Raw genomic sequence first — 84,488 nt, 5'->3', positions numbered from 1 at the left:
GCGCGAGTGCGGCCTTGTAGGCTTTGAAGGTCTCGCGATGCGCCGCGATGGCGTCGAGGACGGCGCTCATCGAAGCGCCTCCGCCAATTCGGCCTGCGCCGCATCGCGGGCGAGGATGAGTATCGCTGTGAGCTGGTCGCCGATGCGGATCGGGAGCTGATAGACCTCACCCTTCTCCGTCTGCGCACGCCCAGCATTCTCGATGAACAACCAGGATGTGCAGTCGATCATGGCAACGAGGTTGGCGCAGAGCCCTGCGTAGTCGGGCTCACGCTTCGGTTCGGGCGTAGCTTCGCCGGTCGTCCCTTTGGGGTCGTTTTTCATCGGTAGAACTCCATATTGATATCAGTGATGCCACTATGAAGGTTGCGGTAATCTGATGTCAATGATTAAACTGATATCAGTTTCGCCGGTATCTCGAATGGGCTGAGGCAAGGAGCGGAACGATGGTGCGCGAGAAGACCATGGACGTAAGGAAAATCGTTTCGATGCCAGCCGATCTAGTGGAGCGTATAGCGGCATTCCGTCATGCGGAGAGGATCAGCACGGAAGCCGAGGCTATCCGCGTGCTCATTGCCGCCGGCTTGGACGCGAAGGTCAATCAGCGGTGACGTCGGTCTACGTGATCGAAGCAATCGGCGGCCCGGTGAAAATCGGGATCGCGAGAAACCCTGCCCGCCGGCTAAATGCCCTCCGAACGGGTACACCCTTCCCTCTCGCTCTAGCGCATGCAGAAACTGTTGAAGACGGCTTAGCCTATGCCGTCGAGCGAGCCACTCATGGACGTCTCGCCGCTGCTCGTGTTCATGGCGAATGGTTCAGTGTATCCGTCGAAGATGCGATCTCGGCAGTTCGGCAAGCGGCTGCAGGCCTGTTTGTGCCTCCCATCTCTCCCGCCCAATGTCGTGTCGGCCGTGCGCTCGTTCAGATGTCCCAGCAGGATCTGGCGACCGCGGCAAAAGTCGGGATCGTCACCGTTCGGCAATTCGAAATTGGTGCAGCCCAACCGCGGAACGCGACCCTCGAAGTGCTGCATCGAGCGCTCGAAACTGCCGGCGTCGAGTTCATCGCCGAGAACGGCGGCGGGGCCGGCGTAAGGCTTCAGAAAGCCTAGACCGACAATGGAAGACCGCCTCGCCACCCGAAACGACATTTCCGCAGTGCTTCGGAATGCGTCCGAGCGCACCCGGGGCGAAATGAAGGTCGCTGACGTGACGCATCGAGATGTCATGTTGGAGTTCCGAGCCGCCATGAAGCGCAGAGAAATCCGATCGTTGATCCATGAAGGCGAGGCCGTTGCCTTACTGGCATGGGATCGGGGAGCATTCGAGGACGGCGTAGAATACTTGTCCACATCATTCATCGGAATCGAAAAGTTCTTTCAGCCCAACGTCCCGTCTGTCCGATTTGGCGGCCGGTTGCTGCGCCGCCTTCAGCGGCAAGCTGGAAACATCATGATCGTTTCGCAATGCTACTCCGACCATCCGAAGGTGCAGCGCTGGTACGAACTGATGGGGTACGAGATGTATGACCAGGACGAGACCAGCAAGAGTTTCGTCCTTCATCGTCGGACATGACGGACGTGCGCATGTGCAGAGGCGCGATCCCGCCAATAGACCTACACCCGATCGCTGTTGGCTGCCGACGTCGTATCGAAGCGGTATCCGGTCCCCGCAGCCACGTTCTGTTCCAGGCGTTCCCCCGCGGTTCCTGTGGCGGAACGTCGGACCTACTGGCGCGACTTCTAGCCGAGCGCTACGGCCTCGATGCGAGAGTGGCGTCGGGCATGCAGGACGGGCCTCGATCTCACGCATGGGTGACCGTCGATGGCACGATTATCGACATCACGGCGGATCAGTTCGAGGGCCAGCCTCCGGTCTTCGTCGGCAGGCAGAGTTCCTGGCATGAGGCGTGGGCTCCGACCGTCGGCCCATATTGCGGCCCGGAGAACTGGCCAATGTATCCGCACGACATCTGGCATGCCCTGACGACGTAATGCAGGGATCTACAATCAGACCGTCAGAGAAGGAATGGCAGCATGACTACCAAGGTTTCGGCGGAGGAATACGAGACGCTCGAAGCGTACGTATCCACGGTTCTCTCACTCCACCGGAAAGGGGAATTCGAGGCCACGTGGGCACTTTCTGCTCTGATGCATCCGCTGACAGCGTTGATCGACGGCAACCCCCAGGAGTTCATTCCCTACATGCGGTTGAAACTCGAACAGTGGGCAAAAGACGAGGACTAAACTTAGATTGGGATGGGAAAGACACCATCCGGCCCTCCGATGCGTCCTACGGGCCTCCCTGCGAGGCGGCAGGACGGCGGCGGGGTGCCGGATGGGGTGATACCCCGTCCCGCCCTCGCGCCATCCTGGTGTCCGATAAGCGAACCGGCCGGCGCTGGGTCGTGCCATGCCGACGCACCCGGGACTATCCCTCCGATAGGGAGGGCTCCATGACCAACGGTTCGGGGATGGCGCAAGGCTGCAGACGGTCCCATAAGCCACGTCTTGAATGTCGGACAATGTCGTGGATTATCAGCCTTCGGTTGTAGGAGGCATGATGCGTTTTGATTTCTTCAAGATCACCAACTACCGGAACGTCATCGATTCAGGATGGATCGACGTAAGTCAAATCACGGCATTCGTTGGGCAGAATGAGGCCGGCAAAAGCAATCTTTTCGAAGCTCTTCATTGTCTCAACCCCATCGTACCAGGCGCAAAATACAATCTCGATGAAGATTGGCCGGTAGATCACTGGGAAGGACGAAAAGATGGGCGCGGGAAAGTAGTCGCCAACGCGCAGTTCGCGCTTAACGCTGATGAGATTCAGTCATTGTGGAATTATGCAGCGGTAGACGCAGCAGGTGAGCGCGAGCCGTTCGTACTCCCACAATCTTGTAATATCGTAGTTTGGAGAGGCTACGGATATCAGACCCGCTTCAAGGTTCATGACTTTCCCGAGGGGACCATTGACGAGGACCGGGCTATTGAATGGGCGAAGGCAAACGTCCCCAAGTTCGTATACATCCACGACTACGAGATGTCTGGGGCTCAGGTTGAACTGGACGATTTGCAGAAACGTCTCGTCAGAGCGGGCGACCGACACGAATTGAGCAATGAGGATCAAACGATCCTCATCATTCTCGAACTTGCCAACATCGATCTCGACGACTTCGTCGAAAAGGGCACCACGAGCGAGGGCCGAACGAACCGCTCCTACGACAAGCGATCCGCGTCTCGATACCTCACCAAGCAGTTCGGCGATCTCTGGCAGCAGAAAGACGTTCGCTTCGAAATCGAGATCGACGGACCTACGCTAAACATCTTTGCCGAAGACGACGCGATCGGCATGCCGGTACGGCTCCACAGACGTTCGACCGGATTCAGATGGTACGTGTCCTTCGCCTGGAAATTCACACATGCGACGAAGGGCGAGTATGCGAACTGTGTTCTCCTGCTCGAGGAGCCAGGCATCCACCTGCACTTTTCTGGCCAGCAGGATCTCTTGAGAGTTTTCGAGAGGCTCTCAGCGCGCAACACGATCATGTACACGACGCATCTGGCGTCCATGGTCGATCCAGCGAACCCTGAGCGTGTCCGGATCGTCGAGAGCCGAGATCATCATCTCGCAATCACAAAGGGGATCGTCAGCGCACAACGCGCGCCTATGGCTGTCATCGAACAAAGCTTGGGTTTGACAGGCGATCAGAGCGGTCTACTCGGCAATCGCCAGGTTATGATCGTCGAAGGGGGAGATGATGCTGTCATCCTCCACAAGCTTTCCGGGCTTCTGAAGGCAGAGGGCAAGGATGCTCTGTCGGAGAGCATTTACCTCTGGCCTGCGCATGGCGCGCAGAAGACGCCAATGTACGCCGGCTTCGCGATCGGCCAAAAGTGGGACGCAGGTGTTCTTCTCGACACTGACGAAGCCGGCAACGCCGCGAAAAAGAAGATCGACGAACTATACGTATCGAAACTTGCAGAGGCTTCGGGTCTGAAGTTTCGTACTCTCATGCTTGGGAAAGCGGCAGGAAGCAAAAAGGTCGATTTTGCGATCGAGGATCTAATGGGAGACGATTTCTATCGTGAATGCGTCAACGCAACTTTCGGCTTGGCAATCAAGCCCGAGGATCTGCCGGTAGACGGATCGACCATGATAACCAAGCGCGTGGAGGTCGTTTTGAAAGAACGACATGGCCACGTCGAGCTTGATAAGCGTCGTGTCATGGGTGAAATGCTTCGCAGGTTCGACAGCTGGAAAAAGACATCCGATCTTCCGCGCGGCGCGGCTGTGTCGGCTGGTAAGCTGTTCAAGGCGATCAACGAAGCATTTGCTCTCGCAACGTGATCGCAATGTCCTCCGCATATGCCAATGAGATCGTTCGACTGGCGGACGATCTGCTGCTCGGCCTTCGATTCCCGGCAGTCAGCAGTGAGGCAGTCCTTCACAAGGCGATGCATCTTGCGAGGGTGACAAACCAAGCCGAGTACGCGGAGTACTTCCGTCGTGAAGCGGAAGGGTATCCGGACAGCTACGATGGACCGCGGCTCCTTCGAATGTCCGGTCGGATGGTCAGCGATAGATTATTCATCCAACCATCTATCCTCCATCTCGAACGAGTACTACCAGCCCAGCGGCAGTCGGCCGAACAGGCGCGGCAGCGATTCCTGAGCGCGAGCGGGGCAAACGTCGATCGACATCTCGGCACGTTCCAAACGAGTGAAGCAAGCAAGACGCAGACCGAGCGTGTCATCGACACCTTTCGTCGAGAAACGCACTCGTTTGCAGCGATGACGCGTTTTCAGGCGCTCTTCGGAGACGCGAGCGGCAACATCTTCGACCTATATCGACGATCGGTGGATGGACTGTTAGCCGATGAGGCGGCTGACGCGATCAGCAAGTTTCCGGCAGTGTTCGAAAGGCTTGCGGCAGGCGATACGGAAGCGATTGGCCACGCGATGCTCAGTTGCCGACGGATCGTCGAAGCTTTCGCGGAGCGGATCTGCCCGGCACAAGCCGAACAGATTGAGGTGGAAGGCGAGAAGATCGATATTCGGTCTGGGAACACGAAGAATCAGCTTCGCGCCGCTATCCGTGCTGCAACTACGTCTGACAGCCGACGGGCTCGGCTAACGCGTGGCGCAAACGCACTTTGGGAACGTGTCAGCACCGGTGTTCACGCGGACATCGCTCCTGACGAAGCGCGGGCCCTTGTGCTCAACACCTACCTTTTGCTCGGCGAAATCGCAGAGATGCGAGCGAGTGTCCGCAACTGACTTGCCCCCTCGCCTGACGGCGCACTATCGTCGCAAGCATGCGCCTCGCCCTCGCCCTCGTCGCCGTGCTGATCGCCTCGCCCGCGTTGGCGGTCGACGGGAAACTCGTCGTCTCTGAGGACAAGCAGGAGACGATTTTCGTTTGGAAGGACGAAGCGGCACTGCTCGATGGCGAAGCTGTTTTGGCAGCCAACGCTGGCGATCTGATTGGCTCGGCGTTGAATGACGGTTTCGCTTGCGGCATTCGTTTGCCACAACGCGTCATCACTGCCGACCCTACACCCGACATCATCCGCGTCATCGTCGTGGGCGGCGAGCATGCCGGTTGCCGCGGTCTCGTCCGGCGTGAGAACTTCGTGCCGAAGAGGTGATTTATGCCAGAAGTGTACCTCGCCGATCGGCTTCAGCGCCTTGCCCGACATGAATGCAATATCGCGCAGAACGCCACCAATCAGGAGGGCCGCTTAACCCCTTGCGCTGCGGTCGTGCTGGCGCAGTCGCTGCATCACACCCTGCTCGCATTCATCGCGTTCCACCTTACGCTGAACGGCGATCTCGATAGCGAGAGAAAATCTCTCGTCGAACTCGCGCGCACGATCGCAGCGGAGGACGTGCGAACCTTCGAGCCGTGGGAGATGGACAAGATCGCCTCGCTGGATGTCATCCACATGCGTCCTGTGACGTGCGTGCTCTTGCCGGAAGAGATGGCTCGGGACATCTTCTGGGGTGCACAGGGATTCGTGGACACCCTGACGCGCGAGATGTGGACCACGTTGGAGCACGCAAAAGCGAATGTCGTATAGCATCGGCGGCAAGTCGCAGCGTCCGCCTGGTGGCAAGGGCTACACGATCGGCCGCGACGCCAAGAGCGGCGCGTTCCGCACGATCACCGTGCCCGGTCGCGGCGAAGTCGGCATGATCAGCGGCGAGAGCTTCAAAGCCGCGAAGGAAGCGGCTGGTTATCGTATCCAGGGAACAAGTGCGGGTAGCGCACTTTCGCAGCGTCCAGACAAGACAAGGAAGTGAGCGACGATGGCGCGCGTGATGCGCGCCCGGCCTACAACCCTCTGTACGAGCGCTTCGTCACCGACGATCAGTCCACCAGCGATCAGCTTACCGGCATGGTCGCCTATGGCCTTTACAAGCAGGCCAAGCGCGAGTGGACCACCGCGCACTATGAGCGGCACGGCCGGAAACCATCGGAAGACGAACTAGCGAGCTACATCGCGACGTGGACGCCGAGCATGGTGCAGAACCTGCGAGAGCAAGCTAACGGCATCGTGCTGGCCTTCGGCGGCTTCCTCGTCGAGGAGAACGCCCCGCGCATCCGCGAGGAAGCGCTGCGAGGGACGTTCTGGAAAGCCGTCGGCGTGTCGATCTTCGCCGCTGCGCTCTACACCCTCGGGCTGATCGCGCTTCTCGTCATCCTGCGGATTGCCGGCGTCGATATCCTGTCGATCCTGACATCGGTCAACGGTGCCGCAGGCTAGGCTATCTCCCGCCAGAACACGCTTCGCTCCGCTTGAAGCTGCCGAGAAAGCACCGCGCATCGCGCCTCCACTTCCGTCCGGCGTGTATCGCTTTCGGCCAGAGCGGCTCGCAGGCGGGCGATCTCGGCATCGAGCGCCGCCGTGTCGGCCGGAAGCAGCACAACCGTCTGACGGCCGGGAACGGGGCGGAGCGCTTCTTCCCACGTCATGCCGGCGCGCTGGAGGATTGCCGTCGCCTTCGCCGCCGCGGCCGCCCGCTCGCCCATCTTATCGGACGCGAGCAGGCTGGCGACCTTCGCGAGCTTCTCCCGGTCGAGCGTCACTCGTCGATCTTCCACGTCACCTTCTGGCGCATCTCGCCGCTGTCGATGAGGGGCTTGCTGGAGCCCTTCTGCCGGATCGTGGACGGAGCGTTGGGCGGGCTGGACAAGGAGGTGATCTCGGCTTGGATATCACCTTGAGCGAGGGCGCCGAGCCGGCCGAGCACCTTCCTGGTGGACGCGGCAGGGCTCCCGCCACCCTTCGCTACGTCGACGATCTCCCGCGCCGCAGCTTCCATTGCCTTCCGGTACTTCTCCCAGTTCGCCCGCATCGCGTTGCGCATGAACGGGCGCTCGGGAATGGTGCGGGTGCCGAACTCGTTGAACGTAGCACGGGCGACAACGTCGCCGTCCGCCTTGCCGGCCGGAAAGCCGACCTTCACCTGTCGAGGGCCACGGCCCAGGGCATGCAGCGCCCGCAGCGCCGCCTTCAGCTTGCCGGGGCTCTTGTGTTCGACGCGGGCGGTGACGCGGATCGGCATGAGCTGGGCCTATCGGTTCGCCGGCGACGCGGTGACGAGCGCACGGGGAGCAACCGCGGATCGGCCGACGTCTGTTGCAGAACCGGAACCTGCAGCAGAGGCGAGACCGCTACGCACCCGGGCCAGCCGCGCCTCCGCCCGATCGAGCCCGACGTTGAACTCCGTGGCGTCGAGCCGTAGCTTCGCTGTGGTCGTGCCGGCGAGATCGGCCATCGCGGCCTTGGCCTGGTTGGCCGGCCCGAGGAACTCGGTAAGGTCGAGCGTCGCCTTCGCGGTCACCGCCAGGTCGCCGAGCCCCTTCATCACTTCGAGTGGCGACGGGATCGACAAGTTGGCGATCTTCGCTTGAATGCCGGCCTCAAGGCCGCCGAGCACTTGGACGGCCCGCGCCGCAGCACGCGTCAAGCTTTCCTCGTCCACTCCGTATTCAGCCGAAATGCCTTCCGCCTGCTGCCGACCCGCCATTTCTAGGCGAGCGTCGGGCGTATAGGTGACGGGCTTATCAATCGCGCGCTTGCTCTGACCCAGCGTTTCGGTCGGCCGGTTGTTTTCGAGCGCCACCTCGTTCGGATCGGGGATGATGCCGAACTTCGTCAGCGCCCCTCCCAATTTCTCGTCCACAGCCCGAATGATCCGATCAAGCTGCGCGATGGCCGCGTCCGCGAACCTCGTCCAGGCACCGGCGGGATCGTTCAGCACCGTGGTAACGGCCGTGATGCCGGTGGCGATGTCCTTGATCGCGTCGCCCATCTCGTTGATGAAGCGAACCGTCTCGGTCGACGCGAAGCCCTTGAACGACCGCGCCATCGCGTCGAAGTCTGTCTCGCCAGCCAGCTTGTCGTAGCCGAAGAGGTTGTTCCAAGCGGCGGCGAACTTGTCGGCCGCGTTGACCATGCCTTCGAAGGCGGCTTTCACGTTGGCGATCGCCTTTTGTGCGCCAGGCAACTCGCCGATCACGCTGTCGTCGCCGTTGAAGGCTGAGATCAGGTCGTCGAGAGCGAGGTAAGCTGCAAGAGCGGGAACGCGCCGCGCGAGCGCCAGCATGGCCCGTCGGCCAAAGGCGGAAGAGGCGACCGCGGCGCCGCTGAGCCCGAACAACTCCGCCGTCTTGCCGAGGCCGGTCATCTTACCGAGCAATGCCGCGACGCCGTCCGCCGCGAGGAAGAAGCCGCGGCTCATGCGGTAGGCCTGCGTCGCGATATGCTCGGTGACGGTGATCGCTTTGACCAGGCCATTCGATATGCCGCGGGCGATGTCGGTCAGCAGACCGGACTTCCATTGCTCGCCTACCCAATCGAGCAGGTTGCCGAGCCGCTTCTTGATCGCGTCGTAGTAGCCGGCCGCGCCGATCGCGCGCTGGAACCTCGTCCAATTGTCGAGGAGGTTGGACACCATCCCGTCCCAGGTCTTCGACTGGTCATCCATCGCGCCGTCGAACCGGGAGAAGATGCCCATGAGGGCGCCTTGGATTTCGACGGCGTCCTTCTTCACCGTCTTCGAGAGCTTCTGGCCGTTCTGCGTCCAGTTGTAGGTGATCTTGTCGCCAGCGACGGACGTGGAAATTCCGAACTCTTTAAGCCTCTCTGACTCGCCGGTGATCGCGTCGGCGATGGCCTCCACGCCGTCCATCAGGTGCTTGCCCATGGCGGACGAGGCGTCGCCGACCTTGCGGAGCGAGCCGTCGGTCGGGTCGAGGCCGTAGGCCTTCATCTTCACGAACGCTTCCGTCACCTGAGCGATGTCGTAGGGCGTCGAGCCGGCGAAGTCGGCCACCCAATCCATCGCCTGCTTCGCCTTCTCGGCCGAGCCGGTGATCGTCTTCAGCGTCGCTTCGTAGTTCTCGAACTCGGCGTTGGTGCGCGTCAGGTCGCCGATGAAGTCGCCGATCTTGTCCGTGATAGCGAGACCCGCCAGCGCACCGCCAATGACGCCGCCGATGTGCAGCATCACGTCGGCGAAGCCCTGTGCGGCCTTCTCGGCGTGCTCGAGATCGTCGGCGAATCGGCGCGCCTCGCCCTTGCCTCTGTAATCCGTGCGGAAGATCGCGACGAGCTCTTCGATGATCATGCGGCGATCCTTTCCCTGGCGTCGGCCGCCATCGCGGCGAGGGTGACGTGCTCGCTGGAGGCCGGGTCGAGCGGGCCGCCGACGCGCCACATGCAAGAGCAGGAGCGGCAGCGGCCGCCGGGCGGCATCAGGCCGGTGAGCATCTCGTCGAGGTTCGGAAACAGCGTCTTCGCGAGCGCGTAGAGCGCAGCCGAGCGGGTGATGCCGTGCTTGCGCGCCCAGTCGATCACGAGGCTCTGGAGCAGGCTCGCGGTGAACGGCACTCCCTTCGAGCCGGTCGGGGTGACGATCGCGTCCACGCCCGCGCAGGAGCGGAACACGAGGGCATAGACGACGTCTCGCCACTTCGCCCGCACCGTGCGTCGCTCGGCCTTCGTCGCCGGCCGGATCGCGCAGAACTCACGATCGAGCAGCCGAAGATCGTCCAGCACCGTTTCCGACGGCATGATCAGCGAGCGCGGGCGGGCCATCTCAGGTGAGGCTCCACTGGTCTGCGGCGCCGGTCGCCGTCATGCCCGCCTCGTAGGCGGTGCGCGCCTCGGCGATCTTCGTGCGGAATGTGTCGAACTCCGGCCCGAGCTGGAGCCGCGCCTGGTTGTCCGCCAGCGCCTTCAGCATGTGCCGGGCCTCGGCGCGGTTGCGGGCCGCCGTGTCGTTCTGGAAGTGCCAGTCGGACGTCTTCATGGCCGCCTCCTCACGCCCAGCGGGCGCGGTTGCGCTCGATCATCGCGTCGTAGGCGGCATCGTTGCGGTGCATGCCGTCGAGGATCTGCACCTCGCCGATGGCGTCGCTGGTCTGGCGCTGCGGCGTGGTCGGAGCGGCCTGACCCCAGCGTGCCGCATCCCGGGCCATCATCTCGTGATAGGCGCGGTCGCTGTCGCAGGTGAAACCGTCGTTGACGGTGCTGCTGTCGGCGAAGCTTTGCCTGATGCCGCCCGGCGCTTCGTCCCGGAGCATCATCGGCACGCGCAGTCGGGCGCCGTCCTTGAGAACGGCATGTCCGTTGCAGTGGCAGAAGGAGCCGACGCATCGGCAGGTGTCGACGATGCTCATGCGGCTTCTCCGGTCGAGCGAGGAACGAGGCGGACTGACGAGCGCGCGGACCCTGATGCGCCGCGCTCGCCAGCCCTGTCGGACGCAGCGTAGTGACCCGCTTCGTCCGCATCGGTGGGTTCGGGATTGAAGACCGGCACCAACGCAGTGCCGATCTGGTTGCGGCCCCAGATGTCCGGGGCGCCATGGCGAAGCGCCGGCAGTTTGATGTTCGCGAGCTGCATCGTCAGCGAGTTCGACGGCCTGCCGCGGGCGACAGTGTCGACGTCGGCGATGCCGGCGACGCCGTTCGGCATCTGCGATCGGGCCATCAGCACGGCGTTGTCGGCGGCCACCACCTCCTCGAGGATCGCGCCGATCGCGTTGGCGAGCTCGGGATAGGCCTTCAGCTTCTCGGCCGCGGCGTCGCGCTTGGCGATCGCGTCATCGTAGACGGCCTGGCGCCGGTCCTGCTCCTCGTCGGCCCGGAAGCGGTCGAGCGCGGCGCGGAGCAGCTTGGCGGCCTCGGCCATCCGCTCGGCCTCGAAGGCGGCGTCCTCGCCGGCCTTGCGCGCCGCGGCGATCTCCTCGTCCGACAGCAGCGGGTCGAGAGCTCGCTTCCACGAAGCCGTATCGAGCGCCTTCGCGGCGGTGACGGCGGCGTCGGCCTCCTCGAGCAGCGCTGGGAGCCCGGCGGACTGGCCGCTGCAGAGCGCGGTGCGGATGCGGTCGATCAGGATCGCGGCCATCAGGCGGCCTCCGCCTGCTCGGCGGCCGGCTTGTCGACGCCAGCGATGTCGAAGTCGCCCGCGAAGAACACGCCGGGGAAGCGCCGACCGGACGCCATGAGCTTCTCAGCGGTAGCCGTGATGCAGTATTCGTTCACGGTGACGCCGGCGCGGTTGGCGGCGTCGAGCAGAGCGGCGTGGAAATCCCGATTGACCTTTGCGCCCCTCAAAAAGAGTTGTGCCGATGGCATGCAAGTTCTCCTACGGTTGCGAACAGAATAAGCCCTTTGCGAGAGCCTGGGGACTAATCACGTCTGGTCATGTCTGATGGGTCAGGCTGGTTTTGACTGACGATCGCTGGCAATCTTCGATGGAAAAGAAGCTCGGCCGACCATTAACCGAAGACGAACTCATAGCAGCGACGCACGCTTCGCTTCGTTATGGCTGGATGAGTAAGCGTTTCTGCCGCGCGATGATGACGAAGGCTGTATATGAGATGCAGCCGTAGTTCTCAGGCCGGCATATTCAGGAACTCCAGATACCGTCTGACCGGCGGTGCCGACCGTTCGCCGGCCCGGAGCATCTCCAACGCGTCGAGATCGCCGTGCAGCACCATCTCCAGCCCGGTTCGGGAGATCTCGAGCGGCGCCGACGGCGTCGTCTGCCGCGCGAGGCCATGACGGCGGCAGAGCCGACGGATCGTCACCTCGGACTTGCCGCTGAGACGCATGGCGTCCTTCACGCCGACGACTTCCTCCAGCCGCATCAACACCGGCCGGACGACGCTCATCCGAGGTTGTCCAGCGTGTAACCGCTGCCGTTGGCCTTCAGCGTCGTCAGCACGCCGGCCACGGCGTTGGCAACGTCATCGTGCGCGTTCGGCGCGTGATCGATGCTGTCACGCCCTCCCCGGCTCGTCCGGCGCTCCAGCCCGACAAGCTGCGAGACAAGCCGCTCGTTGTCGAGCAAGTCGGCATCGCCCGAGTTCAGAAGCGGCAGCAAATCCCGGTAGAGATCGCTCTTCGGCTTGGCCGACGGCTCGTAGGTGATGTTGTGCTTGCGGAATGCCTCCCGCGGCCACTCGCCAGCATACCGATCGCCGACGATTTTCGTCACGCGGTAGCTCTTCAGCAGCTTGGCATATTCCGCGACCACAGCCTCCGGCGACATCGGCGGCTTCGTCTCGCGAACGGCGTCCAGCACCGGCCGGCGCTTTTCCCCCCCGGTCTCGCTGTGGCCGATGGCGAGCGTGAACGAGTCCTTGCCGCTGCCGCCCGAGGGATCGATGAAGGCCGAGTATTGCACGCCGGAGAGCGGTGCCCGCTCGTAAGCGCCAAGCGTCACGCAGGCTTCGACCACCTCGCGCATGACGAAGCCTTCGATGTCGCCTCGGAACTCGGCCCCGAACTCGGCCGCAGCGCTCGCCGGGTCCTCGGCGAAGCGGTCCGTCAGAAACTCGCCGTCGCGCGCGATCGTCGGATTCATCCGCCACGTCGGCGCCTGGATGATCAGCACGTTCCCGGGCTTGCCGAAGTGCCGCTTGTGCTTCTTCCAGAGCAGGCCCTTCCGAGCATAGGGCGACGAGATCCCGATCAGCAAGGCGCCGGGGATCGTCACCATCGAGGGCTTCACTGCGGCATAGACCTCGTCGTCCGGGTTCACGCTGTTCTCGGATCGCCAGAAGGCGACTTCGTCGAACACAGCAGCCACCACCGTCCGGCCACGAACCCGGCGCTGATCGTTCGTCGCCACTTCCAGCGCAAGCCCGTTGGCGAGCTCGACGCTGTCCGCGGTCGGCTTCGTCACCATCTGGGCGAAGATCGGCTGCTCGAGCATCGCTTTCGCGTAGCCCATGACGACGCGCGCCTGGTCGCGGTCGACTGCGAGTGCCTGAACGACGCCGCGCTCGCCACGGGTAAGCCGCTGCCGGTAGCCGTAGACCTCCGCCCCGAAGGTGGCGAGATAGATCGCGATCGAAGCGGCCTTCACGTCCTTGCCCGACCGTCGACCGCAGACGAACCAAGCCTCCTCGGCCGGCTTCGTCGGAGCCTCGTCCCTGCCCGTCAGCTCCCGGAAGATCGAAAGCTCGGCGGCGGTCAGCGGCTCGCCGAAGAGGGCCTTATCGACGACGCGCCACGTCGCCCACGTCTCGCCCTCGAACCATGGGCCGAAGAGGTTCGGATCCCGGCAGGCCTCGGCATAGGTGACGGCGTGGACGGTCATGTCGACCGTTCCAGTTCAGCTTTCGCGCAGCGGCACGCTTCCTCGACGGCGGCAAGGTGGTCGAGATAGGTTTGATCTGCCCTGCCTGCCTGGCGCCGTAGCGCATCGAGGCGCGGCAAGGTCTCAGCCATCTGGCGAAGCAGACGATCGCGCTCGGTCACCGTGCCACCCCCGCGGCCTTCTCGGCCGCTCGCAGCTCCATGTAGCCCCGCACGTCCGGCGTGACGTTCTTCGCCCGTCGCTCGAGACCAAGATCGCTCAGGAGCCGTCGAAGCGCGTTCGTAGCGGTCGTGAACTCGCCGATGTCGATGCCGTTGCCGTTCGCCATCGAGGCTTCCGCCTGCTCGCACCAGACGGCGATCGTGCAGGCCCGGCGTGCGATGATCGTCTGCGCCTCGGACGGATCGCCGCCGATGTCGACGACGAGCTGCGCCAGGATGTCCTTGTAGCGCCGCATGATCAGCGAGCGGCCGTCCACGTCGGGCAGAAGGCCGAACTTGTTCGAGATCTTCGCCCGCGCCTGCGGCTTGCTGCGGCCTATCGGTTTGCTTGCTGGAGGCAACTTCCTGACGCTTCGTGCGGACACAATGCGGACAGGAATGCTGAGCCGGCAGAAATAAGCAAGCGTTTACAATGCTATCGTCAGGGATTATCCGCCGATAGTTTATCTGTGGCAGAAATATTCTGCGATTGTCGCATTGGCTAAAGCATCCAATGGTTGCCCGACAAAAAAGACAGGCGAAACCGTCTTCATTTCTCAGCCGCCATCGCTGTCTTCGGCTCCCGGCACATCCAGCGCCAACACTTCTCGCCGATATTCTGGAATTTTCAAAAGCTCGCTATGCAGGAGATCGCACGGCACGCCGTCCCGCGCCATGATCGACATGATCTCGCTGAACAGCATCAATTTTCGGCTGGGCAAGTCTGCCTGCTTCCAGTCGGAATAGACGGCACCGGCTGTCATAGGATGCGGGCCGAGATCGTTGTACGGATCCCCCAACCGTCGCACTTCGAAGGTTGGCTGACAGCCATCAGCACCGGGCGTCCAGCAGAACACTGCCGCGGCGAGTTCGATATCAGCCATTTGTGTAGCTCCAAACAGTTGTCACAACCCGTCCCTAACGCGCGCGAAGCGATTGCGCGACCTCCCATAAAAGAAGGGGGAATTTCATCTACGTATCACGTGTAAGGGACAGGTTGTGACAGGTGCCACTCATTCGGCCGCCTCCCGGCAGATTTCGGCGATCATCTCCCGAACCTTCTCCCGCCGCGCCTTCTCCTTCTTCGCTCGCTCGGCGAACACTGTGTGAACTTGAGGCAGCACCATCCATCGGTTCGCCGACTGGTTCCGCTCGAGTGGCTTGCGATATAGCCAGCCGAACCCTTCGAGACGCTCCAGGATCACCTCGGCCGCACGCGCATCCTTGCACCGTCGCATCATCGACGAGCCCCGGCCGAAGTTGCGGAACGTCATTTCCTTCTCTTCCGGATGGGCGAGGATGAAGCCAGCCACCTCCGTCAGAAGTTCGTGGTCGTCGGAAAGGCCAACGATCTCGCGATAGAAGGCGATCGCATGCGGCAAGAGGAAACTGTGCAGCAGCGCCGCGACGCGCTGTGCGGTACCGCCGGTGACAACGCGCGGTAGGCTTTCCTCGCCTGCATTGTCGATGCAGTGGAAGGCGACGCAGAGGCGGCCGAAGAGACCGTCGTACTTGCCGATCGCAGAGGCCAGCTTGCGGTTGACGATCTCAAGCCCGGACATGTCCATGTGCCAGCCCTCGAGATCCAGGCGAATGGCTTGCGCATCGTCGTCGAGAACGAGTTCGGTCGTCAGGTCGCCGAGGTTGCCGCCGCCGCCACGAAGCGGAGGCTGCATCTCGTGCAGGCGACGGGCTAGCCAAGCGTATTCCCGCGCGACGTCCGGCATCGGCTCGTCCTTCCCGAGCGTGGCCGGCCGCAGCACCACGGGTATCATCCGCTGCAGCAAACCGTCATCCTGCGTGTCGCCAGCGATCCGGCGCATGACATCCGGCTGCACGCCGCCGAGGAGGCAGACGGACAGATTCTCGATCTCGACCTGGCCCCTGCCGACGCGGGCAACCGAATAGCTCCCGCCGTTGTACGCCTGCAGCCAGTAGCCGCGATCAGCCGACGCACCTTTCGCGCCGGAATAGGGCTCCATTGACCCGAAGAAGCGTGTCAGCTCATCCTGGAAGCACAGCACGCCGTCGGGACTGTCGGCGATGATTTCCTGCGATTTCTCGACCGTGACGTCCTCGATCCGCAGCCGGCGGTTCGGCGGCCGCACGGCCGGCTCGCCCGCCTTCTTCATTTCCTCGTACCGCGCCATGGCCAGGCGATGTTCGCGGGCGAGTTCGGCGTCGAGCGCGAAGAGCGGCTTGACCGCGGCGCCGATCGCCGGGCTTTTCTTCGTGGACGGCAGGCCAACGAGCGCCACCCATAGGCGCGCGCACTCGGTATAGTCGTCATGCCGCTTCATGCGGAGCTTGATGCGATCCGAGATCAGCGCCGAGCAGACGGAAAGTGCGGCTATGGCGAGCCCGGCTGGATCGCAACCCATCATTTCGCCGCGGACCGTAGCGAAGCGCTCGATGACGTCGGGCAGCACTCCGGCAGGCAGCGCCGGCGGATCCACCCGCGCCCAAAGATCGACCGGTTCGATCTTTTCGGTCGCGGTTGCTCCGAACCCGCTCAAGCCGGTAGGCGGCGCCGGAGACAGGAACTCCGCGCGAACGTTCTTCCGCCCGACGCGATCGAAATGGACCTGCACACTGCCGGCATCGACGCGGTCGATCATACCCGCGCCGAACGTCCGGTGATAGACCGTGTTAGCGGGCCTCAGCCAATCGACGGCTGTCATGCATTGCGTCCCTCTTCCTCGAGGAACAGCCCGCACCAATCGTCGCGATCGACGATCGGAAAGATCCGGTAGCGTTCGATCCGGTCGTAGACCTTCTCCATCTGCGGGCCACCGACCCGGCATTCGCCGGGCTGATGGTTGACGTAGGTCATGTTGGAGTTCGTCACCTCCGGGTGGAAGAATGCGCAACGGCAGCATGCGGGAGCCGGCATCACTCGGCCCTCCCGTGCTCGAGGGTAACCTTCAGGACGACGAGGCGGGCTTCCGCTTGCGTGAGGCCAAAACGACGACAGAGTTCGGGTAGGATCGGGCTCGGTCGCTCTCGCGGCGGCAAGCTCGCGAACCACGATGCAGCAAGGTCGCTGGGAAGTGGGTGCCGGCGTCGGCCCATGGCTTCACCGGCGGTCATTGCGACAGCTCCGGCCGATGGTCGACGGCATAGAGGCGATCGTGACGACGGACGACCATTGCAATGCGACCGGCGTGCTCGACCGAAGGGATTGATCCGACGAACGCGCCGCCGTATGTCTTGCCTTCGAAGCCGCCGCATATGGTTTCAGCATCCCCGCCATCCGATTTCGCCGATCGGATGGCGGTTTCGTTTCCGGGCGGTCTCATCAGGCCGCCCTCGGACGTCGCGGATTGGGCTTTCGCTCGTGCGCCTCGATCCAGGCGCGAACGCTAGCGATACGGAACAAAGTACGGCCGCCGAGGGTCGTGCAGGGGATGCCATCGGCTCTCGACTGCCAGCGGTGGATGGTCCGCACGGTCACGCGGAGCTCCTTCGCCAGCTCGTCCAACGTTAGGTATTCGGAAAGAAGAGAACTCACATTGTTGCTCCACCGAAAGTCAGGTGGTGACAAAATGCGAAATTTTAGGAAGGAAATTGAGCTCTTTGTTTCGCAATATTTGACCGGTCAGAATTCATAGAACTTTGACCGGCTTTCGATCACTGTTCTTCGCGAGCAAGGCGGGAATGCTCGTCAAGCGCTTCATTGTAGTATCGGCACGCTCTGCCAATCGTCGAAGGCGACGAGCCCATTTCGAAAGCTACACGGTCGATAGCTTTCTCATACGTCATCCCTTCTGATCGGAGGCGTTCAACCGCCTCGCCCCTCTCCATCCAAAGCGCTGGGGGCGATGGTTTCGGACCACGCTTGCCCTTGCGCGGTGGTTCGAGAAGGTCGGCAACCAAGCGAAGAAAATCGCGTGAGGAATAACCGTTTCGAAGGTGCTGCTGTGCGGCCGCCACAGCGTCTTCTCGACGGCGCGAGCTGAGAAGACGACGGATTTCCGTAACTTCCGGACCGGTATCGATATCTATGACCGGCATCACCCGGCTTCCTTCAACGAGACGACATAGGCCGCGCCTGTCGGAAACACGATCGCCCCTGCGCGCTCGGTCGCCGCACGTAACGGATCGTCGAACAGATGCGCGTAACGCGCCGTCGTGGTCGGCTGCGTGTGACCGAGCAGCGCGCCAATGACTGGCAGCGATAAACCGGCGCTGGCCAATACGCTGGCGTAGGTGTGGCGCAGATCGTGGATCCGCGCCGACGGCGAGACGATGGTCCGAGTTTTCCCATCCTCGCCCTTCCCTTTCGTGATCGTCACGATTCCGGCGGCAACGCAGAGCGCTCGCCACGTGCTCTTGATCTCGACGCGATGGCCGCCGACGCGTCCGGGGAAGACGAACTCGTCGTCAGCCTCGCGGACGCTATGAATCCGCGCCAGGAGCTGCCGAGCCGGCGCCGAGAGCGGCACGTGATGGTCGGCCTTCTGTTTCGTTGCGGCCGCGGGCTTCGTCCACACGCCGGCGGAGAGATCGAATTGGTTCCAGCACGCCGCCATGACCTCCCCGCGTCGTGCGCCGGTCAGGAGCAGCAACCGAATGATGTCGGCGCCTTGCGCATCCGGGCACTCATCCAGCGCTCTCGCAAGGTTCGCGAGCTCGGTGCCGGTCAGGTAGCGCTTACGCTTCTGTTCCTGATTCCGTTCGATACCAACAGCGGGATTGCTCGTGATCCAGCTCCAGCGGATCGCCAAGCTGAACATCTTCGACAGGACGGCCAGCGCCCGGTTCGCGCGATATGGCACGCCGCGCTTCGTGATCTTGCGGTGCATCTCCTCGACGTCCGAGAAGCTGATGGAAGTCGCCTTGCGATGCCGGAATGCCGGGCGGATCTCGTTCTTGATGAGGGACTCGTATTCGACCCGCGTGCTGGCTCGCTTCTTCGGCAAGTGTTCCTCGATGAACCGATCGCAGATGTCGTCCACCGTCTTCGCCGTGCGATCCGCTTCGATGCCGGCCATCGGATCCTCGCCGACGTCGATCCGCCGTTTGAGCTCTTTCGCCTCCTCGCGCGCCGCGGCAACCTTCCAATCGGGATGAGAACCGATCGTGACGCGGCGCTCGCGACCGGATCGCGTCCGGTAGTTCAGGACAAAGGCACGGGCGCCTGCTGCAGTCACCCGACAACCGAAGCCCTTCACGTCCGCGTCGTAGACGATCCGATTGCCCTTGTCCGGCAGAGGCAGCGCCTTCACCACGGTGTCCGTCAGTCGTTGCGCCATGTCCGTTGTGTCCGCATCGTGTCCGTCGCTCTACGGCTCTAGATATGCGCCGGTCGTCACGGCTTGTCACTAGTTGTCAGCTAGAAAGTCGATGCGGAACAGCGCCTTGTGCGGAAGAGCGTCACTCGATAAACGAAAACAGGCGCTTAGCGCGCCTGTCTAATTCTGACTTTTAATCTGTAGGTCCTGGGTTCGAGTCCCAGCGCGCTCACCAGCGGTCGGCGACAGAAAACCGACGTCACCGACCTATCCCGCCGCGGCGAGAGCTAGACGACGCCGGTGCCGCCGTTCGCGCCGAAGACGCTGCCGTCCGTGAAACTGAGTTCGCCGGAGGCGAGGAGCACGTAGAGCGGGGCGAGTTCCGCCGGTTGGCCGGCGCGGCCGAGCGGCGTATCCTGCCCGAACTCGCCCATCTTGCCGGGCAACTGCCCGCCGGCCACCTGCAACGGCGTCCAGACCGGCCCGGGCGCAACCGCGTTGACGCGGATGCCCTGCTTGGCGAGCTGCTTGGCGAGGGCCTTGGTGAAGATCGCGATGCCGCCCTTCGTCGTCGCGTAGTCCAGGAGTTCCTTTTCCGGGCTGAATGAGTTCACGGATGCCGTGTTGATGATCGCCGAGCCGGGCTTCATGAACGGGATCGCGGTCTTGGTGATCCAGAACATCGCGTAGAGATTGGTCTTCAGCGTCCGGTCGAACTGCTCGAAGCTGACCTCCGCGATCGAGTCCTTCGACTGCTGGTAGGCGGCGTTGTTGACGAGGATGTCGAGCCCGCCGAGCTCGCTGTTGGCGCGGCCGACGAGATCGACGCAGAACGCCTGGTCGGTGAGGTCGCCGGGGATCAGCACCGCCTTCCGGCCCGCGTCGCGGATCAGCGCGGCGACGTCCTGCGCATCCGGCTCCTCGCTCGGGTGGTAGTTGATCGCGACGTCCGCGCCTTCGCGCGCAAAGGCGATGACGGCGGCGCGGCCGATGCCGGAGTCGCCGCCGGTCACCAGCGCCTTGCGCCCGGCAAGACGGGCGGAGCCGCGGTAGCTCTTCTCGCCGCAGTCCGGCACCGGCTTCATGTCGCGCTGGAGCGCCGGCCAGGGCTGCTTCTGCTCGGCGAAGGGTTCGCTCGGATACTTGGTCTGCGGGTCGACCGGCGTGCCGGACTCGCCACCCGCCTGCGCCGCCGCCGGCGCGGACGCCGCGACCGCTCCGGTGATGGCGGCGTATTTCAGGAGATCGCGGCGGTTCGTTCCGGTGGTCATCTGGCTTCCTTCCATTCGGCCGTTCGCAGAAGACCCGGCACCGGTCTCGACCGATGCCGGGCGAACCCGCCGTTTACTTCGTGCCGAACGCGGCCTTGAGGTTCTTCACCGCCACGTCCTCGGCCTGCTTGGCCTTGCCGACTACCTTGCCCATGCCGAAGAACTCGTGCGTGACGCCGTCGTAGTTCTGGTAGTCGACCTGCACACCGGCCTGCTGCAGCTTGTCCGCCAACGCCTTGCCTTCCGACTGCAGCGGGTCGATCGACGCCGTGATGACCGTCGCCGGCGCGAGACCCTTCACGTCCGCCTTGCCGACGATGTCGAGGCGCGGGTCCTGCATGTCCGCCGGCGAACTGGTGGCGTTCTGATAGAACCACTGCATCATCGGCTTGTTCAGTGGCTGCACGCCACTCAAATCCGCCGCCTTGTACGAATCGGTGTCGAGATTCGTGCCCGCCATCGGGTAGACGATCACTTCGTAGACCGGCTTCGGCAGGTTCTGGTCGCGCGCCGCGATGGCGACGTTGGTGGCGAGGTTGCCGCCGGCGCTTTCGCCGACGAGCGCGATCTTGCTCGGGTCGCCGCCGATGCTCTGCGCATTCTGCGCCACCCACTTGTAGGCGGCGATCGCGTCGTCGTGCGCCGCCGGGAACTTGTGCTCCGGCGCCTTCGAATACTCGACGGAGACGACAACGGCGTTCACTTCTTTCGCCAGCATCGCGGCACTCGCAGCATAGGTCGAGTTGTTGGCGATCACGAAGCCGCCGCCGTGAAAGTAGACGATGACCGGTAGCGCCCCGCCGCCGGCATTCGCCGGCTGGAACACGGTGGCGACGATCTTCTCCTTGCCGCCGTCGACGAGGATGTTCTTCGACATCACCGCCGGGTCGGGCAGCGTGCTCTTGCCCTGCTCACGCAGCACCTGCATCGCGCCGTCCGCCGCCGTCGGCTGCTGGCGCGCCTCGGGGGCCTCAAGGTCCGGGATCGACTTCGGATCCAGCGACGCGAGGGCGTCGAGGACATGCTTCATGTCGGCATCGGCATTCGCCAGCGGGTTGCCGGTCACCGAGCGGACGGCGTTCTGCACCTTGTCCGTCGTGGTTTCCTGCAAATTGTTCTTCTGCGCTTCCTGCGCCATTGCCGCGGAAGAAAGAAGAGCGGCCGCAAGCGCCGCCGGCAGCATGAGTTTACGCGCGTTCATCGGTAAGGCCTCGAAATTCGAATTGGGACGGGGGGTGCGGCGGCAGACCGCTCACATCGCGTCGATCATCATCTTATGCTGCTTCACCACCGGCAGCGCGTCGTCGACCCAGTCGCCGAGATCGTCGTTCTGGCCGTTCTGGTCGTAGTCGGAGAGCAGCGACACCGTCTCGTCGTGGGAAGCGATCTGATCGGCGATGTAGACCTTATCGAAGTCGCGACCGTTGAACGTCTTGAGGTTGTCGACCTTCGCTTGGTGCGGCTGGTCGAGCTTCATCTCCGCCTTGCCCTTGGCATCGCCGGCCGCATTCTGCAGTTTCTGCAGCGCGTTCTGGTGGTCGTCGATCATCTGTTGAGCGAACTGCTTCAGCTTCGGGTCGCTCGCGCGCTCCAGCGCCAGCTTCGACTCCTCGATCTCGAAGGTGTTGCCGACGGCGGCTTTCATCAGGAATTCGTCGTCGTTGACGGAAGGGGTCTGGGCGACGGCGGCGGACCCGAGCGTCATGAAGAACGCTGCGGCGGTCAAAGTCAGTTTCGACAAAGGTCTTCTCCGTTTGTCACAGGAGAAGCGCTGGTCGTCAGGCAGGTTCCTGACGGCTATATTAGCCAACCACAAGTATCGCGACTAACAATTCGGGTGACATGGTTGCACGCCGCTGAAAATTCTAAACGATCAACAGAATTGGAAAACCAGCAAGGCAGCGCGACTTCAGGATTATGGGGAGGATTCAGCGACAAGCGCGGAACTACCGGCGTCCGGATAGCTGAAGTTCAAATCGCCCATCGTGCCGAAGGTCAGCGCAAAGATGAAGGCGATGGCCGCGGCGGCGCTGGCATAGGCGACCACGTCGGCACCGACTAAGCCCTTTTCCCGCCACGTCTTTCGCATGCTTCGCGTTCCCGTCCCATCCGAGCCGATAAGTAGGCATGGCGCGGAAAGGTTGCCGGCGTGCCACCACGCCGGGTGGCGTTCTCGAAGGGTGGCGAAGGCGCGATCACGCGAATGTGTGCGCAACCGGCCACTACCGACCGTGATCCGCAAGGGAATGTTCATCGAATCTGAGAACGCCATGGAGGACGCGGGATGTTTCGACTGATGCAGGCGGCGGCGCTCGCCGCCGGACTTCTTCTCGCGAACGCGGCGGCCTCCACCGCCGACGACGCCGGCGACGTGCGCGACACGATCGCCGCGCAACTTCGCGCCTTCAAGGCGGGTGACGGCGACACGGCCTATTCCTACGCGGCCCCGAACATCAGGGCGATGTTCCCGACGTCCTCCGGCTTCATGGCGATGGTGCGCGGCGGCTACGCGGTGGTCGCCGACTCGAACAACGTCACCTTCGGTCCGCTGACCCCGATCGGTTCGGAGGGCTTCCGGCAGGACGTCAACATGACGGATGGCAAGGGCCAGAGCTACATCGCGAGCTACACGCTGATGCGGCAGGCCGACGGCTCGATGAAGATCACCGGCTGCAGCATCCGCAAGGGCGACGACGTTTCCGCCTGATCAGAGCGCGGCGATGTCGCCCCGCCGCCATTCGTCTCGGATCGACGCGGCGCGGTCCTCGAAGGCACTCCGCTCGATCGCATCGCGCAGCGACGCCATCAGCGACTGATAATAGGCGAGGTTGTTCCAGGTCAGCAGCATCGCGCCCAGCGCTTCGTCGGAGCGCACCAGATGGTGGAGGTAGGCGCGGCTGTAGTCGCGGGCCGCCGGGCATGGCGACTCCTCGTCCAGCGGGCGATGGTCGTCGGCATGGCGCGCGTTGCGCAAGTTCACCTTGCCGCGCCGCGTGAAGGCGAGCCCATGCCGGCCGGCGCGCGTCGGCATCACGCAGTCGAACATGTCGATGCCCCGCCGCACCGATTCCACGATGTCGTCAGGCGTGCCGACGCCCATCAGGTAGCGCGGCTTGTCGGTCGGCATCGCCGGCAGCGTCTCGTCGAGGATGCCGAGCATCACCGCCTGCGGCTCGCCGACCGCGAGCCCGCCGACCGCATAGCCCTTGAGATCGAGCTCGGCGAGACCCGCTGCCGAGCGCAGCCGCAGCGCCACGTCGTCGCCGCCCTGCACGATGCCGAACATCGCCTTACCGGGCTGCTCGCCGAAGGCGATGCGGCAGCGCTCCGCCCAGCGCAGCGACATCTCCATCGCCCGCTCGATCTCGGCCCGATCCGCCGGCAGGCGGATGCATTCGTCGAGCTGCATCTGGATATCGCTGTCGAGCAGTCCCTGGATCTCGATCGACCGCTCGGGTGTGAGCGAATGCATCGAGCCGTCGACATGCGACTTGAACACGACGCCGGTCTCGTCGAGCTTGCGGAGCCCCGCCAGCGACATGACCTGGAACCCGCCGGAATCGGTGAGGATCGGATGCGGCCAGCGGGCGAAGTCGTGCAGGCCGCCGAGCCGCGCCACGCGCTCCGCCCCCGGCCGGAGCATCAGGTGGTAGACATTGCCGAGGATGATGTCGGCGCCGAGTTCGCGAACCTGATCCGGATACATCGCCTTCACCGAGCCGGCGGTACCGACCGGCATGAAGGCGGGCGTGCGGACCGTGCCGCGCGGCATCGTGATCTCGCCGCGCCGCGCCCGGCCCTCCGTGGCGAGGAGGCGGAACGAGAAGCGCTCGCTCATGCGTCCACCCGGTCCAAGAGGCAGGCATCCCCGTAGGAATAGAAGCGGTAACCCGCCTCGATGGCATGGGCATAAGCGGCGCGCATGGTCGGCAATCCGCTGAAGGCGGACACGAGCATGAAGAGCGTCGAGCGCGGGAGGTGGAAATTGGTCAGGAGGCGGTCCACTGCGCGAAAGCCATAGCCTGGCGTGATGAAGATATCCGTCGGCGCGTCGAACGGGCGGATCGTGCCGTCCGCGTCCGCCGCGCTTTCGAGAAGGCGCAGCGAGGTCGTTCCGACTGCGACCAGGCGGCGTCCCTCGCGCCGCGCCGCGTTCAGGCGGTCGGCGGTTTCGACATCGATGCGGCCGTTCTCGGAATGCATCCGGTGCGCTTCGCTCGTGTCGGCCTTCACCGGCAGGAAGGTGCCGGCGCCGACATGCAGCGTCAGGTACTCGCGGGCGACGCCGCGCCGGTCCAGCGCGGCGAGAAGTTCCGGCGTGAAGTGCAGGCCGGCGGTCGGCGCGGCGACCGCGCCGTCCTCGCGCGCGTGGATCGTCTGATAATCGGCGGAATCCTGCGCATCGACCGCACGCTTCGAGGCGATGTACGGCGGCAGCGGCACGATGCCGACCGCCCGGATCGCCTCGTCCAGCGCAGGTCCTTCGAGGTCGAAGACAAAGGTCGCCTCACCCCCCTCGCCCAAGGCCGCGACGCTAGCGCCGATCGAGGCGCCGCCGCTGCCGAACGCCACCTGATCGCCGTCCTTCAGCTTGCGTGCGCCGCGCACGAAGGCCTGCCACGTCCGCGGATCGACGCGTCGGTGTAGCGTCGCGCCGAGACGCGGTTCGGCCTCGCCGCGCCCCGTGCGCCGGCCTTCGAGCTGGGCCGGGATGACCCGCGTATCGTTGAAGACCAGCACGTCGCCGGGCGACAGCAGCGACGGAAGGTCGGCGATCGTGCGGTCCGCGAACCGCCCTTCGCCGTCGACGGCGAGCAGCCGAGCGCTCTCACGCGGCACCGCGGGCCGGAGCGCGATGAGACGCTCCGGCAGGTCGAAATCGAACGCGTCGACGCGCATCAGGCGTCGGCGGCGACCTTCATCGACACGATCTTGTCAGGATCGCGCACCGGCTCGCCGCGCTTGATCTTATCGACGTTCTCCATGCCTTCGATCACCTTGCCCCAGACCGTGTACTGGCGGTTCAGGAACGGCGCTTCCTCGAAGCAGATGAAGAACTGCGAATTGGCCGAATCGGGGCTCGCCGCGCGCGCCATGGAGGCGGTGCCGCGCACGTGCGGCTCGGCATTGAACTCGGCCTTGAGGTTCGGATACTGCGAGCCGCCGGTGCCGGTGCCGTTCGGGCAGCCGGTCTGCGCCATGAAGCCGTCGATCACCCGGTGGAAGACGATGCCGTCGTAGAAACCTTCGCGCGCGAGCTTCTTGATGTGCTCGACATGCTTCGGCGCGAGGTCGGGGCGCATGGCGATGACCACCGTGCCCTTCGTGGTCTCGATGACCAGCGTGTCTTCGGGATTGTCGTAGGCCATGCCGGCCTCCTCTCGTGAATCGTAAACGAACGGCGGAACCCGTCGCCGGACTCCGCCGCAGCCGTGCCGCAGATGGAGGAGCGCCGGCTCGTAAGCAAGCCCGACGCCCCGAAATGCGCGATTATTGGATCTTCACCGACACCATCTTGTCGGGATCGGCGACCGAGCCGTTGTCGTCGGCCGAGCCCTTCTTGATCTTGTCCACCACGTCCATGCCCTTCGTCACCTGCCCGACAACCGTGTACTGGCCGTTCAGGAAGCTGCCGTCGGCGAACATGATGAAGAACTGCGAGTTGGCCGAGTTCGGGTCCTGCGACCGGGCCATCCCGACCGTGCCGCGCTTGAACGGCTCCTTCGAGAACTCGGCCTTGATGTCCGGCATGTCGGAGCCGCCGGTGCCGACGCTGTCGGCGGAATAGCCGCCGCCCGACTTGCCGTACTGCACGTCGCCGGTCTGCGCCATGAAGCCGTCGATCACCCGGTGGAAGACGACGCCGTCGTAGGATCCCTTCTTCGCGATGGCCTCGATCTGCTTGACGTGGTTCGGCGCGAGGTCCGGGCGGAGCTGGATGTCGATCTCGCCGTCCTTGGTCTGGATGACCATCATGTCCTTCGCGCTGGCGATCGACGCCGCGCCGGCCAGCGCACCGAGGGAAACGGCCGCGCCGAGCGCCAGCCTCGTCATCACGTTCATCGAGATCCTAACCCTTCAAGAGCGCTTCGCCCGCAGCGCTTCGGCGACGGCCGGCGGTACGAACGGGGCGACGTCGCCGCCCATCGCGGCGATCTGTCGAACCAATGTGGCCGTTATGGGCCGGAAGGCGGGGCTCGCCGCGAGGAACACGGTCTCCACCTCCGGCGCCATCGCACCATTCATCCCGGCCATCTGCATCTCGTAGTCGAGGTCGGTGCCGTCCCGGACGCCGCGCACGAGGGCGACCGCCCCAAGCCGGCGCGCCGCATCCACCACCAGTCCGTCGAACGGCTCGACCGCCAGCCGCTCCGCCCAGCCTTCCGCCTCGCCGACGGCGCGGACGAGCGCCCGGCGCTCCTCGAACGAAAACAGCGGCGACTTGCCGTGATGCACTCCGATGCCGACCACGACGCGGTCGAACAGCCGCAGCGCTTTCCTCAGGATATCGAGATGGCCGAGCGTCGCCGGGTCGAACGAACCGGGATAGAGCGCGGTGCGCGTGGCCATGTCGGAGCGGTCCCAGTTGGCATTCAACAAGTCTTCAGCATGCTTGCGAACCGGCGGTCAACGCTTGCCGAATTATGGTCGTTCAAGCCGATGACGTGCCGCTACGACATGCGACGTTCCGACATGCATATCGATTCTAAGCGCGGGAACAAACGCTTAGGTCCGGCATTCTTCACACGTCTTTCGGAGACGCCTGATGCTGCTTTTCGTGCTTTCCCTCGCAATGGTCGCCGGCCTCTGCAGTGCGACCGCAATCGCGCTTCACAACGAGGCCGAGCATTCGCGGGTGAAGGCGCTGGCGCGCCGACGCGGCCCGCTGAACTGACGGACCGCGACAACCCGCTCGGCGGTCTCTTTCCTTATTCGGTCGGCTCGTCGCCCTCGTCGGCGATGTCGACCACCGTCTCCAGTTCGTCCGAACCCTGGTCGGGAATGCGTTCGACGGAGACGACCCGCTCGCCTTCGGCGGTGCGGAATATGGTGACGCCCTTCGTCGCGCGCCCTTTCAACCCGATCCCCTCCACCGGTACGCGGATCGTCTGGCCACGGTCCGAGATCATCAGCAACTGATCTCCCGACTCCACCGGGAAGCCGGCGACGAGGCGGCCGATATTGCCGATATGCGAGAGATCGGTCGCCCGGATGCCCTTGCCGCCGCGCCCGCTGGTGCGGAATTCGTAGGACGACGAGCGCTTGCCGAAACCGAATTCGCTGAGCGTCAGAATGAACTCCTCGGCCGCGCTGAGATAGGCGTAGCGCTCCTGGTCGATCGCGACCTCCTCGATGCCCTCCTCGTCCGCCGCAACGGCTTCGGTCTCGGCGCCCGCCTCGCCTTCCACGGCACGGCGCATCTTCAGGTAGGACGTGCGTTCGGCCGGCGTCGCCTCGACATGGCGAAGGATCGCCATCGAGATCACGTGCTCGCCGTCGCCGAGCGAGATGCCGCGCACGCCGACTGAGTTGCGACCGGCGAACAGCCGCACGTCCGTGACCGGGAAGCGGATGCAAAGGCCGGACGAGGCCGTCAGCAGCACGTCGTTCTCCTCCGAGCAGACGGCGACGGCCAAAATCTCGTCGCCGGCCTCGTCCAGCTTCATCGCGATCTTGCCGTTGCGGTTCACCTGGATGAAGTCGGCCAGCTTGTTCCGGCGCACGGTGCCGCGCGTCGTGGCGAACATCACGTTCAGCTCTTCCACCGACCGCTCGTCGTTCGGCAGCGGCAGGATCGAGGTGATGCGCTCGCCCTTCTCCAGCGGCAGCATGTTGACCAGCGCCTTGCCGCGCGACTGCGGGTTGCCGAGCGGCAGCCGCCAGACCTTTTCCTTGTACACGATGCCGCGCGAGGAAAAGAACAGGATCGGCGTGTGGGTGTTCGCGACGAAGACGCGCGTCACCGAATCCTCGTCGCCCTTCAGCGTCATGCCGGAGCGACCCTTGCCGCCGCGCCGCTGCGCCCGGTAGGTGCCGAGCGGGACGCGCTTGATGTAGCCGCCGTGGCTGACGGTGACGACCATGTCCTCACGCGGGATCAGGTCCTCGTCCTCGAGGTCGGCCGCGCCTTCCAAGAGTTCGGTGCGGCGCGGGTTGGCGTATTCCGCCTTGATGGCGAGCAGCTCGTCCTTGACGATCTCCCGCACCCGGACGCGCGAGCCGAGGATCGCGAGGTACTCGCGGATCTCCTCGCCGATCTTGTTCAGTTCGTCGCCGATCTCGTCGCGCCCGAGCGCGGTCAGGCGCTGGAGGCGAAGATCGAGGATGGCGCGGGCCTGCGCCTCGGACAGGCGGTAGGTACCGTCCTCCGCGATGCGGTGGCGCGGATCGTCGATCAGCCGGATCAGCGGCTCCACGTCCTTCGCATCCCAGTCGCGCGACATCATGCGGTCGCGCGCCGTCTGCGGGTCCGGCGCCTCGCGGATCAGCTTGATGATCTCGTCGATGTTCGCGACGGCGATGGCAAGGCCGACCAAGACATGCGCCCGCTCGCGCGCCTTCCGCAACAGGAAGCGCGTGCGGCGGTTCACCACCTCCTCGCGGAAGGCGATGAAGGCGGCGAGCATGTCGAGCAGCGTCATCTGCTCCGGCTTGCCACCGTTCAACGCCACCATGTTCGCGCCGAACGAGGTCTGCAGCGGCGTGAAGCGGTAGAGCTGGTTCAGGACGACGTCGCTCGACGCCTCGCGCTTCAGTTCGATCACGACCCGGTAGCCGTCGCGGTCGCTCTCGTCGCGGATGTCCGAGACGCCCTCGATGCGCTTGTCGCGCACGAGGTCCGCCATCTTCTCGATCATCGTCGCCTTGTTCACCTGGTAGGGAACCTCGGTGACGATGATCGCCTCGCGATCACCGCGCAGCGGCTCGACGTGAACCTTGCCGCGCATCAGGATCGAGCCGCGCCCCGTCGCATAGGCGTCGCGGATGCCGGCGCGGCCGAGCACGAGCGCGCCGGTCGGGAAGTCCGGCCCCGGCACGAACTCCATCATCTCTTCCAGCGAGATCGCCGGGTTGTCGATCATGGAGATGCAGCCGTCCACGACCTCGCCGAGATTGTGCGGCGGCACGTTGGTGGCCATGCCGACGGCAATGCCGCCGGAGCCGTTGACGAGAAGGTTCGGGAACCGCGCCGGCAGGACGACGGGCTCCATCTCGCGCCCGTCGTAGTTCTCCTGGAAGTTGACGGTCTCCTTGTCGATGTCCTCCAGCAGCGCGTCGGACACCCGCTGCAGGCGCGATTCGGTGTAGCGCATCGCCGCCGGCGGATCGCCGTCGATCGAGCCGAAATTGCCCTGCCCGTTGATCAGCGGCGCGCGCAGCGACCAGTCCTGCGCCATGCGCACCAGCGCGTCGTAGATCGAGGAGTCGCCGTGCGGGTGGTACTTGCCCATCACCTCGCCGACGACGCCGGCGGACTTGCGGAACGCCCGCGTCGAAGTCAGCCCCATCTCGTGCATGGCGAAGAGCACGCGCCGGTGCACCGGCTTCAGCCCGTCGCGCACGTCCGGCAGGGCGCGGCTGACGATGACGCTCATCGCGTAATCGAGGTAGGACCGCCGCATCTCCTCGACGATGGAAATGCTTTCGATGCCGCGCGGGCGCTCGGGCGAAAGGTCGTCGGTGCTGTCGGACAAGATTCCGGATCCGGATAGAAATCAGGCGCGCTTATAGCAAGCCGGGCGGCGCCAAAGCAAACCGGCGGCCTCGGATCGAGACCCCGGCCGGGCCGGTCCGCCCACAAAGTCCAAGCGCAGACATCAGATGGGCATTCCACCCATCGGAATCAATGCGATAACGTATTCCGTCACGCCGCGGATCGCGATGCGAAAGCGCCGCGATCCGCCGAAATGACTAGCCTATGTGCCGTCCGTCAGAACGGGATTTCGTCGTCCATGTCGCCGCCGCGCGAACCGCCCCCACCGCCACCGCCGCGGTCGGAGCCCGACCCGCCGCCGCCCCGCCGCGAGCCGCCGCGATCCTCGTCGCCGTTGCGCGAGCCGCCGCCAGCATAGCTACCGCCGCCGCTCCGCTCGTAGTCGCCGCCACCGCCGCCTTCGCCGCGGCCGCCGAGCATCTGCAATTCACCGCGGAAGCGCTGGAGCACGACTTCGGTCGTGTACTTCTTCTGCCCCGACTGGTCTTCCCAGGAGCGGGTCTGCAACTGCCCCTCGATGTAGACCGTCGCGCCCTTCTTCAGATACTGCTCCGCCACCTTCACGAGATTCTCGTTGAAGATCACCACGTTGTGCCATTCGGTACGATCCTTGCGCTCGCCCGAGGACTTGTCCCGCCAGGTTTCCGTCGTGGCGATCCGCAAATTCACTACAGCGTCGCCCGAGTTCAGCCGGCGGACTTCTGGGTCCGCTCCAAGATTGCCGACGAGGATCACCTTATTCACGCTTCCGGCCATGACCGTCTTCTCCTATCCTGCGCTACCACCGGCGAACCCGGCCCATCCTGCGCACCATATCGCATCGACCGGTCCACCGCGCGGTCCGCCCGCCATTTCCACAGCGCCGGCCACAGGTTTCGAATCGACAATATGTTCTTACTATGTTCTTATAGATAGCGCCAGATCGACGTTCGGGAATGTGCTCGACATCGGTGGGGCGATCTTTATCTAGAGCGCGGTTGCCGACGCCTTCCCGATGGGCGCCCGCCCGACTTCGAACAGCGAACGCGGCTAGCGATGTCCGATCAGAAGTTCATTTCCATTCGCGGCGCCCGCGAGCACAACCTGAAAAACGTCGACCTCGACATCCCGCGCGACAAGCTGATCGTGATGACGGGCCTGTCGGGCTCGGGCAAGTCGTCGCTCGCGTTCGATACGATCTACGCCGAGGGGCAGCGCCGCTACGTCGAGTCGCTCTCGGCCTATGCGCGGCAGTTCCTGGAGATGATGCAGAAGCCGGACGTCGACCAGATCGACGGCCTGTCTCCGGCAATCTCGATCGAGCAGAAGACGACCTCGAAGAACCCGCGCTCGACCGTCGGCACCGTCACCGAGATCTACGACTATCTACGCCTGCTCTTCGCGCGCGCCGGCATCCCCTATTCGCCGGCCACTGGCCTGCCGATCGAGAGCCAGACGGTCAGCCAGATGGTGGATCGCGTCCTCGCGCAGCCGGAGGGCACGCGGTTCTACCTGCTGGCCCCGATCGTCCGCGGCCGCAAGGGCGAGTTCAAGAAGGAGCTGCAGGAGCTCCAGAAGAAGGGCTTCCAGCGCGTCCGGGTGAACGGCGAGTTCCACGACATCGCCGACACGCCGAGCCTCGACAAGAAGTTCAAGCACGACATCGAGGTCGTGGTGGACCGCGTCGTGGTGCGCGAGGACATGAAGACGCGACTGGCGGATTCGCTCGAAACCGCGCTCCGCCTCGCCGACGGCATCGCGGTCGCGGAATTCGCCGACGGCACCGAGGAGAACGGCAAGCCGCGCCAACTCCTGTTCTCGGAAAAGTTCGCCTGCCCCGTCTCCGGCTTCACGATCTCCGAGATCGAGCCTCGCCTGTTCTCGTTCAACAACCCGTTCGGCGCCTGCCCCACCTGCGACGGGCTGGGCTCGCAGCAGTCGATCGATCCGGCGCTGATCGTGCCGGAGCCGAACCGCACGCTGAAGAGCGGCGCGATCGCGCCCTGGGCGCGCTCGACCTCGCCCTATTACGGCCAGACGCTCGACGCGCTCGGTCGAGACTACGGCTTCAAGCAGACCGACAAGTGGTCCGCACTGTCGGAGGACGCGAGGAAGGCGATCCTGTACGGCACCGGCAAGCGCAAGATCGAGTTCCAGTACTCGGACGGCCTGCGCTCCTACAAGACGACGAAGACCTTCGAGGGCATCGTGCCGAACCTCGAACGGCGCTGGAAGGAGACCGATTCCGCTTGGTCGCGCGAGGAGATCGAGCGCTACATGTCGGCGACCCCCTGCCCGGCCTGCGCCGGATACCGGCTGAAGCCGGAGGCGCTGGCGGTGAAGGTGGCGGGCCGCCATGTCGGCGAGGTCACGGCGCTGTCGATCCGCGCCGCAAAGGAATGGTTCGAGGCGCTGCCGGCCCTCCTTACCGACAAGCAGAACGAGATCGCCGTCCGCGTCCTGAAGGAGATCCGCGAGCGGCTGCGCTTCCTCGATGACGTCGGGCTCGAATACCTGACGCTGTCGCGCTCGTCCGGCACCCTATCCGGCGGCGAGTCGCAGCGCATCCGTCTCGCCTCGCAGATCGGCTCGGGCCTCACCGGCGTACTCTACGTGCTGGACGAACCTTCGATCGGCCTGCACCAGCGTGACAACGCCCGGCTGCTGACGACCCTCAAACACCTTCGCGACATCGGCAACACGGTGATCGTCGTCGAGCATGACGAGGACGCGGTGCTGACCGCCGACCACGTCGTCGACATCGGCCCGGCCGCCGGCATCCACGGCGGCCAGGTGATCGCGGTCGGCACGCCCGACGAGATCAAGGCCAACCCGGCCTCGCTGACCGGCCAATACCTCTCCGGCATCCTCGGCGTGCCGGTGCCGGCCGTCCGGCGGCGGGCGGCGAAGGGCAAGCGGCTGCGCGTCGTCGGGGCGCGCGGCAACAATCTGCGCAACGTCTCCGCCGATATCCCGCTCGGCGTCTTCACCGCCGTCACCGGCGTATCGGGCGGCGGCAAGTCCACCTTCCTGATCGAGACGCTGTTCAAGGCGGCGGCGCGGCACCTCAACAATTCGCGCGAGCATTCGGCCCCGCACGACCGGATCGAAGGGCTGGAGCACATCGACAAGGTCATCGACATCGACCAGTCGCCGATCGGCCGCACGCCGCGCTCGAACCCTGCCACCTATACCGGCGCCTTCACGCCGATCCGCGACTGGTTCGCCGGCCTGCCGGAAGCCAAGGCGCGCGGCTACGGGCCTGGCCGCTTCTCCTTCAACGTGAAGGGCGGGCGCTGCGAGGCCTGCCAGGGCGACGGCGTCATCAAGATCGAGATGCACTTCCTGCCCGATGTCTACGTTACCTGCGACATCTGCCACGGCCACCGCTACAACCGCGAAACGCTAGAAGTGACCTACAAGGAGAAGTCGATCGCCGACGTGCTCGACATGACTGTGGAGGAAGGCGTCGACTTCTTCGCCGCCGTTCCCGCCGTCCGAGATAAGCTGGTGACGCTGAACGAGGTCGGCCTCGGCTACATCAAGGTCGGCCAGCAGGCGACGACGCTCAGCGGCGGCGAGGCGCAGCGCGTCAAGCTGGCGAAGGAACTCTCGCGCCGCGCCACCGGCAAGACCCTCTACATCCTCGACGAGCCGACGACCGGCCTCCACTTCCACGACGTCGCGAAGCTGCTCGAAGTGCTGCAATCCTTGGTCGACCAAGGCAACACGGTGGTCGTCATCGAGCACAATCTCGAAGTCATCAAGACGGCGGACTGGATCGTCGACATCGGGCCGGAAGGCGGCGACGGCGGCGGCGAGATCGTCGCCTCCGGCACGCCCGAGGAGATCGTACGCGTCGACCGGTCGTGGACGGGCCGGTTCCTGAAGGAGTTGCTGGAGCGTCGGACCGTCGAGAAGCAGGAAGCAGCGGAGTAGCGGCGCCTACCAAATCGTCAGGACGCCGAAGTGCGCGAAGACCGGATCCCGGGTGATGAGGTGGAATTCCTCGCTCAACGCTTGAGCCGCAAGCAGGCGATCGAAGGGATCACGGTGCTCGGCGTGGAACAGAGCGGCCATACGCGCCTGATGGGAGGCGATCGGAACGCTCGTGATCGATTGGGACACGAGAATGTCGTCGAATTCTCGGGTCAGCTCGGCGACCTCCGGCCACTTCCCGAGCCTGTGCTTGGCGGCGATTTCGTATGCCGAAACGGCGCTAACGAAGAGTCGGTTGTCGCCTGAGTTGATCGCTTTTCGAGCCGGCACGGACAGCAGTTCGGGCTTGTATAGCCACCACACGAGCACGTGCGTATCGAGCAACAACTTTATTTATCGAAATCGTTCGAGTATTTTCCTTCCCAGGCTTGAAGTTCATCCTCGTCCATCGGCGTCAGGAACAGATCGTCCGGCAGATCGCGAAGCCGATGCGCAAGTGCGCCTGCGCGACGAACGACCTCATCCGTTCGCTCCGTCACAATCAGCCGCACCGCCGGCAGGTCGCCGCGTTCAATCACGATCTCCTCGCCCGCTTCCGCGCGGATGAGGAGTTCGCCCAATTCGGCTTGCGCTTTCTGAAGACTGACCGTCGCCATGCCTCGAACTTAGCTCATCGCCGTCGGCGCGCAACCGCCGGCTGGCTTCACCGCTCGCGCACGTTCGGCAGGAACACCGTCAGAAGGCCGAGGATCGGCAGGAACGAGCAGAGCCAGTAGACGAACTCGATGCCCTTGATGTCAGCGAGTTCGCCGAGGCCGGCCGCCGCGATGCCGCCGATGCCGAAGGCGAAGCCGAAGAACAGGCCGGCGATCATGCCGACGCGGCCGGGTACCAGTTCCTGCGCGAAAACGACGATCGCGGAGAAGGCCGAGGACAGGATGAGGCCGATCAGGATCGTCAGCACGATCGTCCAGGGTAGGTTGGCGTAGGGCAGCGCCAGCGTGAACGGCAGCACGCCGAGGATCGAGAACCAGATCACCGTCTTCCGCCCGACCCGGTCGCCGATGGGGCCGCCCGCGAAGGTGCCGACCGCGACCGCGCCGAGGAACACGAACAGCAGGATCTGCGAGACCTGCACCGACACGTCGAAGCGCTTGATGACGTAGAAGGTGTAGTAGCTCGAGATGCTGGCCATATAGGTGTACTTGCTGAACACGAGCAGCGCGAGCACGCCGATCGTCATCGCGATCTTGCGGTTCGAGTAGCCCGCCTCGTTCGGCAGCGCGGCCTTCTTCGCGATCCGTGCGCTTTGCGCCCCGTACCAGGCGGCGACCCTCCACAGGATCGCCATCGCGGTCAGCGCGAAGACCGAGACGAAGGTGATGCTCCGCTGGCCGAACGGCACCACGACGAAGGCCGCGAGCAGCGGACCGATGGCACTGCCGAAATTGCCGCCGACCTGGAAGACCGCCTGCGCCGTGCCATGCCGGCCACCGGACGCGAGCCGGGCAACGCGCGACGATTCTGGGTGGAAGATCGCCGAACCGATGCCGATCATGCCGGCCGAAACGAGGAGCAGCGCGTAGAAGCCGGAAAAGGCCAAGAGCACGAGGCCGGCGAAGGTGAACGCCATGCCGAGCGGCAAGAGCACGGTCAGCGCCCGCTTGTCGCCATAGGCGCCGATCGCCGGCTGCAGCAGGGATGCCGTCGCCTGGAACACGAAGGTCAGCATGCCGACCTGGCCGAAATCCAGGTGGAAGTTCTCGGCGAACAGCGGATAGAGCGCCGTCAGCATCGACTGCATCAGGTCGTTCAGCAGGTGGCACAGGCTGAGCGCGAAGACGACCGAGAAGGCGGCGGCCTCGGCGCGGCGCGTGTCCTGGCCGGCGGCGACATTCATGCTCATGGGAAAGCCTTGCGGAGAGCGGGCGCCGCGCCACGAAATCTACGGCGTCTCGAACAGCCCCGCCATGACTCCTGGGATGAGGCTTGGCAAGTCCTCAGCGATCAAACCGGGGCCGAAACCCTCGGCCGCGCGCCCGTGCAGCCAGACCGCCGCGCAGGCCGCATCGAAGGCCGGCAGCTTCTGCGACAGGAGGCCGGCGATCATGCCCGCCAGCACGTCGCCGCTGCCGGCCGTCGCGAGATAGGGCGTGCCGGTGGCGTTGATCGCGGCCCGGCCGTCCGGCGCGGCGACCACCGTGTCGGACCCCTTGTCGACGACGACCGCGCCGGATCGCTCGGCCGCGGCGCGGGCCTTGTCCAGCTTCGAGCCGTCGCCGTCCGCGATATCCCGGAACAGTCGCGCGAACTCGCCGGCATGCGGTGTGAGCACCGCCGAGCCGCCGCTCGAACGGACGGCGGCGAACAGGCTCCCGACGTCGTCCTTGAACGACGAGATGGCGTCGGCGTCGATCACGACGTGGCGTCCCGCCGCGAGCAGCGAGAGGACGAAGACGCGAGCCTTTTCGCCGATGCCGAAACCCGGGCCGATCACGAAGGCGTTGAGGCGCGTGTCCTGCAGGTGCTCCTCGAGTTCCGCCTGATCCTCGCAGCGCTGCAGCATCACGGCCGTGAGATGCGCGGCGTTCACCAGCAGCGCCGAAGCCGGCGAGAAGACGGTGACGAGGCCCGCACCGATGCGCAGCGCCGCCGTCGCCGACATGCGGCCCGCCCCGGTCCTGGTCGCCCCGCCGGAAAAGACCACCGCGTGGCCGCGATCGTATTTGTGACCCGCATGCGCCGGCGCGGCGAAGGCCTCCCGCCACAAGGACGGCTCGTTCGCGAACGCCGTCGGCCGGATCGTATCGAGCACCGATGGCGAAATCCCGATATCCGCGACGATCGTCTCGCCGCAGAGCGAGCGGCCCGGCTCCAGGAGGTGACCCGGCTTGCGACGGAAGAACGTGACGGTCAGCGCCGCCTTCGCCGCGACGCCCAATACTGCGCCCGAGGTCCCGGAAACACCGCTCGGCAGATCGATCGCGACAATCGGCCTGCCGCTGGCATTCGCCTTCTCGATTGCGCCACGCGCCACGCCGTCGATCTCCCTCGCAAGACCGGCGCCGAACAGGCCGTCGATCACCAGATCGACGGACGACGGATCAAAGGCTTCGAGCGGCTCCACCGGGCGACCGAACGCCTTCGTTGCCAGCGCTGCGTCGCCCCTGAGCGCCTCTTGCTCGCCGAGAAGGTGCAGCCGCACGGCGATTCCGCTCTGCCCGAGGATGCGACCTACGACGAACGCGTCGCCGCCGTTGTTGCCGGGGCCAGCCAGCAGCGCGACCGAACGCACGCCGGGAAAGCGCTCGCGCACCGCATCCGCGACGGCGATCCCCGCCTGCTCCATCAGCACGATGCCCGGCAGGCCCGCGTCGATGGTGAGCCGGTCTGCCGCTTGCATCTCGGCGGGCGTCAGGAGCGCGGCAAGGTTTTCGAGATCGCTCATTCTTTCATCACGTTGCTGGTTTTGCGGTCACATCGATTTGCGTCGGCGACAGCGCGCTTCGCGTCGTCGGCTCGACGCGACGGATTGCCAAGACGAATCCCTTCCGCATATGCGATGAAGCGCGCGACCGTCGACATCGCATTCGCGGAATCGTCGTCGGGCTGGCATATCTCCTGCATCGCTCGCCTCGGCGGGCAGATGTCCGGCACACGGCAACGTCGAGGGGTGTTCGATGAAGAAGGTTGAAGCGATCATCAAGCCGTTCAAGCTGGATGAGGTCAAGGAGGCGCTTCAGGAGGTCGGTCTGCAGGGCATCACGGTGACCGAGGCCAAGGGCTTCGGCCGGCAGAAGGGCCACACCGAACTCTACCGCGGGGCGGAATACGTCGTCGACTTCCTGCCGAAGGTGAAGGTGGAGGTGGTGCTGACCGACGACGCCGTTCCGGCGGCCGTCGAGGCGATCCGCAAGGCGGCGCAGACCGGCCGGATCGGCGACGGCAAGATCTTCGTCTCGCCGATCGAGGAAGCCGTCCGCATCCGCACCGGCGAGACCGGCAACGACGCCGTCTGACGACGGTTCGAAGCCTTACGTTACGAGAACATCAGGAGAGGAACGAGATGACGACTGCCAACGACGTCCTGAAGCAGGTCCAGGACAACGACGTGAAGTTCGTGGACCTTCGCTTCACCGACCCGAGGGGCAAGCTGCAGCACGTGACGATGGACGCCTCCATCGTCGACGAGGACATGTTCTCCGAAGGCTCGATGTTCGACGGCTCGTCGATCGCCGGCTGGAAGGCGATCAACGAGTCCGACATGGTGCTGATGCCGGATCCCGAGACGGCGCACATGGACCCGTTCTTCGCGCAGTCGACGCTGGTGATCTTCTGCGACATCCTCGATCCGATCTCGGGCGAGGCCTACAACCGCGACCCGCGCGGCACCGCGAAGAAGGCCGAGGCCTATCTGAAGCAGTCCGGCACCGGCGACGTGGCCTATTTCGGCCCCGAGGCCGAGTTCTTCATCTTCGACGACGTGCGCTACAAGGCCGATCCGTACAACACCGGCTTCAAGCTCGATTCCACCGAACTGCCTTCGAACGACGACACCGAATACGAGACCGGCAATCTCGGCCACCGGCCGCGCGTAAAGGGTGGCTACTTCCCGGTGCCGCCGATCGATAGCTGCCAGGACATCCGCTCCGAGATGCTCTCGGTGATGGCGGAGATGGGCGTCAAGGTCGAGAAGCACCACCACGAGGTCGCGGCCGCGCAGCACGAGCTCGGCATCAAGTTCGACACGCTCGTGAAGAACGCCGACAACATGCAGATCTTCAAGTACGTGACCCATCAGGTCGCGAACGCCTACGGCAAGACGGCGACGTTCATGCCGAAGCCGATCTTCGGCGACAACGGCTCGGGCATGCACGTCCACCAGTCGATCTGGAAGGGCGGCAAGCCGACCTTCGCCGGCAACGAATATGCCGGCCTGTCGGAAGCGGCTTTGTTCTACATCGGCGGCATCATCAAGCACGCCAAGGCGCTGAACGCCTTCACCAACCCCTCGACCAACTCGTTCAAGCGGCTGGTGCCGGGCTACGAAGCCCCGGTGCTGCTGGCCTACTCCGCCCGCAACCGTTCAGCCTCCTGCCGCATCCCCTTCGGCCAGTCGCCGAAGGCGAAGCGCATCGAGGTCCGCTTCCCCGACCCGATGGCGAACCCCTATCTCGCCTTCTCGGCGATGCTGATGGCGGGCCTCGACGGCATCAAGAACAAGCTTCACCCCGGCTCGGCGATGGACAAGGACCTCTACGACCTGCCACCGGAGGAGCTGAAAGAAATCCCGACGGTCTGCCGTTCCCTGCGCGAGGCGATGGAGAGCCTCGACGCCGACCGCGACTTCCTGAAGGCCGGCGGGGTGTTCGACGACGACCAGATCGACGCCTTCATCGACCTGAAGATGGCCGAGATCCTGCGGTTCGAGATGACGCCGCACCCGGTCGAGTTCGACATGTACTACAGCCTCTGACCGGGTCCGGCGGCGGGTGTCGGCGGCAACGCCGGCGCCCCTGCCCCACGTCCGAAGGTTCGAGCGGATGGCCCTCGATCACCACCGCGTCCAGAGCGTCGTCGCCGAAATCGCCGACGAGATGCGGGCGCGGACCGATCGCGGCGAGGTCGCCGGCTACATTCCGGAACTGTCCAAGGTCGATCCCGGCCAGTTCGGCATCGCCGTCGCCGACGACCAGGGCTTCGTCATCGCCGCCGGCGACAGCGAGACCGCCTTCTCCGTCCAGAGCATCACCAAGGTCTTCACGCTGACGCTCGCGCTCGGCATCGCGGGCGACACGCTCTGGCGCCGCGTCGGCCGGGAGCCGTCCGGCAGTCCGTTCAACTCGATCGTCCAGCTCGAATTCGAGCGCGGCATCCCGCGCAATCCGTTCATCAATGCCGGCGCGATCGCCGTGACGGACCTGATCCTCTCCGGTCACCAGCCGCGCGAGGCGCTCGGCGAGATCCTCCGCTTCATCCAGTTCGTCGCCGACGACCCGACCATCCGCATCGACGAGGCGGTCGCCGCTTCCGAGCAGCGGACCGGCGAGCGGAACCGCGCGCTCGCGTATTACATGAAATCCTTCGGCATCATGGAGAACCCGGTCGAGTACACGCTCGGCGTCTATTTCCACCACTGCGCCATCGCGATGACCTGCCGCCAGCTCGCGCTCGCCGGGCGCTTCCTCGCCTATGGCGGCCGGCAGCCGTCCACCGGGCGAACCGTCGTCAACCCGGAGCGGGCCCGACGCATCAATGCGCTGATGCTGACCTGCGGGCACTACGACGGTTCGGGCGACTTCGCCTATCGCGTCGGCCTGCCGGGCAAGAGCGGCGTCGGCGGCGGCATTCTCGCCATCGCCCCCGGTCAAGCGTCGATCGCAGTCTGGTCACCAGGGCTGGATGCGGCGGGAAACTCGCATCTCGGCCGCATCGCGCTGGAGCTTCTGACGAAGCGGCTGGGCTGGTCGATCTTCGGCGCGTGACGCCGAAGGCCGCGCCACCACACGAACGTCAGTGGTCCGCTTTCCGGCCTTGAGTGGATGCCTGCTCTTCGGCGACCGCTTCCTCGTGGTACCACGCACCGTCGTAGATGACGGGTTTCGCCGGAACCGCGGCGACTGCCGTTGCGTACCGCCGTGCCCGTAACCGCTCTGCCGCCTGCACCCCCATCGGGAACGCAACGACGTTGGCGTTCCTGTTTCCCGCCCCCATGTTCGAACGCATGGTTGTTCACTCCCTTTCCTTTCAAGATATGCGGAAATGCCGAAATAGGAAGCATGTTGCCCAAAAAATTATCATATTTTGCTGAAACTATAGGCGCGCATCTTTCTGCATAATTGTTTATCAGTGAGCCGCACATGGGCGCTGTGCGTTGCGGCATCACGTTGGGGGCGGGATCCGAAGCGTGAGGCGACCGCGGTTTGCTGGGGTCAAGATCGAGGATCCGCGAATGACGAAGTATAAACTCGAATACATCTGGCTCGACGGCTACACGCCGGTCCCGAACCTGCGCGGCAAGACGCAGGTCAAGGACTTCGACGCGATGCCGACGCTGGAGCAACTGCCGCTCTGGGGCTTCGACGGCTCCTCGACCATGCAGGCCGAGGGCCGCAGCTCCGACTGCGTGCTGAAGCCGGTCGCCGTCTATCCGGATCCCGCCCGCACCAACGGCGTCCTCGTCATGTGCGAGGTCATGATGCCGGACGGCGTCACGCCGCAACTGTCGAACTCCCGCGCCACCATCCTCGACGACGAGGGCGCCTGGTTCGGCTTCGAGCAGGAGTACTTCTTCTATCAGGACGGCCGCCCGCTCGGCTTTCCCGAAAGCGGCTATCCGGCCCCGCAGGGCCCGTACTACACCGGCGTCGGCTACAAGAACGTCGGCTCCGTCGCCCGCGAGATCGTCGAGGAACATCTCGACCAGTGCCTTGCGGCCGGCATCAACCACGAAGGCATCAACGCGGAAGTCGCGAAGGGCCAGTGGGAATTCCAGATCTTCGGCAAGGGCTCGAAGAAGGCCGCCGACCAGATGTGGATCGCGCGCTACCTGCTGCAGCGCCTCTGCGAGAAGTACGAGATCGACATCGAGTGGCACTGCAAGCCGCTCGGCGACACCGACTGGAACGGCTCGGGCATGCACTGCAACTTCTCGACCAGCTACATGCGGGAAGTCGGCGGCAAGGCCTATTTCGAGGCGCTGATGGCGCAGTTCGACAAGAACCTCGAGGCCCATATCGAGGTCTACGGCCCGGACAACCACATGCGCCTCACCGGCAAGCATGAGACCGCGCCGTGGAACAAGTTCAGCTACGGCGTCGCCGACCGCGGCGCGTCGATCCGCGTGCCGCACTCCTTCGTCAACAACGGCTACAAGGGTTATCTCGAGGATCGCCGTCCGAACTCGCAAGGCGACCCCTACCAGATCGCCTCGCAGATCCTGAAGACGATCTCGGAAGTCCCGACCTCGGCCGAAATCTCAGCCGCCGCCTGATCGGCCGCGCCGGACTGCCGACCGCTCGAACCCGCCGTCCGAAAGGGCGGCGGGTTTTTCGTTATCGCAGCGGAGTTATCCCCACTCTGCGCATCTACCGTACCTTGCTCTCACCGCCGCCCTTATCGAGGGAGCGCGAATGATCACCGGGATCGTTCGGTGGGGTGGCGGGCGGGTCCGGGCAGCGCGTCTCTTCCGGAGAGGCGGGCGGCCCGGTCGACGCGCAACCCGTGCCGGCCGTTGGCGACAGCGGCCGGGAGCAAGCCGAGGAACCCGAACGGCTGTGTAGCCGAGGACAATGTTCGGATCACGCCCTTGAGGCCGGAGACGCTATCCGGCCGAAGGCATGGGGGACCGCCGGGTGACGCACCGGCGGGACAAGCGTCGAAACAGCCCGCGCGGGCGCCGAAGGCAGGCCGCATTGACGAGTAGCATACGTCGGAAGGCTCTGCCTTCGGCGCCCGCCGCTTCCAGGCGGCATCCACCACCCGCAAACCCGGCCACCACGGCGCGGGAACGCGAAGGCGTGCCCGCCTTCACCGCCTTCGCCTCGTCGGCGCGGAGAAGTCCGGCGGCTTGGTGGCGATCCACCCGAGGAACCGCGCCATCTCGGGCTGCTCGCCGAGCGGCCGCCCCTCCTCCTCGAAAAGTTCCAGCTCCTTGTTCGTGAAGCAGGCATGGATGGTGCGATGGCAGATCGGGTGAACCGGCACCGTGTCGCGCCCTCCCCGGCTCTTCGGCCACGGATGATGCCACTCCACCCGCTGGCCGAGCAGCCGGCCGCACAGCCAGCAAGGCTCCGGTGCCGCCTGCTCCACCTCCCGCTGCGCTTCGTCCCAGCGCAGCCTGGCGCGACGCATCCTGCCCATGCCGCGCCAAGCGCTCGAAACGCGCGCCGGGTTCCCGCCCGCGTCGCCGTGTCCCTACTGGCAGGCCGGCGCGTCGAGGATGTCGAGCTTCTTCAGCGAGCCGGTGAAGGCGTAGGTGCCGAAGTCGAGCGTCAGGTCGTCGGACACGCCGTTCTCGTAGAGCACGTATTTCGTCTGAAACACCGGCATGCCGTCGTCGTCGCTGTCGCTGTTGTAATAGCTCTCCGAAATCCGCCACGACTTCATGTCGGCGAGCTTCGCCCCGATTTCCGGCGCGAGAGCGGTCCGGACGATCGGCCTGCCGTCCTTGGCCTCTGCCTCGATCGGCGTGATGACGGCGGTGGAGGTCAAAAGCTTCTCGGCATCGTCGTCGCCGTCGAAGAGCTTCGTCTCGAACACGCGCTCGCCGGCCTCGGCGCGCTGGATCAGGTCGGCGGTGTGCTGCATCGGAAAGCGCGACAGCGGCAGCGTGAAGCTCTTCTTCTCCGGCGACTGCATCGCGACTTTCGTACCGCTGGCATCGTGATGCGCTTCGCCGCGCACCTCCTTCTCGGGCGATCCGTCGACGAAGGTCTTCGTCGTGAAAGTGAAGGCCGAGCCGTTGCGGCTTTCGGTGGAGGTCGTCTGCTGGTCGGTGAGCGTCATCTCCTCGGCCTGCTGGAAGCGCGCGACGAAACGGTAGTCGAGGTCCCAGGCATCGCAGGCCTTCGGCTTGATGCTCATCGCGATCCGCCCCTCCGCGCCGACGATGCCGGCGTCCTGCGAGGCGAGCTTGAGGTCGTACACCGCCTGATGCGCCGCCAGCGGCACGGCGGAGGCCGTCGCGGGAACGATCGCGACCATCGCCGCCGCGGTCAACGCTCGCATCGTCATGAAGCCGTCCCTTCGCATTCGTCGCGGAACAGCTTAGTTGATGGGACGCGATCGGCTAGAGCAAGTTTCGCCGAATCGACAGGATAAGGACCGACGATGAGCGGAACGATCGACGAACGCCTGCAGGCGGCGGGCGTGACCCTGCCCGAGGCGGCGGCCCCCGCGGCGAACTACGTGCCCTACGCGCTGTTCGGCAACATGCTGCAGACGTCGGGCCAGTTGCCGCTCGACGCAGGCAAGCTCGTCGTCTCCGGCAAGCTCGGAAGCCGCGTTTCGCTGGAAGACGGGCAGCGAGCGGCGCGGTTCTGCGCGATCAACATTCTTGCCCAGGCCAAAGCCGCGCTCGGCGGCGACCTCGGCCAGGTAAGGCGCCTTCTGAAGCTCACCGTCTTCGTCGCGAGCGATCCCTACTTCACCGATCAGCACAAGGTCGCGAACGGCGCGTCCGACTTCCTGGTCGAGATTCTCGGCGATGCCGGCCGGCATGCCCGCTCCGCGGTCGGCGTGCCCGCGCTGCCGCTCGACGCGGCGGTGGAGATCGAAGCGTTGTTCGAGGTCGCCTGACGGTGCCAGCCGACCTCACCTGGCTGACGGCGCGGCCGATCGCGCATCGCGGCCTGCACGGTGCCGCGATCCCCGAGAACTCGCTTGGCGCGGCGCGAGCGGCGATCGCCCGCGGCTTCGCGATCGAGTGCGACGTGATGCTGTCCCGCGACCGGGTGCCGTTCGTCTTCCACGACCACGACCTGCCGCGCCTCACCGGCGAACCGGGCACCTTCGGCGAGCGGTCGGCGGATGAACTTTCGGCGCTTCGCCTGAAGGGCACGGACGAGCCGATCCCGACCGTCGCCGATTTCCTTGCCGCGGTCGACGGGGCCGTGCCGGTCGTCATGGAACTGAAGGGCACGTCCTCGCATGCCGACGCCGACATGCTGGCGCACCTCGCACCGATCCTCGACGGCTATCGCGGCGAACTGGCGCTGATGTCGTTCGATGCCTGGCTGATCGATCAGGCCCTCGCCTACGGCCGCCGGCCGGTGGGGCTGACGGCGGAAGGAACGGCGCAGGCCGAACTGGACCAGCACCAGGCGGTGTTCGATCGTGGCTGCGTCTTCGTCTCCTACAATGTGCATCACCTGCCCAACCCGTTCGTGCGCTACGTGCGGCAGGAACGCGGCGCTCCAATAATCACCTGGACGGTGCGGACGCCCATCGAAGTCGCGGCCACGAAAACTCACGCCGACCAGATGACTTTCGAAGGCTTTCTGCCGCAGCATGCCGCTCTTGCACCGCAGCAATAGGACGATACCTTTCGTGGCATGATCTGGAAGCCGAGGTCGAACGACGCGAGCGCGGACTGCGAGGCCGCGGGCGAGACCTTCCACATCCGCGTCGCCGACGATATCGGCTCGATCCCGGCGGACGTCTGGAATGCGCTCGCCGGCGTCACACCGTCGATCGATGGCGGCGTGCCGCCGGGCAACCCCTTCGTCAGTCACGTCTTCCTGCAAGCGCTGGAGGAAAGCCGCGCGGTCGGCTCGAAGGCCGGCTGGCTGCCGCAGCATCTCCTGCTCGAAAGCGAGGACGGCCGGCTGCTCGCTGCCGCCCCGGCCTATCTGAAGAGCCACAGCCAGGGCGAATACGTCTTCGACTGGGGCTGGGCCGACGCCTTCGAACGCGCCGGCGGGCGCTACTATCCGAAGCTGCAGCTCTCCGTACCCTTCACGCCGGCGACAGGACCGCGCCTGCTCGTCGGCGAGGGGCCGGACGCCCCTGCCCTGCGGCAGGCACTCGTCGCCGGCATCAAGGCCTACGTCGCGCAGACCGGCGCGTCCTCTGCCCACGCGACCTTCCTCACTGCCGACGACCTGTCGGCGATGGAGGACGCGGCCTTCCTGCACCGCACGGACCAGCAGTTCCACTTCCGCAATCGCGGCTACGGTTCCTACGACGACTTCCTCGAAACCCTGGCATCCCGCAAGCGCAAGGGCTTGCGGAAGGAGCGGCGCGAGGCGATCGCGAACGGCATCGAGATCGTCCGGCTGACGGGAAGCGAGCTGACGGAGAGCGCCTGGGACGCGTTCTTCAAGTTCTACATGGACACCGGCTCGCGCAAATGGGGCCGCCCCTATCTCAACCGCCGCTTCTTCTCGCTGGTCGGCGAGCGGATGAGCGACCGCATCGTGCTCGTCATGGCGAAGCGTGGCGGGCGTTACATCGCGGGAGCGCTGAACTTCGTCGGCGGCGACACGATCTACGGCCGCTATTGGGGCTGCGTCGAGGAGCACCCGTTCCTGCATTTCGAGGTCTGCTACCATCAGGCGATCGACTACGCGATCGAGCACAAGCTCGCCGTGGTGGAAGCCGGCGCGCAGGGCGAGCACAAGCTGGCCCGCGGCTACGAGCCGGTGACAACGCATTCGGCGCATTGGATCGCGCATGCCGGCCTGCGGCAGGCGATCGAGGACCATCTCGAATACGAGCGCGCCCGCGTCGCCGCGGTTAAGGACGCGTTGCAGGAGCATACGCCGTTCCGGCGCGGCGAGCGGCTGGACGAAGCGGAGCGCGACGGCTAGCTCTCCCGTCGATCCAAAGGAGGCGACCCGTGACGACGAGCTACGACCCGTCCAACATCTTCGGCAAGATCCTGCGGGGCGAGATCCCGAGCGAGAAGCTTTTCGAGACCGAGGATGCGATCGCGATCATGGACGTGATGCCGCAGTCGAAGGGCCACTGCCTCGTCATCCCGAAGGCACCGTCGCGCAATCTCCTCGACGCCGACGACACCGCACTTGCCAGGACCATGCCGCTGGTCGCCAGGCTGTCGCGGGCGGTGAAGCAGGCGTTCGAGGCGGACGGCGTCCTCGTCACCCAGTTCAACGAGGCGCCGGCCGGACAGACGGTATTCCACCTGCACTTCCACGTCATCCCGCGCTACGCGGGCGTCGAACTCGTCCGCCACCACGACGAGATGGCCGATCCGGCGATGTTGAAGGAGCAGGCGGACCGAATCCGCGCGGCGCTCTGAAGCGTGGTGACGATCGTTCCAGCCGGAGAACCTCATCTCGCCGCTTGGGCGAAGCTGCGCGAGATGCTCTGGCCCGAGGAGGACGCGGACGCCCATCTTGACGACATCGCGCTGAGCTTCGGGCGTGCTCCGGACTTCGCAGCGTTCCTCGCTCTCGATGCTCTGGATACTCCGGTCGGCTTCGCGGAAGCGAGCCTGCGGCGCGACTACGTCAACGGCTGCAAGACCTCGCCGGTGCTCTTCCTGGAGGGTATCTTCGTGCGGGAGGATCGGCGCCGGCGTGGCCTAGGGCGGCAGTTGTGCGCCGCGGTCGAAGACTGGGGCCGCGTGCTCGGATGCAGCGAGTTCGCCTCCGACGCGCCGATAGACAACGTCGCCGCGCGACGGTTCCACGCGATGCTCGGCTTCGAGGAAACCAGGGAAGTGGTCTACTTCCGGCGTGTCCTGCAAGACTGATCCAAGCCTACTTATACCCGTCCGAAGTTGCGGAGTTATCATCGCTCAAGCGAGCGGCTTCCCGAACGAGAAAAGGCCGCCCACGGGCGGCCTTTTCGTTTGTGGGTGGAGGCGGACGTCAGGACTTGCGCGAGGTCTTCGGCACCGAGGTCGTCGGGCGCTTGGCGGTCTTCACCGCGACGTCGCCATCGTCGAAATCGTCGTCGTCGAACTCCTCGTCTTCGTCGATCTCGTCCTCGGCGCTCGCCTTACCCTTCTTCGGCTTCGGCAGTTCGTCGGCGATCGATTCGAGGGCGAGCTTCTTCTGCCCGTCCTCGCCGGTCTCGACCGTCACCTTCACGGTGCCGCCGCGCTTCAGCTTGCCGAACAGGAGCTCGTCCGCCAGCGGCTTCTTGATGTGCTCCTGGATGACGCGCCCGAGCGGCCGCGCGCCCATGTGCTCGTCATAGCCCTTGTCGGCGAGCCAGACGATCGCGTCTTCCGACAGGTCGAAGGTGACGTTGCGCTCGGAAAGCTGCGCTTCGAGCTGCATGACGAACTTCTGCACCACCTGATGGATCACCGGCGTCGGCAGGCCGCCGAAGGCGATGATCGCGTCGAGGCGGTTGCGGAATTCCGGCGTGAACAGGCGGTTGATCGCCTCCACGTCATCGCCCGTGCGTTTGCTCGAACCGAAGCCGATAGCCGCCTTCGCCGCTTCGGACGCGCCGGCATTCGTCGTCATGATCAGGATCACGTTGCGGAAGTCGATGCGCTTGCCGTTGTGGTCCGTCAGCTTGCCGTGGTCCATGACCTGCAAGAGGATGTTGAACAGGTCCGGATGTGCCTTCTCGATCTCGTCGAGGAGCAGCACGCAATGCGGATGCTGGTCGACGCCGTCGGTCAGCAGGCCACCCTGATCGAAGCCGACATAGCCGGGAGGCGCGCCGATCAGCCGCGAGACGGTGTGGCGCTCCATGTATTCCGACATGTCGAAGCGCAGGAGTTCGACGCCGAGCGACGAGGCGAGCTGCTTCGCCACCTCCGTCTTGCCGACGCCGGTCGGGCCGGAGAACAGGTAGGAGCCGATCGGCTTCTCCGGCTCGCGCAAGCCCGCCCGTGCCAGCTTGATCGCCGAGGCGAGCGCCTCGATCGCCGCGTCCTGGCCGTAGACGACGCGCTTCAACTGCTCGTCGAGGTTCGCGAGCACCTCCTCGTCGTCCTTCGAGACGGTCTTCGGCGGGATGCGGGCCATCGTCGCGATGGTCGCCTCGATCTCCTTGATGCCGATGCGCTTCTTCCGCTGCTCCTCGGGCAGGAGCATCTGCGACGCGCCGGTCTCGTCGATCACGTCGATCGCCTTGTCCGGCAGCTTCCGGTCGTTGATGTAGCGGGCGGAAAGCTCCACGGCCGAGCGGATGGCGCCGGTCGAGAAGCGGACCTTGTGGAACTCCTCGAAGTAGGGCTTCAGCCCCTTCATGATCGCGATCGCGTCCTCGAGCGTCGGCTCTTTCACGTCGATCTTCTGGAAACGCCGCACCAGCGCGCGGTCCTTCTCGAAGAACTGCCGGTACTCCTTGTAGGTGGTCGAACCGATGCAGCGGATCGCGCCGGAGGACAGCGCGGGTTTGAGGAGGTTCGAGGCGTCCATCGCACCGCCGGACGTCGCGCCGGCGCCGATGACGGTATGGATCTCGTCGATGAACAGGATCGCGCCCGGGAACTCCTCGAGCTCCTTCACGACCTGCTTCAGCCGCTCCTCGAAGTCGCCGCGATAGCGCGTGCCGGCGAGCAGCGTACCCATGTCGAGCGAGAAGATCGTCGCCTCGGCCAGCACTTCCGGCACGTCCTTCTCGACGATGCGCTTGGCGAGGCCTTCGGCGATGGCGGTCTTGCCGACGCCAGGATCGCCCACGTAGAGCGGGTTGTTCTTCGAGCGCCGGCAGAGCACCTGGATCGTGCGGTTGATCTCTTCCGTGCGGCCGATCAAGGGATCGATGCGGCCGTTCTTGGCTTTCTCGTTGAGGTTCACGCAATAGGCGGTCAGCGCGTCCTGCTGTCCCTTGCGGCGGCCTTCGTCGTCGGCACCCGTGGCGGCCTGGTCCTCTTCCACACCCCTGACCGCGCGACTTTCCGATGCGCCGGGCCGCTTGGCAATGCCGTGGGCGATGAAGTTGACGGCATCGTAGCGCGTCATCTCCTGCTCCTGCAGGAAGAACGCGGCATGGCTCTCGCGCTCGGCGAAGATCGCGACGAGAACGTTGGCGCCCGTCACCTCCTCGCGGCCGGACGACTGGACGTGGATCACGGCACGCTGGATGACGCGGTGGAAACCGGCGGTCGGCTTCGACTCCTCGTCATGCCCGGTGACGAGATTGCCGAGTTCGGTATCGATGTACTCGACGAGGCTGCCGCGCAGCGTATCGAGGTTGACGGAGCAGCCCTTCATCACGGCGGCGGCGTCCTTGTCCTCGATCAGGGCAAGCAGCAGGTGCTCGAGCGTCGCGAACTCCTGCTGGCGCTCGTTGGCGAAGGTCAGCGCCTGATGCAGGCATTTTTCGAGGCTTTGGGAAAAGGTCGGCAAGGTTCACCTCAGTTCTTTTCCATGACGCATTGCAGCGGATGCTGATGCTGGCGCGCGAAATCCATCACCTGGGTCACCTTGGTCTCGGCGACTTCGTACGTGTAGACCCCGCACTCCCCTACGCCATGATTGTGCACGTGCAGCATCACGCGCGTCGCGCTGTCGTGGTCCTTCTGGAAGAACCGCTCCAGCACATGGATGACGAACTCCATCGGCGTGTAGTCGTCGTTCAACAACAGGACGCGGTAGAGGCTCGGCTTCTTCGTCTGGGGCTTCGTCCGGGTGATCACCGACGTGCCACGGTCGGTTCCCGGCTCCTTGCTCTTGCCCGCTTGCGACCGCACCGTCGCCGCCCCGGCTACCGTGCCGGATCGTTCGATATTCACCGCAGCCACCCCTATCGTCGCTGGATATGTATGATGCCATTTCGCGATGTTAAGTAAGGCTCGCATTGCGGCAAAGTCGCCCGGCGACAGGTCTCGTGCTTCGCTTCCCGATGGAGTCTAGGACGGTTTGGCGGCGGGCGTCCACGAGAAAGCGATGCCCCGGGGCGCCTTGCCCGGCAAGGCCTCATCTGAAACGACGAAGGCCCGGCATCGCTGCCGGGCCTTCTGTCATGCCTGTCGCCTTTCGGCGTTGGGAACGCTGCGACTCAGGCCGCGTCCTTCACCGTCGACTGGGCGAAGCCCGTCGCGCGCTGAGCGACCGTCTCGAACGGCTTGTAAACTTCCTTGGCGATGTCGGTGTAGATCTCGCCCATCCGCGTCGCCTGCGAGACCCAGCCCTCGTAGGCGGCCTTCGCGTACTCGTTCTGCAGTTCCACCACGCGTTCGACGCTGCGCGTCTGGGAAAGCTGCTCGAACATCTTCGCCGAGCGCTCGTAGCTGCGCTTAGTGTATTCGGTGGTCTCCGTCGCGATCTGCTGGAAACCGCGCGTCACCGCCGAAAACGAGCGCACCGCGTTGTCGATCGCTTCCTTGCCGGCGTTCTCGAACTCTGCCGCATTGCTCATGTCATGGCTCCCTGTCGTCTGCACCCCGCCGCACGAACGACGAGCTTGGTTCCGGGTGTGTTGCGATGCACGCGATATATTGCACTGCACAAAAGTGTCAATACCGGGATCGGCGGAGTGTGTTCGAAAAGTCCCGTCGCCGGAAAAGATCGCCTGTCTTGTTGTCTCCGGCGGGTCGTGGTCGAACTTCCGCCACGAGCCATCACGAAATCGTTTCCATCCGTGGTTTTACCGGAACGTCTCGGCAACCATAAACGGATTGGTAACAGGGTTCCCGATAGGCTCCTCGTACTAGAGCCGAGCGCTTCGCCGCGCTCGCACACGCAGATGAATGCGATGGCCGCAATGCCGTCCGGACTACGAGAGAGCGAATTCGTGGGAATCACGCCGTCGAACCGCCGTCGTCTCGTCGGCACGTTCATGCAATCGGTCGGCATGGCAGGCGTCGCGGTCGCGCTCCTCGCGCAGGGTGCGGAGGCGGCGGATCGCCATTCGGCCTTCGTGATCGACGCGAACAACGGCAAGGTCCTCTACTCGGACGATGCGGACGACCTGCGCTATCCCGCGTCGCTGACGAAGATGATGACGCTCTACATGCTGTTCGAGGCGATGGAGCAGGGCCGCATGTCGCTCTCGACGCCGATGAACGTCTCCGCCTACGCCTCCGCCCGACCGCCGACGAAGCTCCGGCTGAAGCCCGGCTCGACCCTGACGGCGCAGGAGGCGATCCTCGGTCTCGTCACGCTTTCCGCCAACGACGCGGCGGTGGTGATCGCCGAGCATCTCGGCGGCTCGGAAGCCCGCTTCGCGCAGATGATGACGGCGAAGGCGCGGCAGCTCGGCATGAGCCGCACCACCTTCCGCAACGCCAACGGCCTGCCGAACGAAGGCCAGCACTCGACGGCGCGCGACATGGCGACGCTCGGCATGGCGCTGCGCGAGCACTTCCCGAAGCAGTACCGCTACTTCGCGACGAAGTCCTTCGATTTCCGCGGTCGCACCATCAACAGCCACAACCGCCTCGTCGGGCGCGTGAAGGGCGTCGACGGCATCAAGACCGGCTACATCAACGCGTCCGGCTTCAACCTCGTCACCTCGCTCTACGACGGCGACCGGAAGCTCGTCGGCGTCGTCTTCGGCGGCAACACTGCCGCTGCCCGCGACAACGAGATGGCGAAGCTCCTCGCCAAGTATCTGCCGCAGGCGAGCACGCGCTCGACTGGCCCGCTCGTCGCCGAGCGCGAGCGCGGCTCGCGCGTGCTGCCCGACCCGCAGACCGCCTCCTACGTTCCGCCGAAGGAGGTGCCGGCGCCGCGCTTCAGCAACCGCGCGATCAATGCGCGGATCGCAGCCGCCTACGACACCAGCGCCGGCGATGCCGTCGCGCGCGTGGCGAAGCCGCAGGGCCGCCAAGTCGTCGGCCGCGACGCGATCCGCGAGGCGCTCGCTTCCGCGCCGCGCCAGGACCTGCTGCGCCCGGCTTCCGCGCCGGCGCCGAGCGCTGCCGCCTATGGCGAGAGCCGCCCGGTGCCGCCGGCCGAGGTTCCCGGCGGCGCGGATTTCGATCCGCAGACCACCGGCGCCGTCGCCGCCGCCGCTACCGCGCAGCAGACCTCGCCGTGGGTCGTGCAGATCGCGGCGACGCCCGATCGCGACCAGGCGCTGCAGATGCTCGCCGAAGCCAAGGCGAAGGGAGGCTCGGTCCTTTCCTCGGCCACAGGCTTCACTCAGTCGGTCGGCGGCAAGGGCGGCACGATGTACCGCGCCCGCTTCGCCGGTTTCGCGACCAAGGACGCGGCGGCTGGCGCCTGCGACGTCCTAAAGAAGCGTTCGTACAAGTGCTTCGCGATCGCGAACTGATCGCGCTTCGCCCCAGCCAATTCGCGTTTTTGGATCAGACGAGATGACGCTCGAACCGGAAACCCACGCGTTCGTGGATCAGTCGATGCACACCGCCTCCGCCCGCATCGGCAATCTGCACCCGCTGCAGCAGGCCTCGCTGCGCATCGCCGAGTTCCGCGATGGGCGCTCCGCCTTCAAGGCGCGCGACCTCGTCGGCCTGCTTCTGTCGCACGGCGCGCGGGCCTACCGGGCCTCGCAGCCCGTGACAGTGACGCGGCTGCGTGTCCGCTCGCCGGAAGGAACGGTCGCCGTCCGCCTTCGCGTCGTCTGACGCCATCGGCTCGGCTTAAAGGAGCCCGAGGCTCGCGAGTTCGCGCCTTAGATCGGCCGGCAGACTCCCCAACTCGCTCCCATGCCCGACATCGGGCGGAGCGTCCTCCGGCTTCAGATAGCGCCAGCCCTGGAAGGCTCGCCGGGGTTGCCAGTGCGTTTCCACGAAGACCGGTTCGAGCATGATGCGGCAGCGGGGAATGCCGTCCTCACCGGTGAACGGCCGGAACTCCAGCACGCGCTGGCGCACCTGCACGTTGCCGCGGATCACCCAGAACAGCGAGCCGCCCTCCAGAATCTCCGCGCCGCGCTTCGGCAGCATGCGGGTCTGATGGAACTGCTCCGCCGGCCGGCCCTCGCGGCGCGCCGTCTCCAGCCGCTCTTCCACCCACGATCGGAGATCCTCGACGCTGTCCGCGCCGACGCAGAGCTTGACCATGTGAAGCGGCATGGTGTCCATCTGCGGCGAAGGGGTCGAGCCCGTCAAGGACATCTCGGCAGGGATTCGGAGCGGGAGAACGGCAGTCGATGACGGCACTCAGCGTATCGGACGCCGTCGTCCTCATCGTTTTCCTCGTCGGCTGGACGGGCTACAACTGGGTGACCGAGCACAGCCGCTGGGCGCGCCACGGCCTTAGCGCCGCGATGGACGTCCAGCGCCGCCGCTGGATGGAAGTGCTGGCGCACCGCGATCTCAGGATGATCGACACCGCGATCATGACCGGCCTGCAGCAGGGCACGGCCTTCTTCGCCTCGGCCTGCATCTTCGCCATCGGCGGCTGCTTCGCGCTGCTCGGCTCCAGCCGTCGGATCGCCGAGATCGCCGCCGACCTGCCGTTCCACAACCGGCTCGACGTCGGGCTGGTGGAAGCCAAGCTTCTCGGCCTGATCGTGATCTTCGCCTATGCCTTCTTCAAGTTCGGCTGGGCCTACCGGCTGTTCAACTACTGCACCATCCTGATCGGCGCGATACCGATGCGCGACGCGATGGAGCGGGATCCGGAAAGCGCGAGGGGCGCCGTCACGGCGGCGACGCGGATGAACCAGCATGCCGCCAAGCACTTCAATTCGGGGCTGCGCGGCATCTTCTTCGGACTCGCTTATCTCGGCTGGTTCCTCGGACCGCTGATCCTGCTCGGCTCGACCGGCTTCGTCATCGCGATCCTCGTTCACCGGCAATTCTTCTCCGGGGCGCGCAAGGTCGCTACGGCGAGCGTCCGCGCGGACGCGAAGAGACGAGACTCGCGATGAACTATTCCGACGAAATTCTGCGGATGACGGAGGAGCGCGGGCCGGGCAAGACCGTCTGTCCGTCGGAAGTCGCGCGTTCCATTGCTGGTCCGGACGAGAAGGCGTGGCGTCGGCTGATGAAACCGATCCGGGCGGAAGCCGTTCGGCTGGCGCTGGCCGGCCGGGTGCGCATCCTGCGCAAGGGAAAGCCGGTCGACCCGAACGACTTCAAGGGCATCTACCGTCTCGCCGTTCCCGCCGCCGGTGCGGGGAACAGTTCGTCGATCTTGCCGGACAAGCGGTAGCCGACGAGCCCGACATATTCGCGTAAGGCGAGTTGCAGCTTGTCGGCGTTGCGCGTCACATCCGCCCAGGCCGGCCGCCAACGCGCGGAGCCGGTCGGCGTCCGGTAGTCGACGGGATAGGGAACGACCTCGAAGCCGACCTTGCGGAAACAGCCGACGCTCCGCGGCATGTGGAACGCCGAGGTGACGAGCAGCCAGGTCTCGCCCGGCTTCGGTTGGACAAGCTCCTTCGTGAAGGCGGCGTTCTCCGCCGTGTTCCGCGCTCGGCCTTCGAGCACGAGACGCGACGGCTCGAGCCCCAACGCCGCGAAGGCGCGTTGCGCGACTTCGGCTTCCGAGACGTCGTCCTCGAAGACCGCCGCGACGCCGCCGGTGAACACGACCTTGGCATTCGGAAAACGGCGGGCGAGCGCCATGCCGGCCATCACGCGGTCGCCGGCTTCCGAAAGCTCCGCGTCGCCACGCGTCTTCGCGACGCGCGTGTCGAAGGAACCGCCAAGGACGACGATGCCGGTGACATCGGCAGGCAAGCTCGGGCGCGGGAAGCGATCCTCCAGCACGCCGACCAGCAGCAGCCCCGCCGGCGAGAACATCGCGACGACATAGACGAGCGCCGAAAGCCCATAGAGCAGAGCAGCGACCGTTCGGAAGCCGAACGCCGCGAGGATCGCGCCGAGGAGCACCGCCAGCGCCAGCGCGACCAGCGGCTGGACGACGAACCAGAGAAGTTTCGAAAGGACGAAGAACACCGGGCGCCGCCTATCGCCGACCGCACCGGCAGAGCGCCGGGAGTCCGGTCGCGGCACCGCCGAGCTTCATGTGCAGTCCTATCCATGCCATGAGGGCGGCCACTCCAGACTAGATCGTTCCGCACTCCCATAGTGGGGGCGCGGCGGCGAGGCCACCGAGGCAAGACATTTCTTGACCGACATCGTTCCGAACGACGCGGCGAAGCGATCTCGCATCGAACTGATCGACATCCTTCGCGCCGTCGCGCTGCTCGCCATGGCGAGCTACCACTTCACCTGGGACCTCGACGCCAACGGCTATGTCCGCCAGGGTCTCGCCAATACCGGTCCGTGGAAAATCTACGCGCGCTGCATCGCGACGAGCTTCCTGTTCCTCGTCGGCATCAGCCTCGTGCTCGCGCATGGGCGCGGCATCCGCTGGCGCTCGTTCTGGATCCGCGAGGCGCAGGTCGCGGCCGGCGCGCTGGCCGTCACGGTCGCGACGTTCTTCCTGATGCCCGGCGGCTTCATCTTCTTCGGCATCCTCCACCAGATCGCGCTCGCGAGCCTCATCGGCCTCCTGTTCCTCCGGCTGCCGCCGTTGCTCACGCTCGGCGCCGGAATCGGGGCGATTGCCCTGCCCTTTCTGGTCCAAACGACGCTGACCGAGCCGAAATGGCTGGCCTGGATCGGCCTCGCGGCACGCGCCCCGGTCAGCAACGATTACGTCCCGATCTTCCCGTGGACCGGCATCGTGCTTCTCGGCATCGCGACGGGCCGGCTGCTCGACCGCTTCGGTGCCTGGCGAAGGCTCGCGTCGCTGAACGAGCCGCTGCGCCGCTTCCGCCCGTTCGCCGCGCTCGGCCGCCATTCGCTGTTGTTCTACCTCATCCACCAGCCATTGCTGTTCGGGCTGGTGGCCGGCGCGGCCTACGTCTTCCCGCCGGACCGGACGGTAGCCTTCACGGCCGACTGTCTGACTGAATGCCGGGCGGACGAGGCGATTTGCCGCCAAGCCTGTGCCTGTGTCGGCGACAGGCTGAAGGCGGAGCAGCTTCTGGCGGCGCTGATGGAGCGGAGGCTCTCGGGCGCGCAGACGGAACGGCTGGACGGCATCGTGCGCGAATGCCGCCTGCCGCTCGCAACGCCCTGATCAGATGACGCGCGGAATGCCGAGCTCGGCCATCCGGGTCAGGCAGGCCTCCTCGGCATTGTCCAGTTCCACGAGCAGGTCGTCGATGTCGCGGCGCTTCTGCTCCAGTTCCTCGCGGCGCTCACCGACGCGGCGGATGATCGCGCGAAGCTGGCCAGCCTCGCCCGGCGGCGTCTTGTACATCTGGATGATCTCGCGGATTTCCGCGATCGAGAAGCCGAGGCGCTTGCCGCGCAGGATCATCTTCAGGAGCGCGCGGTCGGACTGGCGGAACAGGCGCGTGCGCCCGCGACGGACCGGCGAGATCAGCCCCTCGTCCTCATAGAACCGCACCGTGCGGGTCGAGATGTCGAACTCCCGCGTCAGCTCGGTGATCGTGTAGTATTCGCGCATCGGATGGCCCGCACCTTCACGGTGCATTGTCCCAGACTGACGTAAACGTCAAACGAACAGCGCCCGGCGTTATCCGCCGAACCACCAGGTCGCGAGGCCGAGGAACGCGAAGAAGCCGACGACGTCGGTCACGGTGGTGACGAACACGGCCGAGGCGATGGCGGGGTCGACGCCGAAGCGGTCCAGCGTCAACGGGATGAGGATTCCCCCGAGCGCCGCCGCGAACATGTTGATGATCATCGCCGCCGCGATGATCCCGCCGAGATCGGCCTCCCTGAACCAGAGCGCGGCGACGACGCCGATCAGCACCGCGAAGACGATGCCGTTGATGAAGCCGACACCCACCTCGCGCCGAATGATCCGCGCCGAGTTGTAGAGGTCGAGATCGCGCGTCGCGAGCGCCCGCACGGTGACGGTCATCGTCTGGGAGGCGGCATTGCCGCCCATGCCCGCCACGATCGGCATGAGCACCGCGAGCGCCACGACCTTCTCGATCGTCGCATCGAAGAGCCCGATGACGGACGCCGCCAGGATCGCGGTGACAAGATTCACCAGCAGCCACGGGACGCGCGAGCGCGAGGTCGCCAGCACGCTGTCCGACAGCTCCTCGTCGCCGACGCCGCCGAGCCGGCGGATATCCTCTTCCGCCTCCTGCTGGATGACGTCGACCACGTCGTCGATGGTGAGGACGCCGACGAGCCGCTCGTTCTCGTCCACCACGGCGGCCGACAGGAGATCGTACTGCTCGAAAATCTGCGCCGCTTCCTCCTGGTCCATGTCGACCGGGATGGCGTGGCGCGTTTCGCGCATGATCTCCTCGACCTTCTCCGGCCGCCGAGTGCGGAGAATCCGGTCGAGGTCGACCGCGCCGACCAGCTTGAAGGACGGGTCGATGACGAAGATTTGCGAGAAGTTGTCGGGCAGCCCCTCCTCGTCGCGCAGATAGTCGATCGTCTGGCCGACGGTCCAGAACGGCGGCACCGCGACGAACTCCGTCTGCATGCGCCGGCCGGCCGATTCGTCCGGATATTCGAGGGCGCGCCGCAGTCGGATGCGCTCACGGAACGGGAGTTGTTCGAGGATGTCCTTCCGGTCGTTCTCGTCGAGGTCCTCGAGGATGTAGACCGCGTCGTCCGAATCGAGCTCGCGCACCGCCGCGGCGATCTGCTCGTTCGGCATCGCCTCGACGATCTCGAGGCGGACCGCCTCGTCGACCTGCGTCAGCGCCGTATAGTCGAAATCGTCGCCGAGAAGCCGGACGAGCCCCTGGCGCTCGTCGAAGTCGAGGTGCTGCAGAATGTCGCCGAGTTCCGAGTCGTGCAGCGGTGCGACGTCGGAGCGGAGGGTTTCCGCATCCGAGGCGCGGATCGCGCCGCGGACATGGTCGAGGAAATCGGAATCGAGCTCCCCTTCCTCGTCGTAGATTTCCGGGCGCTCGATCTCCTCCCCATCGGCGGGTTTCGCGGGCGCGCGATGATCGAGCTGGTTGTCAGCCATGGTCGCCCTCCGATGCGGGGATGTGCCGCCGAGGGTCTAATGTATCGTGGCCGAAAAGGAATAGCCGGCGGCGAAGGTTACGGGAGGGTTGCCCTCATGCCGCACGCCTCCGGGATCGCATCCCCGTGGGCAGCGGAGAGGATCGTCCGATTGAGGCGAAATGTCGTCCCTAAGGGCGTCTCAGGCACCGATCGTCGAGGAAGCCAGAAGATGCTGGACGCGCTTCGAGATAGCGAGCCGTCGCAGTTCGGCAGCTTCCTGCACGAATCCCCAGCGCGCATGATCGACAGCAAGGGTCCACAGGGCCGACGCCTCACGGGCGAGAGCGTATGTTCGCTGGGCCAAGCCGTCGGAACCGTGCATCGACGCGTGGTTGTCTGCCGTCATGGTGCAACGGTTAGCTGATATCGTTAAGATTTAAAGCGCCGGCAAAGGACCGGCCGGCAAAACACGTATAGTGATGCATAGAAGCATCATTTCCCGCCAGAATACAACCAGAAGGGGAGAAACCGGCCTGAATCGATACGTTCGGGAACTTCGTTAACCAGTTGTTAATACTCGGTTTGCTTATCCCGAACCGTTCTGACATCTTCCCCAGCGGCGGGGATAATGAATTGTCCGGGAACAATCGAGATGTCGGTGATCAACCAGAAGGATACTAGCCTGGAGATGTCAGAGGCACTTCAGGCCGAATTGAAGGAATTCGGCGACAGCCCGCGAAAGTCTTCGGCTTTTCTTCCGGCGATGGCACATTCCGACATGCCCGTCGACGCCGCTACCCGGCTTCCGCGCAAGATCGCCGGCGGCTTCAAGGGCCTCGGCGACGATCTGCAGAAGCGCGTCGAGGATTGGCGCATGATCGTGCGTCTGCTGGAGCAGCAGAAGGCGATCCTGGAAATGGCCGAGTCTGAGCGCGACCGGATGATGCAGGACTTCGCGCGGATCTCGCCGGACGTGCAGGAAACAAGCCGGCAGCTTGCTTCGGCGATCTCCAATGCCCGCGACGGCGATCTATCGGCCGATCTGGCCCAGCGCTTCTCCCGCAGCCTCTTCGCGCTCAACGAGCTCGAGAACCTCGCCGTCGGCCTGGGCGTCAATCTCCTATCGATCCGCTCGGCCTGGGAGCAGTACGCCCGGACGGCGGTGCGCGCCAACAAGATGCGCGAGGAACTGCGGTCCGCCTGACCGCGGTGCCTGAGTGATCCGAGAATCACTCGCACAGTTTCGTCGAACGGCCGCCCGATGGCGCGGCCGATCGGCGGCGTATGCATGTCCGTTCGGCATGCGCTTCAAGCACGGCAGATCGGATGACTGGAAGAAGTTTCAGCCTGGCGCCTGATGCGCGGTAAGAAGGCGAGCCTGAGCAAATGCACTGTCGCTAAGGCATCGCGAAACGACTGGTGCGGTCGAGAAGACTCGAACTTCCACGGGTTGCCCCACAGCGACCTCAACGCTGCGCGTCTACCAATTCCGCCACGACCGCACGCCGTGTTCGCCGGCCCGTTTCCGAGCGGCTGCGGGCATGTAACAAACGCGGTTCCGGCGCACAAGCGCTTTTGCGGCATGGCGGCGAATGCGCGATGCTTTCGCGCAAGGCTCCGCGTCGCTACATTCCGTTGATGCTCGCTCGAACGCCTTCCGCCTCGGAGCCCCGCCTTGCCGCGGCGACGTCGCGCTTCCTCGCCACACCGGGCTCGCCGCCGGTGGAATGGCGCTTCCTGCCCGGTCTGACCGGATACGACGAGGCCGTGGCGCTGATGGAAAGCCGCGCCGCCGCCATCGCGGACGGCAGCGCGCGCGAGACCGTGCTGCTCGTCGAGCATCCGCCGCTCTACACGGCAGGCACCAGCGCAGAGGCCGGGGACCTCGTCGACACCGCGCGCTTGCCGGTGTTCCAAAGCGGGCGCGGCGGCCAGTACACCTATCACGGGCCCGGCCAGCGCGTGGCCTACGTGCTGCTCGACCTTCGCCGCCGGCGGCAGGACGTGCGCGCCTTCGTCGCCGCGCTGGAGGGTTGGATCATCGCCACGCTCGGCGAATTCCAGATCAGGGGCGAGCGGCGGGAGGACCGCGTCGGCGTCTGGGTGCGCCGACCGGAGCGGCCGCCGGAACCGGATGGATCGACAGCGGAGGACAAGGTCGCGGCGATCGGCATCCGGGTGCGCCGCTGGGTGACGTTCCACGGCATCAGCCTGAACGTCGACCCCGACCTGTCGCACTTCGCCGGCATCGTGCCATGCGGCATCCGCGAGCACGGCGTGACGAGCCTCGTGGACCTCGGCATTCCGGTTTCCCTGCCGGAAACAGACATGGTGCTCAGGCGGTGCTTCGAGGCCGTGTTCGGTCCGACCGTCGACGCGACTTGAGCGGCATCGCCATGCCGACGCTCTTCATCGACGCGGATGCCTGCCCCGTGAAGGACGAGGCGCTGGAGATCGCCGACCGGCACGGCGTCCCGATGGTGCTCGTTTCCAACGGCGGCATCCGGCCCTCGCGCTATCCCGGCGCGCGCATCGTCACCGTGGCGGCAGGGGTCGACGCCGCGGACGACTGGATCGCGACGAATGCCGGCGCCGGCGACGTGGTCGTGACCGCCGACATCCCGCTCGCCGCCCGGGCACTCGAACGCGGCGCCGCCGTGCTGAACTCGGACGGCCGCTCCTTCACCCCGGAGACGATCGGCACGGCGCTGTCGATGCGGGCCTTCAAGCAGCATCTGCGCGAGACCGGCGAGAGCAAGGGCTACAACCGCAGCTTCACGCCGGCCGACCGCTCGCGCTTCCGCCAGGCCCTCGATCAGGCGCTCCGCCGCGCCGCGCCCGCAGACGGCTGAACCCGATGCGCGTGCTCGGCCAACGCCTTCGCCTCGGCGGGAATGCGGATGGCGAGCGCCAGCGCGTTCAGGATCGAGAACAGCAGCGCGACCCAGCCAAGCCCGAACACGAGCGGCAGCAGCGCGATCTCCAACACCACCACCGTATAGTTCGGGTGGCGGATGAAGCGGTACGGCCCGCGCGCGACGAGCGTTTCGCCGGGCACGACGACGATGCGCGTCGTCCAGCGACGGCCGATGGAGGCGAGCGTCCAGAACCGCAGGACCTGCACCAGCGCGAACAGAACCAGCGGCACGACCATCGCCGGGCGGCCCGGCGCGAGCAGCCACAGCGTCACCAGCCAGGCCGCATGCAGCGCGACGATCAGCGGATAGTGCGGCGCACCGACCTCAATGCCGCCTTGCGCGAGCAGCCGCCTCGTATTGGCGCGGGCGATCACCAGTTCACCGAGCCGCTGCAGCGTGACGTAGCCGAGGATCAGTACCGCCGGCCAGAGCGCCTCCTGCATCAGGCGTCGATCCGCACGAAACTGCCGGTGAAGCCGGGGCCGAGCGCCGCGAGAAGCCGCCGCCCCGCCATGCCTTCCTCCAGCTTGCGCTTCAAGACGAACAGCGCGGTCGGCGCCGACATGTTGCCGAACTCGCGCAGGATCTGCCGCTCGGTCGCGAGTTCGCCTTCGGGCAGATCAAAAGCCTCTTCCAGCACCGCGATGACCTTCGCTCCGCCCGGATGGAAAGCGAAACCGTCGAGACTATCGATCCCCTCGCCGCGGCGCTGGAGGAACTCGTCCACGGCGGGTCGCATCTTCGAGGAGACGATGTCGGGGATGGAGGCGGAGAAGATCGCGCCGAAGCCGATGGGGTCCACCTGCCAGCCCATCACGTTCAGCGTATCAGGCCACAGATGCTCGCCGACCGCCGCGATGCTCGGAAAATCGCCGTCGTCCTCGTCGGACAGCACCACCGCGGCCGCGCCGTCGCCGAAAAGCGCGGTCGCGACGAGGTTGCTCTTCGTCATCTCGTCGGAGCGGAAGGCGAGCGTGCAGATCTCCACGGCCACCATCAGCACCTTCGAGCCGGGCGCGGCGCGCAGCGCGCGCGACGCCAGCGACAGGCCGGACACGCCGCCGGCGCAGCCAAGACCGAAGACGGGGATGCGATGGATATCCGGCCGGAAACCCAGCAGCTTATGGGCGCGCGCTTCCAGCGAAGGCGTCGCGATGCCGGTGGACGACACGGCGACGACGGTATCGATCTCGCCTGCCGAGATGCCGGCTGCTTCCAGCGCGCCGGTGGCGGCCTTGACGAACAGCGCGGTCGCGCCGTCGAGATAAGCCTCGGTGCGCTTCTGCCAGTCCTGCGTCTCGTGGAACCATTCGAAGGGCCGGACCGAATAGCGCATCTCGATGCCGGTGTTCTCGAAGACGGGGCGCAACCGCTCGAAGTCCCGCATTCGGCCGCCGAACGTTTCGGCCGCATGGGAAACAACCTCCTTCTGCGGTAACGGGAAGTCGGGAACGGCGGTGGCGATGCCGCGAATCCGAAGCGGGCGTTCGGCGGTGGCGATCATTTAGGACTCTCCGGCACTCGTTCGGGCAGCGGGCTTCGAGCCGAAGAAGCGCCGCCCCGAACTTCACACGGAAACGTGGTCGCGGTTGCAAGCCGATTATTGACGCAGGCCGTAACTATAAGCTGTCCGGCTACGAAACCATAGCTGAGATCCGCGACAGGGCGAACCGCTAGACATGGCTCGAAATACGCAAACCGCGCTCGTCTATCGCCAGCGCATCCCGACGAGGGTGACGCACTGGCTCTGGGCGATGTGCCTGTTCTTCCTGCTGCTCTCCGGCCTGCAGATTTTTATGGCGCGGCCCGATCTCTATATCGGCCAGCAGTCCGGCTTCACCTTCGACAACTCCGTCCTCTCGATCGACGCGACGCAGCAGGGGGACGGGACGCTGGCGGGATACGTCGATCTGTTCGGCCACCGGTTCGATACGACCGGCTGGCTCGGCGTGGTGAACACCGACCAGGGCCCGACGCCACGCAGCTTCCCGACATGGGCGACGATCCCATCTTTCCGCGATCTCGGCACGGGACGCGTCGTGCACTTCTTCTTCGCCTGGACCCTCGCCGGAACCCTCTTCGCATGGTTCCTGTTCAGCCTGTTCAACGGCCATCTGCGCAAGGACCTGCTGCCGCGCCCGCATGATCTTCGCGCCCTGCCGCGCGACGTCTGGAACCACCTGCGGCTTCGGTTCGAGCACCGGCGGGAGTACAACGTCCTGCAGAAGCTTTCCTACTTCTCCGTGCTTTTCGTCGCGCTGCCGCTGATGTTCGCCACCGGCCTCACCATGTCGCCCGGCGTCAACTCGCTGGCGCCCTGGATGCTCGACCTCTTCGGCGGGCGCCAAACGGCCCGCACCATCCACTTCGCCGTTATGCTCGCGCTGGTGCTGTTCTTCGTGGTTCACGTCGCGATGGTGGTTCTCGCGGGCCCGTTCAACGAGATGCGTTCGATGATCACCGGCTGGTATCGCGCCGAACCGAGGTCCGCCGATGCCGAAGTTTGAGCTATCCCGCCGACGCTTCCTGACCGCCTCGGCGGTCGGCGCGGCTTCGCTGCCGCTGTCCGGCTGCTTCGATTCGGTCGGAGAGATCGGCGGACCGGTGCGCAACGTGGTGGAGCGGGCGAACTCGCTGACCTACCGCATCCAGCGCATGCTGCTCGGTTCCGACAACCTGGCCGTGGAATACGCCGAGAGCGAGATCCGCCAGCCGCAGCGGCCGAACGGCACGACGAGCCCGCAGGACGAGGACTATCTGGCGCTCGCCGGCAAGACCTTCGCCGACTACCGGCTGGAGGTGAGCGGTCTGGTGGACCGGCCGCTACGCCTGTCGCTGGACGAGTTGCGCGCCATGCCGTCCCGCACGCAGGTCACGCGCCACGACTGCGTGGAAGGGTGGAGCTGCATCGCGAAGTGGACCGGCACGCCGCTGGCCGGCGTGCTCGACCAGGCCGAGGTGAAGCCGAATGCGCGCTACGTGATGTTCGACTGCTTCGACACGATGGAGCAGAGCTTCACCGGGCCGCTGAAGTACTACGAATCGATCGACCTCGTCGACGCCCGTCACCCGCAGACGATCCTCGCCTATGGCTGCAACGGGCAGACGCTGCCGGTCGAGAACGGCGCACCGCTGCGCGTTCGCGTCGAGCGGCAGCTCGGCTACAAGATGGCGAAATACATCCGCGCCATCCGCCTCACCGACACGCTGGCCGGCGTCGGTGGCGGCCGCGGCGGCTATTGGGAAGACTACGGCTACGACTGGTTCGGGGGGATCTGACCAGCTTACGGCGCGGCGACAGAAAGCATCGCTGCAGCGCGCATATCCGCAAAGCGTCCGGCGCGGCGGGCTTCCGCTTCGGCGTCCGCGCCCCATTGCTCGATGTTCCAATCCTCGTCGACATGCGCCGCGGCCCATGCGGCCTCGACGTTCAGCCGGCCTTCGAGCACGGCCAGCGCGAGGAGGACCGAGCCGGTGAGCGTCGTCATCTGGTGCAGCGCCGCGATGCGGAACGGATTGCTCTCCCTTCCGATCCAGGCGCGGAAGGCGGCGAGCGAGGCGGGCGGCTGGGCGACGTGCATGACCCCCTCGCCTAGGACGAAGCGGCCGCCGACATGGGATTCCGCCCAGGCGACGATCGGGTCCCAGGCGGCACGCTGCCGCTCCGCGAGCGCCGTCGGCGCATCGGCGCGATAGAACAGGAGGTCCGATTCGACGAACTTCGCCGCATCGTCGCGGACCGCGGCGGGGTCGTCGGCGATGCCTTCGATCACGGTGTTCGCCAGACGGGTCGCCGGCATGGTGGCGGGATCGATGCGCTCGCCCTGCGCTCGCCACTCCGCCGCGACGGCCTCCGCAACAGCGGCTGACGGCAGCACGAGCGGACGGCGCGACGGCGTCTTCACGCCGCGCCCGTCGAGCAGCACGGCATAGCCGCCATCCGCGGCGCTGACGGTCACCGCTTCGTAGAATCGTTTCGGCAGTTCGGGCTGGGTGATCCGGCGGATGTCGGACAAGGGTCAGGCCTCGCTGGACGCTTCGTCGAAACCGAAGAGATTGAAGGTCTGCACCATGTGCGGCGGCAGCGGCGCGATCTGGTCGATCATCCCCTGCCCGTCCGGATGCGGGATGCGGATGCGCCGCGCGTGGAGGTGCAGGCGCTTCTGGACGCCGCCGGGGAATTCCCAGTTCGGGTCGTCCTCGTAATACTTCGGATCGCCGATGATCGGATGGCCGAGATGCGCGGCGTGGACGCGGAGCTGGTGCGTGCGGCCGGTATAGGGCTCCATCTCCACCCAGGCGAAGCGCTGCGCGAGCGCTTCCACGACCCGGTAGTGCGAGAGAGCGTGGTCGGCGCCGGCATCGCCGTGCTTGGCGATGCGCATGCGGTCGCCGTCCGGCGTCGCCTGCTTGACCAGATACGTGGAGATGCGCCCTTCCCGCTCGCGGGGCACGCCCTTCACCACCGCCCAGTAGAGCTTCTCGCTGTCGCGTTCGCGAAAGGCCTTGGTCAGCGCCACGGCCGCGCCGCGCGTGCGCGCGACGACGAGGATGCCGGAGGTGTCGCGATCGATGCGATGGACGAGGCGGGGCTTCTCGCCCTTCTTGTTGCGCCAGGCCTCCAGCATCGAATCGACATGCCGCGAGACGCCCGAGCCACCCTGCACCGCCAAGCCGGCCGGCTTGTTGAAAACGAGCACCTTGTCGTCCTCGTAGAGCAGCATCTGCGAGAGCACGTCGCCATCGTGCCGGTCGCGGATGGTGTTCATCGTCAGCGGCCCGGACGGCCCGCGCGCCGCATCCGCCTCGATCGGCGGGACGCGAATGGTCTGGCCGGGCGCGATGCGCGTATCGGCCTTGGCGCGGCCGCCGTCGACGCGAATCTGCCCGGAGCGCAGGAGCTTCTGGAGGTGGCCGAAGCCGAGCCCCGGATAATGCAGCTTGAACCAGCGATCGAGGCGAAGTCCCGCCTCGTCCGCCTCGACCTTCACCTGCGCGACAACCGCCATGGCCTGCCCTTGAACGATACGGGCCTCCGATAGCATCGGGCGAAGCGCGGCGCGAGCGCGCTCACTCGCCGCCGCGTTCCCGGCGCAGCTTCGCCCAGTGGTCGAGCCTTTTGGCGAGCGTCGCCTCGAAGCCGCGCGGCGTCGGGTCGTAGAAGCGCTGGCGGCCGAGCTCGGTCGGGAAATAGTCCTGCCCCGAGAAGGCGTCCGGCTCGTCGTGGTCGTAGCGATAGCCCGCCGCGTAGCCCTCGTCCTTCATCAGCTTCGTCGGCGCGTTGAGGATGTGCTTCGGCGGCAGAAGCGAACCGTTCTCCTTCGCCGCCCGCATCGCAGCCTTGTAGGCGACGTAGAGGGCGTTCGATTTCGGGGCGGTCGCCAGGTAGACGACGGCCTCCGCCAGCGCGAGCTCACCTTCGGGCGAACCGAGATAGTCGTAGGCGTCCTTCGCCGCGCTCGCGACGCCGAGCGCCTGCGGGTCGGCGAGGCCGATATCCTCCGATGCCATTCGCACCAGCCGCCGGCCAAGGAAAAGCGGGTCTTCGCCAGCATCGACCATCCGGCAGAAATAGTAGAGCGCTGCATCCGGGTCGGAGCCGCGCACCGCCTTGTGCAGCGCGGAGATGAGGTTGTAGTGCCCCTCCTGCCCCTTGTCGTAGACCGGCGCGCGGCGCTGCACGACCGTCTGAACGGCCGCGACATCGAACGTCTCGCCGGGTCGCGCGGCGCGCCAGACCTCCTCCGCCAGCGTCAGGATCGCGCGCCCGTCGCCGTCCGCCATCCGCACCAGGGCGGCGCGGGCCGCTTCGTCCATCGGCAGCGGCTTTCCCTCGGCGGCTTCGGCGCGCTCGAGCAGCTTGGCAAGGCTCGTCGCATCGTGGGCGCGAAAGATCAGAACGCGTGCGCGTGAGAGAAGCGCGGCGTTCAGCTCGAAGGACGGGTTCTCGGTGGTGGCGCCGACGAGCACAACCGTGCCGTCTTCCATCACCGGCAGAAACGAGTCCTGCTGCGCCCGGTTGAAGCGATGGATCTCGTCGACGAACAGCAGCGTCGACCGGCCGTTGCGGTGCCGCAGCCGGGCCGCCTCGAACACTTTCTTCAGGTCGGCGACGCCGGAGAAGATCGCGGAAATCTGCTCGAAGGCGAAATCCACTTGCGTCGCCAGAAGCCGCGCGACAGTGGTCTTGCCGGTTCCGGGCGGCCCCCAGAAGATCATCGAGCCGAGCGACCGCTGGCCGAGCATGCGCGTCAGGACGCCGCCCTCGCCGGTCAGATGCTCCTGCCCGACGACCTCGGCCAGCGTGCGAGGCCGCAGACGATCCGCCAGCGGGCGCGAACTCGCCACCTCGTCGGTCGCCTTGCCGGGCCGCGCCGGCGCATCCTCGCCGAAGAGGTCAGCCATGCCGCTCGGTCATCGCACCACCTGCGTCAGCCGCTGCCCGTCCCGCTCGACCTCGAACCGCCAGCCGCGGCGCGCGCCGACCGCCATGCGCTCCAGCGCGGCCGTGCTTTCCACCTCGTCGCCGTTCAGCGTGAGGATCACGTCCTTCGGCTCCAGGCCGAACCGGGCCGCGAGGGAGCCTCGCTGGATATCCGTCACCACCACCCCGGTCTGCGTCACGGGCAGGTCGAGGTCGTCGGCGAGTTTCGGCGAAAGGTTCGCGACGCTCGCGCCAGCGAAGGGCGTCTCGCCTTTCAGCACGCGCCTGTCCGCCGCCGGCTTCTCGGGCGCGGGCCGTAGGGGAAGCTCGATCGTCTCGCGCTCGTTGCCGGAGAGCACCGAAAGCTTCACGGTCTTGCCGATGCCGGCCGTCGCCAGCCGGTAGCCGAGCGTATCGGGGTCGACGATCTCGAAACTGTCGATGGCGAGGACGACATCGCCGGGCTTCAGACCGGCCTCGGCGGCCGGCATGTCTTTCGCGACGTTCTCAATCAGCGCACCACGCGGACGGTCGAGCCCGACGGCTTCGGCGACGTCGCGGCTGACCGGCGTGAACGTCGCGCCGACGAAGGGGCGCTCGAAGCGCTTGCCCGTCTTCGCCGCTTCGACGAACACCCTCACCATGTTGGACGGTATGGCGAAGCCGATGCCGTTCGAGCCGCCGGAACGCGAGAAGATCGCGGTGTTGATGCCGATCAGCCGGCCGGAACTGTCGATCAGCGCGCCGCCGGAATTGCCCGGGTTGATCGCGGCGTCGGTCTGGATGAAGAAGCCGAAATCGTTGGTGCCGATATGCGTGCGCGCCAGTGCGGAGACGATACCGTTCGTCACCGTCTGCCCGATACCGAACGGATTGCCGATCGCCAGCACCAGGTCGCCGATCTCGAGCCGGTCGGAGTCGGCGATGTCGAGCGAAGCGAAGGGTTCGCGGTTGTCGACCTTCAGAACCGCGAGATCGATCCGCTCGTCCTTCGCGAGAAGCCTGGCGTCGAACTCCCGCCCGTCGGCTAGCGCCACGCGCACCTCGTCCGCATCGGCGACGACGTGGTTGTTCGTGACGATCAGCCCGCTCGGATCGACCACGACGCCGGAGCCGAGCGACGACTGGACGCGCGGTTGGCGGCGCTGCTGCGCGCCGAAGAACTGCTCGAAAAACGGGTCGCCGGCGAAGGGCGAGCGCTGGGGCACGGTCTTCGCCGCGTAGACGTTCACCACCGCCGGGGCGCTCTTCTTCACCAGCGGCGCGAAGGACATCTTGATCTGCGGTAGGCTGGTCGGCACCGCCGCATCGCCCTGCCCACCCGACGTCGCCGGCGCGATCGGCACCGGCGCCTGGGCCGCGACCGGCGAGGCGCCCAGCGCGACGGCGGAACCAAGGACGGCGATCAGGAAAGGATAGGTCTTCAAACGGCAATTCCTCGCAACGCGACTCGCTCAGCGTCATCGCCTTGAAGCCATGCCATTACAACGAAAAAGGGGCCGGAACGGCCCCTTCTCGCAACTTATCGGAACTGCAACTCTCAGCGCTGGGCGGTGTCCTGCGATACCGTGGCGGCATCGACAGGCAGTTCCGCCGTGGCGTAGCTGGCGGTCAACACGCCGAAAGCGCCGATGGCGGCGAGAAGGGTGAGGAGCGTACGACGCATGGTATGCTTACTCGACTGGAGTTGAATGTCCGCAGTTTGCATGGAACTCATTTAATCCGCGTAAAGCGCCACTCCCCCGAGCGGCATCGTGTGCGTTCGCCATAAGAATGCCGTCTTCGCCAGCGGGTTTCCCGCCGACGCGAAAAAAGCTGTCTCAGCTTGTTGAGCCGGGCTATCGCACACGCGGCATCCAGCGCCTATCGCAAAGCGGCAACAGCCGTCGCACCGCTCGATTTCGCACAGAAAACAAAGATGTGGAGCGGAAACGGTTCGTGTCCGCACGAACTTCCGCTGACCGACTAGCCAATCGGCTGACGGTTGGTGGGCTGCGAAAAAGCCACTCGGAAGATTTCTTCCTGAGTAGCCGCAACCAATTTGCGGATGCCCCTCTCACACATCATCGGCATCAAGCTCGCGAAGGAAACGAAAAAGGGCCCCGCAGGGCCCTTCGTCTCGTATCCGCTCTGCTGCCGGTTCAGGCGGCTTCGCTCTCGCCGCCTTCCGCCTCGACGCGGTCGCGGTCGATCTTGCCGCGCGCGTCCGGATCGCGGTCGACGAACTCGATTACCGCCATCGGCGCGTTGTCGCCACGGCGGAAGCCGGCCTTCAGAACGCGGGTGTAGCCGCCGTTCCGCTCGGCGTAGCGCGGGCCGAGCACGTCGAAGAGCTTGGTGACGACGCTCGGGTCGCGGACCTGGCTGATCGCCTGGCGGCGGGCGTGAAGATCGCCGCGCTTGCCGAGCGTGATCATCTTCTCGACGATCGGACGGAGGTCCTTCGCCTTCGGCAGGGTCGTGACGATCTGCTCATGCTCGATGAGCGAGGCCACCATGTTGGCGAACATCGCCTTGCGGTGGCTGTGGGTGCGGCCGAGCTTCCGGCCCCTGTTTCCGTGACGCATGGTTCTTCCCTCGAAAGAGGCCGGGAGACCCGGCAGTCGGCATCCTCGCTATCCCGTGGAACCGGGCGCATGTGCCTTTGAATGATTGCCTATATGCGAAGACCCGCCGCTCAAGCGCGACGGGTCGAGTCGGACGAGGATCAGTACTGGTCCTCGAAGCGCTTGGCCAGATCGTCGATGTTCTCCGGCGGCCAGGCGGGCACTTCCATGCCGAGGTGCAGGCCCATCGAGGCCAGCACTTCCTTGATCTCGTTCAGCGACTTGCGGCCGAAGTTCGGGGTACGGAGCATCTCCGCCTCGGTCTTCTGGATCAGGTCGCCGATATAGACGATGTTGTCGTTCTTCAGGCAGTTCGCCGAGCGGACCGAAAGCTCCAGCTCGTCGACCTTCTTGAGCAGCGCCGGGTTGAAAGCGAGTTCCGCGATCTGCTCGTCCGCCGCGCCGCCGACACCGCCACGCACGTCGCGCTGCGGCTCCTCGAAGTTCACAAAGACGGAAAGCTGGTCCTGGATGATGCGCGCCGCGTAGGCGACCGCATCCTCGCCGCTGATGGAGCCGTCGGTGACGATCTCCATCGTGAGCTTGTCCTTGTTCAGGTCCTGCCCTTCGCGAGTGTTCTCGACGCGGTAGGAGACCTTCTTCACCGGCGAGAAGAGCGAGTCGACCGGGATCAGGCCGATCGGCGCATCCTCGGCGCGGTTCTGGTCGGCCGGGCGGTAGCCCTTGCCGGTGTTGACCGTCAGCTCCATCCGGATTTCCGCGCCCTCGTCGAGAGTGCAGATCTCGTGCTCGGGATTGAGGATCTCGATATCGCCGACCGTCGAGATGTCACCCGCGGTGACGACACCGGGCCCCGACTTGCGCACGACCATGCGCTTCGGCCCTTCGGCTTCCATCTTGATGGCGATTTCCTTCACGTTCAGCACGATGTCCGTCACGTCCTCGCGGACGCCCGGAATCGAGGAGAACTCGTGCAGCACGCCGTCGATCTGCATGGCAGTGACGGCCGCCCCCTGCAGCGAGGAAAGCAGCACACGACGCAGCGCGTTGCCGAGCGTCAGCCCGAAGCCGCGTTCCAGCGGCTCGGCGACGAGCGACGCCTTGGCGCGGTTGCCGCCGCTCTTGAAGACGACCTGATCCGGCTTGGTGAGATTCTGCCAGTTGCTAGCGATCATGGCATTTGCCTTTCCATCTTCGCCACCATCCAATCGTGACGACAGATTCGAAGCGGGAGACCGGCTCCCGGATTATTCGTCGTCCGAACGCGAATGCCGCCCCCGTGAGGGAGCGGCTCGGTCGGCTCGAAAAGAACTTTGCGTCAGACGCGGCGACGCTTGCGCGGCCGAACGCCGTTGTGCGGGATCGGCGTCACGTCGCGGATCGAGGTAATGGTGAAGCCCGCCGACTGCAATGCGCGGAGCGCCGACTCGCGGCCGGAGCCCGGACCGGACACCTCGACTTCCAGCGTGCGCATGCCGTGCTCCTGCGCCTTGCGGGCGCAATCCTCGGCAGCGATCTGCGCGGCGAACGGGGTCGACTTGCGCGAGCCCTTGAAGCCCTGCTGACCGGCGGACGACCAGGAAATGGCGTTGCCCTGCGCATCGGTGATGGTGATCAGCGTGTTGTTGAAGGTCGACTGGACGTGCGCGACGCCGGTCGAGATGTTCTTGCGCTCGCGGCGGCGAACGCGCTGCTCCTTGGCCATTCTCTCACTTCCTCAAGATATCGACACCGCCGTAATGCCAGCGGCTCCACCTCGGCATCGCGCCCGAAACCGGACGCGCCGAAATTACTTCTTCTTGCCGGCGATCGCCTTCGCCGGACCCTTGCGGGTGCGGGCGTTGGTGTGGGTGCGCTGGCCGCGCACCGGCAGGCCGCGGCGATGGCGCAGGCCGCGATAGCAGCCGAGGTCCATCAGCCGCTTGATGTTCATCGAGGTCTCGCGGCGAAGGTCGCCCTCGACCTGATAGTCGCGGTCGATGATCTCGCGGATCTGCAGCACTTCCGCGTCGGTCAGGTCGTTGACCCGGCGCTCCGGCGTCAGCTTGACCTTCTCGCAGATCTGCTGCGCGTAGTACTTGCCGATGCCGTGAATGTACTGAAGCCCGATGACGACGCGCTTGTTGCTCGGGATGTTGACGCCTGCGATACGGGCCAAGGCCGTACTCCTGATGGATGGGCGCTCGCGCCCGCATGATTTCGACGATTTCGGCCGGTCAGCCAATACGACCAGGCAACGCGCCCGATTGGGCCGTCCCGATCGCAGCGGAACCGTGTATCGGGCGGATATAGTTCATCGATTCCTCGAAAGTCAACCTTTCGAGGGTACTCGCCAAGTCGGCTTCAAGTCGCCGGCGGTTCCGCCTCCGAAACCACGGTCGCGATATCCTTTGCCACCTCGTCGATCGGCTTCATTCCGTCGACGAACTTCAGGATGCCCTTGCAGTAGTAGAAACCCACCAGCGGCGCCGTTTCCTTGTAATAGGATTTCAGCCGGGTGCGCATCGTCTCCGGATTGTCGTCGGGGCGGCGGACGAAGTCGGAACGCCCGCACTTGTCGCAAACGCCTTCGACCTTCGGGCGTTGACCATCGTCGTTGTAGCTCGTGCCGCAGTGCGCGCAGGAAAACCGCCCCGCGACGCGCTTGACGAGCTCGTCGTCCTCGACCCGCATCTCGATGACGTGGTCGAGCCGCAGGCCCTTGCCGTGCAGCATCGTTTCGGTCGCGTCGGCCTGCGCGAGCGTGCGCGGGAAGCCGTCGAGGATGAAGCCGTTCTCGCAGTCCGGCTGCTCGATCCGGTCGGCGACGATCTGGATCACGATCTCGTCGGACACGAGCTTGCCCGCCGACATGATTTCCTTGGCCTTCAATCCGACCTCGGTCTGGGCCGAGACGGCCGCGCGCAGCATGTCGCCGGTGGAGAGTTGCGGAATGCCGAATCGGTCGATCAGCTTCTTGGCTTGGGTGCCTTTGCCCGCCCCCGGTGGCCCGAGCAGAATCAGCCTCATCTTGCGCCCCGTCTCCCCCCTCTGAGCTTCGCCTTGCGGACGAGGCCTTCGTACTGATGGGCGAGCAGATGTCCCTGCACCTGCGCCACCGTATCCATCGTCACGCTGACGACGATCAGCAGCGACGTGCCGCCAAGGTAGAACGGAACGCCCAGCGCCGAAATCAGAAATTCGGGAAGCAGACAGATTATGATCAGGTAGATCGCGCCGATCACCGTAATGCGGGTGAGCACGTAATCGATGTGCTCCGCCGTCCGCTCGCCCGGCCGGATGCCCGGGATGAAGCCGCCGTGCTTCTTCAGATTGTCGGCCGTGTCCTTCGGGTTGAACACCACCGCCGTGTAGAAGAAGGCGAAGAAGCCGATCATGGCGGCATAGAGAATCATGTAGAGCGGCCGGCCGTGGCCGAGCGAGGCGACGATCGCCGTCGCCCAAGGCGGCAGATTCGCCGTGTTGGAGAAGTTCGCGAGCGTCACCGGCAGGAGCAGTAGCGACGAGGCGAAGATCGGCGGGATGACGCCCGACGTGTTCAGCTTCAGCGGCAGATGCGAGGTGTCGCCCTGGAACATCCGGTTGCCCACCTGGCGCTTCGGATACTGGATCAGCAGCCGGCGCTGGGCGCGCTCGAAGAACACGATGAAGGCGATGCAAAGGATCGCGACCGCGATCACCAGCAGGATAACGCTCGTCGACAGCGCGCCCGTGCGTCCGAGATCGAGGAGATGCGCCACCGCCGTCGGCAGGTTCGCGACGATGCCGGCGAAGATGATCAGCGAGATGCCGTTGCCGATGCCGCGGGCGGTGATCTGCTCGCCGAGCCACATCAGGAACATCGTGCCGCCGGTCAGCGTCACCACCGACGACATACGGAAGAACAGGCCCGGATCCGAGACGATGTTGGACGACGTTTCCAGGCCGACCGCGATGAAATAGGCCTGGACGACGGCGAGCAGCACCGTGCCGTAGCGCGTGTACTGGTTGATGATCTTCCGGCCCTGCTCGCCCTCCTTCTTGAGGGTCTCGAGCGACGGGATCACCGACGTCATGAGCTGGATGATGATCGATGCCGAGATGTACGGCATTATGCCGAGGGCGAAAATCGCCATGCGGCCGACGGCGCCGCCCGCGAACATGTTGAACAGGCCGAGAATGCCGGTCGACTGCTGCTGAAACGCCCGCGCCAGCGCCTCCGGGTTGATGCCCGGCATCGGGATGTACGTGCCCAGCCGATAAACGAGAAGCGCCCCCAGCGTGAACCAGATGCGCTTCTTGAGGTCGGTCGCCTTGGAGAAGGCGCCGAAATTCAGGTTTGCGGCGAGTTGTTCCGCGGCCGATGCCATGTCCAGGGTCTCCGGCTAGCCGATCGATGGGTTCGCGACCCGCGCCTTGCCCGCTCGATCGACGCGCGAGAGATATGCGGTCCGGGAAGCCCGGGCAAGCGAGCGGAGACGCCTAGCATCCCCGCTCCTTCTATGTCGTCAGGCTTCGGCCGAAGCCGCGGCCGGCAGGGTGATCGACCCGCCCGCCTTTTCGATCTTCTCGACGGCCGACTTCGACGCGTGGTCCGCGACCAGCGCGACCTTCGCCGTCAACTCGCCGTCGCCGAGGATGCGCAGGCCATCCTTCGAGCGGCGGACGACGCCGGCTTCCTTCAGCGCGGCGATGTCGATCGAACCGGTCGCCGCGAGCTTGCCCGCGTCGATCGCCTGCTGGATGCGGCCGAGCGACACGATGTTCCAGTCCTTCGCGAAGATGTTCACGAAGCCGCGCTTCGGCAGACGCCGGTAGAGCGGCATCTGACCGCCCTCGAAGCCGTTGATGGCCACGCCCGAGCGGGACTTCTGACCCTTGACGCCGCGACCGGCGGTCTTGCCGGAACCGGAGCCGATGCCGCGCCCAAGGCGCTTCCGAGAGTGCGTGGCGCCCGGCAGGTCGGAGATTTCGTTGAGTTTCATGACGCTTCCTCCGGCCTTACGCCTCGTCCACGATGCGGACGAGGTGGCTGACCTTGGCGATCGCCCCGCGGATCGAAGGTGTATCCTCCAGCTCGCGGCGGCGATGCAGCTTGTTGAGACCGAGACCGATCAGCGTGGCGCGCTGGGTGCCGGGGCGACGGATCGGGCTGCCGATCTGCTCGACGACGAGCGTCTTCTTCGTGTTCGACATCGAAGCGCTCCTTAAGCCGGGGCCTGCTCTTCCGAGCCGATCAGGCTCGAGCGGCGGCTCTGGAGAGAGGAGTACTTGATGCCCCGGCGAGCGGCGACGTCCTTCGGATGCATCGAGTTCTTCAGTGCGTCGAAAGTAGCGCGAACCATGTTGTAGGGGTTCGACGAGCCCATCGACTTCGCGACGACGTCGTGCATGCCGACCGCCTCAAACACCGCGCGCATCGGGCCGCCGGCGATGATGCCGGTACCGGCTTCCGCCGAGCGGAGGTAGACCTTGCCGGCGCCGTGGCGGCCGGCGACGTCGTGATGCAGCGTACGGGCTTCGCGCAGCGGCACGAAGATCAGGTCGCGCTTGGCGGCTTCCGTCGCCTTGCGGATCGCCTCCGGCACTTCGCGGGCCTTACCGTGGCCGAAGCCGACGCGACCCTTCAGGTCGCCGACGACGACGAGCGCGGCGAAGCCAAAGCGCCGGCCGCCCTTCACCACCTTGGCGACGCGGTTGATGTGGACGAGCTTGTCGACGAAACCGTCGTCGCGCTCGCGATCGTTACGATCTTGACGATCGTTTCTGGGCGCCATGATCCTGTCCTTGTTCTTTTCCGGAAGGCGCTGCGTTGAGGAAGCTGAAAGCTTCCCGGCGAAAGGCTAAAGCCGAAAACCCGTGTCGGTTTCCGGCCCCGGCCATACTGGATGATGCGTCGGAGGGGAAGAACCCTCCTTGCGATCAGAAGCTGAGACCGCCCTCGCGCGCGGCTTCCGCCACCGCCTTGACACGGCCGTGGTAGATGAAGGCGCCGCGATCGAAGACGACCGTCTCGACGCCCGCTTCCTTGGCGCGCTCGGCGATCAGCTTGCCGACCGCCGCGGCGGCGGCGATGTCGGCACCGGTCTTCAGATCCTTCTTTAGACCGGCATCGAGCGTCGACGCGGCCGCGAGCGTCACGCCCTGCGCGTCGTCGATGACCTGCGCGTAGATGTTCTTCGACGAGCGATGAACGGACAGGCGCGGGCGGCCGTTGGCCACCGCCTTGACGGTCCGGCGGACGCGCGATGCGCGGCGGCGGAGCATTTCCTTTTGGCTAGCCATCGTCCCGACCTTACTTCTTCTTGCCTTCCTTGCGGACGATGCGCTCGCCGGCGTACTTCACGCCCTTGCCCTTGTAGGGTTCGGGGCCGCGGTATTCGCGGATCTCGGCGGCGACCTGACCGACCTGCTGCTTGTCGATGCCGCTGATGACGATCTCGACCGGGCGCGGCACGGCGACCGTGATGCCTTCCGGCACCTGATAGACGACGTCGTGGCTGTAGCCGAGCGCGAGTTGCAGGTTCTTGCCCTGCATCGCCGCGCGGTAGCCGACGCCGGAGATCTCGAGCCGCCTTTCGAAACCGGTCTTCACGCCGGTGAAGATGTTCGAGATCATCGTGCGCGACATGCCCCACTTGGCACGGGCGGTCTTCGTCTCGTCGCGCGGGGTCACGGCGACAGCGCCGTTCTCCATCTTGACGAGCACTTCGTCGTTGACGACGAAGGACAGTTCGCCCTTCGCGCCCTTAGCCTTCACCGTCTGGCCGTCGACCGAGACGGTCACGCCGTCCGGGATCGATACGGGCTTCTTGCCGATACGGGACATGAGTTCAACCTAACCTGAAAGCGGAGGAGCCTGCGCGTCGTCGTCAGACGACGCGGCAGAGCACCTCGCCGCCGACGTTCTGCTCGCGGGCGCTATGGTCGGCCATCACGCCCTTCGGCGTCGAAAGCACGGAGATGCCGAGGCCGTTCGCGACATGCGGAATGGTCTTGGCGGACACGTAGACGCGACGGCCCGGCTTCGAGACGCGGGCGATCTCGCGGATCACCGACGCGCCCTCGTAGTACTTGAGCTCGATCTCGAACTCCGACTTGCCGTTCTCGAAAGCGGTTTCCGTGTAGCCGCGGATGTAGCCTTCGTCCTTCAGGACGTCGAGCACGCGACCGCGCAGCTTCGAGGCGGGGGTCGAAACCTTGCCCTTCTTGCGCTCGACCGCGTTGCGGATGCGGGTCAGCATATCGCCGAGAGGATCGGACAGGGACATGGGACTCGCCTCCTTACCAGCTCGACTTCACGACGCCGGGGACCTGGCCGTTGTTGCCGAGTTCCCGGAGCGCGATACGCGACATCTTGAGCTTGCGGTAATAGGCGCGCGGACGCCCTGTCACCTCGCAGCGGTTGCGCACCCGCGTCTTGGACGAGTTGCGCGGCATGCCGGAAAGCTGCAGCTGCGCGCGGAACCGCTCTTCGATCGGCGCATCCTGATTCATGATGATCGCCTTCAGCGCCTCGCGCTTCGGAGCGAGACGCTCCACCATCTTGCGGCGCCGGTTGTTCTTCTCGATCGAGCTCTTCTTCGCCATGTTTGGCTCCTTGTCTCGCGGCCGTTACTGGCGGAAGGGGAAGTTGAACGCCTTGAGCAGGGCGCGCGCTTCCTCGTCGGTCTTCGCCGTCGTACACACGATGATATCCATGCCCCAGATCTGATCGACCTTGTCGTAGTTGATCTCGGGGAAGACGATGTGCTCCTTGAGGCCCATAGCATAGTTGCCACGGCCGTCGAAGCTTTTCGGATTGAGCCCGCGGAAGTCGCGGACGCGCGGCAGCGCGACCTGCAGCAGCCGATCCAGGAACTCGTACATCCTGTCCTTGCGGAGCGTCACCTTGGTGCCGATCGGCATGCCCTCGCGGACCTTGAACTGCGCGATCGAAGTGCGAGCCCGCGTGATCACCGGCTTCTGGCCGGCGATGAGCGCCAGGTCCGCCGCCGCCACGGTCGGCTTCTTGGAATCACCCGTCGCCTCGCCGACGCCCATGTTCAGGACGATCTTGTCGAGCTTCGGCACCATCATCTCGTTCGCATAGCTGAATTGCTCCAGCATCTGCTTGCGGATGGCGTCGCCGTAGACCTGCTTCAGGCGCGGGGTGTATTGAGCCTCAGGCATCGATCTGTTCTCCGGAACGCTTGGCGAAACGCACCTTCTTGGCGTTCTCGCCCTCGCCCACCAGCTTGAAGCCGACGCGGGTCGGCTTGCCGTCCTTGGGATCGGCGATCGACAGGTTCGAGAGGTGGATCGAAGCTTCCTTCGAAACGATCCCGGCTTCCTGGCTCGCCGTCTGGCGCTGGTGGCGCTTGATCATGTTGACGCCGCGGACGACCGCGCGGTCTTCCTTCGGCATGACCTGCAGGACTTCGCCGGTACGGCCCTTGTCCTTGCCGGCGGTGACGACGACCTTGTCGCCCTTGCGAATCTTCTGCATCGTCGTCGTTCCTCAGAGCACTTCCGGCGCCAGCGAGATGATCTTCATGTGGTTCCGGGCGCGCAGTTCGCGCGGCACGGGTCCGAAGATGCGGGTGCCGATCGGCTCCTTCTTGTTGTCGATCAGGACAGCGGCGTTCGTATCGAACCGGATCACCGAACCGTCCGGACGGCGGATGTCCTTGGCCGTACGGACCACGACCGCCTTCATCACGTCACCCTTCTTCACGCGGCCGCGCGGAATCGCCTCCTTGATGGACACGACGATCACGTCGCCCACCGAGGCGTACTTCCGCTTCGAGCCGCCCAGCACCTTGATGCACATGACGCGACGCGCGCCGGAATTGTCCGCGACGTCGAGGTTTGTCTGCATCTGAATCATGTCAGGCCGCCTTAACTGCGTGGCAGGCACCGCAGAAACCCGCGATCATCCTGCCGTTTGAAACTCGTACGGGCCGACGCTATGAGGCGCTCGTCCCAGGTATTTCATCTGCCGAGACCGGCGGCCACAAGCCGCCGGACTGCCGCGACGATTAGGCGCTCGCCGCCGCTCCGGCTTCCGATTCCACCACGATCCAGGTCTTGTCCTTCGAGATCGGACGGCTTTCCTGGATGAAGACCTGATCGCCGACCTTCTTGGCGTTGGTCTCGTCGTGAGCCTTGTACTTCTTCGAACGACGCACCGTCTTCTTGAAGAGCGGGTGCGTGAAGCGGCGCTCGACGAGCACCACGACCGTCTTGTCGTTCTTGTCGGAAACGACCGTTCCCTGCAGGATGCGCTTGGGCATATCGTTTCGTCCTTAGGCCTTCGCCGCGGCCTTCTGGCCGGCGATCGTCTTGATGCGCGCGATGTCGCGGCGGATCTGCCGGACGCGCGACGTGTTCTCGACCTGGCCGGTCGCAGCCTGGAAGCGCAGGTTGAACTGCTCCTTCTTCAGCTTGCCCAGCTCGTCGGTCAGCTGGTCCTCGGTCAGGTTCCTGATTTCGGCGGCTTTCACGTCGCTCTCCTTATTCTGGAATGCGCTGGATGAAGCGCGTCTTGATCGGCAGCTTCGCCGCGCCGAGGCGCAGGGCCTCGCGGGCGACATCCTCCGGAACGCCGTCCAGCTCGAACATGATGCGACCGGGATGGACACGCGCCGCCCAGTACTCGATCGCGCCCTTGCCCTTGCCCATGCGGACTTCGGTCGGCTTCGCGGTGACCGGCAGATCCGGGAAGATGCGGATCCAGACGCGACCCTGACGCTTCATCTGGCGGGTGATCGCGCGGCGGGCCGCCTCGATCTGCCGCGCCGTGACGCGCTCCGGCTCCATCGCCTTCAGCCCGAACGAGCCGTAGTCGAGGTTGGTGCCACCCTTGGCGTTGCCGTGAATGCGTCCCTTGAACGCCTTCCGGAACTTCGTGCGCTTCGGCTGCAACATGTCAGTTCACTCCAAACCGGCGCGGATCAAGCGTGCTCGCGCTCGCGCTCGCGGCGACGGCCGCCCGCGGGTGCATCGCCTTCGACCGCGCGGCGCTCGGACGCCATCGGATCGTGTTCGAGGATCTCGCCCTTGAAGATCCAGACCTTTACGCCGCAGACGCCATAGGCGGTGTGCGCTTCGGCCGTGCCGTAGTCGATGTCGGCGCGCAAGGTGTGCAGCGGCACGCGACCTTCGCGATACCACTCCATGCGCGCAATCTCCGCTCCGCCGAGACGGCCCGAGCAGTTGATGCGGATGCCTTCCGCGCCGAGACGCATCGCCGACTGCACGGCGCGCTTCATGGCGCGGCGGAACGCGATGCGGCGCTCAAGCTGCTGCGCGATGGACTGCGCCACCAGCGTCGCATCGGTCTCGGGCTTGCGGACTTCGACGATGTTGATGTGCGTCTCGGCTTTCGTCATCGTCGCGAGTCGCTTACGCAGCTTCTCGATATCGGCGCCCTTCTTGCCGATGACGATGCCCGGACGCGCCGAGTGAATCGTGATGCGGCACTTCTTGTGCGGACGCTCGATGACGATCTTCGAGACTGCCGCCTGCTTCAGCTCTTCCATCAGCGCCTTGCGGATCGCGAGGTCCTCGTGAAGGAGCTGGCCGTACTCGCCGGTGTTTGCGAACCAGCGCGAGTCCCAGGTGCGGTTGATGCCGAGCCGGAAGCCCGTCGGATTGATCTTCTGGCCCATCAGGCGGCCTCCTCCTGGCTCGCGACCTCACGGACGACGATGGTCAGATGCGAGAACGGCTTCTCGATCCGGCTCGCGCGGCCACGGCCGCGGGCGTGGAAGCGCTTCATCACGATCGACTTGCCGACGTAGGCCTCGGCAACGACGAGGGCGTCGACGTCGAGGTCGTGGTTGTTCTCGGCGTTCGCGACGGCGCTTTGCAGCGTCTTCAGCACGGTCTCCGAGATGCGCTTGCGCGAGAAGGTCAGGTCGGCGATCGCCGTGTCCACCTTCTTGCCGCGGATCATGGCGGCGACGAGGTTCAGCTTCTGCGGGCTGACGCGGATCGTGCGAGCGACGGCGCGCGCCTCGTTGTCCTTGAGCTGACGCTCGAGCTTCGGCTTGCCCATCGTTACTTCCTCTTCGCCTTCTTGTCGGCGCCGTGACCGTAGTAGGTCCGGGTCGGGGCGAACTCACCGAACTTGTGCCCGATCATCTCCTCGTTGACGGAGACCGGGATATGCTTGTTGCCGTTGTAGACCCCGAAGGTGAGGCCGACGAACTGCGGCAGGATCGTGGAGCGACGACTCCAGATCTTGATTACCTCGTTGCGGCCGCCTTCGCGAACCTTCTCGGACTTCTTGAGAAGGTAGCCATCGACGAACGGGCCCTTCCAGACTGAACGGGTCATGAAAAGATCCCTTCCTTACGACTTGCGCTGGTGGCGCGAGCGCGTGATGAACTTGTCGGTCGACTTGTTCGAACGCGTCCGCTTGCCCTTGGTCGGCTGGCCCCACGGCGAGACCGGGTGACGACCGCCCGAGGTACGGCCTTCGCCGCCGCCGTGCGGGTGGTCGACCGGGTTCATCGCGACGCCGCGAACGTGCGGGCGCTTGCCGAGCCAGCGGGACCGGCCCGCCTTGCCGAGGTTGACGTTGCCGTGGTCGGCGTTCGACACCGCGCCGACCGTCGCAAAGCAGGTGCCAGAGACGAGCCGCTGCTCGCCGGAGTTCAGGCGCAGGATCGCCATGCCGCCTTCGCGGCCGACGAGCTGCGCGTAGGTCCCGGCGGAACGGGCGATCTGACCGCCCTTGCCGGGCTTCATCTCGACATTGTGGATGATCGTGCCGACCGGCATGGCGCCGAGCGGCATCGCGTTGCCCGGCTTCACGTCGACGCCGGATGTGCCAGCCACGACCTTGTCGCCGGCCGCGAGACGCTGCGGCGCGAGGATGTAGGCCATCTCGCCATCCTCATAGCGGATCAGCGCGATGAAGGCCGTGCGGTTCGGATCGTATTCCAGCCGCTCGACCGTGCCGACCGCGTTGAGCTTACGACGCTTGAAGTCGATGATGCGGTAGGTCCGCTTGTGGCCGCCACCCTGGAAACGGGCGGTGACGCGGCCGTAGTTGTTGCGGCCGCCGGCGGACTTGAGGCCCTCGGTCAACTGCTTGACCGGCTTGCCCTTCCAGAGACCCGAACGATCGACGATGACGAGCTGTCGCTGGCCGGGCGTCGTCGGGTTGAAGTTCTTCAGTGCCATGGTTCGTTATCCCGATCGTCGCGCGTCAGAGACCGGTCGACACGTCGATCGTGTCGCCCTCGGCCAGCGTGACGATGGCCTTCTTCTGATCGCTCTGGCGACCGACCCGGCCGCGGAAGCGCTTGACCTTGCCCTTGCGGATCAACGTGTTGACCGCCGTGACCTTCACGCCGAAGAGCGACTCGATGGCCGCCTTGATCTGCGGCTTCGTCGCCTTCAGCGCGACGTTGAAGACCACTTGGTTGTACTCCGACACCATGGTCGACTTCTCGGTGATCACCGGCGAGGTGATCACGTCGTAGTGGCGAAGGTCGCTCATTTGAAGCGCTCCTCAAGAGCCTCGACCGCAGCCTTCGACAGCACGAGCGTCCGGCGGCGGAGGATGTCGTAGACGTTGATGCCCTGAACCGGCAGGACGTCGATGTTGGCGAGGTTGCGGGCCGAGCGCGAGAACCCCTCGTCGAGCTGCGGGCCGCCGATCAGCAGCGCGTTCTCCAAGCCGAGGCCGGCGAAGCTCTTCGCGACAGCCTTGGTCTTCGCTTCCGTCGCGACGAGATCGTCGATGACGATCAGGCTGTCCGACTTCGCCTTTGCGGAGAGCGCGTGGCGCAGCGCGAGCGCGCGCACCTTCTTCGGCAGGTCGTGCGCATGGCTGCGCGAGACCGGGCCGTGGGCCTTGCCGCCGCCGCGGAACTGCGGCGCGCGGGCCGAGCCGTGACGGGCGCGACCGGTGCCCTTCTGCTTGTAGAGCTTGGCGCCGGTGCGGGCGATCTCGGCGCGGCCGAGCGCCTGGTGCGTGCCGGCCTGACGCTTCGAGAGCTGCCAGCGGACCATGCGCTGCAGGATGTCTTCGCGCGGCTCGAGACCGAAGATCTCGTCGGCCAGCGTCACGGTGCCGGCATCCTTGCCGTCGAGGGTTTTGACGGTGACGTCCATGTTACTCGGCTCCCTCGGCGGCAACAGTGGCAGCGCCGTCGTTCTTCGTCGCGCCAGCGCGCAGCGCGGCCGGCTTTGGCGCGTCCTTGTGCGGCGCGACCTTGACGGCATCGCGGATTTCGATCCAGCCGCCCTTCGACCCTGGGATCGCGCCGCGGATGAGGATCAGACCCTTGTCGGCATCGGTGCGCACGACTTCGAGGTTCTGCGTGGTGACGCGCACCTGGCCCATATGGCCGGCCATCTTCTTGCCCTTGAACACCTTGCCGGGGTCCTGGCGCTGGCCGGTCGAACCGTGCGAGCGGTGGGACACGGAGTTACCGTGGGTCGCGCGCCCGCCGCCGAAGTTGTGGCGCTTCATGACGCCCTGGAAACCCTTGCCGATCGAGGTACCGGTCACGTCGACCTTCTGGCCCGGCACGAAATGCTCGGCGGTGATCTCGGAACCGATCTCGATCATGTTGTCGACGGACACGCGGAACTCCGCGAGCTTCGTCTTCGGCTCGACCGACGCCTGCGCGAACACGCCGCGCATCGATTTCGAGACGTTCTTCACCTTCGCCAGCCCGGCGCCGAGCTGCACAGCGGTATAGCCATGCTTCTCTTCCGTGCGCTGCGCGACGACTTGCAGGTTCTCCACCTTGAGAACCGTGACCGGCACATGCTCGCCCGCTTCGTTGTAGACGCGGGTCATGCCGACCTTCTGTGCGATGACACCTGACCGCATTTCTCGTTCTTTCTCCAGAGGAACCCAGGGGCCGGAGCCCGGTCGGTTCATGTCGCTCCTTAGAGCTTGATCTCGACGTCGACGCCGGCGGCGAGGTCGAGCTTCATCAGCGCGTCCACGGTCTGCGGGGTCGGGTCGACGATGTCGAGCAGGCGCTTGTGCGTGCGCATCTCGAACTGCTCGCGCGACTTCTTGTCGATGTGCGGCGAGCGGTTGACGGTAAACTTCTCGATGCGCGTCGGCAGCGGGATGGGCCCGCGCACGTTCGCGCCGGTGCGCTTGGCGGTCGACACGATCTCGCGGGTCGACGCGTCGAGGACGCGGTGGTCGAACGCCTTGAGGCGAATGCGGATATTCTGGCCGTTCATCAAATTCGTCCTCTCGTCGGGGTCGCCGGTTGGGGCGGCGTGATCCCGAGCGCTTCGGCGGTCTTCTTCACTTGCATCCAACCCGCCGCCCGAGGGCGGCGGATCATCGGCATCGAAAACGGGACGGGCCGTCAGACCCTTCCCGCCCCCGTCACTCGACGATGCTTGACACGATCCCGG

At 65.5% G+C, this 84,488-nt stretch carries 113 protein-coding genes and 1 tRNA gene; 32 read left to right on the top strand and 82 right to left on the bottom strand.

Going from position 1 to position 84,488, the window contains the following annotated elements; translation table 11 throughout:
- Window positions 1-66: 66 nt before the first annotated feature.
- The gene (locus F6X38_RS20720) at window positions 67-324 is read right to left on the bottom strand and encodes a hypothetical protein (protein ID WP_150973131.1); all 258 of its coding nucleotides are present in this window, start codon (window positions 322-324) and stop codon (window positions 67-69) included.
- Between the two features lie 122 nt (window positions 325-446).
- Here F6X38_RS20720 and F6X38_RS23740 point away from each other — a divergent pair, with 122 nt between their 5' ends.
- The 10 genes from F6X38_RS23740 to F6X38_RS20675 all read left to right on the top strand — a co-directional run bounded on the left by F6X38_RS23740 (window position 447) and on the right by F6X38_RS20675 (window position 6,771).
- A complete protein-coding gene (locus tag F6X38_RS23740) occupies window positions 447-611 on the top strand; it encodes a hypothetical protein (protein WP_202618044.1) in 165 nt (54 codons plus the stop codon).
- The gene (locus F6X38_RS20715; RefSeq protein WP_150973129.1) at window positions 608-1,114 is read left to right on the top strand and encodes a GIY-YIG nuclease family protein; all 507 of its coding nucleotides are present in this window, start codon (window positions 608-610) and stop codon (window positions 1,112-1,114) included. Before F6X38_RS23740 ends, F6X38_RS20715 begins: the two co-directional genes overlap by 4 nt.
- A gap of 7 nt (window positions 1,115-1,121) precedes the next feature.
- Complete coding sequence (locus F6X38_RS20710) at window positions 1,122-1,577, top strand: hypothetical protein (RefSeq protein ID WP_150973127.1); 456 nt, start codon at window positions 1,122-1,124, stop codon at window positions 1,575-1,577.
- Between the two features lie 461 nt (window positions 1,578-2,038).
- Window positions 2,039-2,248: a hypothetical protein gene (locus F6X38_RS20705; RefSeq protein ID WP_150973125.1), complete on the top strand. Its 210-nt coding sequence runs from the start codon at window positions 2,039-2,041 to the stop codon at window positions 2,246-2,248.
- 316 nt (window positions 2,249-2,564) lie between these two features.
- A complete protein-coding gene (locus tag F6X38_RS20700; protein ID WP_202618043.1) occupies window positions 2,565-4,352 on the top strand; it encodes an ATP-dependent nuclease in 1,788 nt (595 codons plus the stop codon).
- Between the two features lie 5 nt (window positions 4,353-4,357).
- A complete protein-coding gene (locus F6X38_RS20695; protein ID WP_150973123.1) occupies window positions 4,358-5,281 on the top strand; it encodes a hypothetical protein in 924 nt (307 codons plus the stop codon).
- A gap of 38 nt (window positions 5,282-5,319) precedes the next feature.
- Window positions 5,320-5,652: a hypothetical protein gene (locus tag F6X38_RS20690; protein ID WP_150973121.1), complete on the top strand. Its 333-nt coding sequence runs from the start codon at window positions 5,320-5,322 to the stop codon at window positions 5,650-5,652.
- 3 nt (window positions 5,653-5,655) lie between these two features.
- Window positions 5,656-6,084, top strand: coding sequence for a hypothetical protein (locus F6X38_RS20685; protein ID WP_150973119.1), 429 nt, complete (start codon window positions 5,656-5,658; stop codon window positions 6,082-6,084).
- The gene (locus F6X38_RS20680) at window positions 6,074-6,307 is read left to right on the top strand and encodes a hypothetical protein (RefSeq protein ID WP_150973117.1); all 234 of its coding nucleotides are present in this window, start codon (window positions 6,074-6,076) and stop codon (window positions 6,305-6,307) included. Before F6X38_RS20685 ends, F6X38_RS20680 begins: the two co-directional genes overlap by 11 nt.
- Window positions 6,304-6,771: a hypothetical protein gene (locus F6X38_RS20675; RefSeq protein WP_150973115.1), complete on the top strand. Its 468-nt coding sequence runs from the start codon at window positions 6,304-6,306 to the stop codon at window positions 6,769-6,771. The genes F6X38_RS20680 and F6X38_RS20675 overlap by 4 nt, the downstream gene beginning before the upstream one ends.
- Here F6X38_RS20675 and F6X38_RS20670 read toward each other — a convergent pair.
- The 23 genes from F6X38_RS20670 to F6X38_RS23540 form a co-directional block, all read right to left on the bottom strand.
- The gene (locus F6X38_RS20670) at window positions 6,768-7,094 is read right to left on the bottom strand and encodes a hypothetical protein (protein ID WP_150973113.1); all 327 of its coding nucleotides are present in this window, start codon (window positions 7,092-7,094) and stop codon (window positions 6,768-6,770) included. The two genes, F6X38_RS20675 and F6X38_RS20670, sit on opposite strands and share 4 nt — an antisense overlap.
- Window positions 7,091-7,573: an HK97-gp10 family putative phage morphogenesis protein gene (locus F6X38_RS20665; RefSeq protein WP_150973111.1), complete on the bottom strand. Its 483-nt coding sequence runs from the start codon at window positions 7,571-7,573 to the stop codon at window positions 7,091-7,093. The genes F6X38_RS20670 and F6X38_RS20665 overlap by 4 nt, the downstream gene beginning before the upstream one ends.
- Before the next feature lie 9 nt (window positions 7,574-7,582).
- Window positions 7,583-9,640 carry a tape measure protein gene (locus F6X38_RS20660; protein WP_150973109.1) on the bottom strand — a complete coding sequence of 686 codons (2,058 nt, stop codon included), beginning with the start codon at window positions 9,638-9,640 and terminating at the stop codon, window positions 7,583-7,585.
- Window positions 9,637-10,110 (bottom strand): hypothetical protein, encoded by a 474-nt coding sequence (locus F6X38_RS20655; RefSeq protein WP_150973107.1) that lies wholly within the window; start codon window positions 10,108-10,110, stop codon window positions 9,637-9,639. Before F6X38_RS20655 ends, F6X38_RS20660 begins: the two co-directional genes overlap by 4 nt.
- Window position 10,111: 1 nt before the next feature.
- On the bottom strand, window positions 10,112-10,324 hold the full coding sequence (locus F6X38_RS20650) for a hypothetical protein (RefSeq protein WP_150973105.1): 213 nt from the start codon (window positions 10,322-10,324) through the stop codon (window positions 10,112-10,114).
- A gap of 10 nt (window positions 10,325-10,334) precedes the next feature.
- Complete coding sequence (locus tag F6X38_RS20645) at window positions 10,335-10,694, bottom strand: hypothetical protein (RefSeq protein ID WP_150973103.1); 360 nt, start codon at window positions 10,692-10,694, stop codon at window positions 10,335-10,337.
- Window positions 10,691-11,422 (bottom strand): hypothetical protein, encoded by a 732-nt coding sequence (locus tag F6X38_RS20640; protein WP_150973101.1) that lies wholly within the window; start codon window positions 11,420-11,422, stop codon window positions 10,691-10,693. The genes F6X38_RS20645 and F6X38_RS20640 overlap by 4 nt, the downstream gene beginning before the upstream one ends.
- Window positions 11,422-11,652 carry a hypothetical protein gene (locus tag F6X38_RS20635; RefSeq protein ID WP_150973099.1) on the bottom strand — a complete coding sequence of 77 codons (231 nt, stop codon included), beginning with the start codon at window positions 11,650-11,652 and terminating at the stop codon, window positions 11,422-11,424. Before F6X38_RS20635 ends, F6X38_RS20640 begins: the two co-directional genes overlap by 1 nt.
- A gap of 260 nt (window positions 11,653-11,912) precedes the next feature.
- Complete coding sequence (locus F6X38_RS20630) at window positions 11,913-12,191, bottom strand: hypothetical protein (RefSeq protein WP_150973097.1); 279 nt, start codon at window positions 12,189-12,191, stop codon at window positions 11,913-11,915.
- Complete coding sequence (locus F6X38_RS20625; RefSeq protein ID WP_150973096.1) at window positions 12,188-13,624, bottom strand: terminase large subunit; 1,437 nt, start codon at window positions 13,622-13,624, stop codon at window positions 12,188-12,190. The genes F6X38_RS20630 and F6X38_RS20625 overlap by 4 nt, the downstream gene beginning before the upstream one ends.
- Complete coding sequence (locus F6X38_RS23550; RefSeq protein WP_161992861.1) at window positions 13,621-13,785, bottom strand: hypothetical protein; 165 nt, start codon at window positions 13,783-13,785, stop codon at window positions 13,621-13,623. The genes F6X38_RS20625 and F6X38_RS23550 overlap by 4 nt, the downstream gene beginning before the upstream one ends.
- The gene (locus F6X38_RS20620) at window positions 13,782-14,186 is read right to left on the bottom strand and encodes a hypothetical protein (RefSeq protein WP_150973094.1); all 405 of its coding nucleotides are present in this window, start codon (window positions 14,184-14,186) and stop codon (window positions 13,782-13,784) included. Before F6X38_RS20620 ends, F6X38_RS23550 begins: the two co-directional genes overlap by 4 nt.
- A 195-nt stretch (window positions 14,187-14,381) precedes the next feature.
- Window positions 14,382-14,708 carry a hypothetical protein gene (locus tag F6X38_RS20615; RefSeq protein ID WP_150973092.1) on the bottom strand — a complete coding sequence of 109 codons (327 nt, stop codon included), beginning with the start codon at window positions 14,706-14,708 and terminating at the stop codon, window positions 14,382-14,384.
- Window positions 14,709-14,837: 129 nt separating this feature from the next.
- Window positions 14,838-16,505, bottom strand: a complete 1,668-nt coding sequence (locus F6X38_RS20610) for a DUF3987 domain-containing protein (RefSeq protein WP_161992860.1) — start codon at window positions 16,503-16,505, stop codon at window positions 14,838-14,840.
- A complete protein-coding gene (locus tag F6X38_RS23545; protein ID WP_161992859.1) occupies window positions 16,502-16,717 on the bottom strand; it encodes a hypothetical protein in 216 nt (71 codons plus the stop codon). Before F6X38_RS23545 ends, F6X38_RS20610 begins: the two co-directional genes overlap by 4 nt.
- A gap of 193 nt (window positions 16,718-16,910) precedes the next feature.
- A complete protein-coding gene (locus F6X38_RS20600) occupies window positions 16,911-17,123 on the bottom strand; it encodes a hypothetical protein (RefSeq protein ID WP_150973088.1) in 213 nt (70 codons plus the stop codon).
- Entirely contained in the window at window positions 17,123-17,335 is a 213-nt protein-coding gene (locus F6X38_RS24330; RefSeq protein WP_161992858.1) for a helix-turn-helix domain-containing protein, read from the bottom strand. Before F6X38_RS24330 ends, F6X38_RS20600 begins: the two co-directional genes overlap by 1 nt.
- Before the next feature lie 119 nt (window positions 17,336-17,454).
- Complete coding sequence (locus tag F6X38_RS20590) at window positions 17,455-17,838, bottom strand: hypothetical protein (protein ID WP_150973086.1); 384 nt, start codon at window positions 17,836-17,838, stop codon at window positions 17,455-17,457.
- A complete protein-coding gene (locus tag F6X38_RS20585) occupies window positions 17,838-19,079 on the bottom strand; it encodes a tyrosine-type recombinase/integrase (protein ID WP_150973084.1) in 1,242 nt (413 codons plus the stop codon). The genes F6X38_RS20590 and F6X38_RS20585 overlap by 1 nt, the downstream gene beginning before the upstream one ends.
- 266 nt (window positions 19,080-19,345) lie before the next feature.
- Window positions 19,346-20,329, bottom strand: a complete 984-nt coding sequence (locus F6X38_RS20580) for an SDR family oxidoreductase (RefSeq protein ID WP_150973082.1) — start codon at window positions 20,327-20,329, stop codon at window positions 19,346-19,348.
- Between the two features lie 73 nt (window positions 20,330-20,402).
- Window positions 20,403-21,530, bottom strand: coding sequence for an alpha/beta hydrolase (locus tag F6X38_RS20575; RefSeq protein ID WP_202618041.1), 1,128 nt, complete (start codon window positions 21,528-21,530; stop codon window positions 20,403-20,405).
- Window positions 21,531-21,581: 51 nt separating this feature from the next.
- Window positions 21,582-22,070 (bottom strand): DUF4142 domain-containing protein, encoded by a 489-nt coding sequence (locus F6X38_RS20570; RefSeq protein ID WP_150973080.1) that lies wholly within the window; start codon window positions 22,068-22,070, stop codon window positions 21,582-21,584.
- 174 nt (window positions 22,071-22,244) lie between these two features.
- The gene (locus tag F6X38_RS23540; protein ID WP_161992857.1) at window positions 22,245-22,418 is read right to left on the bottom strand and encodes a hypothetical protein; all 174 of its coding nucleotides are present in this window, start codon (window positions 22,416-22,418) and stop codon (window positions 22,245-22,247) included.
- Between the two features lie 195 nt (window positions 22,419-22,613).
- On the opposite strand from F6X38_RS23540, the gene F6X38_RS20565 reads away from it, so the two are divergent.
- Entirely contained in the window at window positions 22,614-23,036 is a 423-nt protein-coding gene (locus F6X38_RS20565; protein ID WP_150973078.1) for a DUF4864 domain-containing protein, read from the top strand.
- On the opposite strand, the gene tgt is transcribed toward F6X38_RS20565, so the two are convergent.
- The 5 genes from tgt to coaD all read right to left on the bottom strand — a co-directional run bounded on the left by tgt (window position 23,037) and on the right by coaD (window position 26,899).
- Window positions 23,037-24,167 (bottom strand): tRNA guanosine(34) transglycosylase Tgt, encoded by a 1,131-nt coding sequence (gene tgt, locus F6X38_RS20560; protein WP_150973076.1) that lies wholly within the window; start codon window positions 24,165-24,167, stop codon window positions 23,037-23,039. It lies immediately after the preceding gene.
- Window positions 24,164-25,228, bottom strand: coding sequence for a tRNA preQ1(34) S-adenosylmethionine ribosyltransferase-isomerase QueA (queA, locus tag F6X38_RS20555; RefSeq protein WP_150973075.1), 1,065 nt, complete (start codon window positions 25,226-25,228; stop codon window positions 24,164-24,166). Before queA ends, tgt begins: the two co-directional genes overlap by 4 nt.
- Window positions 25,228-25,698, bottom strand: coding sequence for a peptidylprolyl isomerase (locus F6X38_RS20550; protein ID WP_150973073.1), 471 nt, complete (start codon window positions 25,696-25,698; stop codon window positions 25,228-25,230). The genes queA and F6X38_RS20550 overlap by 1 nt, the downstream gene beginning before the upstream one ends.
- Window positions 25,699-25,819: 121 nt before the next feature.
- On the bottom strand, window positions 25,820-26,383 hold the full coding sequence (locus F6X38_RS20545) for a peptidylprolyl isomerase (RefSeq protein WP_425482899.1): 564 nt from the start codon (window positions 26,381-26,383) through the stop codon (window positions 25,820-25,822).
- 24 nt (window positions 26,384-26,407) lie between these two features.
- Window positions 26,408-26,899, bottom strand: coding sequence for a pantetheine-phosphate adenylyltransferase (gene coaD / locus F6X38_RS20540; RefSeq protein WP_150973069.1), 492 nt, complete (start codon window positions 26,897-26,899; stop codon window positions 26,408-26,410).
- A 196-nt stretch (window positions 26,900-27,095) separates the two neighbouring features.
- On the opposite strand from coaD, the gene F6X38_RS24175 reads away from it, so the two are divergent.
- Window positions 27,096-27,224, top strand: coding sequence for a hypothetical protein (locus F6X38_RS24175; RefSeq protein ID WP_281353089.1), 129 nt, complete (start codon window positions 27,096-27,098; stop codon window positions 27,222-27,224).
- A 34-nt stretch (window positions 27,225-27,258) separates the two neighbouring features.
- On the opposite strand, the gene gyrA is transcribed toward F6X38_RS24175, so the two are convergent.
- Together gyrA and ssb are read right to left on the bottom strand one after the other, a co-directional pair.
- Window positions 27,259-29,952 carry a DNA gyrase subunit A gene (gyrA, locus tag F6X38_RS20535; protein WP_246191464.1) on the bottom strand — a complete coding sequence of 898 codons (2,694 nt, stop codon included), beginning with the start codon at window positions 29,950-29,952 and terminating at the stop codon, window positions 27,259-27,261.
- Window positions 29,953-30,260: 308 nt separating this feature from the next.
- On the bottom strand, window positions 30,261-30,800 hold the full coding sequence (gene ssb / locus F6X38_RS20530; protein WP_150973065.1) for a single-stranded DNA-binding protein: 540 nt from the start codon (window positions 30,798-30,800) through the stop codon (window positions 30,261-30,263).
- Between the two features lie 279 nt (window positions 30,801-31,079).
- On the opposite strand from ssb, the gene uvrA reads away from it, so the two are divergent.
- A complete protein-coding gene (gene uvrA / locus F6X38_RS20525) occupies window positions 31,080-33,962 on the top strand; it encodes an excinuclease ABC subunit UvrA (RefSeq protein ID WP_150973063.1) in 2,883 nt (960 codons plus the stop codon).
- A 6-nt stretch (window positions 33,963-33,968) separates the two neighbouring features.
- On the opposite strand, the gene F6X38_RS20520 is transcribed toward uvrA, so the two are convergent.
- The 5 genes from F6X38_RS20520 to F6X38_RS20500 are packed head-to-tail and all read right to left on the bottom strand — an operon-like array spanning window position 33,969 to window position 37,589.
- Entirely contained in the window at window positions 33,969-34,349 is a 381-nt protein-coding gene (locus tag F6X38_RS20520) for a type II toxin-antitoxin system VapC family toxin (RefSeq protein WP_161992856.1), read from the bottom strand.
- A gap of 2 nt (window positions 34,350-34,351) precedes the next feature.
- On the bottom strand, window positions 34,352-34,618 hold the full coding sequence (locus F6X38_RS20515; protein ID WP_150973059.1) for a type II toxin-antitoxin system Phd/YefM family antitoxin: 267 nt from the start codon (window positions 34,616-34,618) through the stop codon (window positions 34,352-34,354).
- Window positions 34,619-34,665: 47 nt separating this feature from the next.
- Window positions 34,666-35,868: an MFS transporter gene (locus tag F6X38_RS20510; protein ID WP_246191462.1), complete on the bottom strand. Its 1,203-nt coding sequence runs from the start codon at window positions 35,866-35,868 to the stop codon at window positions 34,666-34,668.
- 39 nt (window positions 35,869-35,907) lie between these two features.
- The gene (locus F6X38_RS20505) at window positions 35,908-37,410 is read right to left on the bottom strand and encodes an NAD(P)H-hydrate dehydratase (RefSeq protein WP_150973057.1); all 1,503 of its coding nucleotides are present in this window, start codon (window positions 37,408-37,410) and stop codon (window positions 35,908-35,910) included.
- A complete protein-coding gene (locus tag F6X38_RS20500; RefSeq protein WP_150973055.1) occupies window positions 37,407-37,589 on the bottom strand; it encodes a hypothetical protein in 183 nt (60 codons plus the stop codon). The genes F6X38_RS20505 and F6X38_RS20500 overlap by 4 nt, the downstream gene beginning before the upstream one ends.
- 53 nt (window positions 37,590-37,642) lie before the next feature.
- Between F6X38_RS20500 and F6X38_RS20495 the strand changes: the two genes are divergently transcribed.
- The 3 genes from F6X38_RS20495 to F6X38_RS20485 all read left to right on the top strand — a co-directional run bounded on the left by F6X38_RS20495 (window position 37,643) and on the right by F6X38_RS20485 (window position 40,447).
- The gene (locus F6X38_RS20495; RefSeq protein ID WP_150973053.1) at window positions 37,643-37,981 is read left to right on the top strand and encodes a P-II family nitrogen regulator; all 339 of its coding nucleotides are present in this window, start codon (window positions 37,643-37,645) and stop codon (window positions 37,979-37,981) included.
- 47 nt (window positions 37,982-38,028) lie between these two features.
- Complete coding sequence (glnA, locus tag F6X38_RS20490) at window positions 38,029-39,438, top strand: type I glutamate--ammonia ligase (protein WP_150973051.1); 1,410 nt, start codon at window positions 38,029-38,031, stop codon at window positions 39,436-39,438.
- A gap of 67 nt (window positions 39,439-39,505) precedes the next feature.
- Entirely contained in the window at window positions 39,506-40,447 is a 942-nt protein-coding gene (locus F6X38_RS20485) for a glutaminase (protein WP_150973049.1), read from the top strand.
- 28 nt (window positions 40,448-40,475) lie between these two features.
- On the opposite strand, the gene F6X38_RS20480 is transcribed toward F6X38_RS20485, so the two are convergent.
- Window positions 40,476-40,688: a DUF2735 domain-containing protein gene (locus F6X38_RS20480; protein WP_150973047.1), complete on the bottom strand. Its 213-nt coding sequence runs from the start codon at window positions 40,686-40,688 to the stop codon at window positions 40,476-40,478.
- A gap of 226 nt (window positions 40,689-40,914) precedes the next feature.
- Here F6X38_RS20480 and F6X38_RS20475 point away from each other — a divergent pair, with 226 nt between their 5' ends.
- Window positions 40,915-41,955, top strand: coding sequence for a glutamine synthetase beta-grasp domain-containing protein (locus F6X38_RS20475; protein WP_150973045.1), 1,041 nt, complete (start codon window positions 40,915-40,917; stop codon window positions 41,953-41,955).
- A 536-nt stretch (window positions 41,956-42,491) separates the two neighbouring features.
- On the opposite strand, the gene F6X38_RS20470 is transcribed toward F6X38_RS20475, so the two are convergent.
- Complete coding sequence (locus F6X38_RS20470) at window positions 42,492-42,815, bottom strand: HNH endonuclease (RefSeq protein ID WP_150973043.1); 324 nt, start codon at window positions 42,813-42,815, stop codon at window positions 42,492-42,494.
- Window positions 42,816-42,878: 63 nt separating this feature from the next.
- The gene (locus tag F6X38_RS20465) at window positions 42,879-43,691 is read right to left on the bottom strand and encodes an EipB family protein (protein WP_161992855.1); all 813 of its coding nucleotides are present in this window, start codon (window positions 43,689-43,691) and stop codon (window positions 42,879-42,881) included.
- 102 nt (window positions 43,692-43,793) lie between these two features.
- Between F6X38_RS20465 and F6X38_RS20460 the strand changes: the two genes are divergently transcribed.
- Genes F6X38_RS20460 through aac(6') form a run of 5 tightly spaced genes read left to right on the top strand, consistent with a single transcriptional unit; the run spans window position 43,794 to window position 47,181 of the window.
- Entirely contained in the window at window positions 43,794-44,261 is a 468-nt protein-coding gene (locus F6X38_RS20460) for a RidA family protein (protein ID WP_150973039.1), read from the top strand.
- 2 nt (window positions 44,262-44,263) lie between these two features.
- On the top strand, window positions 44,264-44,998 hold the full coding sequence (locus F6X38_RS20455; protein ID WP_150973037.1) for a glycerophosphodiester phosphodiesterase family protein: 735 nt from the start codon (window positions 44,264-44,266) through the stop codon (window positions 44,996-44,998).
- Window positions 44,999-45,016: 18 nt separating this feature from the next.
- Entirely contained in the window at window positions 45,017-46,273 is a 1,257-nt protein-coding gene (locus tag F6X38_RS20450) for a GNAT family N-acetyltransferase (protein ID WP_150973035.1), read from the top strand.
- 29 nt (window positions 46,274-46,302) lie between these two features.
- Window positions 46,303-46,725 (top strand): HIT family protein, encoded by a 423-nt coding sequence (locus F6X38_RS20445; RefSeq protein ID WP_150973033.1) that lies wholly within the window; start codon window positions 46,303-46,305, stop codon window positions 46,723-46,725.
- A 6-nt stretch (window positions 46,726-46,731) separates the two neighbouring features.
- Window positions 46,732-47,181, top strand: a complete 450-nt coding sequence (gene aac(6') / locus F6X38_RS20440; RefSeq protein ID WP_246191461.1) for an aminoglycoside 6'-N-acetyltransferase — start codon at window positions 46,732-46,734, stop codon at window positions 47,179-47,181.
- Between the two features lie 118 nt (window positions 47,182-47,299).
- On the opposite strand, the gene clpA is transcribed toward aac(6'), so the two are convergent.
- The 3 genes from clpA to F6X38_RS20425 all read right to left on the bottom strand — a co-directional run bounded on the left by clpA (window position 47,300) and on the right by F6X38_RS20425 (window position 50,756).
- Window positions 47,300-49,744, bottom strand: coding sequence for an ATP-dependent Clp protease ATP-binding subunit ClpA (gene clpA / locus F6X38_RS20435; protein ID WP_150973031.1), 2,445 nt, complete (start codon window positions 49,742-49,744; stop codon window positions 47,300-47,302).
- Between the two features lie 8 nt (window positions 49,745-49,752).
- Window positions 49,753-50,088: an ATP-dependent Clp protease adapter ClpS gene (gene clpS, locus F6X38_RS20430; RefSeq protein ID WP_150973144.1), complete on the bottom strand. Its 336-nt coding sequence runs from the start codon at window positions 50,086-50,088 to the stop codon at window positions 49,753-49,755.
- A 308-nt stretch (window positions 50,089-50,396) separates the two neighbouring features.
- Complete coding sequence (locus F6X38_RS20425) at window positions 50,397-50,756, bottom strand: phasin family protein (RefSeq protein WP_150973028.1); 360 nt, start codon at window positions 50,754-50,756, stop codon at window positions 50,397-50,399.
- 375 nt (window positions 50,757-51,131) lie between these two features.
- Between F6X38_RS20425 and F6X38_RS20420 the strand changes: the two genes are divergently transcribed.
- Window positions 51,132-52,616, top strand: coding sequence for a D-alanyl-D-alanine carboxypeptidase (locus F6X38_RS20420; RefSeq protein ID WP_246191460.1), 1,485 nt, complete (start codon window positions 51,132-51,134; stop codon window positions 52,614-52,616).
- Window positions 52,617-52,659: 43 nt separating this feature from the next.
- Window positions 52,660-52,929, top strand: coding sequence for a hypothetical protein (locus tag F6X38_RS20415; protein ID WP_150973024.1), 270 nt, complete (start codon window positions 52,660-52,662; stop codon window positions 52,927-52,929).
- Window positions 52,930-52,944: 15 nt separating this feature from the next.
- Here F6X38_RS20415 and F6X38_RS20410 read toward each other — a convergent pair whose 3' ends face one another.
- Window positions 52,945-53,379 carry a DUF1489 family protein gene (locus F6X38_RS20410; RefSeq protein ID WP_150973141.1) on the bottom strand — a complete coding sequence of 145 codons (435 nt, stop codon included), beginning with the start codon at window positions 53,377-53,379 and terminating at the stop codon, window positions 52,945-52,947.
- A gap of 77 nt (window positions 53,380-53,456) precedes the next feature.
- Here F6X38_RS20410 and F6X38_RS20405 point away from each other — a divergent pair, with 77 nt between their 5' ends.
- Window positions 53,457-54,179, top strand: a complete 723-nt coding sequence (locus F6X38_RS20405; protein ID WP_150973022.1) for a DUF599 domain-containing protein — start codon at window positions 53,457-53,459, stop codon at window positions 54,177-54,179.
- Window positions 54,176-54,463, top strand: coding sequence for a DUF3253 domain-containing protein (locus F6X38_RS20400; RefSeq protein WP_150973020.1), 288 nt, complete (start codon window positions 54,176-54,178; stop codon window positions 54,461-54,463). The genes F6X38_RS20405 and F6X38_RS20400 overlap by 4 nt, the downstream gene beginning before the upstream one ends.
- Here F6X38_RS20400 and F6X38_RS20395 read toward each other — a convergent pair.
- Window positions 54,397-55,212, bottom strand: coding sequence for a YdcF family protein (locus F6X38_RS20395; protein WP_150973018.1), 816 nt, complete (start codon window positions 55,210-55,212; stop codon window positions 54,397-54,399). The two genes, F6X38_RS20400 and F6X38_RS20395, sit on opposite strands and share 67 nt — an antisense overlap.
- Window positions 55,213-55,384: 172 nt before the next feature.
- Between F6X38_RS20395 and F6X38_RS20390 the strand changes: the two genes are divergently transcribed.
- Window positions 55,385-56,344: an acetyltransferase domain-containing protein gene (locus F6X38_RS20390; protein WP_246191459.1), complete on the top strand. Its 960-nt coding sequence runs from the start codon at window positions 55,385-55,387 to the stop codon at window positions 56,342-56,344.
- Here F6X38_RS20390 and F6X38_RS20385 read toward each other — a convergent pair whose 3' ends face one another.
- The 3 genes from F6X38_RS20385 to F6X38_RS23535 all read right to left on the bottom strand — a co-directional run bounded on the left by F6X38_RS20385 (window position 56,345) and on the right by F6X38_RS23535 (window position 58,621).
- On the bottom strand, window positions 56,345-56,737 hold the full coding sequence (locus tag F6X38_RS20385; protein ID WP_150973016.1) for a MerR family transcriptional regulator: 393 nt from the start codon (window positions 56,735-56,737) through the stop codon (window positions 56,345-56,347). It lies immediately after the preceding gene.
- A gap of 69 nt (window positions 56,738-56,806) precedes the next feature.
- Window positions 56,807-58,234 carry a magnesium transporter gene (gene mgtE, locus F6X38_RS20380; protein WP_150973013.1) on the bottom strand — a complete coding sequence of 476 codons (1,428 nt, stop codon included), beginning with the start codon at window positions 58,232-58,234 and terminating at the stop codon, window positions 56,807-56,809.
- A 180-nt stretch (window positions 58,235-58,414) separates the two neighbouring features.
- Window positions 58,415-58,621, bottom strand: a complete 207-nt coding sequence (locus F6X38_RS23535; protein ID WP_161992854.1) for a hypothetical protein — start codon at window positions 58,619-58,621, stop codon at window positions 58,415-58,417.
- Between the two features lie 246 nt (window positions 58,622-58,867).
- On the opposite strand from F6X38_RS23535, the gene F6X38_RS20375 reads away from it, so the two are divergent.
- Window positions 58,868-59,419, top strand: coding sequence for a hypothetical protein (locus F6X38_RS20375; RefSeq protein ID WP_150973011.1), 552 nt, complete (start codon window positions 58,868-58,870; stop codon window positions 59,417-59,419).
- Between the two features lie 213 nt (window positions 59,420-59,632).
- Here F6X38_RS20375 and F6X38_RS20370 read toward each other — a convergent pair.
- Window positions 59,633-59,717: transfer RNA gene (locus F6X38_RS20370), tRNA-Leu, on the bottom strand.
- Window positions 59,718-59,853: 136 nt separating this feature from the next.
- Between F6X38_RS20370 and lipB the strand changes: the two genes are divergently transcribed.
- Window positions 59,854-60,600, top strand: a complete 747-nt coding sequence (lipB, locus tag F6X38_RS20365) for a lipoyl(octanoyl) transferase LipB (RefSeq protein ID WP_150973135.1) — start codon at window positions 59,854-59,856, stop codon at window positions 60,598-60,600.
- Window positions 60,601-60,605: 5 nt separating this feature from the next.
- Entirely contained in the window at window positions 60,606-61,067 is a 462-nt protein-coding gene (locus F6X38_RS20360; RefSeq protein ID WP_161992862.1) for a YaiI/YqxD family protein, read from the top strand.
- On the opposite strand, the gene F6X38_RS20355 is transcribed toward F6X38_RS20360, so the two are convergent.
- A complete protein-coding gene (locus tag F6X38_RS20355) occupies window positions 61,031-61,576 on the bottom strand; it encodes an isoprenylcysteine carboxyl methyltransferase family protein (RefSeq protein WP_150973008.1) in 546 nt (181 codons plus the stop codon). The two genes, F6X38_RS20360 and F6X38_RS20355, sit on opposite strands and share 37 nt — an antisense overlap.
- Window positions 61,576-62,637 (bottom strand): type III polyketide synthase, encoded by a 1,062-nt coding sequence (locus F6X38_RS20350; protein ID WP_150973006.1) that lies wholly within the window; start codon window positions 62,635-62,637, stop codon window positions 61,576-61,578. Before F6X38_RS20350 ends, F6X38_RS20355 begins: the two co-directional genes overlap by 1 nt.
- A gap of 175 nt (window positions 62,638-62,812) precedes the next feature.
- Here F6X38_RS20350 and F6X38_RS20345 point away from each other — a divergent pair, with 175 nt between their 5' ends.
- Window positions 62,813-63,640: a cytochrome b/b6 domain-containing protein gene (locus F6X38_RS20345; RefSeq protein ID WP_150973004.1), complete on the top strand. Its 828-nt coding sequence runs from the start codon at window positions 62,813-62,815 to the stop codon at window positions 63,638-63,640.
- Window positions 63,627-64,412: a molybdopterin-dependent oxidoreductase gene (locus tag F6X38_RS20340; RefSeq protein WP_150973003.1), complete on the top strand. Its 786-nt coding sequence runs from the start codon at window positions 63,627-63,629 to the stop codon at window positions 64,410-64,412. Before F6X38_RS20345 ends, F6X38_RS20340 begins: the two co-directional genes overlap by 14 nt.
- A 5-nt stretch (window positions 64,413-64,417) precedes the next feature.
- Here F6X38_RS20340 and F6X38_RS20335 read toward each other — a convergent pair whose 3' ends face one another.
- The 32 genes from F6X38_RS20335 to rpsJ form a co-directional block, all read right to left on the bottom strand.
- Entirely contained in the window at window positions 64,418-65,149 is a 732-nt protein-coding gene (locus F6X38_RS20335; protein WP_150973001.1) for an ATP12 family chaperone protein, read from the bottom strand.
- 3 nt (window positions 65,150-65,152) lie between these two features.
- A complete protein-coding gene (locus F6X38_RS20330) occupies window positions 65,153-66,142 on the bottom strand; it encodes an RluA family pseudouridine synthase (RefSeq protein ID WP_150972999.1) in 990 nt (329 codons plus the stop codon).
- A gap of 61 nt (window positions 66,143-66,203) precedes the next feature.
- Complete coding sequence (locus tag F6X38_RS20325) at window positions 66,204-67,538, bottom strand: replication-associated recombination protein A (protein ID WP_150972997.1); 1,335 nt, start codon at window positions 67,536-67,538, stop codon at window positions 66,204-66,206.
- Window positions 67,539-67,547: 9 nt separating this feature from the next.
- Window positions 67,548-68,936, bottom strand: a complete 1,389-nt coding sequence (locus F6X38_RS20320) for a DegQ family serine endoprotease (protein ID WP_425482898.1) — start codon at window positions 68,934-68,936, stop codon at window positions 67,548-67,550.
- 161 nt (window positions 68,937-69,097) lie between these two features.
- The gene (locus F6X38_RS24170; protein ID WP_281353088.1) at window positions 69,098-69,223 is read right to left on the bottom strand and encodes a hypothetical protein; all 126 of its coding nucleotides are present in this window, start codon (window positions 69,221-69,223) and stop codon (window positions 69,098-69,100) included.
- 475 nt (window positions 69,224-69,698) lie between these two features.
- On the bottom strand, window positions 69,699-70,124 hold the full coding sequence (gene rplQ / locus F6X38_RS20315) for a 50S ribosomal protein L17 (protein WP_150972995.1): 426 nt from the start codon (window positions 70,122-70,124) through the stop codon (window positions 69,699-69,701).
- A gap of 140 nt (window positions 70,125-70,264) precedes the next feature.
- Window positions 70,265-71,299, bottom strand: a complete 1,035-nt coding sequence (locus F6X38_RS20310) for a DNA-directed RNA polymerase subunit alpha (protein WP_150972994.1) — start codon at window positions 71,297-71,299, stop codon at window positions 70,265-70,267.
- A 143-nt stretch (window positions 71,300-71,442) separates the two neighbouring features.
- On the bottom strand, window positions 71,443-71,829 hold the full coding sequence (gene rpsK, locus F6X38_RS20305) for a 30S ribosomal protein S11 (RefSeq protein ID WP_150972992.1): 387 nt from the start codon (window positions 71,827-71,829) through the stop codon (window positions 71,443-71,445).
- Between the two features lie 84 nt (window positions 71,830-71,913).
- Window positions 71,914-72,282 (bottom strand): 30S ribosomal protein S13, encoded by a 369-nt coding sequence (rpsM, locus tag F6X38_RS20300; protein WP_150972990.1) that lies wholly within the window; start codon window positions 72,280-72,282, stop codon window positions 71,914-71,916.
- Between the two features lie 185 nt (window positions 72,283-72,467).
- A complete protein-coding gene (locus tag F6X38_RS20295; protein ID WP_150972988.1) occupies window positions 72,468-73,133 on the bottom strand; it encodes an adenylate kinase in 666 nt (221 codons plus the stop codon).
- Window positions 73,130-74,473, bottom strand: coding sequence for a preprotein translocase subunit SecY (gene secY / locus F6X38_RS20290; RefSeq protein WP_150972986.1), 1,344 nt, complete (start codon window positions 74,471-74,473; stop codon window positions 73,130-73,132). The genes F6X38_RS20295 and secY overlap by 4 nt, the downstream gene beginning before the upstream one ends.
- Window positions 74,474-74,611: 138 nt before the next feature.
- Complete coding sequence (rplO, locus tag F6X38_RS20285; protein WP_150972984.1) at window positions 74,612-75,088, bottom strand: 50S ribosomal protein L15; 477 nt, start codon at window positions 75,086-75,088, stop codon at window positions 74,612-74,614.
- 16 nt (window positions 75,089-75,104) lie between these two features.
- Window positions 75,105-75,299, bottom strand: a complete 195-nt coding sequence (gene rpmD, locus F6X38_RS20280; RefSeq protein ID WP_150972982.1) for a 50S ribosomal protein L30 — start codon at window positions 75,297-75,299, stop codon at window positions 75,105-75,107.
- Window positions 75,300-75,310: 11 nt separating this feature from the next.
- Window positions 75,311-75,880: a 30S ribosomal protein S5 gene (gene rpsE / locus F6X38_RS20275; RefSeq protein ID WP_150972980.1), complete on the bottom strand. Its 570-nt coding sequence runs from the start codon at window positions 75,878-75,880 to the stop codon at window positions 75,311-75,313.
- Between the two features lie 145 nt (window positions 75,881-76,025).
- Window positions 76,026-76,388 carry a 50S ribosomal protein L18 gene (gene rplR / locus F6X38_RS20270; protein ID WP_150972978.1) on the bottom strand — a complete coding sequence of 121 codons (363 nt, stop codon included), beginning with the start codon at window positions 76,386-76,388 and terminating at the stop codon, window positions 76,026-76,028.
- Between the two features lie 10 nt (window positions 76,389-76,398).
- Window positions 76,399-76,932 (bottom strand): 50S ribosomal protein L6, encoded by a 534-nt coding sequence (rplF, locus tag F6X38_RS20265; protein WP_150972976.1) that lies wholly within the window; start codon window positions 76,930-76,932, stop codon window positions 76,399-76,401.
- A 43-nt stretch (window positions 76,933-76,975) separates the two neighbouring features.
- Window positions 76,976-77,374, bottom strand: a complete 399-nt coding sequence (gene rpsH / locus F6X38_RS20260) for a 30S ribosomal protein S8 (protein WP_150972974.1) — start codon at window positions 77,372-77,374, stop codon at window positions 76,976-76,978.
- Window positions 77,375-77,387: 13 nt separating this feature from the next.
- Window positions 77,388-77,693: a 30S ribosomal protein S14 gene (gene rpsN / locus F6X38_RS20255; RefSeq protein ID WP_150972972.1), complete on the bottom strand. Its 306-nt coding sequence runs from the start codon at window positions 77,691-77,693 to the stop codon at window positions 77,388-77,390.
- 24 nt (window positions 77,694-77,717) lie between these two features.
- The gene (gene rplE / locus F6X38_RS20250; RefSeq protein WP_150972970.1) at window positions 77,718-78,275 is read right to left on the bottom strand and encodes a 50S ribosomal protein L5; all 558 of its coding nucleotides are present in this window, start codon (window positions 78,273-78,275) and stop codon (window positions 77,718-77,720) included.
- Window positions 78,268-78,591, bottom strand: a complete 324-nt coding sequence (rplX, locus tag F6X38_RS20245) for a 50S ribosomal protein L24 (protein ID WP_150972968.1) — start codon at window positions 78,589-78,591, stop codon at window positions 78,268-78,270. Before rplX ends, rplE begins: the two co-directional genes overlap by 8 nt.
- 12 nt (window positions 78,592-78,603) lie before the next feature.
- A complete protein-coding gene (gene rplN / locus F6X38_RS20240; protein WP_150972966.1) occupies window positions 78,604-78,972 on the bottom strand; it encodes a 50S ribosomal protein L14 in 369 nt (122 codons plus the stop codon).
- Window positions 78,973-79,123: 151 nt separating this feature from the next.
- The gene (gene rpsQ, locus F6X38_RS20235; protein ID WP_150972964.1) at window positions 79,124-79,378 is read right to left on the bottom strand and encodes a 30S ribosomal protein S17; all 255 of its coding nucleotides are present in this window, start codon (window positions 79,376-79,378) and stop codon (window positions 79,124-79,126) included.
- Window positions 79,379-79,390: 12 nt separating this feature from the next.
- Window positions 79,391-79,588, bottom strand: a complete 198-nt coding sequence (rpmC, locus tag F6X38_RS20230) for a 50S ribosomal protein L29 (RefSeq protein ID WP_150972962.1) — start codon at window positions 79,586-79,588, stop codon at window positions 79,391-79,393.
- Between the two features lie 10 nt (window positions 79,589-79,598).
- The gene (gene rplP, locus F6X38_RS20225; protein WP_150972960.1) at window positions 79,599-80,012 is read right to left on the bottom strand and encodes a 50S ribosomal protein L16; all 414 of its coding nucleotides are present in this window, start codon (window positions 80,010-80,012) and stop codon (window positions 79,599-79,601) included.
- Between the two features lie 26 nt (window positions 80,013-80,038).
- Window positions 80,039-80,755: a 30S ribosomal protein S3 gene (rpsC, locus tag F6X38_RS20220; protein ID WP_150972957.1), complete on the bottom strand. Its 717-nt coding sequence runs from the start codon at window positions 80,753-80,755 to the stop codon at window positions 80,039-80,041.
- Window positions 80,755-81,144, bottom strand: a complete 390-nt coding sequence (rplV, locus tag F6X38_RS20215; protein ID WP_150972955.1) for a 50S ribosomal protein L22 — start codon at window positions 81,142-81,144, stop codon at window positions 80,755-80,757. Before rplV ends, rpsC begins: the two co-directional genes overlap by 1 nt.
- 2 nt (window positions 81,145-81,146) lie before the next feature.
- Window positions 81,147-81,425, bottom strand: coding sequence for a 30S ribosomal protein S19 (gene rpsS / locus F6X38_RS20210; protein ID WP_150972953.1), 279 nt, complete (start codon window positions 81,423-81,425; stop codon window positions 81,147-81,149).
- Window positions 81,426-81,440: 15 nt separating this feature from the next.
- The gene (gene rplB, locus F6X38_RS20205) at window positions 81,441-82,277 is read right to left on the bottom strand and encodes a 50S ribosomal protein L2 (RefSeq protein ID WP_150972951.1); all 837 of its coding nucleotides are present in this window, start codon (window positions 82,275-82,277) and stop codon (window positions 81,441-81,443) included.
- Window positions 82,278-82,302: 25 nt separating this feature from the next.
- Complete coding sequence (locus tag F6X38_RS20200; RefSeq protein ID WP_150972949.1) at window positions 82,303-82,596, bottom strand: 50S ribosomal protein L23; 294 nt, start codon at window positions 82,594-82,596, stop codon at window positions 82,303-82,305.
- Window positions 82,593-83,213, bottom strand: coding sequence for a 50S ribosomal protein L4 (rplD, locus tag F6X38_RS20195; RefSeq protein WP_150972947.1), 621 nt, complete (start codon window positions 83,211-83,213; stop codon window positions 82,593-82,595). Before rplD ends, F6X38_RS20200 begins: the two co-directional genes overlap by 4 nt.
- Window position 83,214: 1 nt before the next feature.
- Window positions 83,215-83,940: a 50S ribosomal protein L3 gene (gene rplC, locus F6X38_RS20190; protein WP_150972945.1), complete on the bottom strand. Its 726-nt coding sequence runs from the start codon at window positions 83,938-83,940 to the stop codon at window positions 83,215-83,217.
- 59 nt (window positions 83,941-83,999) lie between these two features.
- The gene (gene rpsJ, locus F6X38_RS20185; protein ID WP_007066362.1) at window positions 84,000-84,308 is read right to left on the bottom strand and encodes a 30S ribosomal protein S10; all 309 of its coding nucleotides are present in this window, start codon (window positions 84,306-84,308) and stop codon (window positions 84,000-84,002) included.
- Window positions 84,309-84,488: the final 180 nt, after the last annotated feature.

The sequence above is a fragment of the Plantimonas leprariae genome (assembly GCF_008802405.1).
Lineage (GTDB): Bacteria > Pseudomonadota > Alphaproteobacteria > Rhizobiales > Rhizobiaceae > Plantimonas > Plantimonas leprariae.
The sequence above is the reverse complement of the archived record's forward strand: the minus strand, read 5'-3'. Positions and strand labels throughout refer to the sequence as shown.

Coding starts and splice junctions, on each gene's coding strand:
- F6X38_RS20720 (WP_150973131.1), bottom strand. CDS start 324: ATGAAAAACGACCCCAAAGGGACGACCGGCGAAGCTACGCCCGAACCG.
- F6X38_RS23740 (WP_202618044.1), top strand. CDS start 447: ATGGTGCGCGAGAAGACCATGGACGTAAGGAAAATCGTTTCGATGCCA.
- F6X38_RS20710 (WP_150973127.1), top strand. CDS start 1,122: ATGGAAGACCGCCTCGCCACCCGAAACGACATTTCCGCAGTGCTTCGG.
- F6X38_RS20705 (WP_150973125.1), top strand. CDS start 2,039: ATGACTACCAAGGTTTCGGCGGAGGAATACGAGACGCTCGAAGCGTAC.
- F6X38_RS20700 (WP_202618043.1), top strand. CDS start 2,565: ATGCGTTTTGATTTCTTCAAGATCACCAACTACCGGAACGTCATCGAT.
- F6X38_RS20695 (WP_150973123.1), top strand. CDS start 4,358: ATGTCCTCCGCATATGCCAATGAGATCGTTCGACTGGCGGACGATCTG.
- F6X38_RS20690 (WP_150973121.1), top strand. CDS start 5,320: ATGCGCCTCGCCCTCGCCCTCGTCGCCGTGCTGATCGCCTCGCCCGCG.
- F6X38_RS20685 (WP_150973119.1), top strand. CDS start 5,656: ATGCCAGAAGTGTACCTCGCCGATCGGCTTCAGCGCCTTGCCCGACAT.
- F6X38_RS20680 (WP_150973117.1), top strand. CDS start 6,074: ATGTCGTATAGCATCGGCGGCAAGTCGCAGCGTCCGCCTGGTGGCAAG.
- F6X38_RS20665 (WP_150973111.1), bottom strand. CDS start 7,573: ATGCCGATCCGCGTCACCGCCCGCGTCGAACACAAGAGCCCCGGCAAG.
- F6X38_RS20660 (WP_150973109.1), bottom strand. CDS start 9,640: ATGATCATCGAAGAGCTCGTCGCGATCTTCCGCACGGATTACAGAGGC.
- F6X38_RS20655 (WP_150973107.1), bottom strand. CDS start 10,110: ATGGCCCGCCCGCGCTCGCTGATCATGCCGTCGGAAACGGTGCTGGAC.
- F6X38_RS20650 (WP_150973105.1), bottom strand. CDS start 10,324: ATGAAGACGTCCGACTGGCACTTCCAGAACGACACGGCGGCCCGCAAC.
- F6X38_RS20645 (WP_150973103.1), bottom strand. CDS start 10,694: ATGAGCATCGTCGACACCTGCCGATGCGTCGGCTCCTTCTGCCACTGC.
- F6X38_RS20640 (WP_150973101.1), bottom strand. CDS start 11,422: ATGGCCGCGATCCTGATCGACCGCATCCGCACCGCGCTCTGCAGCGGC.
- F6X38_RS20635 (WP_150973099.1), bottom strand. CDS start 11,652: ATGCCATCGGCACAACTCTTTTTGAGGGGCGCAAAGGTCAATCGGGAT.
- F6X38_RS20630 (WP_150973097.1), bottom strand. CDS start 12,191: ATGAGCGTCGTCCGGCCGGTGTTGATGCGGCTGGAGGAAGTCGTCGGC.
- F6X38_RS20625 (WP_150973096.1), bottom strand. CDS start 13,624: ATGACCGTCCACGCCGTCACCTATGCCGAGGCCTGCCGGGATCCGAAC.
- F6X38_RS20615 (WP_150973092.1), bottom strand. CDS start 14,708: ATGGCTGATATCGAACTCGCCGCGGCAGTGTTCTGCTGGACGCCCGGT.
- F6X38_RS20610 (WP_161992860.1), bottom strand. CDS start 16,505: ATGACAGCCGTCGATTGGCTGAGGCCCGCTAACACGGTCTATCACCGG.
- F6X38_RS23545 (WP_161992859.1), bottom strand. CDS start 16,717: ATGCCGGCTCCCGCATGCTGCCGTTGCGCATTCTTCCACCCGGAGGTG.
- F6X38_RS20600 (WP_150973088.1), bottom strand. CDS start 17,123: ATGAGACCGCCCGGAAACGAAACCGCCATCCGATCGGCGAAATCGGAT.
- F6X38_RS20590 (WP_150973086.1), bottom strand. CDS start 17,838: ATGCCGGTCATAGATATCGATACCGGTCCGGAAGTTACGGAAATCCGT.
- F6X38_RS20585 (WP_150973084.1), bottom strand. CDS start 19,079: ATGGCGCAACGACTGACGGACACCGTGGTGAAGGCGCTGCCTCTGCCG.
- F6X38_RS20580 (WP_150973082.1), bottom strand. CDS start 20,329: ATGACCACCGGAACGAACCGCCGCGATCTCCTGAAATACGCCGCCATC.
- F6X38_RS20575 (WP_202618041.1), bottom strand. CDS start 21,530: ATGAACGCGCGTAAACTCATGCTGCCGGCGGCGCTTGCGGCCGCTCTT.
- F6X38_RS23540 (WP_161992857.1), bottom strand. CDS start 22,418: ATGCGAAAGACGTGGCGGGAAAAGGGCTTAGTCGGTGCCGACGTGGTC.
- F6X38_RS20565 (WP_150973078.1), top strand. CDS start 22,614: ATGTTTCGACTGATGCAGGCGGCGGCGCTCGCCGCCGGACTTCTTCTC.
- tgt (WP_150973076.1), bottom strand. CDS start 24,167: ATGAGCGAGCGCTTCTCGTTCCGCCTCCTCGCCACGGAGGGCCGGGCG.
- queA (WP_150973075.1), bottom strand. CDS start 25,228: ATGCGCGTCGACGCGTTCGATTTCGACCTGCCGGAGCGTCTCATCGCG.
- F6X38_RS20550 (WP_150973073.1), bottom strand. CDS start 25,698: ATGGCCTACGACAATCCCGAAGACACGCTGGTCATCGAGACCACGAAG.
- F6X38_RS20545 (WP_425482899.1), bottom strand. CDS start 26,383: ATGACGAGGCTGGCGCTCGGCGCGGCCGTTTCCCTCGGTGCGCTGGCC.
- coaD (WP_150973069.1), bottom strand. CDS start 26,899: ATGGCCACGCGCACCGCGCTCTATCCCGGTTCGTTCGACCCGGCGACG.
- F6X38_RS24175 (WP_281353089.1), top strand. CDS start 27,096: ATGCTGCTTTTCGTGCTTTCCCTCGCAATGGTCGCCGGCCTCTGCAGT.
- gyrA (WP_246191464.1), bottom strand. CDS start 29,952: ATGCGGCGGTCCTACCTCGATTACGCGATGAGCGTCATCGTCAGCCGC.
- ssb (WP_150973065.1), bottom strand. CDS start 30,800: ATGGCCGGAAGCGTGAATAAGGTGATCCTCGTCGGCAATCTTGGAGCG.
- uvrA (WP_150973063.1), top strand. CDS start 31,080: ATGTCCGATCAGAAGTTCATTTCCATTCGCGGCGCCCGCGAGCACAAC.
- F6X38_RS20515 (WP_150973059.1), bottom strand. CDS start 34,618: ATGGCGACGGTCAGTCTTCAGAAAGCGCAAGCCGAATTGGGCGAACTC.
- F6X38_RS20510 (WP_246191462.1), bottom strand. CDS start 35,868: ATGAGCATGAATGTCGCCGCCGGCCAGGACACGCGCCGCGCCGAGGCC.
- F6X38_RS20505 (WP_150973057.1), bottom strand. CDS start 37,410: ATGAGCGATCTCGAAAACCTTGCCGCGCTCCTGACGCCCGCCGAGATG.
- F6X38_RS20500 (WP_150973055.1), bottom strand. CDS start 37,589: ATGCAGGAGATATGCCAGCCCGACGACGATTCCGCGAATGCGATGTCG.
- F6X38_RS20495 (WP_150973053.1), top strand. CDS start 37,643: ATGAAGAAGGTTGAAGCGATCATCAAGCCGTTCAAGCTGGATGAGGTC.
- glnA (WP_150973051.1), top strand. CDS start 38,029: ATGACGACTGCCAACGACGTCCTGAAGCAGGTCCAGGACAACGACGTG.
- F6X38_RS20485 (WP_150973049.1), top strand. CDS start 39,506: ATGGCCCTCGATCACCACCGCGTCCAGAGCGTCGTCGCCGAAATCGCC.
- F6X38_RS20480 (WP_150973047.1), bottom strand. CDS start 40,688: ATGCGTTCGAACATGGGGGCGGGAAACAGGAACGCCAACGTCGTTGCG.
- F6X38_RS20475 (WP_150973045.1), top strand. CDS start 40,915: ATGACGAAGTATAAACTCGAATACATCTGGCTCGACGGCTACACGCCG.
- F6X38_RS20470 (WP_150973043.1), bottom strand. CDS start 42,815: ATGCGTCGCGCCAGGCTGCGCTGGGACGAAGCGCAGCGGGAGGTGGAG.
- F6X38_RS20465 (WP_161992855.1), bottom strand. CDS start 43,691: ATGCGAGCGTTGACCGCGGCGGCGATGGTCGCGATCGTTCCCGCGACG.
- F6X38_RS20460 (WP_150973039.1), top strand. CDS start 43,794: ATGAGCGGAACGATCGACGAACGCCTGCAGGCGGCGGGCGTGACCCTG.
- F6X38_RS20450 (WP_150973035.1), top strand. CDS start 45,017: ATGATCTGGAAGCCGAGGTCGAACGACGCGAGCGCGGACTGCGAGGCC.
- F6X38_RS20425 (WP_150973028.1), bottom strand. CDS start 50,756: ATGAGCAATGCGGCAGAGTTCGAGAACGCCGGCAAGGAAGCGATCGAC.
- F6X38_RS20415 (WP_150973024.1), top strand. CDS start 52,660: ATGACGCTCGAACCGGAAACCCACGCGTTCGTGGATCAGTCGATGCAC.
- F6X38_RS20410 (WP_150973141.1), bottom strand. CDS start 53,379: ATGCCGCTTCACATGGTCAAGCTCTGCGTCGGCGCGGACAGCGTCGAG.
- F6X38_RS20405 (WP_150973022.1), top strand. CDS start 53,457: ATGACGGCACTCAGCGTATCGGACGCCGTCGTCCTCATCGTTTTCCTC.
- F6X38_RS20400 (WP_150973020.1), top strand. CDS start 54,176: ATGAACTATTCCGACGAAATTCTGCGGATGACGGAGGAGCGCGGGCCG.
- F6X38_RS20385 (WP_150973016.1), bottom strand. CDS start 56,737: ATGCGCGAATACTACACGATCACCGAGCTGACGCGGGAGTTCGACATC.
- mgtE (WP_150973013.1), bottom strand. CDS start 58,234: ATGGCTGACAACCAGCTCGATCATCGCGCGCCCGCGAAACCCGCCGAT.
- F6X38_RS23535 (WP_161992854.1), bottom strand. CDS start 58,621: ATGACGGCAGACAACCACGCGTCGATGCACGGTTCCGACGGCTTGGCC.
- F6X38_RS20375 (WP_150973011.1), top strand. CDS start 58,868: ATGTCGGTGATCAACCAGAAGGATACTAGCCTGGAGATGTCAGAGGCA.
- lipB (WP_150973135.1), top strand. CDS start 59,854: ATGCTCGCTCGAACGCCTTCCGCCTCGGAGCCCCGCCTTGCCGCGGCG.
- F6X38_RS20355 (WP_150973008.1), bottom strand. CDS start 61,576: ATGCAGGAGGCGCTCTGGCCGGCGGTACTGATCCTCGGCTACGTCACG.
- F6X38_RS20350 (WP_150973006.1), bottom strand. CDS start 62,637: ATGATCGCCACCGCCGAACGCCCGCTTCGGATTCGCGGCATCGCCACC.
- F6X38_RS20345 (WP_150973004.1), top strand. CDS start 62,813: ATGGCTCGAAATACGCAAACCGCGCTCGTCTATCGCCAGCGCATCCCG.
- F6X38_RS20340 (WP_150973003.1), top strand. CDS start 63,627: ATGCCGAAGTTTGAGCTATCCCGCCGACGCTTCCTGACCGCCTCGGCG.
- F6X38_RS20330 (WP_150972999.1), bottom strand. CDS start 66,142: ATGGCGGTTGTCGCGCAGGTGAAGGTCGAGGCGGACGAGGCGGGACTT.
- F6X38_RS20325 (WP_150972997.1), bottom strand. CDS start 67,538: ATGGCTGACCTCTTCGGCGAGGATGCGCCGGCGCGGCCCGGCAAGGCG.
- F6X38_RS24170 (WP_281353088.1), bottom strand. CDS start 69,223: ATGCGTCGTACGCTCCTCACCCTTCTCGCCGCCATCGGCGCTTTCGGC.
- rplQ (WP_150972995.1), bottom strand. CDS start 70,124: ATGCGTCACGGAAACAGGGGCCGGAAGCTCGGCCGCACCCACAGCCAC.
- F6X38_RS20310 (WP_150972994.1), bottom strand. CDS start 71,299: ATGATCGCTAGCAACTGGCAGAATCTCACCAAGCCGGATCAGGTCGTC.
- rpsK (WP_150972992.1), bottom strand. CDS start 71,829: ATGGCCAAGGAGCAGCGCGTTCGCCGCCGCGAGCGCAAGAACATCTCG.
- F6X38_RS20295 (WP_150972988.1), bottom strand. CDS start 73,133: ATGAGGCTGATTCTGCTCGGGCCACCGGGGGCGGGCAAAGGCACCCAA.
- secY (WP_150972986.1), bottom strand. CDS start 74,473: ATGGCATCGGCCGCGGAACAACTCGCCGCAAACCTGAATTTCGGCGCC.
- rplO (WP_150972984.1), bottom strand. CDS start 75,088: ATGAAACTCAACGAAATCTCCGACCTGCCGGGCGCCACGCACTCTCGG.
- rpmD (WP_150972982.1), bottom strand. CDS start 75,299: ATGTCGAACACGAAGAAGACGCTCGTCGTCGAGCAGATCGGCAGCCCG.
- rpsE (WP_150972980.1), bottom strand. CDS start 75,880: ATGGCGCCCAGAAACGATCGTCAAGATCGTAACGATCGCGAGCGCGAC.
- rplR (WP_150972978.1), bottom strand. CDS start 76,388: ATGGCTAGCCAAAAGGAAATGCTCCGCCGCCGCGCATCGCGCGTCCGC.
- rplF (WP_150972976.1), bottom strand. CDS start 76,932: ATGTCCCGTATCGGCAAGAAGCCCGTATCGATCCCGGACGGCGTGACC.
- rpsH (WP_150972974.1), bottom strand. CDS start 77,374: ATGTCCCTGTCCGATCCTCTCGGCGATATGCTGACCCGCATCCGCAAC.
- rpsN (WP_150972972.1), bottom strand. CDS start 77,693: ATGGCGAAGAAGAGCTCGATCGAGAAGAACAACCGGCGCCGCAAGATG.
- rplE (WP_150972970.1), bottom strand. CDS start 78,275: ATGCCTGAGGCTCAATACACCCCGCGCCTGAAGCAGGTCTACGGCGAC.
- rplX (WP_150972968.1), bottom strand. CDS start 78,591: ATGCAGAAGATTCGCAAGGGCGACAAGGTCGTCGTCACCGCCGGCAAG.
- rplN (WP_150972966.1), bottom strand. CDS start 78,972: ATGATTCAGATGCAGACAAACCTCGACGTCGCGGACAATTCCGGCGCG.
- rpsQ (WP_150972964.1), bottom strand. CDS start 79,378: ATGCCCAAGCGCATCCTGCAGGGAACGGTCGTTTCCGACAAGAACGAC.
- rplP (WP_150972960.1), bottom strand. CDS start 80,012: ATGTTGCAGCCGAAGCGCACGAAGTTCCGGAAGGCGTTCAAGGGACGC.
- rpsC (WP_150972957.1), bottom strand. CDS start 80,755: ATGGGCCAGAAGATCAATCCGACGGGCTTCCGGCTCGGCATCAACCGC.
- rplV (WP_150972955.1), bottom strand. CDS start 81,144: ATGGGCAAGCCGAAGCTCGAGCGTCAGCTCAAGGACAACGAGGCGCGC.
- rpsS (WP_150972953.1), bottom strand. CDS start 81,425: ATGACCCGTTCAGTCTGGAAGGGCCCGTTCGTCGATGGCTACCTTCTC.
- rplB (WP_150972951.1), bottom strand. CDS start 82,277: ATGGCACTGAAGAACTTCAACCCGACGACGCCCGGCCAGCGACAGCTC.
- F6X38_RS20200 (WP_150972949.1), bottom strand. CDS start 82,596: ATGAGCGACCTTCGCCACTACGACGTGATCACCTCGCCGGTGATCACC.
- rplD (WP_150972947.1), bottom strand. CDS start 83,213: ATGGACGTCACCGTCAAAACCCTCGACGGCAAGGATGCCGGCACCGTG.
- rplC (WP_150972945.1), bottom strand. CDS start 83,940: ATGCGGTCAGGTGTCATCGCACAGAAGGTCGGCATGACCCGCGTCTAC.
- rpsJ (WP_007066362.1), bottom strand. CDS start 84,308: ATGAACGGCCAGAATATCCGCATTCGCCTCAAGGCGTTCGACCACCGC.